We start from the raw sequence: 115,343 nt of genomic DNA on the forward strand, positions 1-115,343 counted from the left end.
GAATTAGCAAATGCTTAATATTAAACCAAAAGTAACTTTAGTTGGCGCTGGTCCAGGCGATCCGGATTTGCTTACGCTAAAAGGTGTAAAAGCACTGGCTGAAGCAAATGTGGTTTTGTATGATGCATTGGCGAATGACGAAATATTAGCACACGCACCTAAAAATACCATCAAAATTTTTGTTGGAAAAAAGATAGGAAATCACGCTTACACACAAGATCAAATCAATCAGTTAATTGTAGATAATGCATTAACGTACGGAAATGTAGTGCGTTTAAAAGGTGGAGATCCTTTTATTTTTGGACGCGGAAGCGAAGAAATCGAGTTTGTAGAAAGCTTCGGAATTGAGACAATTGTAGTTCCGGGAATCTCTTCGGTAGTTGCAGTTCCTGCAAGTCAGGGAATTTCGATTACTAAAAGAGGTGTTTCAGAAAGTTTTTGGGCGATTACGGGAACAACTTCTGATAGAAAATTATCTTCAGATGTAGCTTTGGCAGCACAATCATCTGCAACTGTTGTTATTTTGATGGGAATGCACAAATTGCCTCAGATTATCGATTTGTTTCAAAAAGAAGATAAAGGAAATCTACCCGTTGCGATCATTCAAAACGGAACAACTTCTGATGAAAAAGTAGGAGTTGGAACGGTAGATTCGATTTTAGAAATTGTAAAAGAGCAACAATTAAGTTCACCGGCAATTATTGTTCTGGGAAACGTTGTTCGCGAAAGCAATAAACTAAAAGGATTTTATGAAGAATTTCTATCAAAAGAAATCACAAGATAACAAACAAAAATGTTCCGTCAGGAACAATTCATTGGTAGACAAAAAATGGTGTTCCCAATAAATAATGTTCCATTTGGAACATCTGAATGGTAAATCATCTAATTTTGTTTGGATGAAATTAAAATAAAATGGAACAGAATGAATTATATCCAATATTCTTAAAACTTCATAATCTGAATGTTTTGATTGTTGGTGGAGGAAATGTAGGATTAGAAAAATTGTCTTTTTTATTAAAGTCAAGTCCTAATGCAAATGTTGAGGTTGTAGCGCCAAATTTCCATTTAGAAATAAAGGTTTTGGCAGAAAAGCATCCTTCGATTACGTTAACAAAATCGAAGTTTAAAAAGAAAATGCTCAAAAAACGTCATATGGTAATCGCTTGTACCGATGATTTAAAAGTCAATAAAAAGGTATATGATTTATCCAGAAAGCGTTATTTGATTTGCAATATTGCAGATACGCCAGATTTGTGTGATTATTATTTAGGTGGAATCGTAACGAAAGGAAATGTAAAAATTGCGATTTCAACTAACGGAAAATCACCAACAACAGCCAAAAGATTGCGAGAGTTTTTTGAAGAAGTAATTCCTGAAGATATCAATCAAATGGTTGAAAACCTCAATGAATATCGAAAGACATTGAAAGGTAATTTTGAAGACAAGGTCAAAAAGATGAATGAGATTACGGCTTCATTGAAAAATAAAGAGTAAAAAATTTCGCAAAGAAATCAATGATAAAAATCATTGGCAATAGAAGAATTTATTCGTTTCTTTGTATTATTAAGAATGATTATAAACAACAACATAATGATTAAAACAGATATACTTATAATTGGAGCAGGACCAACGGGTTTATTTGCCGTTTTTGAGGCAGGATTATTAAAATTAAAATGTCATATATTAGATGCTTTACCACAAGCAGGAGGACAACTTTCGGAATTGTATCCAAAAAAACCTATTTATGATATTCCTGGTTTCCCAGAAGTTTTAGCAGGAGATTTAATTGATAACCTACAAGAGCAAATTAAACAATTTGAGCCAGGTTACACATTAGGAGAACGTGCTGAAACAATCGAAAAACAAGAAGACGGAAGTTTTATTGTAACCTCAAATAAAGGAACTAAATTTCACGCGCCAGTTATTGCTATCGCAGGAGGTTTAGGAAGTTTTGAGCCTCGTAAGCCACTTATTGAAGATATCGAGTTTTATGAAGATAAAGGAGTAAAATACTTCATCAAAAATCCGGAGAAATTCAGAGATAAAAGAGTTGTAATTGCCGGAGGAGGAGATTCAGCATTAGACTGGAGTATCTTCTTGGCAAATGTAGCTTCAGAAGTAACTTTAATTCACCGTAGAAATGAATTTAGAGGAGCTCTTGATTCAGTAGAAAAAGTACAGGAATTAAAAACTTCTGGAAAAATTAAATTAATTACACCTGCAGAAGTAATCGGAATCAATGGTGCTGAGCACGTTGAATCATTAGATATCGAAGAAAATGGTGCACACCGCAAAATCGAAACAGATTATTTTATTCCACTTTTCGGATTGACTCCAAAATTAGGTCCAATTGCAGACTGGGGATTAGAAATCGAGAAAAACGCTATTAAAGTAAACAACGCATTAGATTACCAAACTAACATTCCGGGAATCTTTGCTATTGGTGACGTTAATACATATCCTGGAAAATTAAAATTGATCCTTTGCGGTTTCCACGAAGCAACTTTAATGTGTCAGGCAGCTTACCAAATCATTAATCCGGGTAAAAAATACGTATTGAAATACACAACAGTTTCTGGTGTAGACGGTTTCGACGGAACTCGTAAAGAAGCTCCAAAAGCGGTTGTGAAAGCGATTATCTAAGACTCTAAGTTGCTAAGCGACTAAGATTCTAAGATTTTTATATATAAAGCTCAAACTATATTAATATAGTTTGAGCTTTTTTATTTCTATCTTTATTACGTAAACTAAAAAAAAGATATGCAAGATTGGTTTGAAGATTTATCTAAAGAAGAAAAAGAAGAAATTGAAACTGGACTCAAACAAGCAAAGAATCACGAATTTATAGATCATGAAGAAGTGATGGAAATATTCTCAAAATATAAACCAACTACTAAATAGGTTTTAAACTTAGTACCTTAGTCACTCAGAACCTCAGAACCTTTAAAAAAATGGCTTTCGACGAAAATAACGCACAAAGAATCCGAACATATCTCCAACACAAAGAGTCCGATTTTTTCGAAAAGAAAATGTTTGGCGGTATCGTATTTATGGTAGATAATAAATTGTGTTGCGGAACTCGTATTGACAAACAAATTGGAGAGAATCTTTTGTTATGCCGAATTGATGATAAAGCGTATGCAAAAGCAATAGAAAGAGACGATGTTTTACCAATGCCAAATGCAGAAAGACCAATGAAAAACTACATTTTTGTTACAGAAAATGGCTGGCAAAAAAGTCAGGATTTAGCATTTTGGTTAGAGCTTTGCTTAGAATTTAATCCGTTTGCAAAAGCAAGTAAGAAAAAATAATTGTTTAAGATCAAAAGCAAATTAAATGAAAAATTGCAGTTTTCTTTTATTGGGTTTATTTGTTTTTCTCCTTGGTTGTGATAAACCTAAAAGTGAAACAATTATCAAAAAGGATATAGAAGTTACCACCAATAAATGTCTGCCTCATTTAAATGATAATCCAAAACTTGAAAATAAAAAGATAGTTATTTATAGCGAGGAAGGGAATGATTCATTAATAATTTCTAAAAATGAATTAAATAAAATTGAAATACTATTTCCGGTATTCAAAGCAGAATTTCCTTCAAGTCCCAATGAATCATATGCAGGTAAACTATGGGAAAATTATATTAATCAAGACGGAAAAGAAAAATCCATAACCTTTAGTAGTGAAGCCGGCAGAGATAATTTTTGTTTAATATATGCGTATTATCTCAAGCAAAAAAATGGAGAAGGAAAATTCAAATCAGAAAGAGAAAAACTAATTCAATTGTATCGTGCAGTAAACGGACTTTACGAAGGTCTAAATTATAGCGGAACTTATTACGGACATCAACATAAAAGGCTAAATGCTTCTGCAGAATATTCTATTTATCAATTAACAAAAGGAAAAGAATATTTTGAAAAGAAGTATAATTTTCAAAAACAGAAAGATTTATATATCAAAACGTTGATTCAATATGTTTCGGATGAAGAAAGTCAAAATGTAGATTATCAAGAAGATCGCAGATATAATAAAAAAAGAGCAACTGAAAGAGCCGAAAAGCTTCAGGAGAAAATTAATATTTTAGAAAAATTAATTACAAATTATTTCTACTTAAATCAGGTTCAAAATTTTGAAATAGCCTATTATAAATAAAAGAAAATGTAATATTTGTTTGAAAATCTATCAAAACAAAAAATCAAAATTGAACTTTAAATAAGCTGAGAATAACGAATTTATAGATCGTGAAGAAGAAATGAAATTCTTCAAAAAGCATTAGCAAAACACAAATAAAATTTTAAACTTAGAAACTCAGAATCTTAGCAACTCAGAAACTTAAAAAAAACTTGCAATTGTTCAGGTTATGTCTTTACTTTGCAGTGTTCTTAAAATTACTGAAAGTTATCACGAAAGGCGGAGGGAAAGACCCAATGAAACCTTAGCAACCCTTTATCATAAAGAAGGTGCTACATTCTACTTTGTACTAATCATAGTATCTAAGATAGATAACACAAATACATAAAAGTATTTCTCAAAACACTTCCTGACAACTTACAATATAATTTTACCGAATTCACTTTGGTATTATGAGCGAATCATTGGCGCATTTTTGCCGTCAATCGTTCCCGCTTTTTGTTGCAATCTTTTGCTTTTTAAAGAAAAAAGCAAAAGGATTTCCACTTCAATCGGGGCTAATGAGCCAACAAAAGTGAATTCTTGGAATTAATGTGAATCAAAATCGTATTAAAACCGACAGGTTTTTAAAGCGAAAATTATAATTAAATAAAAACTTAGCAACTTAGAACCTTAGTGTCTTAGTTGCTAAAAGCCAAAAGATATGTCAATAACAATTCAGGAAGCAATAAAAAAAAATATCCTAATCCTTGATGGAGCAATGGGAACAATGTTGCAGCGCTATAATTTCTCCGAAGAAGATTTTCGTGGAGAGCGTTTCAAAGATTTCCCGCATCCATTAAAAGGAAACAACGATTTACTATCCATAACACAACCACAAGCAATTCGCGATGTCCACGCCGCTTATTATGAAGCGGGTGCAGACATCGTAGAAACCAACACATTTTCAGGAACCACAATTGGTATGGCCGATTATTTCCTGGAAGAATTGGTTTATGAACTAAACTACGAATCGGCTAAAATCGCAAGAGAAGTGGCCGATGAATTTACAGCCAAAAATCCAGACAAACCACGTTTTGTAGCCGGTTCAATTGGTCCAACAAACCGTACAGCAAGTATGTCACCAGATGTAAACGATCCGGGTTACAGAGCCGTAACATTTGACGATTTACGAATTGCGTACAAACAACAAGTAGAAGCCTTAATGGATGGAGGTTGCGATTTACTTTTGGTAGAAACAATCTTTGATACTTTAAACGCAAAAGCAGCACTTTTTGCAATTGAAGAAGTAAAAGACGAACGTAATCTTGATATTCCAATTATGGTTTCAGGAACGATTACAGATGCTTCAGGAAGAACACTTTCTGGGCAAACGGTTGAAGCGTTTTTGATTTCAGTATCACATATTCCATTATTGAGTGTAGGATTCAATTGTGCTCTTGGAGCCGATTTGTTGAAACCGTATTTAAAAACATTAGCACAACATACAAGTTTTAATGTTTCGGCACATCCAAATGCAGGATTACCAAATGCATTCGGGCAATACGATGAAACACCAGAACAAACTCAGGCACTCATCAAAGAATATTTAGATGATAATTTAATCAATATAATTGGCGGTTGTTGCGGAACAACTCCGGATCACATCAGATTAATTGCTGAAGTTGCGAAGGATTATAAGCCACGAGTTGCACCGGTTTTTGCTTAATTTCTTTAGTAGTTTTTCAATAAGTATGAAGAAGATTTTGCTTTTGATTAGTTTAATATTTGTAAGCTGTAATTATACGACTAATACAGTTTTTCAGAAAAAAATTAAATGTGAAGATTGTTTAGTTACCAAAGAAGAAACAGCTGTTGGAATTGCGGAACCTATTTTATTTGAATCATATGGTAAAGATCAAATAGAAGACCAAAGACCTTATACAGTAACAATAGAAAATGATTCTATTTGGCATATTGAAGGCGCTTTTAATAAAATTGGTTTTGGAGGTGTGTTTGATATTAAAATTTCAGCAAAAAACGGTAAAGTTCTTTATATGATGCATGGGAAATAATTTAAAACGCAAGCTCTTCAAAAAGTTCCGGAGGAACGAAATATAAATAGGTTCAAAGTTTTAAGAATTTATTTTTAAAACGATTAAAAAATGAAGCAATTGAAAATAATAATAGTTGTGTTTGTGCTTTTTGGGTTATTTGGTTTCAGTAGAAAACCTTCAATAGTATTCAGACAAGAAATACCCACCGATTTTTATTTTGTGATTGAAGATGGAGGAAATGATTATTATAATTCTCAGAATAATAATTTTCATAGAAAATATATAAGAGGGGAAAAAATAGTAAAAGTAAAGTTAACAAAGGAAGAAAAGGAGAAAATATATTCGCTCATTTTGAAATGCAATTTTTTAAAAATGCCAACAAAATTTGAACCAAATGACAAGAACAATATTGTAATCACAGATCCTGGTTTTTTGCAAAGTATATTAATTAAGGCAAATGGAAAAAATAAACTTGTGAGTTATAATACAGGTTTTACTAGCGATAAGAATGATAAAAACGCAAAACCTTTTTTAGATCTATATAATATGATTTGGGGAATTTTACATAAAAAAGAGGGAATAAAAAAAATGCCGAAGTCGGACTATTTTTATGAATGATTTTAAAAAATTCCATTGAAAAATAAAAATGACAGAAAATAAAGGAGATATAGATAAAATCAAGGGGCTTATAGGAATAACTTTTATTGGACTAATATTTTTGTCTGTCTTTTTTTCAAATAAAAAAGGCGATGAATATAATGAATACAAGAAGACTTTTAAAGGAGAAACAATTGCACTGGCAACTAGAATTAAACATGCAGGTAAAACTAGTTCTTTGAGATATTATTTTTATACAGATAAAAAAGTTTTATCTGAAGTTTCCAGTAGAGATTATGATCTTGTAGACAAGTTTTATAAAGTAAAATATGATTTGAATAATCCAGATGAAAACTATATTGTTTTAGAAGAAGAATTAAAACCCGATTCAATTACATTGGTTAAAGCAGGGTTTACCAAAACTAAATATTATTTCTATGATGCAGGTGTAACTTGTAAATATATAGAGTACTCAAAGTGGAAATAGTGAATTAATGGTTTTTAAAATCTTTTAGATAATTGTAATCATTGAAAGTAAAATGATAAAAGAAGACGTTAGAATAATTCATAAAACGAATTGGATAAAAGTAATCGTCTTTTTTGTACTGGTTGGTTCATTTGTATATGCAATGTATTATAATGATAAAGAACAGGGTGATTATATAAAATCTTTTAAAGGAGAAACTATAGGATTGCTAACTCGGGAAAGAGATCATGATGAGCACGGATATACATTACAATATTATTTTTATCTGGATAAAAAAATTAGATCGGTAATTTATGTTAAGGAATATGACAAGGGAATTTTAAGTAAGTTTTTTAAAGTAAAATACGATTTAAATAAGCCTGAAGAAAACTATATTATTTTAGAAGAAGAATTAGAGCCTGATTCAATTTCATTAGTTAGAGCAGGGTTTACCAAAACTAAATATTATATATATGATGCAGGTGTAACTTGTAAATATATAGAAAAGACAAAATGGAAATAAATGTTCCGTAGGAACAAGAGATAGGTAGCAAAAGGGAAATTGTTTCAAAAACGATAATTGAAATCGTGAAGAATATAAAGTGGTTTTGAAACCAAAATTTGCGTGAGGGATAGAAGCGGCTAGCCCACAGCCTGACGAAGGAAGTGCGAGGACTATGAACGGATAGCCCGATTCGCCGCGGCGAAACACGCCCAAAGTAAGATTAAAAATAGTAAAGTGAGATTGCTTCGTCCCTCGCAAAGACAAGCAAAACGTTGAAATAAAAGTTCCAGAGGAACGAAATATATTGTAGCAATGGAATTTATTCCGTTGAAAATTGAAAAAAAGAAATGGCAGAAAATAGAAGAGACCTTGTATTAGCAGGATTAGAACCGTTGATTATTACGCCAACTAGTGTTTTTGTAAACATTGGAGAACGTACGAATGTAACGGGTTCAAGAAAATTCCTTCGCTTAATCAAGGAAGAGAAGTATGACGAGGCACTTGATATTGCAAGACAACAGGTAGAAGGAGGAGCGCAAATCATCGATATTAATATGGATGAGGGAATGCTTGATGGAGTTCAGGCAATGACTAAATTTTTGAATTTAATTGCATCAGAACCAGACATTTCGAGAGTACCGATTATGATCGACAGTTCGAAATGGGAAATCATTGAAGCAGGTTTAAAAGTAGTACAAGGAAAAAGTGTTGTAAACTCGATTTCGTTGAAAGAAGGTGAAGAAGCCTTTATTCATCATGCTAAATTAATCAAACGATACGGAGCTGCGGCTATTATTATGGCTTTTGACGAAGTTGGTCAGGCGGATAATTACGATCGTAGGGTTGAAATCTGTCAGCGTTCGTATGATATTTTGGTTAATAAAGTTGGTTTTCCTCCACAGGATATTATTTTCGATTTGAATATTTTCCCAGTTGCAACCGGAATGGAAGAACATCGCTTGAATGCTTTGGACTTTTTTAGAGGTACAAAATGGGTTCGCGATAACTTGCCTCATGCACATATTAGTGGTGGTGTGAGTAACGTTTCGTTCTCTTTTAGAGGAAATGATACGGTTCGTGAAGCGATGCACTCGGTGTTTTTATACCACGCGATCAAAAACGGAATGACAATGGGAATCGTAAATCCGGAAATGCTTTCTATTTATGATGATATTCCAAAAGATTTATTAGAACACGTTGAAGACGTAATTCTTGACAGACGTGATGATGCAACAGAAAGACTTTTGGATTTTGCCGAAAATGTAAAAGGCGAAGTAAAAAGTGATGAAAAAGCGATTCAGGAATGGCGTTTAGGAACGGTTCAGGAGCGTATTACGCATTCATTGGTAAAAGGAGTTGATGCTTTTATTGAAGAAGATGTTGAAGAAGCTCGTCTTGCAGCTGTAAAACCGATTGAAGTTATCGAAATCAATTTGATGACGGGAATGAATGTCGTTGGAGATTTATTCGGAAGTGGAAAAATGTTCTTGCCTCAGGTAGTAAAATCGGCACGTGTAATGAAAAAAGCCGTTGCATATTTGTTACCTTATATAGAAGCAAGTAAACAAGCGGGAGACAAACAAGGAAACGGAAAAATATTGATGGCAACCGTAAAAGGTGACGTGCATGATATTGGTAAAAACATTGTTTCGGTGGTTTTGGCGTGTAACAATTACGAGATTGTAGATCTTGGTGTTATGGTGCCTCCGGAAAAAATTATTGCTGCGGCGATTGAACACAATGTAGACATTATTGGTTTAAGCGGATTAATCACGCCTTCGCTTGACGAAATGGTTTATTTGGCCAAAGAATTAGACAAACAAGGAATTAAAATCCCGATTATGATTGGTGGAGCAACGACTTCGCGTGCGCATACGGCCGTGAAAATCGCTCCCCAATATAGAGAAACTGTAATTCACGTAAACGATGCTTCGAGAGCTGTAACCGTTGCAGGAAATCTGTTAGATCATAACCGAAAAATATATGCGGCGGATATTCGTGCAGAATACGATTCTTTTAGAGAAACATTTTTAAATCGTTCAAGAGATAAAAACTTCTTGTCGATTGAAGATGCCCGAAGAAATAAATTTCCGTTAGATTGGTCTGAATATACTCCAACAAAACCAAAAGTAATTGGGAAACAAATTGTTGAAGTTGAATTGGATGTTTTGGTTCCATATATTGACTGGACGCCATTTTTTCAGACTTGGGAATTGTACGGAAAATATCCTGCAATTTTAACGGATGAGGTTGTGGGTAAAGAAGCGACTTCGGTTTTTGCAGATGCTCAGGCAATGTTGAAAGTGATTTTGGCAGAGAAAAAGCTAAAAGCAAAAGGTATTTACGGAATTTTCCCTGCGAATCAGGTTGATGATGACGATATTGAATTGCGTGATGAAAACGGAAAAGTTTTAGAGAAATTCTTAACGCTTCGTCAGCAATCACAAAAAACAAAAGGTGCACCAAACATCGCTTTGGCAGATTTTATTTTGCCAAAAGAAAGCGGAATAGAGGATTATATGGGAGCTTTTTGTGTAACTACAGGTTTTGGTGTAGATGAATGGGCGGCTGAATTTGAAAAAGATCTTGACGATTATAATTCGATCATGGTTAAAGCGCTTGCAGATCGTTTTGCGGAGGCTTTCGCCGAATATCTTCACGAAAAAGTTCGTAAAGATTTCTGGGGTTATGATATAGAAGAATCTTTAACAAACGAAGAATTGATTAAAGAAAATTATAAAGGAATTCGTCCTGCGCCAGGATATCCAGCTTGTCCGGATCACCTAGAAAAACCAACAATTTGGAAGCTCTTAAATGTATCCGAAGAAATTGGAGTAACCTTGACGGAAAGTATGGCGATGTGGCCAGCTTCATCGGTTTCAGGATATTACTTTGGAAATCCAAAAAGTAGGTATTTCGGACTTGGAAAAATAAAAGAAGATCAGGTTGTAGATTACGCCAAACGACGCAATGTACCAACAGATTACGCAATGAAATGGTTAAACCCTAATATCGCAGATTAATTTGGTTGATGGTTGATGGTTTTTGGTTGATAGATTTGAACTCAAGCACCATCAACCAACAATTATTAAGGAACAACTAAAATGGAATACAGTGAATTGGGAGTTTGGATGGAAGCTAGAAAATTAGTGAATTTACTATATGAGTCATCTAAATTATTTCCCAAAGAAGAATTATTTGGCTTGACGAATCAAATGAGAAGAGCAGCAATATCAATTCCTTCAAATATAGCGGAAGGTTGCGGACGTCAAACATCTAAAGATACGATACATTTTCTTCATATTTCAAGAGGATCATTATATGAATTAGAAACACAATATTATTTAGCACTTGATCAAAATTACATAGATAAAAATAATTTCAATATTGCTTTTGAACAGATTCAAACATGTAAAAAACTATTGAATGGGTTTATTAACTATTATAAAAAATTAATATAGTGGACGGTTGTTATTTTCATCTGCAAAATAAACCATCAACCATCAACAAAAAACTATCAACTATAAAGAATGAAAGTAACAGAACATATAGAAAACGCCAAAGGAAATACATTATTCTCATTTGAACTTATTCCGCCTCAAAAAGGGAAAAGTATTCAGGAATTATACGATAATATTGATCCTTTAATGGAGTTTAAACCACCTTTTATTGATGTAACTACTTCGCGTGAAGAGTATATTTATATTGATAAAGGCAACGGACTTTTAGACAAAAAATTGACTCGTATGCGTCCGGGAACGCTTGGAATTTGCGCTTCTATAAAACATAAATACAATGTTGATACTGTACCACATTTGCTTTGTGGCGGTTTCACACAGGAAGAAACAGAATACATGCTTGTAGATTGTCAGTATTTGGGAATCAATAATGTAATGGCGCTTCGTGGCGATGCAATGAAAGACGAACAATCTTTTGTGCCAAAAGTTGGCGGTAACAAGTTTGCTATTGATTTGGTTCGACAAATCAACGATTTAAATTGTGGTAAATATCTACATGAAGTGATGGATGCCGATAACAAAGCTGATTTTTGTATTGGCGTTGCCGGTTATCCGGAGAAACATTTAGAATCTCCATCTTTACAATCAGACTTAAAAAGACTGAAAGAAAAAGTAGATGCCGGAGCAGATTATGTTGTTACACAAATGTTTTTTGACAATGCTAAATATTTTAAATTTGTAGAAAAAGCAAGAGAAATGGGAATCACAATTCCTATTATTCCGGGAATTAAACCAATTGCAGTTCAAAGACATTTGCAAATTTTACCACAAATCTTCCGAATTGATTTACCAGAAGATTTAATCGATGCAGTAGATAAATGCAAGAATAATGCAGAAATCAAACAAGTAGGAATCGAATGGGCAATTCAGCAATCATTGGAATTAAAAGCTGCAGGAGTTCCGGTTTTACATTATTATTCAATGGGGAAATCTGAGAATATTCGCCAAATCGCAAGTCAGATTTTTTAATGTCTTTGCGAGGAACGAAGCAATCTCATGCCGCATATCTTTAGTGATTATAAAAGTGTGGTTGCTTCGTTCCTCACAATGACAAAGCAGCTTGAAATTTAATTATAACGATTATGAAACAAGAAGAATTACAAGCAATAGCTTCTCAATTAAAGCATCCAACTGGAGAAAAAGGAATAGAAATGGCAAATATGATGCATGAAACAAACATCAATATGACGCGCCACTCGATTCAGAATCTACATATAACTGAAGGAAATACAATTCTGGAATTAGGTCACGGAAATGCAGGTCATGTCGATTTTATATTCGAACAAGCTGATAATCTGAAATATTACGGACTTGAAATGTCTGAATTGATGTTTCAGGAAGCACGCCAGATCAACAGGAATTTTGTCTCTCAGAAACAAGCTTTTTTTTCACTTTACGATGGAAATCTAATTCCGTTTTCAGACCATTCTTTCGATAAAATATTTACTGTAAATACAATCTATTTTTGGCAGGAACCTGATAAATTGCTTTCAGAAATTTATAGAGTTTTACAGCCAAAAGGAATTTTCTGTATCACTTTTGCCGAAGAAAGTTTTATGAAGCAACTTCCTTTTACTCAATTTGAATTTGAACTTTACAGCACTGAAAAAGCTAAAAAACTGATTGAGAACACTGCTTTCAAAATCATAAATACGGAAACTTTAACCGAAAAAGTAAAAAGCAAAACAGGAGAATTGGTCGACAGAGCTTTTACTACTTTGGTTTTGGAAAAATAATGACATAAACTTTTTATTTTGTACCGTTAGGTACTAAATATTGGTAGACAGTGAAGTCGGAAATGTGTTGGCGTGCCGTAGGTACGCAATAGATATCGGTTTGTTGCGTACCTACGGCACGCTAAATCTATTCTAATTTATAATTTCTACCGACATTTAATGCCTAACGGCACAGTTAATTCGCATAAATTAAAAAATAATTTTAATACTCAATTTTTGAGTAATTTAATTGATTTTTATTTTCACATTTCTATTCCCAAATTGTAATACGATTAAATTATGGAGGTTAAAAAAATCAATTTTCTAAAAAGCTACAGCAGTGTATTGTTGCTTTTGGGCGGTATTACACTCGGCAGTATTTTTGGGTTAGTTTTTAAAGAAAAAGTTGCTGTCATAAAACCTATTGGAGATATATTCTTAAACTTGCTTTTCACGGCAATTATTCCGCTTGTTTTCTTTACAATAACGTCCTCTATCGCCAATCTGGAAAAAACAGAAAAGCTGGGAAGATTATTTGTTATAATGATTGCCGTTTTTTTAGGAACACTTCTTATTTCGGCTATTGTTATGATTATCGCCGTTTCTCTTTTTCCTATTCATGAGAACATTATAATTACTAAAATTCCGCTTGAGAATATTAAATCCGGAAGTGTTGGTGATCAAATAGCGCAATTGCTTACGACAAATGATTTTTATGAATTGTTGTCTCGAAAAAGTATGTTGGCACTTATTATCTTTTCTTTTTTAATAGGATTTGCAACTTTGCAGTCAGGAGAAAAAGGAAATGCTTTCAAAAGTTTTCTGGACTCCGGAAACGAAGTTATGAAACAGCTTTTGACTATGATTATGAAATTAGCGCCAATAGGTTTAGGAGCTTATTTCGCTTATCAGGTTAGTTATTACGGTCCGCAATTATTTGGAGTTTACGCAAAACCATTAGGAGTTTATTATGCAGCTTGTGTGTTTTATTTCTTTGTGTTTTTTAGTTTATATGCTTTATTGGCTGGAGGAAAAAGAGCTTTTGTAGTTTTTTGGAGCAATAATATCACGCCTTCATTAACGGCAATTGGAACTTGCAGCAGTATTGCAACGATTCCGGCAAATTTGGTCGCAGCCGAAAAAATGGGAATCCCAAAACATGTTCGGAATTTAGTTATTCCGCTTGGAGCACCTTTGCATAAAGACGGATCTAGTATGTCGTCGATCTTAAAAATAACTTTTCTTTTTGCCATGTTTGGAAAAGATTTTACTTCACCGTCAACCATACTTTTGGCATTAGGAATTACGATAATCGTATCAATTGTCGAAGGCGGAATCCCAAACGGAGGTTATATAGGAGAAGTTTTAGCCATTACCGTTTATGGTTTACCAATGGAACAAGCTTTGCCGGTTGCCATGATTCTAGGAACTCTTGTTGATCCAATCGCAACTTTATTAAATGCGAATGGCGATGTGATTTGTTCTATGATGGTCTCGCGATTCTCTGAAAAAACAAAGTGGTAAACTAGCTTTAGATAATAAAATCCAATCAAATTTATATAATATTAGTGTTAATCCGCTTAATCTGCATGATCTGTGGGCTTTTCTCGCAGTCACTTTGATTAAGCATATAAAATTTATTTAAAATGAATGCAGTACTTCAGCATGATCTAGATGATATCGAAAATATTCTTAATCAGGCAAAACAACAAGGAATTGACTTTTTGAATAATCTTGAAAACATTCCAACTTCTAAAAAAGAGTCAATTGATCCAACAAGAGATTTAAATGAATCAGGTTTAGGATCATTAGCAACTTTAGAAGAATTTAAAGAACGATTAGCGCCTTTGATGGTTGCTTCTCCAGGACCAAGATATTTAGGTTTTGTAACCGGAGGATCAACACCGGCTTCTCTTGCAGGAGATTGGTTATCTTCGGTTTATGATCAAAATACACAATCTATAAAAGCACAAGGAGGAAATTCGGCATTAATAGAATTTGAAACAATCCATTTATTATTACAATTATTAAGATTGCCAGATTCTTTTTTGGGCGGATTTGTAACTGGCGCAACAATGTCTAATTTTACCTGTTTGGGAGTTGCAAGACAATGGTTCGGGAATCAATTAGGGAAAGATTTTGCCAAAAACGGAATTTCTGAAACCATAAATATTCTGACTGCAACACCACATTCTTCTTCTGTAAAAACGTTGGCAATGTTAGGCATCGGAAGTAATAACTATACCACAATCAAAACTGTTGAAGGCAATCGAGAATCTATAGATATAATTGATTTAGAAGAAAACATTAAAAAGTTAAACGGAAAACCTTTTGTATTGATTTCGAGTGCAGGAACGGTAAATACGGCTGATTTTGATGATTTTAAAGCTATTTCAAAACTAAAAGAAAAATACAAATTCTGGTGGCATATCGACGCTGCTTTTGGTGGATTTGCTGCTGTTTCAGAAAAATACAAACATCTTGTTGAAGGTTGGGAAGGAGCAGACAGTATTACCATTGATTGTCATAAATGGCTAAATGTTCCTTATGAAAGTGCTTTTTATTTGATTAAAAAAGAACATGCAAGTTTACAGATTGAGACTTTTCAGAATTCGAATGCACCTTATTTAGGCAATCCGTTAGAAAATTTTAATTACCTGAATGTATTACCAGAAAACTCACGTCGTTTGCGTGCATTGCCAGTTTGGTTTTCTTTATTAGCTTATGGAAAAGAAGGTTTTCAGGACATTATAGAAAATAGTGCGCACTTGGCTTTGCACTTTGGAAACGAACTTATCGAAAATGGAAATTTTGAACTTCTGGCGCCAATTCGATTGAATAATGTTTGCTTTACTTTAAAAGGAAATCATAATCAGGAAAAAGTAAGTGAGTTTTTGACTCGTTTAAATGATAGAGGAAAAGTATTTATGACGCCAACAGTATATCAAAATCGCAAAGGAATTCGAGCGTCTTTTGTGAATTGGCGCACAACAGAAAATGACGTTAAAATCATAATGGAAGAATTAAAAGAAACAATCTTGGATCTGGAAATATAATATAATCTACAATTTTTTTAAAGCCCGCTTATTTGATAAGCGGGCTTTTTTTATGGGTGAATTTTAGTTTTCATTAAAATTACTCTTAAATTTTTTAACTTTTAGGATGGTTTATTTTAAGCAAATCTTAATTTAAATTTAATTATTTGTTAAGGATGTATATATTTTTTATTGATTCTTCGATTTAAAAGTTAATTATAATTTTTATTTAGAATAATTAAAAATAACTTGGAAAAACTCTTTCGAGAGCCTAATTTTGTTGCTAATTTAATTTTCAAATCAAAACTTAAATCATGCACATAAGTAGATTATTGCTCTTGATTACCATTTTTTTTACTTCACTTCAAGGGTATTCGCAAAAAAACAAAGTAAACTTAACCGGGGTTATTGTAACTAATCTAGGAAAACCCGCTGAAGGAGTTTCGGTAGCACTAAAAGGAACGCAATACGCAACTTTGACAAACTCAAAAGGAGAATATAAAATCAGTGCCGATGCAGGTAATTATATTTTGTCTGTTACTCATGTTGGTTACAAGACGACAGAAATGGCAATTTATTTAAAACAAGACGGAAAATCTACTCAGAATATTACAATGGAAGAAGATATGGCCGCTTTAAGCGAAGTTGCTGTAACAGGAAAATCTAAAGTACAACGAGCACGTGAACAGGCGTATAATATTACGGCAATCGATCTGAGAAAGACATACAATACTTCTGCTGATTTAAATCAGGTTTTGAATAAAACTACAGGAGTTCGTATTCGTGAATATGGAGGTTTAGGATCTGCTTTTAACTTTTCTCTGAACGGGTTTTCAGGAAATCAAGTGAAATTTTTTCTGGACGGAGTTCCAATGGATAGTTATGGTTCTGCGCTTACGCTGAATAATATTCCCGTAAATATGGCCGAAAGAATTGATGTTTACAAAGGAGTTGTTCCTATAGAATTAGGTGCAGATGCTTTGGGCGGTGCGGTTAATATTGTTACTAATAAAAATGTAAGCCGTTATGTTGACGCTTCTTACAGTTATGGTTCGTTTAATACGAACAGAGCTGCTGTTAATACCAGATTTTCTGGCAGAGACGGTTTTATTGCGAATATAAACGCGTTTGCAAATTACTCAGACAACGATTATAAAGTAGATGTAAGTGTTGTCGATAAAAACACATCAAAGTTTTTGCCTGAACAAAAATACAAGCACTTTCACGATGGCTATAAATCAGGAACGATAATGGCTGAAGCAGGTTTTAAGAACAAAAGCTTTGCTGATTATTTGCTTGTTGGTTTTACTATGGCCGGAAATAAAAAAGAAATTCAACAAGGCAGAACAATGCAAAGAGTAGTTGGACAAGCTTTTACAGATAGCGAAAGTTTTATTACTTCATTAAAATTTAAAAAAAGCGACCTTTTTACTAAAGGATTAACATTGAACATTAATAGTACTTATGCTTTAGTAAATAATCGTTCAGTAGATACGTCTTCAAGAGTTTATGACTGGACAGGAAATTATGTGTACAGACAATTTGCAGGAGCGAATGATAAAGGCGAATTAGGGAACAAAACGATCTATGTTTATGATGAGGCGAATGCGCAGGTGACAACAAATTTAAAATATCAGCTTAATGAGCAACATTCGATCGCTGTAAATTATTCTTATCTGGGATATAAACGAAAAGCAACCGATGAATATTTGAAAGTAGTAGAACTTGGAGAACCAACTATTGATAAAAACATTTTAGGATTAGGCTATAATTTTAGTGGTTTAGACAATAGATTGGCGATTTCAGGATTTGGAAAAATGTTTGATCTCTCTACCAAAATGATTTCTAATACTATCAGTCAATCTACTTCGTCAACGAATTATGGTTATGGAGCTACGGCAGCGTATCATTTGACAGATAAATTTCAGATAAAAGGATCTTACGAACACACTTATCGTTTGCCATCGGCTACAGAAATGCTTGGAGACGGTTTAACAATAAACAGCAACATAGGATTAAAACCGGAAAGTAGCGATAATGCAAATTTAGGATTGGCATTTATTACTCAAAGAAATAAAAATCAGTTTGCTGCAGAGACAAGTTTGATTTACAGAGAAGCCAAAGATTTTATCCGCGAAAAGCAAGATGGAGATAAAACTGTTTTTGAAAATCTTCAAAACGTACAAATAACTGGTATTGATGGAGTTCTTAAATATGGATTTAAAGATTTACTGACTTTTGAAGTAAACGGAACTTATCAAAAAAGTCTCAATAAAAACAAATACAAAACAGGAACTACGAGTCCGGATGCATTGTATGATGCGCAATTGCCAAACGTTCCAATTTTCTACGGAAATGCTGATTTGACTTTTAATTTCAAAAATATCAAATATAAGGATGACAGACTTTCTCTAAATGTAAGTGCAAATTATATAGATGCTTTTTACCTGACCTGGCCGGTTTTAGGAAGTTTAGATACTAAAAAATCAATTCCGGAGCAATTCACTCAAAATGCAATGGTTGCGTATTCTTTTTTGAACGGAAAATACAATCTGGCTTTTGAATGCCGAAATATTACAGATGTAAAAGTGTACGATTATTTCAAAGTTCAAAAACCCGGACGTGCATTTTCAGTAAAGTTCAGATACTTTCTTCAGTAATTCAATTTTAATAATAACCCTTAATAATTATAATCATGTTTGTAAACAAATTCGCAAAATGCTTTGCATTGGCTTTTCTGTCCTTAACTATTTTTTCATGCAGCAGTGATGATGCACCAAAAGACGATACGCCAGCTGTAAATGGTACTAAATATGTTGCCTCTTATTGGTTGGCAGATTATACGCAGTATATATTAGATTTTACTTCTACAGATCAATTAATGACTGGAGAAATTAGTGCAAAAGGAGTAGGAATTGAACAAGACGGAAGTTGTTTTCCTGCAAATAATACATTTTTTGCATTAAGCACAAATGACGAAGGATCAGTTTCATTTCACCTTAATACTACCGGAAAATTAGTAGCCGGAGATAAACTTGCTTTCGAATCATCTTATGCTGTTGGTTATACAGATGATAAAAAAATGATCAATATTGGTGCAACCTGGGATGGTAGTTCATCAGATTATGAATTGATGATTTACAATCCAACAACGGTTTCTATTGATGGAAGAAAATTCAATGATTTTACAGTTTCTCCAGAGAATAAAAAAGTATTATACTGGCCAACCGGAGCTGCAGTTTCCGGAGATAAACTTTTTGTACCGGTTTATATTAAAGATGTTTCTGATGGAACAAACAAAGTATTGTCATCTGATGCTATTGTAAGAGTTTACAAATATCCATCTTTAGAATATGTAACGACAATAAAAGATACGAGAACAACCGCTATCGGAATGTATTATACTAATACAGGAATTGTACAAACGGAGTCAGGAGATATTTATACATTCTCTTCTAATGCTCGTGCTGGTGGATATCCTGTTAAAACTGTTACTTCGGGTGTTTTACGTATTAAAAAAGGAGATGCAAAATTTGATCCAGGTTACTTCTTTGACCTTGAAGCAAGTACTTTAAAAGGAAAAGTTTTGGCTGCATATCCGTTAGGAGGAGAAAAAGTTTTTATCTCTTATATTCCTAATGATGTAGATGCTGTAAATGCAGTATATAGTTTCCTGAATACAAAAACAATTTTTAAATCTGCAATTCTTGATTTATCAGCTAAAACAATTGTAGCTGTTACAGGATTACCTGATCACGGAGGAGATGAATTCTTTGGATTAAGCAGTATGTTTGTTGAAAACGGAAAAGCGTACAAAAGTTTCGTAACAGGCGATCAGGCTCGTGTATATCAAATAGATATTGCAACGGGAACTGCAAAAGCCGGAGCACTTATCAAAGAAGGTCTTTATTTGCCAGCGATTGGTAAATTGACTTACTAAATTAATTTTTTATAATTGGCTTGAGGTATTATTTCGGTAATCCTCAGGCCATTTTATGTATTACTTAAAAGCATTATTCTTTTCAAATTATACTTCGATGAATATTTTTAAAAGCCGTTCCAGTAAACCACCCAATAAAGGAAAATCACGTTTTAGTAAAATCAATGCCTGGCTGCATTTGTGGCTTGGATTGGGTTCCGGAATAATTGTGTTTATTATGGCAATTACAGGTTGCATTTTGGTTTTTGAACACGAAATAAAACAGTTGACATCACCTTGGTTAAATGTTGAAGCTCAAAGTCCGGAGAAATTATTACCGCCTTCTCAAATTTATGCTGCTGTTCATAAAGTTTTACCCAATAAAGAAATTCATGGCGTTTGGTATAATGGTTTAGATAAATCAGTTAAAGTCGATATAGAATCGGATTCGCTGATTTATGTAAATCCTTATAACGGTAAAATCACCGGAATGGTAGATCATGAAGACTTTTTTCATATTGTCGATGAAGGACATCGTAATCTTTGGCTGGATCGAGAAATTGGATCGCAAATAACAGCTTGGGCAACGTTTATTTTCTTCTTTTTGCTTATAAGCGGACTTATACTTTGGTTTCCGAAAAAATGGAATAAAACAACCCGAAATAGTAGTTTTAAAATTAAATGGGATGCCAAATTCAAACGCCTCAATTATGATTTACATAACGTTATGGGATTTTACGCGCTCATTTTGGCGGTGCTTATTTCCTTTACAGGATTATTAATGAGTTTTCACTGGCTTCGCGAAAGTACGTATTGGATCAGCGGAGGTTGGGCAGATGAAAAGGATAAAAAAGAACAAGTTGTTTCTGTTAAAAAAGACACTTTATCCAAACAACAAATAGATAAGTTGGCTGCCGCCGATTTTATTTGGAAGAAAGTGAGAACAGAAATTGCTAAAGAAAACAAAGAAGCTGTAATAATTCATTTTCCAGATGATCCAAAAGAAGATTTTTATGCCTGCACAGATATGCACAAAGGCATTTGGAGAGATTTATATTTTGATTCTAAAACGCTTGAATTACTTCCAAATTCTCAAAAATACATCAACAACGAACGTTTTTCAGATTGGTTAATGCGCTCTAATTATAGCCTTCATATTGGCGCAATAGGAGGAATTTCGACCAAGATTATATATTTCACCGCCAGTTTAATATGCGCGAGTTTACCCATTACAGGATTTTATATTTGGTGGGGAAGAAAGAAAAAACAGAAACCAAAAGCTTAATGCTTATTTGATTTTCAGTACTTTTTGTTAGTTAGTTTCTAAAGTCTTTTGTGAGAAGTAATATTCTTCAAAAGACTTTTTCTTGTTTAAGATTACAGGATAATAATTGTCAGACTGAGCGAAGTCGAAGTCCCGCAACGTGATTCAGCATACGGGACTTCGACTTCGCTCAGTCTGACAAAACTGTGCTTAAATGCCAATCGTATAAAATAAAAAATCAGCATTAATCCGTTTAAACCAGTATCATCCGCGTGCCATTCTCAGCAATCGTTTAATTTATATATAAAAATAAAAAGAGCCTGCTAACTACAAACAGGCTCTTTCATTCAAAAAAAAAACAAAAACAAGGAAACCAAAGATTCAAAATATTATATCCTATAGGTAAAGGCTATTGTTGCAATGCGGTTATCAAGATCATATCTTTTATTGATGCTTGTTTGAGCGATAACCGAATTAATGTGAAAATTATTTGTGTTGAAAATATCAGTAATATTCAATTTGATATTTCCTTTATTAGACAAAACCTGTTTCGAAATTCCGATACTAAAATCGAAGAAAGCATCTCTTTCATAAATGCCAAGATTAGATTTTGACTGATATTGTGCGTTTGCTTCGGCTTTCCAGCTTTCAGTTATCGTAAAAGAGTTTTGCACGCTTAAATTCAAAGTAACAATTGGGTCGATTTTGTCTGTATTTACGACATTCCCCATAAATTTATTTTCGAAAATATTGAAAAGCGTATTTACAGACCACCATTTATAAATTTCGGCAGTATTAGTAATATTAGCTCCATAATTATACGATTTGTCCACATTAATTTGTGAAGTTACCGTTGTGTTATTCGCTGGATTATATACATATACTTCTGTAAAAACATCTTTGGTTTTGCTGAAATATAAAGAAGCCATAAAAGCACTTTTCCACGAATATCCAATCTCAGTTGAATGTGTAATCTCCGGAACCAAATTTGGATTTCCCTGAGAATAGTTAAATGAATCATCATAAAATCGGAACGGATTCAAATCAAACTGACTTGGTCTGTTGATTCTTTTGCTGTAAGAAGCATGTAACGAATGATTTGAACTTAATTCATATTTTAAAGAAATACTCGGAAACCATTTTAAATAATCGTCTTTATGTTCTTCATTTAAGGTTTTCTGCAAAATATTTATAGCAGTATATTCCGTTCTTAAACCACCTTGAATATTGAAGTTTTCGAGTTGGTATTTATAATTGGCATAAGCCGCATAAATTTGTTCTTTATACTCAAAATGATTGGTCGAATTAAGATCAATAATCCATTGATTGTTGTCTTTGTATTCATAAACAGATGGATTGTCATTGTTTTTGACACTGGCTTTAAAACCCCATTCTATAGATTGTTTTTCTTTTAAAGGATTTGTAAAATCGACTTTTCCGGTAAAAACTTTCAATTGTGACGGAATAAAACCTCTTCGGTCATTGATCGCATTTGCATTTGACGGATCTATATTTACAGCGCTCTGAAACTGATTCGATCTGAATTTTGAAGTTTCATATTCAAAATCAAAAGACATATTTTTCCCTTCGGTATTAAATTTATGAACACCTGAAAAAGCATATGTATAATCGTTCCATTTTTCTTTACTATCATTATAAGTAGAAGCGTCAAATTGCACTTGATCCATAGCATTAACCAATGTATTTCTACCGTTTGCAATGTTTTCGTAGCGCCCAAGTTTTGCGTCAACATATACTTCCAGATTCGTTTTAGGAGAAACTTCATAAGTCGTTCCTATCTTAAAATTGTTCGAAGTCAAAGGTTCGTCAGTAGTTGATGTTTGATGATTTTTTGTCGAAATTGTTTGACGAGTATTATCCGTATATTGATTCTGATCGAATTCTTTACGTTCCTCTTCGCCTCTAAAAGTGTAGCTGTAGTTTCCGTAAACGCCAAATTTCTCTTTATTATAACTAAGATTTACACCTGAATTGGTTCTGTTTTTTCGACCTCTTCCATAATTGGTAAAAACCGTTCCTTTAAGACCGCCGGCATTTGGTTTTTTTAGAATAATGTTGATAATTCCGGCTTTTCCGGTGGCATCATATTTAGACGAAGGATTCGTAATAACTTCAATTTGTTTAATGTTTGATGAGGTTGTAGATTTTAAATAATTGGCAAGTTCTTTTTGCGAAAGTTGCGTTAATTTGCCATTAATCATTACGCCAACGCCTTGTTGTCCGCGAATCGATAATTCGCCATCTTGAGATACAACAACTCCCGGAGCGCGCGATAAAACGTCTAAAGCAGTTCCGCCTTCAGAAACAATACTGTTTTCGACGTTAAAAACTAATCTGTCTGATTTTTGAGTATATAAAACTTTCTTTTTTGTAATAACAATTTCATCTAAAACATTGATCGAGGTTTCGACAATGCTGTCGTTTTCTTTTTCGGTCTGAGAGAATCCATAGACTGAAAATGCGAGCATGATAGATGTTAGAATATTCTTCATTATATATTGATTGATTTTTTTGGATGTGGATTTTGATGTAATTTTTATTCGAAAAGAAGAAATTCGTTTTAGTAGAACTTTCTACATTAAAACTATTTGTTCGAGTTTATCTGAAATTGTATTTAGAAGAAGTGAAAAGTAATTTAATAGCTTAGAAAAATTATTTTTTATAAAGTCGAATGCTGATAACATGTCAGGAAATTTAGAGTTTCAGAGTTCAAATATAACACTATTTATATTAAGTCTAAATAAATATAGTTAAAATTTGCAACAAGAAATTCTAACAAGCTGATAGTTAGTTGTTCGTGATTTCGTAAAAAAGTAAAAAGTTTAGAATAAAAGGAGAATTTTGGCGGTAAAGCCAGTAAAAATAAGACTTAACGCTTCGGGAAAAAGCAACGAAGAGAAATGGTATTTAATAAAAAAGCAATTCATTCCAGAATAGAATAAATTGCTTTTTTGTCTGTAAAACCGAGACTGTAAATTAAAACTACTTCGTAATTTCTCTAAAAACAGCTTCCAGGTTTTTATTCTTTTGATTTAATTGAAGTGTTTTTAACCCATTTTCGTTAGCGAAATCAAATATTGCAGGACGCATATCTTTTTCGGCAACAAAAGTTAATTCCCAAGTCATATCGTGAATGTTTATATAAGAAGTAATATTTGGGAGTTTTGCCAAAAGTTGTTCTTGGATTTGATAGTCAAATTCTACTTCGATAACTTGTTCTTTATTTTCAGATACTAAATGGTCTAATTTTTTATCGGCAACAATTTCTCCTTTGTCAATAATAATGACACGATCACAAATAGCTTCGACTTCCTGCATAATGTGAGTGGATAAAAAAACGGTCTTATCCTTACCAACATTTTTAATTACATTTCGAATTTCCATTAACTGATTCGGGTCCAGTCCAGTAGTTGGTTCATCCAGAATTAAAACATCAGGATTGTGCAGTAAAGCGTTGGCAAGTCCCACACGTTGGCGATATCCTTTAGACAATTGTCCAATTTTTTTATGACTTTCCGGTGTCAGTCCTGTCAGTTGAACAACTTCTTCAATTCTTGATTTTGGCACGTTATAAACATCAGCATTAAAAGCCAAATACTCACGAACATACAAATCCAAATACAACGGATTATGCTCTGGTAAATATCCAATCGAGCGTTGAACTTCTTTAGCGTTTGTCATGACATCGTGACCATTTACAAGGGCTGAGCCGTCATCTGACAATAAATAAGTGGTCAAAATTTTCATTAAAGTAGATTTTCCTGCACCATTTGGACCAAGAAAACCAACAATTTCTCCTTTCTGAATCGAAAATGAAATTGAATTTAGAGCTTTTTGAGTTCCGTAACTTTTTGATATGTTGTTTACTTCTATCGACATGACTTTTTATTTGCTACAAAAGTAAACAGAAATACGCTCGATTGCTACATTTTTATCTTTTAAAGAAATCATAAAAAAAACTTAAGAGCCAATAACCACGGCACCGTTATTGTTAAAAGGAAAGTAAATTAAAAAATAATTACAATGAAAAAAATTCTAGTGATGGCTGCATTGGCTATCTGCAGTTTTGCAAACGCTCAAAAAGGAACAATCTTAGTAGGTGGAAACATCGGGTACACTTCTGAGAAATCAGAATTCCAATTTGGTGAAACAACAAAAAATTCATTTAGCTTTTCTCCTAAAGTTGGTTACCAATTTAACGACAACTGGACTGTTGGAGGTGAATTTACAGTAGCTTCTGCTAAAAACGAAACTGGAACTACAGAAATTAAAAATAATAATTTCAAAATAGGAGCATTCGTTCGTTATTCAGTGCCATTAAGCCAAACTTTCTCTATTTTTGCTGATATGGGTGCTGGTTTTCAAAATGCTAAGTATAAAGAATACGGTCCTGGAAATGCTTACGCAAAATCTAAAGCAGATGGTATGTATGTAGGTGTAACTCCAGCTCTTTTTATTAACATGAAAAAAGGTTTTGGTCTTAACTTCAGTATTGGTGGTTTAGGTTACGAAACATTGAGTTATGATAATAACGGACCAGATGTTAGTAAATTCTACTTCAATTTTGGACAAACATTTAACATTGGAGTTTCTAAAAACTTCTAATCTTAAGTTTTATATTCAATTTCAGAAAAGCATTCGCCGCGGCGGATGCTTTTTTTTTTATAGAAAAGAGATTTAAATAAACTTCTTTGTCTTTAAATTATAAACCCTCTATTTAGAGGGTTTTGTTTTTTATAAAAAATCACCAAAAGTGGGTATTGTGGTTCCTATTTAATCTCCCTAGTATTACATTCTTAAAAATAAGTTAAAACTTACAATTTTTTAATTTGTTTTTTATCATGTAATACCAAAATATGAAAAATCACTACTTACTATTCTTATTTCTTTTTCCTCTATTAATACAATCTCAGGATATTCTCTGGGAAAAAACTTATGGAGGTATTCACGCCGATTATCTTTTTGATGCTCAGCCTACAGCAGACTATGGTTTTATTTTGGCGGGAAGTTCCTTGTCTGATAAAACCGGTAATAAAGAAGGTAACAATAATGGCGATCTGGATTACTGGATCTGGAAAATGAGCGAAGGCGGAGAACTTGATTGGCAGAAAAGTTTTGGCGGAAGCGGATTTGATTTACTGCAAAGTATTAAGAATACCAGAGATGGCGGTTTTATCCTTGCCGGAACTTCTAATTCTACAAATGATTTTCAAAAAAAAGATCCCTGCAAAGGAGCTACTGATTTTTGGGTAATAAAACTAGACGCAACAGGAATAGAACAATGGCAAAGAACTATTGGAGGAAATGGTCAGGATGAACTTTTATGTGCTTTTCAGATCAAAGACGGAGGCTATATGTTGGGCGGTTCATCATCTTCAAGTCCAGAAATAGCAGAGGATTTAATACCGAGAACATCTTCGTTAGAAAAACCAGATCTCTATAATAAATCAGAAAAAAGTCGTGGTAATATGGATTACTGGATCGTAAAACTGGATAAAACAGGAACGATAGAATGGCAAAAAACATACGGAGGAGAATATGCAGATATATTAAGAAGTATGGAGCAAACTACAGACGGCGGATATATTTTGGGCGGATATTCTAATTCGCCGGAATCTGGAGACAAAACAGAAGCTCTTAAAGGAATAGGTGATTACTGGGTTTTAAAAATCAACAATATAGGTGTAATCGAATGGCAGAGAAGTTACGGAGGTAATGGAGATAATCAATTGTATGTAATTCATCAAACAGAAGATGGCGGTTATATAGCAGGAGGAAATTCGAATAGTACCAGTCCGCTTACTTCATTAGGTGGCATTGTTAGTAATGGTACAGATTATTGGGTTTTAAAATTAGATGAAAAAGGAGCAGTTGTATGGAGTAAAACTTATGATTTTGGCAAGACAGATATTTTGACCTCACTAATTGAAAATACAGATGGAACTTATTTAGTTGGAGGATATTCTCAGAAAGAAGATGTTTCAAGAGAAGGAATAATAGGCAAAGTGACAGGAGTTGTAAAAAAGAATAAAGAAGAAGGTTATATCGCTTTGAAAATTGACGAAAAAGGCGAAGAAATCTGGAAGAAAACCATAGGAAGTAACGGAGAAGATGTGTTGCAAAAATTGTTTGAAACCCGAGATGGCGGATATCTGATGGCTGGAACATCAAAATCAAGTGCTTCAAAGAATAAAAAATCCAGTATTGGCGGCAATGATTTTTGGGTCGTAAAAGTAAAAGACAAATTAAAACCAGAGAAGCTCAAAAGAAAAAGTATAGAAGCCATACCCAATCCTGTGGTCACATACACGAATATTATTATAGGATACGAGTATGAAACAGGTACTGCAACTGTAGTAGATATCTCTGGCAGAATGCTGCAACATTTTAATATATCAGGCCAAACTATTCCGGTTGATTTAAGCCGCTATGCAGAGGGTATTTATGTGATCAATATAAAGACAAATGTGCAGAGTGATGGGGTGAAAGTGATTAGGAAAGGGAAAATGTAACAACATAATTTTTATATCAAAATTCTAATGAGAATCGAAAAAATATTAAAACCACGAAATTATTATTTGATGTTACTTTTAATAAGTATGATTTCAAATGGGCAAGTAACAAAAGATTTGCCAAATTATTTTCCGGTTAGTCCCAATGCTGCTTCATTTGCTAAACAAGGCATTTTTCCTGTCGATTATTCTACTGGGAAAATAAACATCATTATTCCGCTTTATACGATTAAAACAAAAGAAGTAACAGTTCCAATTGATCTAAACTATAATAGTGCTGGAATACAATTAGATGAACTTGCTTCCTGGGCTGGTTTAGGATGGAATTTAAATGCCGGAGGTGCCGTAATTAGAAATGTAAAGGGCGTACCTGATAATGGAGTTGGTGTACCTGATATAACTAATACACCTTTTACTGCAAGTGGTTACAACGAATTATACAAGCAATATAATCCGTATTCATCAATTATATCTGATACCGCTTATGATGAATTTATTATAAATGCTCCCGGTTTATCAGGAACTTTTTATTTTGTAAACAATAAAGCAGTTTTTAAAGATTTACAAAATACGGTGGTTAAAACTTTAGTAAACAATAATCAGTTATTAAGCAAAACTCCAACATTAGAAATAACAAAAGATGATGGAACGGTTTATCGTTTCGGAAGAGCTCTTGATGGTTATGATGCTAATGAAATAGTTCATAATACTTCGGATACTTATAAATCTGATTATATTTCGGTGTGGTATCTGACTGAAATAATTCCGCCAAGCAGCACTGATATAATATCTTTCAAATATAAAGTACTTGACAATACAAGTGATTATGCGATTGTAATTGGGGAACAATTAGCAGATAATGATATTACGAGTAACATTACTCCTTCTTTAAAATCAGTTTTCCCCGATAGATCGAGTTCGAATAAGCAATTCTTGACTGCTATAAACTTTAACAATGGAGTCGTTGAGTTTGTTTCTTCTCAAAATAGGTTGGATTTAACAGAAGATTATAAACTTGACAAAATAAGTGTATTCAGCCTTAAAGGTGCAGTAAAAACTTTGATTCAGGAATATGGTTTTGTATTTGATTATTATTTAAGAAGTAGAGGATTTACGACATCTCAACCTCCTACATTGAGCGACAATGTTACCTATTCTTATACTTCTGCGAGAAATATTGCAAGTAGAAATAAATCATTAAAATTGACTCAAATTACAAACAATATCCTCAATGTTAAGCACATTTTTGAATATGATGAAACGGAATTACCTTTAAGAGGAACCACCAGAAAAGATTATTGGGGGTATATCAATACTAATAATGGGAACTTGTCGCCTCCAACTTTTATAAATCGATTTTCTCCTTATGGTGCGCCAGGTATCTCTTATATAGTGGGTAATGGTGATCGAACTGCTAACGAGAATGCGATGAAATCGGGTATTCTTAAAAAAATAACCTATCCGGAAGGAGGTCATTCTATTTTTGAATATGAAACAAACAGATATTTTGAGAATATTGCAACTCCAACTGTAGTTTATAAATCTGCAACTGCTGTGGCTTATGGCAGTGGTTGTAGTTACGATGCAGGTCCTTCAACACAAACGATTTCTTTTACTCCATCATCAACTTATGTTGGAGGAAGCGGAAAAATAACCTACGGTTTTACGAATGCAACAAAAGAAGTTGGATCGAATACAAAAGTAACTTTTGATTCAAATACCTATTTTAGACCTGCTCCTGTCGGCTCGAGTTATCCTTCTGGAGGAGGAACTATAGCTGCTGATTTTGGAGCTCATACTCACACACTGGGGGCATACGAATATCGAACAGGAAATATGGGAGCTGCAGGATGTCCTTCTAGTTATATTACAGCAAGCTGGAACGAAATTAGTAATCCGGGAATACCTGTATTAACACCAAAATTAGTTGGGGGATTACGAATAGTATCTATCAAAAGCTATGATGGTAAAAATGCCAGCCCTGTTTTTACAAAATTATATCAATATGCAAATGAAAACCCATTAGTTAAAGAAGGTAATGGAACTTATGTAAGAGGAATATTTTATGCAAACGTAAAATCAGATGTTATTCCTGTTTTTTCAACGTCTGCTATTTTCGATAACAATAACAGTGGCTCTGCTGCTATTACTTATGGTAAAGTTACAGAAACAGATTATAATACACAGAATAGAACACAGAACGGCAAAACCGAATATTTTTATGAAAACATAGCTTTAAACCGCATGTTTGATATAAATGCGGGAAACTTACCTACTCTATTTAAAAGTCCATCTTTTAATATAGCTCAGGCATACGACATAGGTTTGCCTATAAATTCTTTAACCAATTTTGCTTTTTTTAAAAATGATCAATGGAATCAGGGATCTTTGATTAGGACAAATATTTATAAAAATGGAGAAACGGCAAATACATTCAAAATCGTAAAAAGTATTGTTAATCAATATACTGTATTAAAAGAGTCAGCACTCCGTTACAATATTATTTTTAATAATTATCCAACTCCTACGCTTCCTGGAGATTATCCGGTTTCGTTTAATCTGCCTTATGTTCAAGGAAGTGATTTTTATTCAGGTATGTTTTATTATGCAGTTGGACAAACTTCTCAAGGCAAAAAACAGATTACAAAAACTATTGAAACGGACTATGATATAAATGAAGCTGCAACGATTGAAAAAATTACGACTTACAGTTATGAGAACCCAGTACATTATCAAATAACAAATGCGGAAACATTCATTAGTAAGAGCGAAATTATCAAAAACAAATACTATTATCCGCAAGATCCTGAAATGGCAAGCGAGCCTTTTGTAAAGGAATTAATTGCAGCAAACAGAATTGCAACACCTCTAAATACGCAAGTTTTTAAAGATAAAAACAAATTATCTGAGCAAAAAACAGTCTATGAGAAAAGTGTAACTACAAGCAACTTGTTATTGCCGAAATATATTCTTGAAAACAAAGGAGCGGCGACTTTAGCCGTTGCTACAGACAAAAAAATCACTTTTAATCAATACGATGATAAAGGCAATGCGCTGCAATATACACCTGAAAGCGGCATACCTGTGTCCATTATTTGGGGGTATAATAAAACTTTGGCTGTTGTCAAAATTGAAAACATTGCATACACCAGTATCCCGATAAGTCTGATAAATGATTTAACAACAGCATCTTCAAATACCGGAACAGAGGCACAAATGGCTGCGGTAATAAAAAAGTTGTATCAGGATCCGGGATTAGCTAACACAATGATTACGGGTTATACCTATAAACCTCTTATTGGAGTAACCTCAGTAACAGACTCCAAAGGATTAATTACATTTTATGAATACGACAGTTTCAACAGATTGCAATTTGTAAAAGACGCAGACGGTAATTTACTTTCTGAAAACCAATATCACTATAAAGAATAGCACCATGATAAAAGATATATCCAATTTTATAGTTGTTTTATTGGTTTTTATACCTGTAGTATTAAAAGCTCAGACACCGGCAACGATAAGTAAATCCAATTATACCGTTAATGCTGCAACAGGTCCCGTCACATTAATTGCCAGCGAGAGTATAACTCTTGGTCCCAATACATTCATACAAGCCGGAAGCACTTTTACAGCCAAAATAAATTCAGTCGCTGAGGATATTGCTATTCTTGTAGTTCCGTCTATTTCTAAAAGCGAAAATTATATATACAGCCGTATTTTTCAAACTCCAATGACTACCGTTAACGGAATTAAAAACAATAGAGATATAGAGGAAAGTATTGTTTATTTTGATGGATTAGGCAGACCAGTTCAAAAAAATGTAATTCGTCAAGGCGGAGACGTTTCAGATATTATAACACATATAGAGTACGATGGATTTGGCAGACAAGTAAAAGAATATCTGCCTTTCTCTCTTGCTAATACCGGTAGTGCTTATTCAAGAATGAGCTCGCAAGATGCTCTAAATAATGTTTTAAGTTTTTATAATACCGATAAATACAGCAAAACTTCAAATCCATTTTCTGAAAAGCGATTTGAGCCCTCGTCACTTAATCGAGTATTAGAACAAGCAGCACCAGGAAACGATTGGGCGATGACTAATACCCCAAAAAACACTATAAAATTTGAGTACCAGACCAATCGCTCCGGCGATGCAGTAAAATTATATAAGACAACTACAACTTGGCAAGAAGGTCAGGGTTTGTATGATATTGCTTTTTTAGATGCAGGACCTTATGCGGAATATGAATTGTACAAAAATGTAATTTATGATGAGAACTCCGGAGTCAATCCAAGTGAATCTGCTGGCTCAACAATAGAATTTAAAAATAAAGAAGGACAGATCGTTTTAAAAAGAACCTACAACGCAGGACTTAAACACGATACCTATTATGTTTATGATATATATGGAAATCTGACTTATGTATTACCGCCAAAAGCAGACGGAGCAATAAATCTGACAGTTTTAGACGGACTATGTTATCAGTATAAATATGACAATAGAAGTCGTTTAGTCGAAAAGAAATTACCGGGTAAACAATGGGAGTTTATTGTTTATGACAAATTAGACAGACCAGTAGCTACAGGCCCTGCATTTTCGCCCTTTGCAACAGATAAAACAGCAGGTTGGCTTATTACTAAATACGATATTCTTGGTCGACCTATTTATACAGGTTGGAGCGCTCAAAGTGTTAATAAAGACGTTAGGAATTCCTTACAAGGAGCTCAAAATTCTGCAACCATTTTGTTTGAAACTAAAAAAGCCTACACTATCGATGGTATTGCTACAAATTATAATAATATTATAGCTCCAACTAGTTTTAAACTCTTAACAGTTAATTATTACGACGATTATACTTTTCCCGGAGCTCAGGCAATGCCAGCTACAATTATAGGACAAAAAAGTTTAATAAATGCTAGAGGACTTGCTACAGGAAGCTGGACAAGAGTCCTTACAACGGCTTCATCTACAACAGGAGAAACAGTCACCATTTTTTATGATAGTAGAGGAAGAGCAATAAGCAATTATATAAAAAATCATTTAGGAGGAATCAGCCATATAGATAACGAAATTGATTTTATAGGAAAACCTCTAAGCAGCATAACAGAATATCAACAGTTAAGTGGAGGAACAAAAATTACAGTAGATGAAAAATTTGTTTACTCAGCTCAAAATCGTTTACTAACGCATACACATCAAATTAACAAAGGAACAATACAGCTTTTGGTTAGTAATGATTATGATGCATTAGGGCAGCTTGTTGGTAAAAAAGTAGGGAATATTGAAGGGAGTCCTTTGCAGAAAATAGACTACAACTACAATATAAGAGGTTGGCTGACTGAGATTAATAAAACTACTAATTTGCAACAAGGTTCAGATCCGAGAGATTTATTTGCATTCAAAATAAACTATAATACGATTGAAGCAAATTCATCTGTTACCAAGACACTTTATAATGGAAATATAGCCGAAACTTTTTGGACATCAAATTCAGACGGCGGTATTTTGCGTGGTTATGGTTATCAATACGACCAGTTAAACAGATTGAAAAATGCCACTTATCAAACACCAAAACTTACCGATAATAAAAACTATTTTGGAGAGAGCATAGACTATGATAAAAACGGAAATATTAATAAGTTGCAACGCAAGTTTATGGCTGGAACAATAAGTAATCCTTATGCAGATGATATGGATAATCTGGGGTATTTTTACCTTAATAATTCTAATCATCTGATGAAAGTAACAGATACTACAAACAACCCGCAAGGATTCAAAGATGATAGTAATGGCTATAATGATACCGAAGATGATTACGCCTATGATGACAACGGAAACCTTATCAAAGATCAAAACAAAAACATCACCGAAATAACCTATAATCATCTCAACTTACCTAAGAAAATTACATTTGGCACAACTGGCAATATTGAGTATATTTATAATGCATTGGGGCAGAAACTCGAGAAAATTGTAACAGAAAAAGGAGTTGTCACTAATACGAAATATTTAAACGGTTTTCAGTATGAGAATAATGTATTACAGTTTTTTCCAACGGCAGAAGGATATGTAAAAAACACCAGTACAAATCCAGCAACAAATGTTTTTCAATACGTATTTAATTATTTAGATCATTTAGGAAATGTTCGGGTAAGTTATACTAAAAATCCAACAACAAATAAAGTTGAGATTCTGGATGAAAGTAATTATTATCCTTTTGGCTTTAAGCATCAAGGATATAATGATTATTTGCCAAATATTAATAAGTATAAGTACAACGGCAAGGAACTACAAGAAGAGCTAGGTCTCAATATGTATGACTTTGGAGCGCGTAACTATGACCCGGCAATTGGTAGATGGATGAATATTGATCCTTTAGCGGAAAAATCTCGTAGATTTAATCCATATACGTATGCTCTAAATAATCCGGTATACTTTATTGATCCAGATGGGATGATGGCTAAACCAACTCCATTGGAGGCTGCATTAATGGCAAAACATGTTTATGCTGATAAAAATGATAAAGTAGAATTACAAGGTGGATGGAAAGTTTCAAATGCAGGGAAAGGATTAGATTTGAATAATGAAAGTGGTCTTAAATCAGGGGTATATGAAAGAACTGTTGATGGAAAAACAGAATATACATATGCAACAGCTGGAACAGAAAATGGTAAAGATTGGAAAAATAATGGGCAACAATTAGCTGGAGGTTCTGAACAATATAGAGAATCAGTACTAAATGCAAGGGACTTAAAGAAGGAAATAGGTAATGCAGAATTAACATTTACTGGACATTCATTAGGAGGTGGTCTTGCAGAAGCTAATTCAGTTGCGACTGGTGATAGTGCAATTACCTTCAACGCTGCAGGTGTAAGTCCTCTTACAGCGAGCAAATCTTCTTCTAATACAGATGCTTATATTATGACAACAGATCCACTGAATGGAATTCAGCAGATAATTAATTCTTCATTGATTCCGACAGCTGGAGGAGAAAAATATTTTTTAAGTCCTAGAAATGCAAGTGGAATCTATAACGGGCATAGTATTAATTCCATTATAGATTCGTTATCTCAACCAACAGCAATTCAAAGTATGTGGAATACTATAAAACAAGCTGTAACACCACCAAACTTTTAAAATTTTAACTATGAAAAATATAAAAATTATTTTACTATCTTTTTTGTTTATATGCTGCTATGATAGAGAAGCGAAAATTAATAATAAGGAACTTACAGGTCACGACTTTAGACTTTTTCAAGGCACAGCTGTTTGGATTTTAGCCAAAGCAGTTGAAGATGAGGATTCTGTAACTATGAAAAAAATAATTTTAAAGGAAAAGCCAAACCTCGACTTTAAAGAGTCAAAATTTGGAAATACTTTACTAATGTTGGCTGTAGTAAATAATAAATATGACAGTGCGAAGATATTATTGGATGCAGGAGCAAGTCCTAATACATCTGATACTTTTCGTGGAACAACAGCTATCATAGACGCTGCAGGCAATGATGACCCTAAATATTTAAAACTTTTATTAAGTCATGGAGGAAATCCTAATGCTTTAGAAAACGTACAAGTAAAAGAAAATGATTCAGCTCGGACTACTGCATTAAGCAAAGCAATTTCTAATTTAGATCCTGCTAGTCTTGAAAAAGTTAAGCTTTTAGTTGAGGCTGGAGCAGATATGAATTACTCTAATGAAGGTAATCCAGCATATACAACTTTACCCCTTGGAGCAGCGTTTAAACAAGACAAGTTAGATGTTGCATTATATCTTTTACAGAAAGGTGCCGATTATAAAAAGATCATGTACGTAATGGTTGACAATCACAAAGTATACATTTTAGAAGCATTACGAAAATGTACAATTGATTTAGAATCGAAACAGTATAAAAGCAAACTCGAAGTAATTCAATTCTTAAAAGAAAAAGGTTTAGACTACAGTAAAGAACCTATTCCTGAATATATTTTAAAGGATATTAAAAAGAAGTATCCGAAAGATTGGGAAGATTATATTAAAAAATATTAGGTAGTATATAATATCCAACATCGCCGCTTCTCACGAATCCTATCAAAGTAATGATAGGTGTAAGGAATGGTAAAAATTTAGTTAAAACAAGAATAGTTCCAATAAAGTAATATTATGTTATTAAGAAAATTAAAAGAATTACTTTGTAAAGCATTGTCAATGTCAGGAAATGAGAGAGTATTACACATAAATAGATTTCAAAATATAGTTTGGGATAATGGTTCTTTAGGAGAAGAGGAGCTTAATGATATTTTAACAGATATAGCTTATCTATTAGAATTTTATGAGTCGAATGAGATTTGGCGAAAAGAATCTCGAAAGTATTATGGAGATGAACAATTAGAATATATTTTGAAAAAAGGAATAGAAAAAATTGAACTTTACGTTAAAAAAAAATCTAAATAAAATTCAACGCTCCCGCACGAATTCTTTCGTGTGACAAAACGAGATAATCCAGAAAGAAGATTTTTGTTGAGGTTCCGTAAATATAATTAAAACAAAATGCCAACATTCGTGAAGTCGAAAACAATCATAACTACAAGAATTTCGACTCCACTTGTTGGCGCTAAAAAACAAAAATATATCTAATTAAAATAATTATTTTACAGTGGTTTCAACAGCTGCTCTCATTTCCTGAGCTGCTGCAACCATTTCGATTAAAGCCTTTTTGGTTTCATCCCAATGACGTGTTTTTAAACCACAATCAGGATTTACCCATAATTGATCTACCGGAATAACTGCTGAAGCTTTTTCTAGCAAACGAACCATTTCGGAGCTTGAAGGAACACGCGGCGAATGAATGTCGTAAATTCCTGGTCCAATCTCGTTTGGATATTTAAAATTAGCAAAAGCATCTAAAAGTTCCATTTGTGAACGTGAACATTCGATCGTAATAACATCAGCATCCATGTCAGCGATATTTTGGATAATGTCGTTGAACTCGCTGTAACACATATGCGTATGAATTTGTGTATCGTCATTTACACCGGATGCAGAAATACGGAATGCTTTTACAGCCCAATCCAGATAATTTGCCCATTCTTCTTTTCTCAAAGGCAAACCTTCGCGAATTGCAGGTTCATCAATTTGTATGATTTTAATTCCTGCTTTTTCTAAGTCAACTACTTCATCGCGAATTGCCAAAGCAATCTGTGTACAAGTCTCAGAACGCGGTTGATCATTACGAACAAACGACCATTGCAAAATAGTTACAGGTCCTGTAAGCATCCCTTTTACCCATTTTGGAGTTAGGGATTGTGCAAATTTTGACCATTTTACTGTCATTGGGTTTGGTCTTGAAACATCACCATAAATAACCGGAGGTTTCACGCAACGACTTCCGTAGCTTTGAACCCAACCATTTTTGGTAAAAGTAAAACCGGCTAATTGTTCACCAAAATACTCCACCATATCATTACGTTCGAATTCTCCGTGAACTAAAACATCGATTCCAATCTCTTCCTGAAAACGAATTGTAGCTTCAGTTTCTTTTTCGATCAAATCATTGTATTGCTCCGTTGATAATTCACCTTTTTTAAATTTCGCTCTCCAGCTTCTCACTTCAGCTGTTTGAGGGAAAGATCCAATAGTTGTTGTTGGAAATAAAGGAAGATTTAAAGCTTCAATTTGACTTTTTCTTCGGATAACAAAAGTACTTTTACGCTTATCGTCAGTCGAAGTAATATTGGCAACTCTTGTTTTTACTTCATTATTATGAATCAATTTTGAAGTTTTACGATTTTCGTTTGCAATTCTATTTCTTTCAAAATCGATAGAGTTTTTAACATCAATTTCGTTAGAGGCTAACTTTTTTAATATAATAATTTCGTTGATTTTTTGTTTAGAAAAAGCGAGCCATTGTTTGATTTCAGGAGTTAAAGTAACATCATTTGTTTCTAAATCTAAATCGCATGGACTGTGAATTAAAGAACAAGATGGCGCAACCAAAATTCGATTTTCTCCCAAAGCTTCAGTTGCTTTTTTTATTAGATTCAAAGAGTTTTTGAAATCATTTTTCCAGATATTTCTTCCGTCAACAACTCCCAGAGAAAGATTTACTGTTGGATTTAGTTTTCCTGATTCTAAAATATCATTTAATTGCAAAGGACAACGAACTAAATCTAAGTGGAAAGTGTCAACAGGTAAAGCTAAAGCGGTTGCTAAGTTTTCTCCAAAACAATCAAAATAATTAGCCAGAATGATTTTGATTTTCGGGAAGCGAATGTTAATTTCATTATATACTTCCGTAAACGTGTTTTTTTCTTTATCAGTTAAATTTAAAGCTAAGAAAGGTTCGTCAAGCTGAATATATTCAACGTTTTCTGCTTGTAATTTTTCGAAAATTTCGAAGTAAACAGGAAGTAATTTATCAATAAGATCAATTCGGTGAAAACCTTCTTCTTTTTCTTTTCCTAAAAGTAAATAAGAAATTGGTCCAATTAAAACTGGTTTTGTAGCAATTTTTAAAGCATTTGCTTCTTTGAATTCATCGATTATTTTTTCTGAAAACAATTCAAATTTTTGATTCTTAGTAAATTCAGGAACAATATAATGATAGTTGGTATCGAACCATTTTGTCATTTCCATTGCTACAACATCCTGACCGTCTTTTTGTGCACCTCTTGCCATTGCAAAGTACAAATCTATAGCCGAATTTGTTTTTGCCAATTCGCTGTAGCGCGCTGGAATTGCACCTAAAGTTAAAGTTAAATCAAGCACTTGATCATAAAAAGAAAAGTCATTAGACGGAATCAAATCTACTCCGGCTTCAGATTGTAAATGCCAGTTTCTACGACGGATATCTTTTCCGGTTTCGATAAGTTCATCAACAGAAATTTTTCCTGCCCAATACAATTCAGAGGCTTTTTTTAATTCTCTGTTGCTGCCAATTCTTGGGTAACCTAAATTATTTGTTTTCATTTTTATTTAAGTATTTTTTACTGAACAAATTTATTGTATTAGATTTTAAAACTTATATTTGGTTGTTATTTAAGTAAATAGTCTATTAAAAATGATTTTTTGAAGATTATATTACTGTTAAAATCTTTTAAAAGGCATTTTGGCCGTAAAAAATACTATGGAAAATCTAGACAACACTGATTTGCAGATCCTAAAACACCTTCAGGAGAACTCAAATATTAATACAAAAGATCTCGCAAGCAAATTATTTCTGACTGTTACACCAGTTTATGAACGTATAAAACGATTGGAACGTGATGGATTTATCACAAAATATGTTGCGTTGCTGGACAGGAAAAAAATGAATCGCGGGATGACCGTTTTCTGTAATGTTCGCCTAAAAGAACATGCAAAAAATGTGGGAAGTAATTTTGTAAAAGATATTGTTGCGCTTCCTGAAATTATAGAATGTTATAATATTGCCGGCGATTATGATTTTATGCTCAAAATTCTGGTTCAGGACATGTCTAGTTACCAGGATTTTGTAATGAATAAATTGTCAACTATTGAAAACATTGGAAACACGAATAGCATTTTTGTAATGGGAGAAATTAAACATAGCACAGCATTAGAGTTTTAGCTTTTTTAGCCACGAATTTCACGAATTAGCACAAATCATTGGGCTTGAATTAATTCGTGAATTCGTGGCAAATAAAACATTCAATCTTTTAATCTGTAGCCCATTTTTATTGAATATTATCCTAAAATAAAATGTATTTTTGAGGTTTTAAATCATCGATTAGATCCTCAATCTAAAATCAATAATCTACAATCTAAAATAGAACAATGAACTGGGAACAACTTTTATCACTAAAACGCCAAGGCGATACAAGCAAAAGATTACGTGTCGAACAAGATGATACAAGATTAGGATTTGAGGTTGATTATGACCGAATTATCTTCTCGGCAGCATTTCGATCTTTGCAGGATAAAACTCAGGTAATTCCGCTTTCGAAAACAGATTTTGTGCATACTAGATTAACGCATAGTTTAGAAGTTTCGGTTGTTGGACGTTCTTTAGGGCGTTTGGTTGGAAAAAAAATAATTGAGAAATATCCGCATTTAAAAGAAGTTCACGGTTATCATCTGAACGATTTTGGCGCTATTGTGGCGGCAGCTTCTTTGGCGCATGATATAGGAAATCCACCTTTTGGACATTCTGGTGAAAAAGCGATTGGAGAATACTTTTCGATAGGAAAAGGCTTGAAATATAAAGATCAATTAAAGGCCAAACAATGGCAGGATTTGATTGATTTTGAAGGAAATGCAAACGGATTTTCGGTACTTTCAGCAAGTCGCCCGGGAATCGAGGGAGGACTTAGAATTTCGTATGCAACTTTAGGTGCTTTTATGAAATATCCAAAAGAAAGTTTGCCTAAAAAACCAACGAATAATATTGCCGATAAAAAATATGGTTTCTTCCAGACTGATAAAGCATTTTTTGAGGAAGTTGCCAAAGATATGGGATTGATTGCTAACAAAGATGGTGATGATATTGGTTTCGAAAGACATCCTTTGGCTTATTTGGTTGAAGCGGCAGATGATATTTGCTACACTATTATTGATTTTGAAGATGGAATAAATCTAGGTTTGGTTTCGGAGGATTTTGCTTTAGAATACTTGATTAAACTTGTAAAAGATAATATTGGAGTTTCTAAATATAAATTGTTAGAGACTAAAGAAGATAGAATTAGTTATTTGCGTGCTTTGGCAATTGGCGCTTTAATTAATGATGCCGTTGATGTTTTTGTCGAAAATGAAGAAGCGATCCTGGCTGGGAAATTTCCTTATGCCTTAACGGATAAAAGTAAATACAAAGCGCAAATGGATGATATTATCAAATTAAGCGTTGATAAAATCTACCAAAGCCGCGAAGTTGTCGAGAAAGAAATTGTAGGTTATCAAATCATTCAGACTTTGCTGGATAAATTTATAACTGCTTTTAATAATAAATATGAAGGAACAGCATCAAATTATGATAAATTGATTTTGAAAATGTTACCTGAAAAGCATCATTTAGACAAAACGAATTTGTATGAGAGATTACTTCACATTTGTCATTTTGTTTCGCTTTTAACAGATGGAAATGCTCTGGAATTATTCGAAACTATAAACGGAAGAAAAAGCAATTAGAATTTGCAATAAAAAAAATAAACACATAGAAACATAGGTTTTTATGTGTTTAAAATAATATATTTTAGTAACGTCTGTAAACCCGACAGGTTTTGAAAACCTGTCGGGTTTGTCGTATAGGGAAACGAATAATTTTCTATTGAAAAGCATATATCAAACCTACGCCTAAAACCTGTCTTAGCTGAGTTCTTGGTCCGTCATTTACTTGCGAAGTTGTTCCGGTAGTTGGGTCAACAACATCTTTTTTGGTCTTAATATCGTCGTCATAAACTAGATGAACGCCAATGTTTGCTTTTACATAAGCATTGACAACAAGGTCAAGACGTGTATCATAATCAACATCGACATTCCCGAATTTATTTAGATAATCGGTGTATAAACTTAACCTGTTTTCGTAGAAGATGTTTTTATAAATTTCGCTTTTCATGTATCCTGTTAACAAAATACCAAACTCTGCTTTTATTTTTTGTCCTTCTTTAATTAAAATTTGAGAATTAGGATCGTTAGGATCAACTGCATAAATAGCTTTTCGAACCCCAAAAGATCCTTGGTTAGCCAAATCCTGGTCTAAAACCAATGTTGTTTTCAAAGTTATTGGTGAGAAGTAAAAAGTCCTGTTTTTCTTTTTGTTCGAATTCTCTGCTCCGGCTCCTAAAAATACATAGGCCGGTGCAAATGGTTTCGAGATTGCGATATCTCTATTTGGATAATTATATCCGTTTGTAAATTGTGTATTGAAATTATATTTAGCAGAATAATACCAATTTGAGATCGTATCTTTTCTAAAACCGTAAGTAGAGTTCAGCATTATCGCATCATCCGTTTTACGAAGTTCAATACCATCTTGTTTATTTAAACCATATTTTACGATAAGTTCGTTTACCCATTTATGATTTCCTTTTTGATACGTTCTATTAAATTCCCCTTTAAATAAACCAGAAATAGAACTTGTTCCCCCGGCGCTCCAATTCACAAAAGCAATTTCAGAAATATCAAAACCTAATTGGTTTTTTTTAGTCCAGTTTGAAGGAAGTTTGGGTAATTGATTCGGGTCTAAAGTCGTTTGTATAATCTGAGCAAAGTTATTTGAAGTACTCAATAGCAATAGAAGCAAAAGGGTAGAACGCAATAATTTCATTAGGTTGATTTTATTTTATTTTTTTTGGTAGTGCAAAATAATTATTTTGTGGCGTTTGAAAAAAGATTTACCAAACTTTTAACGTCAATTTTACACAATTGTTGTAATTGATTTACTGTTCCATGCTCAATAAACACGTCAGGAATGCCCAAAATTTCAATATTATTTTTGTAATTATTTGCTGCTGCAAACTCCAAAATTGCACTTCCAAAACCACCATTTATTACACCGTCTTCGATAGTAATTATCCTTTCGAAAGACGAGAAAATAGTGTTTAATGTATTGTTGTCTAGTGGTTTAGTGAATGGGAAATCATAATGCGCAATAGTTTCAGAATTGCTCAGTTCATTGATGGCCAATGTTACATTATTTCCGATAGTTCCGGTTGATAAAACAGCCGTTTTTGTTCCGGGTTTTAATACGCTAGCCTGTCCTATAATAATTTTTTCATATTGTCCGAAATTTTCTACTTCCCAGTTTGGCAAAACGCCTCGACCACGTGGATATCGAATTGCGATTGGATGATTTAGTCCTAATTGTGCCGTATATAAAATGTTTTGCAAGGCAATTTCGTTGATTGGTGCATAAATTATCATATTTGGAATAGTTCTCAAATAAGCAATATCAAAAACACCATGATGCGTTGCACCATCTTCACCAACTAAACCAGCTCTGTCTAGACAAAAAATTACAGGTAAGTTTTGCAACGCCACGTCATGAATAACCTGATCGTAAGCGCGCTGTAAAAAAGTCGAATATATATTGCAATACACAATCATGCCTTGAGTTGCCATTCCGGCGGCAAGCGTTACGGCGTGTTGTTCTGCAATTCCCACATCAAAGGCACGTTCCGGGATTTCATCCATCATAAATTTCAGAGAACTTCCGGATGGCATTGCAGGCGTAATTCCGATTATTTTTTCGTTCTTTCGGGCTAAATCCAAAATAGTTAAACCAAAAACATCCTGAAATTTCGGTGGTAAATTTTCTTCAGATTTTAAAATGATTTCTCCCGTTGAAGCGTCAAATTTTCCAGGCGCATGATATTTTACCTGATTTTCTTCAGCTTGTTGAAGACCTTTTCCTTTTGTGGTAACAATATGAAGGAATTTAGGACCTTTTATATTTTTTAATCGGTTTAATTCTTTGATTAAAGCAGGAAGATCATGACCGTCAATTGGTCCCGAATAATCAAAATTCAGAGACTTGATCATATTATTCTTCTTCGGATTTTTTCCTTCTTTTACAGCTGTAAGATATTTTTTAAGAGCGCCAACGCTAGGATCAATCCCGATTGCATTGTCATTGAGAATAACCAGTAAGTTAGCATCGGTTACACCAGCATGATTCAAACCTTCAAAAGCCATTCCGGATGCAATAGAAGCATCACCAATAACTGCAATATGTTGTTTGTCGAAATCGCCTTTTAAGTTAGAAGCAATCGCCATTCCCAAAGCAGCAGAAATTGAAGTTGAAGAATGTCCAACACCAAAAGTATCATAAACACTTTCGCTTCTTTTTGGGAAACCGGAAATACCTTCGATTTGTCTGTTAGTATGAAAAATTTCTCTTCTTTCAGTCAGAATTTTGTGTCCGTAAGCTTGATGTCCAACATCCCAAACCAATAAATCCTCGGGCGTATTAAAAACATAATGCAAAGCAATCGTCAATTCAATTACGCCTAAACTAGCGCCCAAATGACCTTCTTTTACAGAAACAATATCAATAATAAACTGACGTAATTCCTGAGCAACTTGCGGAAGTTGCGCTTCGGTTAATAAACGTAAATCGGCGGGATTGAATATGTCAGAAAGTAATTTGCTTTTCATTGTAAGGTAAAAAGCAAATTTACGGTTTTAAATTTAAACTTATTACTTTGAATTTTCAGAAGAGTCTTTTCAAATGCTATTGGCATACTATATTTTGTTCTTGTTTTTTTGCCATTTTGTGTGCCTGGTACCCAATTAGGTAATGTTTTTAAAGCACGTGTTATTTCAGTTTTTATTTTTGGATCTGTATCTTCTGAAAAATCAAAGTTCGAAAGTGAGCCATCTTTTTCTATTACAAACGAAACTATAATTCGATTCTTTAAATTTTCGGTTTCTTCCGGACTTTTAAATTCGTTTATAAATAATTGATAAAAGTTATCAATTCCATTAGGGAAGCTTGGCGTTGTTTCAATTGCTGCTCCCATATAGTAAGTTTCATCCTCTACGATAGAATCTTTAACTACTTTATTTATATCGCTTGTTTTTGATAAAGATTTATCATCGTCATAAGTAATCTCAGAACAATTTGTAGGTACTGGTTTTACAAATTTTATATTTTTAATTCGGGCTTTACCTTTCACAAAATTCCCCTGATTTACTTTTACTAATGGAGGAGGAGGAGCATCTCTCAATGTATCTTTTGAGTCATGTTTAGGAGGCAAACCCTTGCCTAGAATCATGATTTGTTCCTCTGCATTTTTATCAACAACTTCTATTTTATCAATTTTTTGCTTCTTTCCATCTTTATCGGCACAGCTAAATAAAGTTGTTCCCATAGCAATAAATAACGCCAATAAAAACATCTTATGATAATGCGTTTGGGTATATAAAACCTGACTCGGGATTTGAATTGTTATGGTTTCTATTTGAGACTTTTTAAACCTTCCGCAGATATTAGTGTTTTGATTTTGAATAAAAAAATGCTGCACTTCATCCGGTAACATGCTTGTGAAATCAATAACAGTTTTAGAACAGCTTAAACAAAAACGACCATTTTCGTTTGGAGTCATTTTGTTCCAGTCTTCATGGCAAGGTTCAGGAATCGCTATTTTGTATTTATTGTTCATTGTTTAATTGTAATCGGTAAAACATAAGTCGATCTAACGATTTTGTTTTTTAGTTTTCCAGGTATCCAATTCGGCGCTGTTTTCAAAACTCTAATTGCTTCTTCTCCTATTTCTTTCGGTGTATTTTTATCAAGGTTAAAATTACTCAAACTGCCATCTTCTTCTACAACAAATACAATAGATATTTCTCCATGAAATTTTTCTGTTTTGTTTGGAGCGACATAATTTTTGGTAAAAAAATCGTAGAAGTTTTTAATCCCGTTTTCCGGAACAGGCAAAACATCCAAATCAGTTGAATTGTATATAATGTGATAATGAAAACTCCCCGTTTGAATTAAATCAGGAGGAATCATCACGCCCATCGTAATTCCGGTACTAATTTTTTCCGGTTTTGGTTTTTTAGATTCGACTTGATGCCCATAACAGAAAGAAACAGGTTCGTTTTCATCTTGATTTTGAGTTGTATTGTCAACAATCTCGATTTTGTCAATTCTATTTTTGTTACCATCTTTATCCGAGCAGCTAAACAAAGTTGTTCCCATTGCAATAAACAAAGCCAGTAAAAATATTTTATGATAATGAGTTTGCGTATAAATAATACTACTCGGAATTTGAATTGTTATCGTTTCTAATTGTTCATCTTTAAATCTTCCGCAAATTCTATTATTTTGATTTTGAATGAAAAAATGCTGAATTTCATCCGGTAACATTTCGGTAAAATCAATAACAGTTTTAGAACAATTTAAACAAAAACGACCGTTATCTTTTGGGGTCATTTTGTCCCAGTTTTCTTGGCAAGGTTCAGGAATTGTTAGTTTGTGGTTTCTTACCATATTTTGAATATCAAGATTTAAATGTAATAAAAAAATAAATACTAAGACTTTCAACAAAAATGATTTATTAAAAAATGAGGTAATTATCTATGCTAATCGCCTCAAAAAATAGCTATATTTGAGGTGATTAATTTTAATAAATGCCTCATGAGATATAACTGGCAGCTACCTAATTGGGGGGAATTTGTATATGATGATTCGGTATTAGATTCATTATGTATTGAATTTGCATTGGAAACTGGGGAATTAAAAGGGCTTGTAAATTCTTTATCTAGCGAAATTCAAAAAGAAACTATTATGCAATTTATGATTTCAGAAGCTATTAAAACTTCTGAAATTGAAGGAGAATTTTTTAGTAGGCAAGATATAATGTCTTCCATTAAGAAAAATTTGGGTTTAGATGATGGGTTTGGTAAAATAAGAAACAAAAATGCTCAAGGTGTTGGAAAACTGATGGTAGTAGTTAGAAATTCTTATGCTGATAAATTATCTCAATTATCTTTAAAACAATGGCATTATATTTTGATGGAATATTCAAGACATATCAATCCTGGTGAATATAGAATAGGAGAAGAACCTATGCAAATCGTTTCGGGAAGTTATGATAAAGAAATAGTTCACTTTGAAGCTCCACCATCAAACCAGATTCTATTTGAAATGGAAAAATTCATTAAGTGGTATAATGGTTTTAAAGTAAAAACAACTGATATTAAAAAAGCACTGATTAAAACTTCGATTTCTCATTTATATTTTGAAAGTATTCATCCTTTTGAAGATGGGAATGGAAGGATAGGTAGAGCTATTGCCGAAAAATGTCTTTCAGAATCTTTAAACCGACCCGTTTTAATGAGTATTTCAAGTACTATTGAACAAAATAAAAAAAAGTATTACCAATCTTTAAAAGAAGCGCAACGAACACTTGAAATTACAGATTGGATTTTTTATTTTTCTAACTTGATTTTAGATTCTCAGAAAAATGCAAAGCAAATTATTCTTTTTACTTTAAACAAAAGTAGATTTATGGATCAGTTTAAGAATAAAATGAATGAAAGGCAGACAAAAGCGGTATTGAAAATGTTTGAATACGGTATTGCTGGTTTTGTAGGCGGAATGACAACTACAAAATATATTTCTATTACTAAAACTTCCAGAGCAACAGCTACAAGAGATCTGCAGAATTTGACTGATAATAGTATTTTAATACCAAAAGGAGAAGGCAGAAGTCGATCATATGATTTGAACTTGTCCGATAAAGAGATATCTAAAATTTAAAGTTTTGAATTCTTTTAAAAATAATTATTCAAAACCCTACTTTTGCAATTATGATAAATCCTTTCACCGACGAATATTTCATGAAAAAAGCTTTGCAGGAAGCTGAAATGGCTTTTGATAAAGGCGAAATTCCTGTTGGAGCAATTATAGTAGTTGCGGATAAAGTAATTGCCAGAAGTCATAATCTAACGGAGTTGTTAAATGATGTTACGGCTCATGCCGAAATGCAGGCAATAACGGCAGCTGCCAACTTTCTAGGCGGAAAATATTTGAAAGATTGCACACTTTATGTTACACTCGAACCTTGTCAAATGTGTGCAGGAGCTTTGTATTGGAGTCAGATTTCTAAAATTGTTTTTGGAGCCAGAGACGAACAACGTGGTTTTATGACAATGGGAACAAAATTACATCCGAAAACGACCGTTGTTTCTGGAATTATGGCCAATGAAGCTGCAGATTTAATGAAGCGTTTCTTTATAGAAAGACGTAAGTAATTCTTGTTTTTCTCCTTCAAAAAAATAATTTCACTTAGGGAATTTTCTTCTTAAAAATATTTCGGAAAATACTTTATATTTACTACAATATTATTGATATTTCATTAGTTATGCCTTTAACAATGAAATGTTAAATACGCTCTGTTTTTTTTAACCAAGTAACCATTAACTCTAAATAAAAGTGAAAGCAAAAGGATTAGTTCTCGTGTTTTGTGTGTTTTTTATTTTTCAATCTTGCGGTCGCAAATCAGCAGCCGATTTCAATTCCGATTTTTCATTATTTAAAGAGTATATAGTCAGTTTCACGGGAGGAATAGTCTCGTCGGAATCTGATATTCGGGTGGTTTTAGCTTTCGATAAAAAAGATTGGAAAGTGAATCAGGTTTTAGACAGCGATTTACTTGATATTTCGCCAAGCGTAGACGGAAAAATAGTAGCGCTTTCCACAAACACACTTGCTTTTATTCCCGAAAAAAAGCTGAAACCCGGAACAGAATATCAAGTTACTTTAAACTTAGATAAACTTACCGCAATTCCGAAAGAGAAAGAAAAAGAGCTTTCGAAATTTAACTTTACAGTAAAAACAATCAAGCAGGATTTTACAATAAATACTGCCGATATTCAGTCGTATAGTAAAGAATATCAATATCTTAATTGTGTTTTAAAAACAGCAGATAATATTGATCTTGAAACCGCTATTAAATTAGTTTCGGCCAATCAAAAAGGGAATAAACTTAAAATCAAATTCGAAAAAAAATCTGGTTCAGGCAAAGAATTTAATTTTATTATTGATAGTATTCAGCGTTATGATGAAGGAACAAATCTTGAGATTCTGTATGACGGAAGTGATTTTGATATTGATCAGAAAGGAGAATTAGATTATGCAGTTTCAGGTTTAAACGAATTTAAAATTGTAAAAGTCGAGGTTCCGGAAGGAACCAATCAATCGGTTTTGATTAATTTTTCTGAACCATTAGAAAAAGGACAGGATTTCAAAGGCTTGGTTTCGATTCAGAATGCTAATAATTTAAAATTTTCTACTCAGGGAAATTTACTGAAAGTGTATTTTAGTAATGAAGCGCCGGCCAAAAAAGAAGAACCCGTTCCTGTTGCTGTCGAAGAATCAACAGTTTCCCTTACCGATTCAGTTACAACTGTTATTGATAGTGCTGCGGCGGTAGTTGATGCTGCTGTAGAAGTGGTTAAGAATGATGAAGCCGAACCACAGCAAATTCTGGCAGGAGATTTATTGATTGAAGTTTTTCAGGGAATCGAAAGCCAATATGGTAAAAAAATGGATTCTAACTACAATCAGAAAATCACTTTTGACCAAATAAAACCGGGCGTTCGTTTCATAAAAAACGGAACGATTTTGCCAAGTTCAAATAACTTAAAATTAAATTTTGAAGCCGTAAATTTAAGTGCAGTTGATGTAAAAGTATATAAGATTTACAAGAACAACATTCTTCAATTTCTTCAATATAATGAATTAAACGGAAGTCAGAATCTCAAGAAAGTAGCACAGCCCGTCGCCAAAACCACGCTCAAATTAAACGAAAGTGCTTTGGTAAATCCGGCTAAATGGAACACGTTTGCTTTAGATTTATCTAAAATAATTACGCCGGAACCAGGTGCAATCTATAGAGTGGAATTTGTATATAAAAAGAAATATTCTTTATATAAATGCGAAACTTCAGAAAATGATGAAACTTCAGAAGAGGAAGAAGAAGTAGATGAAAATGATGTAAACTACAGCGGAAACTCTTACGACGATTATTACTATGATGATTATGAATGGAGAGAAAGTCAGGATCCTTGTACCAATTCGTATTATTATAATGCCAGAATAGCGACCAATATTTTGGCGACAGATTTAGGTGTTATTGCTAAAAGAGGCGAGAATAAATCCTATTTATTTGCCGTAAATAATATTGTGACAACAGAACCTGTTTCAAATGCACGAGTTGATTTATATACGTATCAGCAGCAAAAAATAACGACTGGGGCAACTAGCAGCGAAGGAATAGCTTCTTTTCAACTGGATAAATTCGCTTATTTTGCGATCGTTACCGTAGGAGATCAGTCTACTTATGTAAAACTCGATGACGGACTTTCTTTATCGGTTAGTAATTTTGATGTTGCCGGAGAGACTTTACAGAAAGGATTAAAAGGCTTTATTTATGGCGAACGTGGCGTTTGGCGTCCGGGAGATAATTTGTATTTGTCTTTTATTTTGAATGATGTTTCGAATAAGTTACCGAAATCACATCCAATTAAATTCAGATTGAATGATCCAAATGGTAAAACAACTTATCAGACGATTCAGAAGACAAACGATTTAAATCATTATTCATTCGTAGTTCCAACAAGTGCAGATGCGCCAACTGGAAATTGGGAAGCTATGATAAGTGTTGGTGGTGCGAAGTTTTACAAGAGCATTAAAATCGAAACGATTAAGCCGAATCGCTTAAAAATAAAGAATAATTTCTCAAGAAAGACTCTTTCATCTTCTTATCCAAATACAAGTAATCTCGAAGTTACATGGCTTCACGGCGCAATTGCGAAAAACCTGAATGTAGAAATGCAAGCTAAGTTTTCGCAGCAAACAACAACATTTAAAGGATATGAGAAATTTACTTTTGATGATTTAGTACGTCAATTTAGTACTGAAGAAATTAATGTTTTCTCTGGAAAATTAAACGAAAACGGAAAAGCTTCAGTAAATATTGAACCAAAATTACAAGGACAAGCGCCGGGAATGCTTCGCGCTTCTTTCATCACAAAAGTGTATGAAGAAGGAGGAGATTTTAGTACAGATGTTATTTCGACAACGTATTCACCTTATAAAACTTATGTAGGAATAAAATCTCCGGAACCAAATAAATACGGAATGTTGGAAACCAGAACCAACAACCGTTTTGATATTGTGACACTGGATGAAAACGGAAGACCAAAATCAGTTCGAAATCTGGAAGTAAAAGTTTATAAAGTTGAGTGGCGCTGGTGGTGGGATGCATCAAGCGATAATTTGTCGAATTATAATTCTTCGAATGCGACAACGGCATACAAAACTTATATTATCAATACAGATGCAAGCGGAAAAGGACACATTCAGTTTTCGTTAGCCGATGAGGAATGGGGACGTTATTTAATTCGTGTTTCAGATAACCCGAATGGTCATGCAACTGCTCTTACCGTAAATATAGATTGGCCAATTTGGTCTGGAAAAACACGTAATAGAGATGCTTCTACGGCAAATATGTTAGTGTTTTCTACCGATAAAAAGAATTATGCAGTAGGTGAAAAAGCACAAATATCTTTCCCTTCAAGTGAAGGTGGGCGTGCTTTAATTTCGATCGAAAATGGATCAAAAGTAGTGCAGACAATTTGGGCAAAAACACAAAAAGGAGAGACTAAAGTTGAAGTTCCAATTACTTCGGCAATGGCGCCAAACGTGTATTTTAATATCACGCTTTTACAACCGCACGCTTCAACTAAAAATGATTCGCCAATTCGTATGTATGGAATCGTTCCGATAGAAGTTGTCGATAAAAACACAATTCTTGCGCCAACACTTTCGATGCCGGACGTTTTAAAACCGGAACAAACTTTTACAGTAAAAGTAGGTGAGAAAACAGGTAAAGAAATGACGTATACAATTGCAGTTGTTGATGAAGGTTTACTGGACTTAACACGTTTTAAAACGCCAAATGCATGGGATAGTTTTTATGTTCGTGAAGCTTTAGGAGTAAAAACCTGGGATATTTATGATGATGTAATTGGTGCATATGGCGGAAAAATAAATCAGATTTTCAGTATTGGTGGAGATCAGGATTTAGGTGGTGGAAAAGCCAAAAAAGCCAACCGTTTTAAACCAGTTGTTTTATATTATGGTCCGTTTAAATTAGAAAAAGGACAAACGAAATCACATCAATTAAAATTGCCAAAATATATTGGTTCTGTTCGAACAATGGTTGTTGCCGGTGATGCAAATACGAGCGCTTATGGAAGTGTCGAAAAAGCAACTCCTGTAAAAAGTCCGTTGATGGTTTTGGCTTCATTGCCAAGAAAAATTTCTCCATCAGAAAAAGTGACTCTCCCGGTTACGGTTTTTGCAACTGAAAAGAATATCAAAAATGTTTCGATTCAGATTAAAACAAGCAACGGGTTACAAGTAATGGGAAGTGCTACACAATCATTGAATTTTACAGAACCGGATGAGAAAATGGCTTATTTTAATCTGGTAGTTGGCTCTGCAACGGGAATCGCAAAGGTTCAAGTTGTTGCAACTTCAGGAAAAGAGAAATCGGTTTATGATGTCGAAATTGATATGACGAACCCAAATCCGGTTACGAATACATTTACAGATATTATTTTACCTCCAAATAGTACCAAAACGATTTCATGGAAAACTTTTGGAGTTTCAGGAAGTAATAAAGCAAGATTAGAGGTGTCGTCAATGCCAACGATGAATTTGAACGGAAGATTACAATTCTTGATTCAATATCCACATGGTTGTGTAGAGCAAACTACATCATCCGTTTTTCCTCAATTATTCTTAAATGATGTTGTCGATTTAGACGCAACAAGAAAAGCGCTAATTCAAAAAAACATTACTGCTGGAATTACAAGATTAGGAAGCTTTCAATTATCAAACGGAGGATTGTCGTATTGGCAAGGAAACACAATTGCAGACGATTGGGGAAGTTCATATGTCGGACATTTCCTGATTGAAGCAGAGAAAAAAGGATATGTTTTGCCAATTAATTTCAAATCAAAATGGATTTCGTATCAACAAAAAGAAGCGAAACAATGGCGTTTTGAACCTAAATATGGTAATGATTTAGCGCAATCTTATAGATTATATACATTGGCTTTGGCCGGAAATGCAGATTTGTCTTCGATGAACAGATTACGTGAAACTAAAGGTATTTCTAACGAAAGTAAACTTCGCTTGGCGGCAGCTTATGTTTTGGCTGGGCAAAAATCGGCAGGACAAAATCTTTTACTAAATACTAGTATTGACAGCGAATCAGATGGTTACAATTATTACTATTATGGTTCAAGTGAAAGAAACAGAGCAATGGCTTTAGAAACGATGTTGCTTTTGGGGCAAAAACAAAAAGCATTTACTTTGGCTACAAAACTTGCAAAAGAAATGTCAAACAATCAATGGATGAGCACGCAAACAACGGCGTATTGTTTATATTCAATGTCGAAATTTGCTATTGCCAATGGTCCTAAAGGAATTAATCTTCAGTTTAGTAAAAACGGAAAAGGAGAAACGATAAGCACTCAAAAAACAGTTGCAGACAGAAGTTTGATTGTTCAAAGTGGTGCAAATAATATTGTGTTGAAAAATCTTAAAAACAACACTGTTTATGTTCGTGTTTTAAATACTGGAATTTTACCAATTGGACAGGAAAAAGAAATTCAAAGCGATGTTTCGGCTGCTATTGTTTTCAAAAACAGAAAAGGAAGCACAATCAATGTTTCGAAAATTAGTCAGGGAACTGAATTTATTGCAGAGGTTACGATTAAAAACCAAAGAAATGAAAGTGTTCAAAATGTAGCTTTATCACAGATTCTGCCTTCAGGTTTCGAAATTGTAAATACGCGTTTCACCGATTACGGAGACGCTACAAACAATACTGCTGATTATATTGATATTCGTGATGATAGAACTAATTTCTATTTTGGAATGAAAGCCAGAGAAACAAAAACATTTAGAATCCTACTCAACGCATCATATCTGGGGAATTATTATTTGCCGGGATTGCAATGTGAAGCGATGTATGACAATACATTTCTAGCGAGAACAAAAGGTTTTTGGGTTGAAGTAGTAAAATAAAATATATGGCCCACGGGTTTTACGGATTAAACGGATTTACACCGATTTTTTATTGAATCAGATCAGATTAAATTTAATCTGCGGAAACCAGTTCAATCCGTAAAAATCCGTGAGCTAAAACTAAAAGCTTTGAAAAATAAATTAATAGCGTTCTCACAACGCATTATAAATTGGATTAAAAAGAATAAAATAAAATCAGCAATTGCATTTCTGCTCTTGCTGATTTATTATTTCTCATTGCCACGAACTCTGTTTCAGGAACCTTATTCTACGGTTATTGAAAGTAAGGAAGGAGAATTACTTGGTGCAAAAATTGCTCGGGATGGTCAATGGCGTTTTCCTGCGCAAGATAGTGTTCCGGATAAATTCAAAAAATGCATCGTTTATTTTGAAGATGAATACTTCTATAAACATCCGGGTTTTAATCCTGTTGCGATGGTAAATGCGATTAAGCAAAACCAAAAAGCGGGTAAAGTTGTCCGAGGTGGAAGTACATTAACACAACAAGTTATCCGTTTATCCCGAAAAGGAAAAGGGAGAACTTACTTTGAAAAAATCATAGAAATTATTCTGGCAACACGATTAGAATTAGGATATTCTAAAGATGAAATACTCGAATTGTACGCTGCTCACGCTCCATTTGGAGGAAATGTGGTTGGGTTAGAAATGGCTTCCTGGCGTTATTTTGGTGTGCAATCAAATCAATTGTCTTGGGCGGAAAATGCAACTTTAGCAGTTTTGCCAAATGCACCAAGTTTGATTTATCCCGGAAAAAATCAAATCAAGTTGTTGAATAAACGAAACAGGCTTTTGCTAAAATTGCATCAGGAAGGAATAATTGACAAACAGACTTACGAACTTTCAATCGAAGAGCGATTGCCTCAAAAACCGTATGATTTGCCTCAAATTGCGCCTCATTTATTGCAACGCGTGGCGAAAAGTGAAGAAGGAACGCGCGTAAAAACAACAATTGATTATGCTTTGCAAAATAGAGTAAATCAAATTGCGAGATATTATTATTATCAATACAAACAGAATGAAGTTAACAATTTAGCGATTTTGGTGATTGATGTTTCAAATAGAAATGTGATGAGTTATGTGGGGAATTCTCCAACTGATAAAGATCATCAAAAAGATGTTGATATTATTGACGCACCAAGAAGTACAGGAAGTATCTTGAAACCTCTTCTTTATGCAGGAATGCTTGATGATGGCGAATTATTGCCAAATACTTTGGTCGCAGATATTCCAACGCAAATTGCAGGTTATACACCACAAAATTTTAATCTGACATTTGATGGTGCGGTTCCTGCTCATCGCGCTTTGTCGAGATCTTTGAATATTCCGGCTGTTTTAATGTTGCAGGATTTTGGTGTGAATAAATTTTATGAAGAATTACAAAAATTCAAATTGAGAGATATTAATAAAACACCCGATCATTACGGATTATCGCTTATTTTGGGTGGCGCCGAAAGTAATTTATGGGATTTATGCAGAACGTATGCTAATCTTTCGTCTACCGTGAATTATTATACTAAAAACAATTCAAAATATAGAACAAAAGAATTTACGGAATTAAATTATAAAAACAATTTTGAGCCTGATTTTGGTTCTGAAACCGACCAGAAAAACATTGTTGGTGCAGGATCAATTTGGCTAACTTATAATGCAATGGAAGAAGTAAACCGACCGGAAGGGGATGAAGCCTGGAAGTTTTATGATAGTTCGCTGAAAATTGCATGGAAAACCGGAACTAGTTTTGGTAATCGCGATGCTTGGGCAATTGGAACAAACTCGAAATATGTTGTTGGAATATGGGTAGGAAATGCGACAGGCGAGGGAAGGCCAACGCTAACGGGAGTAACAGGTGCAGCACCTATTTTGTTTGATGTTTTTAATTTATTACCGAGACAAAGATGGTTTCAAACGCCTTATAAAGATCTGGATGAAGTTGAAGTTTGTCGTTTAAGTGGTTATTTGGCTAAAGAAGAATGTCCAAAAATCAAACAGTGGGTTCCGAAAAAAGGAAAATCTACTGTGGTTTGTCCGTATCATAAAAAGGTGCATTTAGATAAATCGGAAAAGTTTCAGGTCAATAGCAGTTGCGAAAATATTGATAATATAGTCACTAGAAATTGGTTTGTTTTACCGCCGGTTATGGCTTGGTATTACAAAAGTCAGCATATTGAATATTTGCCATTGCCGCCTTTTAAGGAAGATTGTCAAGGGACACAATCGGTGAATATGGATTTTATTTATCCGAAAACGAATAGTAAAATCTACTTAACGAAGAATTTTAATAGCGAAGTTCAGCCTGTAATTCTCAAAGTAGCTTATTCTGAAAGGGACAAAGAATTGTTTTGGTACGTTGATGATGTTTATAAAGCAACAACAAAAACGTTTCATGAATTACCTATTACACCAACTTCAGGAATACATTATATAACGGTTGTAGATGCTTATGGGAATGAAATTAGAAGGAGAATTGAGATTATTAGAGAGTAATAATCGAGCCTTCGACTTCGCTCAGGATGACATTAGTACTCGAAAGGACTTTTAAATATATAATCTTCTTATGAAAATGAATGCCTAGCCCAGATAGAAATGGAAATCCTTTTAATTTTTTCTTTAGAAAAATAAAAGATTGAAACGGATAGCTGGAAATTGCTCCTAAAAAATAGCCACGAATTCACGAATTAAAACTTAAAAATAATTCGTTTTCATTCGTGAATTCGTGGCGAAAAAAAAATAAAGCGCATAAAAAAACCGCCAATCTTTCGAGAGGCGGTTTTTAATTTATTCTGAAATAACATTTCCTTTTTTATCATAGAAATGGTATTCTAAGTACGTGTAAGCGTCACGAGGTATGATTTTCACCCATTTCTTATGTTCAAAAAACCATTTTGAACGTAATGATGGAAAACCTTTACTGAGGTATGCAGCCACAAACGGATGTGTGTTAAGCACAACTTTATTGTGGGTTTTTAAAAGTCTTTCTAAGTCAGAGGTGATTTTATCAATGATTAAAATTGGCGCTTCAATTTCGCCATGTTCATTGTTTGGATCTTCTTCTCTGGTTTTAATATTAACTTCTGGTCTTACGCGTTGTCTGGTAATTTGAACTAAACCAAATTTACTAGGCGGTAAGATTTTATGCTTTGCTTTATCGTCGCTCATTTCTTCTCGCAAGAAGTCGAACAAAACCTTCCTGTTTTCAGGATTGGACATATCGATAAAATCAACTACGATTATTCCGCCCATATCACGCAAACGAAGTTGTCTGGCAATTTCAGCGGCAGCTATCATATTTACTTCCATGGCTGTGTCTTCCTGATTAGTCGCCTTATTCGAACGGTTTCCGCTGTTTACGTCTATAACGTGAAGAGCTTCAGTGTGTTCTATAATAAGATATGCGCCTTTACTCATGGAGACTGTGCGTCCAAATGAAGTTTTGATTTGTCTCTCTATATTGTATTTCTCGAAAATTGGAGTGTCATTTGATTGATAAAACTTAACAATCGATTGTTTTGAAGGTGCAATTTCTTGCAGATATTCCTTCGTTTGATGGTACAACTCTTCATCATCTATTTGTATACCGCTAAAGGTATCGTTGAATACATCTCTCAATATCGAAGACGCTCTGTTGAGTTCTCCTAATACTTTTGAGGGATGATGAGCAGTTGGTAATTTTTTACACATTGCAGTCCATCTGCCAAGCAGGTTCTGCAAATCTTTTTCTAATTCGGCTACGTTTTTGCCTTCGGCTACTGTGCGAACAATAACACCAAATCCTTTAGGTTTGATCGATAGAACAAGTTTTTTTAAACGATCCTTTTCCTTTTTGTCTTCTATTTTTTGAGAAATAGAAACACGGTCAGAAAACGGAACGAGAACAATAAATCTTCCTGCCAATGAAAGCTCAGCGCTTATTCTTGGACCTTTGGTAGATATAGGTTCTTTAACTACTTGAACTAAGACAGATTGATTGGCACTTAAAATATCAGTAATGATGCCATCTTTGTCAATCTCTTTTTCAAACTGAAAGGTTTTTAGGGAGAAATCTTTTAATTTACCTGCGCTTACAAGTTTTATGAATTTCAGTTGGGAAGCTAAATTTGGACCCAAATCGTGATAATGTAAAAAGGCATCTTTTTCGAAGCCTACATTTACAAAAGCAGCATTAAGTCCAGCAACGGGTTTTCTGATTTTGGCAATAAAAATATCACCAACCTGAAAGTTGCTTTTTTCTTCTTCTTTGTGTAATTCAATTAGTTTTCCATCTTTTAATAAGGCAAAATCTACTGCTTCAGAACTAGATCTAATGATTAATTCTTTATTCACACTGTAAATTTTTATCTGTTTTTTCAGAAAATAGAGGATAGAGAGAAGAAAATAGGTTAAAACCTAAGATCTAAAATCTAAGATCTAAAATCTTATTTACAGATGGATTAAACAATATTTTTAACAGGTATTGAACCCGGGGAAAAGAAGATTAGTAGAGAATAGAGCAGAGAAAATAGATTTTGTCTATATTCTTTTTTCTTTTCTCTCTTCAGTCTTTTTTTCAATTTCAATGAACGTTTAAAAAGAAAAAAGTAGTTTAAAACTACTTTTTCTTTTTGTGACGGTTAGCTCTCGCTCTTTTTTTACGTTTGTGAGTAGCTACCTTATGTCTCTTTCTTTTTTTACCACTTGGCATATCGTGTCGATTTTATGATTAATTAATAGTATTATTTTGCTTCGTTATTCGTTTTTACTCCCTCTACAAAAACTTTTGCAGGTTTAAAAGCAGGAATGTTGTGTGCTGGAATTTTGATAGTGGTGTTTTTAGAAATGTTTCTACCTGTTTTTTCAGCTCTGGTTTTTACAATAAAACTACCAAATCCTCTTAGGTAAACATTGTCTCCAGTTTCTAATGAAGTTTTAACTTCTTCCATAAAAGTTTCTACTGTTGCTTGAACATCTCCTTTTTCAAGACCTAGTTTCTCTGAAATTTTCGCTACGATATCTGCTTTCGTCATTTTCTTTCCTATTTTATTTTATAAATGGTGTACTATTTTTTTGAGTTTGCAAATATAGGAATTAAAAAAATAATTAATCAAGCTAATTCGTTAAATTTTAATTACATAAACATTTACTTTTGTATTCTAAGTATTTTGCGATGAATTTTTCTAACATATTGATAAAATGGTATTTACAAAACAAACGTGATTTGCCATGGCGAAAAACGACCAATCCTTACCATATTTGGCTCTCAGAAATAATGTTGCAACAGACTCGAGTTGCGCAAGGAACGCCATATTTTTTTGCTTTTACGGAGGAATTTCCTACCGTTTTTAATTTAGCAAATGCCTCAGAAGAGCAAGTTTTGAAACTTTGGCAGGGATTAGGGTATTATTCTCGCGCCAGAAATTTGCATAAAACGTCTCAATTTGTCGCAAATGAGCTCAATGGAGTTTTTCCTGATAACTATAAAGATTTATTAAAATTAAAAGGTGTTGGTGAATATACCGCTGCAGCAATTGCTTCTTTTTCTTATAATGAAGCGGTTCCTGTTGTTGATGGAAACGTTTTTCGGGTACTTTCTCGTTATTTTGATATAGAATCTGATATTGCTGTGCCTGCAACAAAAAAAGAATTTACGGAACTGGCTTACGAATTAATGCCAAAAGATAATCCTGCGATATTTAATCAGGCAATAATGGAGTTCGGCGCTTTGCAATGCGTGCCTAAAAGCCCGAATTGTTCTGTTTGTGTATTTAATGATAGTTGTGCGGCTTTGCAAAAAAAGAAAGTTTCGGTTTTGCCTGTGAAATCAAAAAAGGTAAAAGTTACAAATCGATTCTTTAATTATTTGATTCTGGAAGATGTTTTAGGGAATACTTTAATTCAGAAAAGAACGGCAAAAGGAATCTGGCATAATTTATATGAGTTTCCTCTTTTAGAAACTACCGAAATTGTTGGTTTTGATTTTGTTTCAAACGCTGTTCAAAACGAGATTTTTTCTTCCTATACTATATTAAGTATAGAAGAGTGTAGTGAAACGACTGTAATTCATAAACTTTCGCACCAACATCTTCATATTCAGTTCTGGAAAGTAAAAATTAACGAAATAATTGTTAATGGTTTGAGTACCACTGACTTGAAAAGTTTTCCTTTTCCAATTGTGATTTATAATTTTATCGAAAAGCAAGAAATAAATTGCTAAAAAAATGTATCTTTGAGGGAAATACTACTATAAAACTATGAACGGAACATTAAATAAAGTAATGCTAATAGGCCATTTAGGAGACGATGTAAAAATGCATTATTTTGATGGCGGAAATTGCATTGGGCGTTTTCAGCTTGCTACAAATGAAGTTTATATTAATAAAACGACTAACGAAAAAATAACTTCAACAGAATGGCACAATTTAGTTGTGCGTAATAAAGCTGCTGAAATTTGTGAAAAATATTTGTCTAAAGGAGATAAAATATATATTGAAGGGCGTATAAAATCTCGTCAATGGCAAGCTGAAGATGGTACAACCAAATATACCACAGAAATTCAGGTTACCGAGTTTACTTTCTTGACTACCAAAAAAGAAACTGGAAATCATAGACCAAATCACGATTCAGAATCGCCAAAAAGTACTAACTTTGACGCGGCTAACGAAGGCTTGCCTATTAATGACTTGCCTTTTTGATTGTTTAACTAATCTTTTTTAATTTGGACCCAGAGCCCAGTTTACTCTTATCTACCACTCTAGACATCAATTTAATAATTGGTTTTGTCGGAATTTTTATTTTGCTGTTTTTATCGGCAATTGTTTCAGGTGCCGAAGTAGCACTTTTTTCACTATCTCAAAAAGACATTGATGATGCCTTGAATGAGAACCTTCCGAAAGGAAAAATTATCTCAAATCTTTTAGATAAACCCAAAAAATTACTTGCAACATTATTGGTTGCTAATAATTTCCTGAATATTGGAGTTGTTATTTTGTTCTCCTTTATCGGACAAAATATCTTTGACCAAATTGATTCGCCGGTTTTAAAATTTATTTTAGAAGTAATTCTCGTTACTTTTCTGATTTTATTATTTGCAGAAGTTTTGCCTAAAGTTTACGCAAGCCGAAACAATATAAAGTTTGCAAAACGCGTTGCATATCCAATCGCTGTTTTAGACAAAGTATTATCGCCAATAAGTTTGCCAATGCGCAGTATTACGCTGTATTTGCAGAATAAATTAGGGAAACAAAAGAATAGTTTTTCTATAAATCAGCTTTCGCAGGCGCTGGAATTGACAGATTCTGAAGGAACATCAAGCGAGGAACAAAAAATACTAGAAGGAATTGTTTCTTTTGGAAATACAGACACAAAACAGGTTATGAGTCCAAGAATTGATATTTTTGCATTAGAAATATCAGAAACATTTAAATCGATTTATCCTAAGATAATTGAAAAAGGTTTTTCGAGAATTCCTGTTTACAGAGATAATATTGATCAAATAGAAGGCGTTTTATTCGTAAAAGATTTATTGCCTCATATTGATAAAGAAGAGTTTGACTGGACAGCTTTAATGAGAAAAGCTTTTTTTGTTCCTGAGAATAAAAAATTAGACAATCTATTGAAGGATTTTCAAAGTCTTAAAAGCCATTTGGCAATTGTCGTTGATGAATATGGAGGAACCTCAGGATTGGTTTCTTTAGAAGATGTAATAGAGGAAATTGTTGGAGATATAAGCGATGAATTTGACGATGAAAATTTGAATTTTTCCCAGATTGATGAAAGAAATTTTCTTTTTGAAGGAAAAATTAATATGAAAGATTTCTACAGAATAATCGATGTTAACGAAGATATTTTTGAATCTCACAAAGGAGAAGCAGAAACTTTGGCGGGTTTTATTTTAGAAATTTTGGGTAATTTCCCTAAAAAAGATCAAAAAGTAGCTTTTGAAAACTGTGTTTTTACAATAGAAACAGTTGACAAAAAACGTATAAAACAAATAAAAGTAACAATAGATTAAAATGCTTAAAAGATTATTTTCGGTAGCGACAATTTTACTAACATTAACCGTTTTGAGTTGTAAAGATGATGTGGTGCCAAAGCCTGCAAGTTTTTTACGTTTAGATTATCCCGAAGCGAAGTATGTTAATTTTGCTAATAATTGTCCGTTTAGTTTCGAAATGAACGAAAATGCGGTTATTAAAGGAGAAAAAGATTGTGGATTTGCAATTACGTATCCTAAAATGAAAGCGACGATTTATTTGACTTATAAGCCTGTAAATGGCGATATTCAGAAGTTATTAAAAGATGCTCAGAAATTAACGTACGAACATGTTATTAAAGCCGATGATATATTAGAACAACCGTATTTAAACCCACAAAAAAAGGTTTACGGAATGTTTTATCAAGTTGACGGAAATGCGGCTACAAACTCGCAATTTTACGTAACAGACAGTACGAAACATTTTATAACAGGATCGGTTTATTTTTATGCAAAACCTAATTTTGATTCTGTTATGCCAGCGGCTAGTTATATCAAAAATGATATGCAAAGATTGATGGAAACACTGAAGTGGAAATAAATGAAATAACAATATTAAAAAAAGGCGTTCAATTTGAGCGCCTTTTTTATGTTTAATAAATGTGTTTAGAGTTTAGGATGCTGAAAAAGCATCGGTTATAAATTCCTGAAGTCCTGCTTCTTCGAGTATTTCGATCGAAAATTCTCCAAAACGTTTTGGAAGCCAGATAATTCTAACGCCACTTGGCGAGTTAAGATCTTCTTTTGACAAAGTATTTCCGTTTTCGTCCTCTGGTTGAACGCCAGAAGCAACCAATTCGTCAAAAGCAGCTTCGATATCTGGAGTTGAATAACAATGGCGATAAATTGTTCCTTCGCCTTTTGCGTCCAGTAAATTTTTTAGATTTCCAGAGAAAGGCTGCACAAGCATAAAACGTTCCTGATCCATTTTTACAACGGCATAAGTAACGTGCAATTCATCTCTTTGCCAAGTGAATGTTTTTGAAATCTCGGCTTTAAAGATTTTTGCATAATAGTCACAAGCCACTTGTAGGTCGTTAACTAAAATATCTATGTGACTAAATTTAAGGTCCATTGTTTATGATTGTATATTGATGATTATAATGTTAGTGGGGGAATTATAAGCTAAAATATAATTTTGAAAATGATTCACAAAAAAAACAGTAGTAATCCGGAGTTTGCTACTGTTTAGAATTCTATTTTTCAATCCTTTTTTATGATTAGATTTTCTAATTTTAATTATTGAAAAGCTATTGGTTAGCTTCTTCCCAATTTATGAATCCAGAAGTCCATTCGTAATGATTTAATTTGCATTCGTTTATTTGGAAACACTTCTCGTCAAATTTATTAAATCCAGGTAAGTCTTTTAATTTTTGTATTACGGATTTTGCTTCTTCATATGTACTAAAAACACCAATAAATTTTACTTCTTCTATTTCTTCTATTTCGTAAATATGTTCTAAAATATATACATTCTCCATAATTTTAATTAAGTTGTTGTTTTAAACAACAATGTTTTATGGTTGTTTTTTAGATGAAGTTGTAAATAAAAACTCGTTCTCTTAACAAGAACGTTTGTTAATATTTGATATTGACTTAATTACGATTTGATATTCGAAACTTTATATGTTTTTCCGTCTCCAGTTGCTTGAACAGTTTTGGTTAGATTTTCTTGATTTAGAACCGTTTTGTCAAATACAACAGTAGCAGTTTTTTTGTCAAAATCAACAGTCGCTTTTTCTACTCCGTCAAGATTTGATAATTCTTTTTCGATTGTTTTTGCACATCCCATCGCGCAAGTCATTCCTTCGATTTCAAAACTTGCAGTTTGTACATTTTCGGCTGCAATCGCTTTGTGTTCTTTTGAAGCTGCTTCAATCGGTTTTATATTGGCTAAATTTTTATCTTCTTCTTTTTTGCAGCTTACAAATACTAAACCCGCAATTGCTAATGATGCTACGATTTTTGTGAATTTCATTATATCTAATTTTAGTTATCAAAAAATGTTATTGCAAAATTAGCAAAATCGAGAGGTTAATTCATGAAAATAGTACAAATTTGCATCAAAATAGTATTTATGGATGCAAAACAATTAAAATGGGCTTATTTATTGGTTCTTTCACTAATTTGGGGAAGTTCTTTTATTTTAATCAAACGCGGATTAGTAGGCTTAACTGCGGTTCAGGTTGGTTCGTTCCGAATTATTTTTGCAGCACTATTTTTGTTGATTATTGGTTTCAAAAGTTTGAAGAAAATTTCGCGTCGTCAATGGAAATTTGTTGCGATAACGTCAGTTTTTGGAACTTTTACGCCGGCATATCTTTTTGCAATTGCAGAAACCGAAGTTGACAGTTCGATCGTAGCTATTTTAAATTCGCTTACGCCTTTAAATACTTTAGTTTTAGGAATTATTGTTTTTGGAATCCAATTTCAAAAACGTCAGGTTCTGGGAGTTTTTGTTGGACTTATTGGATGTTTGTTACTGGTTTTAAGCGGAGCTTCATCACATCCTGGACAAAATTATTATTATGTAATTCTGGTTGTAATTGCAACGCTTTGTTATGCGATAAATGTCAATTTGATCAAGAAATATTTATCCGATTTAAATTCCCTAAGTATTACAACAGGAAACTTTGCTGTTTTGCTTTTACCAGCTTTAATTATTTTAAGTACAACAGATATTACGCAAAGAATAAGTTTTGAAGCAACACAACATTCTATTTTATTTGTAATGATTTTAGGGGTTTTAGGAACCGGAATCGCGAATGTTTTGTTCTTTAAATTGATCCAAATGTCATCGCCGGTTTTTGCAACATCAGTAACCTATTTAATTCCGATAGTAGCATTTTTCTGGGGATTATTAGATAACGAAATGCTAACGCCAATTCAGTTTTTTGGAGCGTTTATTATTTTGATTGGAGTTTATTTGTCGGCGAAGAAATAAGTTTTGGTTTGAAATGTTTTTTCGGATTCTAATATTTTTTAGGAGCTAATCCCGCACCCGAGCCTGAAAGTGCGAACTGGCGAAGCAATCCGTTTCAATCTTTTGTCCGCCGCGGCGGACACAAAAGGATTTTCTCCCGACACTTCGGGACTATCGGGGCTAGGGCAATCATTTTTCCAAGAATATTTTCGTTAAGTTTGTTGTTTCGCGTTGATTCAATAAACTATAAGCTTTGTTAAGAATTTGGACTAAATAGATTTATTTATCTATTTGTTTAATAAAATATTTTTGTAGTCATTTTCATTCTTTTTTAGGTATCTTCGTAATCCTAATAGTTAAGATTATGAACTCAGAAAAAAGATTTACCCGTGTGGTATGGTGGCGGTATTGGAAACAACCGTAACGCTTTCTTAACAGCGTAGGACACCTTAGCTATGCGGGTTTTATTTTCCCTAAAGTTAAGAATTATGAGTACAAACACCCTTTCAAAAGAAACAGAACTGAGATTGGCAGATTTTTTCAACAATTCTGTCGATGCTAAGTTTATGGCAAAAACAATTCGGCAAGTAAATTACATGCTTGTTTTAAGCTTAATGCGAGAATGTGAAACTTTGGAGATTGATAAAAGAAGTCTTGAAAACGGCTTTTATTGGTTAAATGAATTAGCCGAAATTCTAAATCCTTATTTAAACGTTGAATGATTAAATAATAAAGGCTGTCGTAATTGACAGCCTTTATTGTTTTTACGAATTTTTGTCATTCCGAGGAACGAGGAATCTCCGCAAGAAACTAACGCAAAGTATTTCAAAAATTGTCGAGTTACTTGCGAGGATTTCTCCTCCGTCGAAATGACAAACTAGACGGAAATCTTCTTTTAAAACGAATTGACCTAGCCCCGATAGAAGTGGAAATCCTTTTGTGGCGGGGTTCGCCACAAAAGATTGAAACGGATAGCGGGATTAGCTCCTAAAAAAAAATGCTTTTATCATAGAAATCGGGATGACAATGATTATTTTGTGTGAAATAATTTTGAAACTTTTGAGGCTTCGACTTCACTCAGCCTGACAAAAAAGAGCATAAAAAAAGCTTTGTCAAAGTTGAAAACTTTGACAAAGCTTCTAAAAATCTTAGTAGCTCAGAATCTCAGCGCCTCAGAACCTTTGTCCCTTTGAGCCTTTGCATCTTTGAACCTTCCTAAAGAAAATCTGCGTCAGAAACTCCTTCGTTGATCTTAATGTCAGACATTTTAATATCTAATTCAAAGCCTACATTTTGAACGATGTTAAAAGGAACTTTAATACCTTTTACTTCTTTGTAGTCATTGAAGTTTGTGATTTGTGTTGTTGATTTTCCAGCTTGTTCGCGAACTTTAGATTCGGCTACTTTCAAGCCAGATTTAACATCGTAGAAATAAGTTGTTTTACCTTCTTTTATAGCATAAGCATCGTTGCCATTTACAGGCTCGATTCTGTCAACTTTTAAATCTGTTCTTTTTACCAATTGTAATTCTTCAAATGGAGCAGCGCTTGCTTTCATTTCGGCAAGATCAGCGCCTTCAAGATTTTTGCGTTGTCCTTGTTGTTCGATATAAGCACCTTTATCGTTCACAACTTGTTTCATTAAATTCATTGTTCCCATTGCAAGAGAAACCATCATTTTTCCTTTCGAATCTAATTTAGACGTAAAAGTCAAAGGAGTCGGCGCTTGCGGAATCGAAGTTGATCCGTTCATTGCCAATGTTTTTACAGTCGAAACTGCTTTTTCTCCACCAATTGCTTTAAGGTAATTTTCAAAAACAGTTTTTGCTGTAATTCCTGCAGGAACTTCTTTTGTAGTAGCAGGTTTTTCAACAGAATTTCCGAATCTGTCAAAGTAGAAAATCGGAAGTTGAGTTTTTTCTAAACCAGAAATAACATCAGAACCTTTTCCAACAATTACAATTCTCATATTATCTAATAAGAAATATTTGTTGGCTACACGAAGAATATCATCAGCAGTAACATTGTTGATGGTTTGAATGTATTTTTCGTAGAAATCAGCAGGAAGTTTTTCTGTTTCAATGTTTAAGGCGTATCTGGCAACGGTTTGTGGTTTTTCAACCTGCATTACAAATCGGCCAATATATCCGGCTTTTACATTTTTTAGAACATCTTCAGAAACTTTTTCAGTTCTGATTCTTTTGATTTCTTTTACAAATTGAACTACAGCGCTATCAGTTACAGTGTTTCTAACGGCAGACGAAGCTTTGAATTTAGTAGTGTATTTTCCGGTTCCAATGCTTGAACTAGCGCCGTATGTCCATGCGTGTTGTTCACGTAAATTCATGTTTAGGTAACTGTTAAAATCTCCACCTAAAATTTGATTTGCAATTACTGCAGGGAAAAAATCAGGATCGCTCATTTTTAAATTCACCGTATTAACTAATGAAATTTCAGATTGAACCGCATTTGGAACGTCAACAAAATCAATTTGAAGTTTTGATACGTTTTCAGGACTTGGATAAGTATTTTTTGGAGCAGCTTGTTTTTTCCAACCACCAAAAAGTTTTTCTACTGCAGCTTTTGTTTCTTTGAATTTAATATCTCCAATAACAACTAAATAAGCATTTTCAGGAACAAAATAAGTTGCATAATTTGCCTGAACATCAGCAAGAGTAACGTTTTTTACTGTTTCTTCAGAAATATATTCTCCAGATGGATGACTTTTTCCAAAAGTTAAAACATCAACAACGCGATTTGCGATTGCAGGAACACTTTTTTCATCGGCTTTAAGCCCTTCAAGTAGTTTTGCTTTCTCTTTATCAAATTCAGTTTGAGTAAAATTAGGTTGTAAAGCTCCTTCGGCTAAAAGCTCTAAAACACGCCCTGAATATTTAGAAAGTGAACTTGCATAAGCGCCGGAAGAGGTGAAATTGATACTTGCGCCATAAAAGTCAATCTCTTCATTAAAAGCTTCTTTCGTGGTTTTTTTCGTTCCGTTACCAATTAAACTGCTGGTTAATTCATCAACACCTTTTTTATTTCCTTCTGTAAAAGGAGCATTGTCTAAGGTAAGATTAAAGCTAACTCTTGGTAATTTATGATTTTCAACTACCAAAACTTTCATGCCGTTTGCCAAAACAAAAGTTTGCGGTTTTTTGATGTTGACTACGGGTGAATTTCCAGGTTTTGGTTGTGGTCGATCTTGTGCTTGCATAATTCCAGTCAGGAATAAAAGGATTAAAAATGTATGTATTTTTTTCATGATTCGATAGACTTAGTTTTGAGCTTTGGTTGAAGGAATGTAATCTAAAATTAAACGTTGGTTAGGATTTAAATACTTTTTGGCTACTTCTCTAATTTCTTCTCTTGTAATAGAGTGGTAAAGGTCAATCTCTGTATTAATCAGATTTACATCTCCATAAAGTAAATAATAAGAAGCTAGGTTTTCAGCAATTCCTTCTACGCTTGCATTTGCATTCACAAAATTATTATCGAATTTGTTTTGTAATTTTTGATAGTCTTTTTCAGAAATCAAATCAGTTTGGATTTTTACGATTTCCTCGTCCATTTCTTTCAAAATGTCGGCTGTTGTGTTTGGAGCCATTGGCAAACCATACAAAATGTACATTCCGTAATCTTCCTGACTAAATCCAACAGCACCAATTTGAAGCGCCATTTTTTTGTCGTCAACTATTTTTTTGTACAATTTAGAACTTTTTCCATCACTTAAATAAGAAGAGATTAAATCAAGAACTCTTGCGTCTCTCGTTTTCATTGAAGGCGTTCTGTAAGAAGCAACAATCATTGGGATCTGGATATTTGGATCTTCGTAAGTTGCTTTTATAGTTTGGTTTATTGGTTCTTCTACAAAAGTTTGTTTCTTAACGTCTTCACCTCTTGGGATTGTTGCAAAATATTTCTGAATCCATTCTTTGGTTTTGGTTTTATCGAAATCTCCGGCAACAACTAAAACAGCATTATTTGGAGTATAAAACTTTTTATTGAAAGCTTTAAATTCTTCAAGAGTTGCTGCATCAAGATCTTTCATAGAACCGATAGTTGTCCAGCGATATGGGTGATTTTTGAACATGTTTTTTTTCACCTCAGGAAGGATATTTCCGTAAGGTTGATTGTCATAACGCATTCTTTTTTCTTCTTTAACAACTTCATTTTGTGTTTCAACACCTATTTTATTAATAACAGGATGCATTAATCGCTCAGATTCCATCCATAAACCAAGTTCTAAACTGTTTGATGGAAAAACTTCATAATAATAAGTTCTGTCGTCTGTTGTGTTGGCATTATTTACACCTCCGTTGGCAGTAACGATTTTCATCCATTCGCCACGTTTTATATTTTCTGTTCCTTCAAATAATAAATGCTCAAAGAAATGTGCAAAACCTGTACGATCAGGACGCTCATCTTTTGAACCTACGTGATACATTACTGAGGTTATCACAACCGGAGCCGATGGATCGTTATGCAAAATAACATGCATACCGTTATCTAAATTGTATTCTTCAAAAGCTACCTTTTGAGCATGAGCTACTCCGCCGAGCATAAGTGCTGCACTTAACATCATTATTGAATTTTTCATAAAGATTAATAATTTATATTACCTAATATGTAGGTAGCAAAGAGTTGGTTATCGTTACATCAAAAATAACTTTTTTTATTATCATTTGGAGATTCTGTACTATTTTGATGACACTTTAACAGTATTTTACATCAGATTGAGTTTTTTTAATGGGAGAAATGCCTTGAAAAACAGAGTTTAAGGAGAAAAAAATATTTTTGGAATAAGAGATTGCACAGTAAATTATTAATTGTATATTTGCAACCTTAAAAATCAATAAATCAATTTGGTATGTATGCAATCGTAGAGATAGCAGGGCAACAATTCAAAGTAAGCAAAGACTTAAAGGTTTATGTTAACCGTTTGGCTAATGAAGAAGGTTCAAAAATTTCTTTTGACAAAGTTCTTTTATTAGACGATAATGGAAATGTAACTTTAGGCGCCCCAGCTATAGAAGGTGCTTCAGTAGAAGCTAAAGTGTTACAACACTTAAAAGGAGATAAAGTTATCGTTTTCAAAAAGAAAAGAAGAAAAGGATACAAAAAGAGAAATGGTCACAGACAATATCTTACTCAAATTGTAATTGAAGGTATTACTGCAGCAGGAGGAACTAAAAAAGCAGCAGCTAAAAAAGCAGTTGTGGCAGAAGAAGTAGCTACTGAAGAAGTAGAAGCTCCTAAAGCTAAAAAAGCAGCTCCAAAAGCAAAAAAAGAAGCTACTAAAGAATAATAACAATATTTAAACTCATACGTCATGGCTCACAAGAAAGGTGTCGGTAGTTCGAAGAATGGTAGAGAATCAGAATCAAAACGTTTAGGCGTTAAGATTTTTGGAGGTCAAGCTGCTATTGCTGGGAACATCATCGTTAGACAAAGAGGTTCAAAACATAATCCAGGTGAGAACGTTTACATCAGTAAAGATCACACACTACACGCAAGAGTAGCTGGAGTTGTTAAGTTCCAAAAGAAAAAAGATAACAAATCTTATGTATCTATTCTTCCATTCGAAGCATAATCATTAGACTACTTATTACAAAACCCGTTCTGAAAAGAGCGGGTTTTTTGTTTTATACAGAATAGTAATTATTTGTATTTTTGGTTGGATTAATCTACCCAAATTTTGAAAAAAATAGTTTTCCTTTTATTTCTTTTTTGTACAAATCTGTTTGCAAAAGAAATTCATCCTGCAGAACAAACTGCATCCTTAAATGATTCTCAAAAAAAGATATTATACGAATTTGCGATCTTGCAAAAAAGAGGTTCTGATGCAAATGTATATTGGCAAAAGCATAAGAATCAGTTTTCTGAACTAAATGATACAGTAAGAAACCAATTAGCAAATGAAATTTATGCTAATTCTCATATAGTCTACGTTCCTATAAAAAATTCAGCTGTTCAATTATGGATGCAGACGCAATCTCTAACCAATTGGATGTTGTATTTCGCCGCATTTATTGCAATTTGTTCCATAATAGGCTTGTTGCGCAATTATTGGAATTCATTGATAGATATTCTCATAAAGCAGTTTGCGCCTTTATTCAGACTTTTGTTTTCTGCAATTTTATTAACGTATGAAATGTTGTTAGTAGGTATTGCGTGTGTTGTTTGGGGATGTTTTATAGAAGAAATGACATTGCGTACAATAGTAATTCATACAGGTTTATTTTTATTATGGAGCCAGTCGACAGCGATTTTTACCCGAAAGTATTTGGTGCAGAAGTATATTTTTGAAATTAAGAATAATTTCTGGGGAAATGATAAGTGGGAAACTGTAAAAACAATTTGTCTGCCGGCTATAATAGTTACTTTGGCTTTGTTTTATCTTTTGTGTAAAATTCCGGGAGATACTCTGTATAATTATGAAATTGTTGTGGTGGCTATGGCGGCAATTTGTGCTTTGCCTTTTTGGCGAATTTTGGAGAAATATATGTATCCAATTCTTATACCGTACAAAGAGAAAGATGCTTTTATCGAAAGAAGTGTTTATTCGCTTGCAACCTGCGTTGTTTTGGCGCTTATCATTGATGGTTTTCTTATTTGGCAGCAGAATATAATTTTCTCGTATGTAATAACAGCTTTGACGAGCTTGTTGATTATATCATTTTTGTTGTTGTCGCTTAAGGATAACTATAAACGCAATTATAAGAATTACTATTATTTGTCATTCGTGACAACTCTCTTTTTTGTGGCGGTTTTGTTTTATAGTTTTCAGATTCATTCTGCTGAAATGATCTGGGCTTCACTAATTGGAGTAAGTATTTTTATCGTAATTAAATACTGGGAAATCCCAACGTTTTTCTTTAGTTGGAAAAGAAGTAATACATGGACTTGGGGATTTTTAGGAATGGCAGCTTTATTGTGGTTACTGGCAAAAGGTATTTTGTATGTTTCGGGGATGCTGTATTTGTAGTTTTTAGGTTTGTTTTGCTCTTTTAAAGCTTCTGAGTTAAAAAAAACCTTTGTCAAAGTTTTAAACTTTGACAAAGGTCTACATCTTTAAAATTGGAATTTGGAGTTTTAAAATTTGGATTTTACTTCTTTTTATTCCTCGGTATCTTTTGTTTCTTCTAGATCATTAGATTTTCTGCCTAATTTTATCTTTGGATTGTCTTGCGTTCCGGTTACGGTTAATGGTATTCCGAATATTCCAAGAGGAGGTAAGCCTAAGCGCATTTTTAAGTTCAATTTTCCATCTAAACTTGTTGTGCCTTCAATTCTTGGTCTAAAGCCTGCAAACTTAAATTTAAAACGTTCTACGGTCATTATATTATTCTTGATTGTAGTTTTAATATCAACTTTCGAAAGATCCGGATTTTTCATTGACTCAGAGTTTGTTTCTTTGCTTACAGCATTAAACATTTTTAATCCTCTTACTTTTACATCTTTTATAGAAAGTGTTCCGCCACCAACAAGAGATGGGTAAACCGGATCCATGTTTCCGTTTAAACGACCTTTTAATTGATAATCTACAGAAACAATTCCTTGTGCTTTTTCGGCAGCGCTTGCCATTTTTCTAAAAACTTCAATCTCATTATAAGCTCTTTTAATGTCAAAATCAGAAGCTTTGATGCTGTATTCAAAATTTGCTTTTTTTGGCGTTACAGCCTGATAATTTGCATTCATAGAAACAGCGCAGCCAATTAAATTGAATCCTGTATTTTGCATGGTCAGTTTTCCTTTGTTCATGCTTAGATTTCCAACAGCATTTTGAAGATTCAATTTGTCAAAATTTACTTTTTGAGCATTTGCTGTAAAATTCAAGTTCAAATTAGTTGGAATAATTATAACTCCTTTTTGTACAGGTTGAGTCTGAGGCTGAGTTTCTGTTTTAGTTTCTGTAACAGAAGTATTTGCCGGAGTGCTCGACATAAATTCATCGACATTAATATAGCGCGAAGTAACTTTAAACGAACCTCTTAAAACTCCTGTATTTGTAGTTATATAGTTGAAAACGTTTTGTAAATAACCATTCATTTTAAAATCTGATTGACCATATGCGGCCAAAAAGTTATTGAATGACATTTTATCCTGATTGATTTTAAATATACCTTCTTTAATGACGAATTTCTTCGGAAGATATTCTGATGCTATGCCAATGTTTCTAAGTTCAAGAGTTCCTTTGTTGTAAAGTTTGCGGTAATTTCCTTTTTCGGCATCGCTTTGTTTACCTTTCAAAACTACATCGGCTTTTACAAAACCATCAAGGTCAAGTCCTTTTTGAGAGAAAACTTTATAGATTTTATTGACATCCAATTCTCCTTTTGCTTTAATATCATACGTTAAATCATTGAAGTTGCTTAGATCAGCTTCAACAAAAACAGGTTTTCCTTCAAAAGTAAATTGAGCTGGTTTTAGGTTTACTTTTAAATCGCTAAAAGTTCCTTTTTGATTCTCAATCTTAGATTTTATTGTAATATTTGTGATTGGATTTGGATAATATGGAGTTTTTAAATAACCATTTTCCAAGTCAATAACTCCATTTGTAACTGGGAGAATTTTATTTTTCGGATCAAATATTCCGTTTGCTTTTACATCTCCGGCTAAATTTCCTTTTAGTACAACATTCGGAATCCCAAGTGCCTGCATTAATTTTCCAAGATCAATTTTAGCTTTAAAATCAGCATTAATATCTGGTTTATTCACGCCTTTAACGTAGAACTTTGATTTTAAATAATCTTTGTTAATGTTTAAAGATAAATTTTTGGCATCAACAATAACAAGATCCGGATTCAAAGACGGAACTTTTGTTTTAATTTCTAAATTAAGATTCGAAACCGGAAAAGGGCTTTTGTTATAATTGACAAATCCGCTATCTATTTTGACATCCAGATTAAGATCCGGCGCTATATTTTGCGAGGCAATATAATCTCCTTTTAAAGTAAAAAGTAAATTAGTATTTCCTTTCAATTCGGTTTTAGAAAGCCAGGTAATATATTTTGGAGGAAAAGCAGTAAAAACATCATGTAAATCACTATTGTCTGATTTTATGACAAAATCCATGTTGTAACCGTCTTTCAAGAAATTGAATTTTCCTTTAAAATCGACCAAAAGCTGATTGATTTTCAAGTTATTTTGTTCAAAAAAGAAAGATAAAGAGTTTACGTTTACTTTGGTAATCAAATCAGCGTCAACTTTTTTGTTCATTAAATAAGGTTCGCCTTCGTAAACGATATTTAATTTTTCGATTTTGGCTTTTGAATACAAGTCAAAAACGGCTTTGTTTAAATCTCCTTTTCCTAGATAATCAAATCCAAAAGCGTCAAAATGAACTTTAGTCGATTTATCGTCGTAGATTATTTTACTGTTTAATATCTCGATTCTCTCGAGTTTTAAAGCCGTTTCAGAGCTGTCTTTAGAAGTTTCGGCTTTAGGAGATGATTTGTAAATGTTGTAGTTTGCTTCTCCTTTTTCATTTACTTTCACGTTAATGAAGGAATCCGATAAATAAATCTGGTCGATTTTTACCTCTTTACTAAAAACTAAACTTGCTACATTTATTCCAAAAGAAACCTCTTTTGCCGTGATGAATTTTTCGTCTTTATATGGAGCTGATCCGTTAAGATTTAAATCGCTTAAAGTTAAAGTCAGCGAAGGAAAATGCTGAAAAAACGAAACGGAAACATCAGAATAATTTAATTCTGCACTAAGTTTTTCGTTGGCCGTTTTTTTAATTTGCTCCTTAATTTTATCAGCAAAAACAATAGGAGTCAGGAATAATAATCCTATAATAACAACAAATGTGATTCCTAAATATTTAGCCGTTTTTAATAAAATGGACTTAGTTTTGTTTCCAGACATAACAAATTGTGTTTTTTATAGGTAAAAATGAAAATCGAATTTAAAAAGGGTATTATCCGTGTACGGTTTCGCTTTTTCCGTAATTAGTGATAATAGAGCCTTCATATTCAATCCATTCTTTCCAGCGTTTATCAATATCTATATTGTCAGTATATTTTCTTGCAAATCCTAAAAAAGTAGTATAATGTCCTGCTTCAGAAATCATTAAATCGCGATAGAATTTAGCCAATTCTTCGTCTTTTATATTTTCTGAAAGTACTTTAAAACGCTCACAACTTCTGGCTTCAATCATGGCCGAAAACAATAAACGATCGCAAAGTGCATCTTTACGGCTTCCGTCTTTCTTCATGAATTTAAAAAGCTCATTTACATAATGATCTTTTCTTTCGCGTCCCAATGTCAAACCTCTTTTTTTGATAATGTCATGCACCATTTGCAAATGCTCCAATTCTTCTCTTGCAATCACAAGCATTTCTGTTACTAATTCCTCTAATTCAGAATTGTAAGTAACTAAGCTTATTGCATTTGAAGCTGCTTTTTGCTCACACCAAGCGTGATCCGTTAAAATCTCTTCGATATTCGACTCCACAATATTTACCCAACGCGGGTCTGTAGCTAATTTTAATCCTAACATAATTTATCAAAAATTTGTAATATGCAAAATTAGTCATTTTTCTGACCAAAAATCAGGAAATATTGTGCAAATGAGCGTAAAAAAGCATTATTTTGTATAGCGAAAACAACTAAAATGAATCAAGCGAAAAAACTGTTAATTATTGGTTTTGTCTGGCCCGAACCAAATTCGTCTGCGGCTGGTGGAAGAATGATGCAATTAATTTCCATTTTCAAGCAAAACAAATTCGAAATTACGTTTGCAAGTCCAGCTTTGGATAGTGATTTTATGGTTGATTTGACTGAATTTGGAATAGAGAAAAAGTCAATTGAATTGAATAATTCCAGTTTTGATGATTTCATTTTAGAACTAAATCCTGACGTTGTTTTATTTGATCGTTTCATGATCGAAGAGCAATTTGGATGGCGTGTTGCCGAAAATTGTCCAGAAGCAATTCGATTGTTAGATACTGAGGATTTACATTGTTTAAGAACGGCAAGACAAAAAGCTTTTAAAGAAATTAGAACTTTCGAATTAACTGATTTGTTGTCTGAAGAAGTTGCAAAACGCGAAATCGCCAGTATTTTAAGATGTGATTTGTCTTTTATTATTTCAGAATTTGAAATGAAAATCTTAAAAGAGGTGTTCAAAATTGATTCAGATTTACTGTATTATCTGCCGTTTTTGGTTTATGAAATGTCTGAATTAGATTTGTTGAAATTACCTTTATTTGAAGAACGTAAGAACTTTGTTTTCATCGGAAATTTTCTTCATGAACCCAATTGGAATACGGTTCAATATCTAAAAGAAACGATTTGGCCAATAATTAAAAAGCAATTTCCAGAAGCCGTTTTGGAAGTTTATGGCGCTTATCCTTCACAAAAAGTATTGCAATTGCATCAGTCTAAAAATGGTTTTTTTATTATGGGAAGAGCCAAAGATGCAAATGAAGTCGTTAAAAATTCCAGAGTTGTTTTAGCGCCTATTCGTTTTGGCGCCGGTTTAAAAGGGAAATTACTGGAAGCGATGCAATGCGGAACGCCAAGTATGACAACGACAATTGGTTCTGAAGCAATGCACGCAGATTTACCTTGGAATGGTTTTATTACTGATGATGTTGAGACGTTTGCAAAAAAAGCAGTTGACTTGTATCACGATGAAAATTTGTGGAAACAATCGCAAAAAAATGGAGTTGCGATCGTTAATGAATGTTATCAATTAAGTAAATATTCTACAGCTTTGGTTGCAAAAATTAATTCATTATTGAATGATTCTGAAAGTCATCGTTTGCAGAATTTTATGGGAAGTTTGCTTCAGCATCATACTTTAAAAAGCACAAAATACATGTCAAAATGGATCGAAGCTAAAAATAAAAACTAAGCTTCCATTTTTCCAAAACCTACCGTTTCGCGATACAATTGTGGCGAAACATCGGCATTTGTTTTAAAAAATCTGCTAAAATAATGTTCATCATCATAACCTAATTCATAAGCGATTTCTTTGACCGTTTTATTCGTCATGTATAATTCTCTTTTGGCTTCAATTATGATTCTCTCGGCAATTAAATCCGTCAAAGTTTTATTGAAATAATTCTTGGATATTTTGGCTAAGGCTTTCGCCGAAATATTCAGCATTTCCGCATAGTTTCCGGCAGAATGTTTGGTTTTGAAATTGTCTTCAATTGCGTCTTTTAGATTTTGAAGTATAAAAGGTTCTTTACTATTTGGAATCGATTTCATTTCTTCCAATTGCTGATTTTTTAATCGCGAAGCTGTGATCAAAAATATCTTCAAATAAGAAACCAGTGATTCATATTGTGCCAAATCAGAATTTTGAATTTCTGCTTTCATCTGATCCAAAACCATTTTAAAAGTAGCAGAAGCTTCATCGGTAATTTTAACAAATGGCGGTTGATAGACATTATTAAATAAAACGCCGCTGCACGAAACCTCTTTTTGATGCATATGGATGCAATAGAAATCTGGATGAAAGTGAATTGCAATTCCCTCAATTGGTTCATTTACACAAAGCATAAAAGGCTGATACGGTGAAAAGGCGAGGAGTGAGTTTTCTTCAAAATGATGTTCGGCAAAATCAGCTTTTACCTTTCCTCTTCCTTTGGTAACCCAAATTAAAGAGAAAAAATTATTGCGTTGCAAATGATCAAAATGGCTGTTATCACCAAACGGAAGTAGTTTAAAAGCTAGATTTCCAGTTTGTGGATTTATCAACGTAAAAACATTCTGATTGCTCATAATTACTGTTTTTTGAAAACATAAAGATAGTCATGAATAAATTCACGACTATCTTTAAGCCTTGTTTTTTGTTTGAATTATTTTTGAAGTTCTAAGCTTGGAACTGCTGGAAAATCAATTTCTGTATTAGCAGTATTGTTGAAATAGTTCGTTAAAACATTCAGCGCTACATGTGCTACAGTTTCTGCAATTTCAGCTTCAGAAGCTCCTGCATTTTTAATTGTCTGAACATCTTCATTGCTTACTAAACCATTTTTGCTTACTAATATTTTTGCAAATTGAAGAATAGCTTCAGTTTTTGCATCGTTAGAATTTCCTGTTCTTGCGTCTTGCAAAACTTGTGGATCTGTTTTTAATAATTTTTCTCCAATAAATGTGTGAGCAGCTACACAATAATCACATGAATTAGTTTCTGAAACTGTTAAGGCTAATAATTCGCCAGTTTTTGTGCTTAATTTTCCGTGGCTCAAAGCGCCGCTTAAATTCAAATATCCTTCTAATACTGCAGGAGAATTTCCCATTGTTCTCATCATGTTTGGAACAACGCCTAATTTTGCTTGTACTGCGTTGAATAAATCTTTAGTTTTTCCTGTTACTTCTTCTGGGTTTAAAGCTGTTAATCGTGTCATTTTATTTAATTTTTATGTTGTTTATAGTTCTTGTCTTTTGACACTACAAAGATGCGACGATGACAGATTTTAGAACATGGAGAATTTACGCTATGTAATGGATAATTTTCCCTGCGTGTTTTTTTAGGAGAAAAAGAGGGTTTTTATTTGTACTTTAAGGTGTCTTTTTTAGGAGCTAATCCCGCTATCCGTTACAATCTTTTGCTTTTTAAAGAAAAAAGCAAAAGGATTTTCACTTCTATCGGGGCTAGGGCAGTCGTTTTTGTAAGAAGGTTTTCGTTTGTTTAGTGAGGAATGTAAACTTTGACAAAGTTCCCCGAATAGCTTTTCGATAATCTTGTCATTTCGACGAAGGAGAAATCTTCGTAAGTAATTCCGCAAAGAAAATCATCAATCTTTGTCGAGTTACACGTGTGGTTGCTTCGTTCCTCGCAATGACAAATATTGGGTATAAAAAAAAAGAGACTTTCCATAAAGGAAAGCCTCTTTTAAAAGTTATGTTTTGAAAAAGAAACTATTTCAATAAATCTCCAACAGCTTGAATTGTTGTTGCGTGATAACCTGATTTCGCTTTATCGAAAATTTGTTTTGTCCAAACTTTTCCTTCAGGAGTTTTAACAAGTTCTTTATAAAGTGTCATTAGTGATCCGGTTCTGCTTGTTGCGATCATGAATTGCTCAATTGCAGGATAAGCTGTTTTGTATTGATGACGTATTGCTTGAACAAACCATTGGCGTTTGATTACGAAATTTCCGTTTTTAGTAAAATTAAATTCGGCATCAATTGCGGCTAATTCTTCAACAGTGATATCAGCAGGTAAATAATCTATAAAATGCTGTTTTTCTGTAGTCGATTTTATTTTTTGGCTTAATCCTTTAACACCTGTTTTTCTCCAGTTTTTTTGAATACTGTCAATTGCAGTAAAATCATCAGAATGAACAGAAGTTATATTAGATGGAATTCCTGGTTTGTAAATCCAATCGTCCAATTTGATTTTATCAGCTAGAGCTTTGTCTCCTTTAATAAGATTGTCATTGATATATTTTACGAAATCTTCTGTTGTAATAGATTGAAAAGCGTGTGCATCAAAATAGTTTTTGATAAACGGATCGAATTTTTCACGTCCAACAGCTTGTTCGATTACTTTTAGGAAGTTATATCCTTTTACATACGGAATTTGGCTTATTCCATCATCAGGATTTCTTCCCGTAAGGCTAACTTTTAATCTTGTATCCGGATTTGTTGCGCCATACTCAGCAATATTATCGTCTAAATCTTTACGAGTAAGAACGTCTTGCATTTCAGCTTCTTCTTTACCAAAAATTTCTTCACCAATTCTGTGTTCTACATAAGTAGTGAAACCTTCATTTAACCAAATATCGTCCCAAGTTGCATTGGTAACTAAGTTTCCGCTCCAGCTATGACCTAATTCATGGGCTAATAAACTTGTTAAAGAACGATCGCCTGCAATTACACCAGGAGTAAGGAAAGTTAAATTTGGATTTTCCATTCCGCCATAAGGAAAGCTCGGAGGAAGAACCAATACGTCATAACGTCCCCAACGGTAAGGTCCGTAAAGTTTTTCGGCAGCAACAACCATTTTTCCAAGTTCAGCAAATTCCCAAGCTGATTTTTTTAGCATTGATGGTTCTGCGTAAACTCCGGTTCTGTTATCAATAGATTGAAATTCAAGATCTCCAACGGCAATTGCCATTAAATAAGACGGAATTGCTTTGTCTTGTTTGAAAGTATAAACTCCAGTATCATTCTTTTTCTGCGGATTTACAGCGCTCATTACGGCTAATAAATCTTTAGGAACTGTAACTTTTGCATTATAAGTAAAACGAATTCCCGGTGAATCCTGACATGGAATCCAGGTACGTGACCAAATACTTTCGCCTTGAGAGAAAACAAACGGTTTCTTTTTGTCGGCAGTTTGTGCAGGTGTTAACCATTGTAATGCAACGGCATCTTTTGTTGTGCTGTAATAGATGTTGACTTTCGTAGTATTTGGTTCAATAGTAACGTGAAGCGGTTTTCCGTGAAACTCAGTGTCTTTTCCAAGTTCAAACTTAGTTTCTTTTTCGTTGTCACCTAAAGTTACTTTTGTAATGTTTAGCGTGTTTTCGTCGAAGATAATTTCGTTTCCTTTACTAATGTTATCAATTAACCAAGACGCTTTTCCAGAAATGGTTTGTGTGTCAAAATCAACTTTAATGTCAAGATCTAAATGTTTAACAACGGCTAATTCCGGTTTAGAATAAGAGTGCTCGTCTGTGACAGTTGTGGTTTTTTCTGTCTGGTCTTTCTTCTGACACGCCAGTGCTGTCAAGAATAAAGTTACAAGGATTATTTTTTTCATTTTAAGAGATGTTGAATTTAAGGATGAAAATTAAACAAAAAATCCCGTTTTGAATAAACAAAACGGGATTTTATTATGAATTACCTTCGAATTTCTTGAGTTGCCTTCGACTTCGTTAAGGCTGACACTTCGGTTTTATTCAGGCTGACAAGAAAATTATGCCAACATTGTAACCGGGCTTTCGATGTATTGTTTTAATGTTTGTAAAAATTGAGCGCCAGTTGCACCGTCAATTGTTCTGTGGTCGCACGCTAATGATAACATCATTGTGTTTCCAACTACAATCTGACCGTTTTTAACTACTGGTTTCTCAACAATTGCACCTACAGAAAGGATAGCAGAGTTTGGTTGGTTGATAATTGAATTAAATTCAGTGATACCAAACATTCCAAGGTTAGATACTGTAAAAGTACTTCCTTCCATTTCTTGTGGCCCAAGTTTTTTGTTTTTAGCTCTTCCTGCAAGATCTCTTACTGAAGCGCCAATTTGAGATAAACTCATAGCGTCTGTAAATTTTAATACAGGAACTACTAATCCGTCTTCAACAGCTACAGCAACACCAATGTTAACGTGGTGGTTGATGATAATTGCATCTTCTTTCCACTGAGAGTTAATTTTTGGATGTTTTTTCAAGGCTAAAGCACAAGCTTTAATTACCATATCGTTGAAAGATACTTTTGTATCAGGAACAGTATTGATTGTCGCTCTTGCACCCATTGCTTCGTCCATGCTTACTTCGATCACTAAGTTGTAGTGAGGTGCAGTAAATAAAGATTCTGCTAAACGTTTAGCGATAATTTTACGCATTTGAGAGTTTTTGATCTCTTCGGTAAAAACTTCTCCGGCAGGAACAAATACTTTTGGTGCAGCAGGAGCAGCAGTTTCAGCTTTTGGCGCAGCAGAAGTTGCTGTTGCAGCTGGTTGTGCTTGTGTAGAAGGAGTAAAGTTTTCGATATCGCTTTTTACGATACGTCCGTTTTCTCCAGAACCTTTAACCTGAGTTAATTGGATTCCTTTGTCAGAAGCAATTTTCTTAGCTAATGGTGAAGCTAAAATTCTTCCGTCTGAAGTGTTATTTACTGTCTCAGTTGCTTTTTCAGCAGCAGGAGCAGCTTTTTCTTCAGTTGCAGGAGCACTTGCAGTTGCAGTTCCTCCGGCAGTATAATTGTCTGCAATTCCAGAAATGTCAGTTCCTGCAGGTCCAATGATTGCTAATAAGCTATCAACAGGAGCAGTGTTTCCTTCTTGAATTCCAATGTATAATAATGTTCCAGCATTGAAAGACTCAAACTCCATAGTAGCTTTGTCTGTTTCAATTTCTGCTAAGATATCTCCTTCAGCAACAGCGTCGCCAACTTTTTTCAACCAGCTAGCTACTGTTCCTTCTGTCATTGTATCGCTCAAACGAGGCATAGTTACAACTACAACACCTTTTGGTAATTCAGTTGCGGCTTTTGCAGGAGCAGCAGTTTCTGTTTTTGTTTCTGCCGCAGCAGCAGGAGCAGCTTCAGCTTTTGGAGCTTCAGCAGCAGGGGCAGCGCCACCAGCTAAAAGAGCAGAAATATCTTCTCCTTCATTACCAATGATTGCTAATAATGAATCAACAGGAGCAGTTTCTCCAGCTTGAATTCCGATATGTAAAAGAGTTCCTTCGTTGAAAGACTCGAATTCCATTGTTGCTTTATCTGTTTCAATTTCAGCTAAGATATCTCCTTCGCTAATTTTGTCGCCTACTTTTTTAAGCCAAGTCGCTACCGTTCCTTCCGTCATAGTATCGCTCAAACGAGGCATTGTTACTTTAATCGCCATGATGTTATAGTTTATGGGGTGTAAAAGGATAGTCTTCTTGTGCGTATACTACATCGTATAATTGTTGTAATTCAGGATATGGAGATTCTTCAGCGAATTTCACACATTCTTCAACTAAGTCTTTAACTCTTTGGTCAATTGCTTCAATTTCTTCTTCTGTAGCATACTTTTGATCCATAATTACATCTAAAACCTGAGTAATAGGGTCAATTTTTTTGTATTCTTCAACCTCTTCTTTAGAACGGTATAATTGTGCATCAGACATTGAGTGTCCTCTGTAACGGTACGTTTTCATTTCAAGGAAAGTTGGACCATCACCACGACGAGCTCTTTCGATAGCTTCTGTCATTGCTTCAGCAACTTTTACAGGATTCATTCCGTCAACTGGTCCGCAAGGCATCTCGTATCCTAAACCAAGTTTCCAGATATCAGTGTGGTTTGCAGTTCTTTCAACTGAAGTTCCCATTGCATAACCGTTATTTTCAACGATAAATACAACTGGTAATTTCCATAACATTGCCATGTTGAAAGCTTCGTGTAATGAACCTTGTCTTGCAGCTCCATCACCAAAGTAAGTCATAGTAACTCCGCCAGTGTTGAAATATTTGTCAGCAAAAGCTAAACCAGCTCCTACCGGAATTTGTCCACCTACGATTCCGTGACCTCCGTAAAAACGGTGTTCTTTAGAGAAAATGTGCATAGAACCTCCCATACCTTTAGAAGTTCCTGTAGCTTTTCCTAAAAGTTCTGCCATTACACGTCTAGGATCAACTCCCATACCAATTGGTTGTACGTGATTTCTGTAAGCAGTAATCATTTTGTCTTTAGTCAGGTCCATAGCGTGCAAAGCACCCGCTAATACAGCTTCCTGACCATTATATAGGTGTAAAAAACCTCTAACTTTTTGTTGAATGTATAATGCTGCAAGTTTGTCTTCAAACTTTCTCCAAAGTAGCATGTCTTCGTACCACTTTAAATATACTTCTTTTGTAACTTCTTTCATCTGAATTCTTTCTTTTGCTAAAGTTTGTTTGTGTTATCAATTGTTGCCTATAACGCAAAATAGTTTCCTCCCACAAATTTGCGCCCGAAAGGTCGGGATGCAAAAATAAGACATTCCTATTAAGAAGTAAAATTTAAACGCCACTTTTTGGCTTTTTTTTACAAGAACTTTTTATCAAACATAAATGGAAGCAAATTTTTCAGGGATGCTGATTTGTAAACTTCGCCAATTTCGCCCATAAAATAAATTTCGATAGGGGTATCTTGTTTGATTTCGTATTCTGCAATTGATTGACGACAAGAGCCACAAGGAGGAATTGGCGCTTTTGTTTGGTTTGTATCTGATGCTGCTGTAATAGCAAGTTTTAAAATCTTAGCTTCCGGATAAATACTTCCTGCGTGAAAAATTGCCACACGCTCTGCACATAATCCTGATGGATAAGCAGCATTTTCCTGATTAGAACCTAAAACTATTTTTCCGTTATCGAGTAATAAAGCGGCTCCAACTCTAAATTGAGAATAAGGTGCATATGCTTTTTTGCGGATTTCAACGGCTTGATTCATTAAATCCTGAATGTCTTGTGATAAATCGTTTAAGCTGTCAAAAACTAGGAATGATGATGTAATGCTTATTTCTTTCATTTCTTTTTATGGGAAAAAAAATCCAAATTTCTAACTAAATAGAAATTTGGATTGTTATTATTTTTTTATTTTTTGGGTCTAGTAAACTTCATATTTGTCGCCAAAGTTAAACGTTAAAGAAAAACGAAGTGTGTTTTCTAACGGATTTTTAACTTTTGATGCCGAGAATAGGTAAGAAACATCAACTTTTACGACATTATATTTGAAACCTGCTCCAAGAGAAAAGAACTTTTTAGCTCCTTTTTCAGGGCTTTCATGATAATATCCTAAACGCATTGCAAATGCATCCTGATACATGTATTCTCCGGCAACACTATAAGTGATTTCTTTTAATTCTTCGCTAAAACCACCTGGAGCATCTCCAAATGATTTAAAAATTCCAGAAACCCAACCAATATTGTTGTAGTTTTTATAATTGATATCGTTTGCTTCTTGTTGAGAAATATCTCCCGGATCTGTAAAATCTCCGTCTCCATTTGCGTCTACAGGAGTTCCAGGTCCCGGAGGAGTTGGTACAAGAAGTTTAGTGAATTCTACACTAAGGGCAAATTTATTATAATCATCAAAGATAAAATCAAAACCACCACCTAATCTTAAATTAGCAGGTAAGAAGTTTGTACTTATATTATCGTGATCGTAACTTATTTTTGGACCTAAATTTTGCATGTTAAAACCAGCTCTCCATCTTCCGTTGAAGTCTGAGTAAGCGATTTCTTCAGATTGATAAAATCCGGCAACATCCACAGCAAAAGAACTTGCTGATGATGCGTCTACTTCTTCAGATACAATTTTTAGATTAGAATTGATAAATCGAGCTGCAACTGCCATCGAGAATTTTTCGCTCAATTTTAGTGAATACGATCCGTCAAGAGCAAATTCATTTGGATTTACTTCTCTGGTTGGTTCACTAGGATCTCCGGTTTGTCTTAACTCGATTCCTCCAAAACCAAAATAACGAAAACTTCCTGCAAAGGCGCTTCGCTCACTGATTTTGTTGTAATAAGTTACCTGACCAAGAGAAATGTCATTGGCTAAATCTGTTAAATAAGGAGTGTAACTGATCGAAAATCCTTGTTTGTCTACTGCAAAAGCATACTTTGCGGGATTCCATTGTTGTGAGAAAACGTCAGATGAAGTGGCTACTCCCTGATCTGCTAAACCGGCTGCTCTAGCATCTGCTGCTACTAATAAAAATGGAACTCCTGTTGTAATTGGGTGAACAAGTTCCTGAGCTTTCGCGTATGTAATAACTAAAAAACAAATTAATAAAAGTGATATTTTTTTCATTGGGGACTAAATGTAGTTTTATTGCAAATATATATATTATTATAGAATGACAAGCTTTTCGTATTTTTCTGCTTTTTTATTTGTTAAATTCGATTTAACTGTAAGTTTATAAATATAAACACCTTTTCCTATTCGGTCGCCAAAATCATCTTTTCCGTCCCATGTTATTTCTCTAGATAAGAAGCCTTCTGTTGTAATGATTTGGTTTTTCGTCCAAACTACTTTTCCGGTAATAGTCATCACTTGAACCTGAACTTCTAAGGGTTCATAAGGTCTATTGTGCGAGAACCAGAATTGAGTGTAAGTCGAAAAAGGATTTGGATAATTAAGAACGTGTGTTAGTGTTAGTGAGTCGTCACCGACTACTGTAAATTGTATTTCGCTCGTTACCGGATTATTATAAACATCCCATGCGGTAAAGCTTATAGTGTGTAATCCCGGAGTTAAATTTCTTAACGGAAAACGTAAATTACCATTCGTATAATCGTCTAATTTTGTCTGATAATAATCGTTCAAAATGTAGGGATTACTGACGTCTCCATCTAAAATTGCTACAATATCATGCCCGATTCCGCTTGCTGTATTTATTCCGTTTTCATCTTCTAGAAAAGCCAATAAAAAAGGCGATTCGTTTGTTATTCCACCCGATACAAAAGTTTCATCGTTCATATATAACTTAACTTTTGGACTTATATTGTCCTGAGGTGCATTTTCATTTATTCCTCCTATTTTAATGATATTATTGTAGCCTGATTGGTTTTCTAATGCTCCGGTTTTCTTCGAATAAAAACTAATTCTTCCATTATCAACCGGAATTCGAATATCTCTTGGTACAACAAAACTAAATTCGAACTGACCATTTGTTACCGAAGCATTTCCTCTAAAGATAGTTTCTCCAAGGGTTTTGAATGACATTGCAGGGCTATATCCATCATTGTTTAAGGTGGAAGTTGTAATTAATTTGTCGAAAATTGCAGTTGATAATTCTCCGTTATAATTGCTTAAAATGGCATTATTTTCGTCTGTAATTTCTCCAGTAATTTTAATTTTTGCCAAAGATTTAAAGTCTGGAATGGGTTGAGAAATCACAACATCATTTACTTTTGTTAAATTTATTTTTGGTTTTGCAATCGCCAACATTAAAGCCGGATCTCCAATATAAAAAACAACATTACTGGAAGAACTTGGGTTTTCGTTTTTCGAAATTCTTAGCGATTCGGCAATAGTCGCGTATTGGTTTGATCCGTACGAAAGTAAATTTTTGCTTAAGCTGTCATTGAATCTTTCGCCATTAAATTGTCCAATAGCGCGAATTGTTGTTAACATTGAAATTGCGCCTCCTTTTGGATTCCAAAAAGTATATTCGCCCGCTGTTGGTCTTGTTGGATCGTCAAATCGTGAAAATTCACAGGTAATGGTTATGAATAATGGATATTTGTATTGATTGTTTAAGTTTTGACCATCTGTTTTTTCCCAGATTCGTTCGCTTGCCAAACCATCTTCGCCACCATGTCCCAGATAATTAAAAACTAAAGCGCCTTTTTCGAAAGCATTAAAGAAATCTGTTCTCGCTTTTGGATATCTTGATCCTCCGGCAGAAGCTTCTTGTGTATAAGAATCGAGAAGTATTTTTTCGATATTAAAGAATGGTTTTTCGGTAGCAATAAGATCGGCAAGATTATTTTGATGAGATTGTATTGACGCGTCTGAGCTTTGATCAGAATCATCGGCGATTAAAACAAAATTGTTTCTCCAATTTCCATAAGATTTAGTGTCGTGATATTCTAAAACTTTATTGACCATTTCCTGAGCCTGAGCATTATCTGAAACTAACATTCTACCAACCGCAATATCAATTCCACCAAAAGGTTCCTGGATAAGTCCTTCATCAGAATCCATAAGGCCAAAAAAGTCATCTGAAGCAAAAGAAGCTTCTCCGGTCGTATTACTTACTGGCGATTGATATATAGGTACAATATTATTATTGTTCGGAATTCTGTTTTTATAATCAAATGAAGCGTCTCCAAATAAATTTAGATATTTTATTTTTTTGTCTGGAGAAGAAGCATTGTCATAAATGTATCGAATGCAATTTCTAATCGCAGCAATATCTTGTTTGCCCGAAGAAAATTCCTGATAGATGTTTTCTAATGCAATTACTTTTACATTTAAGTTGGAATATGTTCGATGGAAACTGGCTAATTTCTCTGCTTGAGTAGTTAGGGATTTTGGAGTAATAATTACATAATCGATATCCTGAAAGCTGTTCTGAAGATTTCTGAATATTGTTCCTTTTAAATTTTGATTGGTAATTTTTGACTGGCTTTCTTTTAAAGGAGTAAAATAATCAGAAGCATCGATTGCAATATAATTTCTAATTTCTCCCAAATTTGCTTTAAAGCTAAAAGTAGCTTGATTTGGGTTTTCGATTTTTGATACATTATATAGGTCTGTAATATCCCAAATTTGAGAAATGCCCTGAGCGTTTGTAATAGTATAGTTTACAACTCCGGCAACAGAACCTGCTAAATCATATTGGAATTTAAATTGCTTTCCAATTCCGGTTAATTTTCTTTTTGCTATTAAATTAATGTAGTCAAGATATCCTTTAGATCCCGGAACGCCATTATTATTGTAGCTAAGTTTGATCTTTATATTGTCAGTTCCGGTAAATGTATTTTTAAAAGGAGATATTAAGGTATCGTATTTGGTTTCAGAGCTTGCTGATAATGCTTTGAAATTTAGGGTGCCAATATTTTGTCCGTTTGCAGAAACAGCAAATGAAGTAGGAGTGTAGGCCGCTGAAACTGCATTGAGTTGGATTTTTACAGGGACAGAAGTTTCAAGATTAGGAAAATTGAATTCAAATTCTTGTTCTTGATTAATATCGAATGATTCTCCAAGCCATTGTCGGCCCAAATGAACAATGTTTGTTTGATCGATTTCGTGGTATTGATAGTCATCAAACGTGTTAAGCTCAAGTGTGCTGCCTGCTGTTGGTTGGTTTAAAGACGGAATTCGTTTTCCGTCGCCTCCGGTAATTGTGATATAATAATAAGATTTTGAGTCGTATAGATTAAGATTGGTTCGGCTTTCAGAATTCCAGTTGTTAACTCCTTCGGCATAAAAAAGAATATAATCTTCGTTATTGAAAACGCCGTCACTTTCTCCAGCGATCTGAATAGCATTTTCGATTAAATCTTCCGGATAATAAATGTTATTGGCTAAAGGAAGCATTCTTCCGCCGTTTCCATAAATTTTGATTCTTCTTGGATCTACTTTGCCTGCGTCAAATCCTAAACTTTGCAAAAAAGACTTTGATATTCTGTAAACTCCTGATTTCTCAATGTAAAAACGATACCAATCTCCGCTCGCTAAAACGGAATTATAGATTGCTGCAGATTTTTGAAAAGAAGATGTGTTGCTTCTTTTTGATGTTGTATTATTGAAGGAATAAGAGAATGATTTTATTCGTTTGTAGTTATTTCCTTCCTTTATAATTGGGTAGAGAAATAGAAAAGTTTGCTTTCGATCTCTTGATGTAGTTGTTTTTAGCGTTTCATTTGGTTTCTCAGGTATGTTTTCCTTTACAAGATCTCCTAAGTCTGCAATTGACATTGATTCGTAAATGACATTGGTTATTTGAACAGAATTAGTGCCTGACGCTCCCGTTTCATTCAGATTTAGCAGCAATGTTATGTTTTTTTTTGTAGTGTCATAGCGAAAACTGCTTCCGGTAAAGAAAGGGATAGTTGTTTTTGAATCCCCAAAACTCATCTCTTTTTTATTTTGCCAATCTAGTGTGAAGCTGCCATTTATCTGGGAAAATGAGATAAATGGAATCAAAAAGAAGTATAAGATTAAGGCTTGTTTCATAAGCTGAAAAATCGGGTTTAATTTAAAATTATTTTAGTAAGTAAAAATATAGTATTTCATGTTATAGTAAATAATAAAAAGTATATTTTTGCGTTCGTAACTATAGGTTATTTTCTGGTAAAAAACAGCTAAATAAAATTATTAGAACAGATGTTGCTAATTAAATGTTAATTATTATATTGCAGCACCTAAATTTATCACCTAAGAATGAGTATGAAAGTAAACAAAATTGTAGCCCTGCAATTAATGATGTCAATGGTATTGATGTTAGGCACGGCTAGTTGTAGCAAAAAATCGAGTTCCAGTCACGCTTCCAGAGCAACAGGTTGGGATGTAGATAGTCAGAATGGAACGGCTGCTAGAAATGCAGGAAAAAAACAACAGGCTGGTCCTGGTTTAGTTTTTGTTGAAGGAGGTACATTTACAATGGGTAAAGTACAGGATGATGTTATGCACGATTGGAATAACACACCTACTCAACAACACGTTCAGTCATTCTATATGGATGAAACTGAAGTTACGAATGGTATGTACTTAGAATACCTGGAGTGGTTAAAGAAAGTTTTCCCTCCAACAGAAGAAAATTACAAAAACATTTACGAAGGAGCATCGCCAGATACATTGGTGTGGAGAAATCGTTTAGGATATAACGAAACGATGACTAACAACTACTTAAGACATCCTTCTTATGCTAACTATCCTGTAGTTGGTGTAAACTGGATTCAAGCTGTTGAATTTGCTAAATGGAGAACAGACCGTGTTAATGAGGCTGTTCTTGAGAAAAACGGATATCTTCAAAAAGGTGCTAAAACAAATGATGTTACCGGAGATAATGCATTTAATACTGAGGCTTATTTAATGTCTCCAAGTACTGCACGTGGTGGTAGTGAAGAAATCGTATTAAAGAAAAATCCAGGTGGAAGAAAACCAAGAGCTGGAAAAGATGGTGTAGTTCCTGAAGCTAAAAATGTGTACGCACAACGTTCTTCTGGAGTTATTTTGCCAGAGTACAGACTTCCTACTGAAGCAGAATGGGAATATGCAGCTGCAGCAGATGTTGGACAAAGAGAATACAATATATATAAAGGACAAAAGAAATATCCTTGGTCTGGAGATTATACACGTTCATCTAAACGTAAAAACAAAGGAGATCAATTGGCTAACTTTAAACAAGGAAACGGTGATTACGGTGGAATTGCTGGTTGGTCAGATGATGGTGCAGATATTACAAATGCTGTAAAAAGCTATGCTGCCAATGATTTTGGATTATACGATATGGCTGGAAACGTAGCCGAATGGGTTGCCGATGTTTACAGACCTATTATAGATAATGAAGCAAATGATTTTAACTACTTTAGAGGAAATCAATACGCTAAAAACAAAATTGGTAAAGATGGTAAAATTGAAATTATCACTAAAGATAACATTCAATACAAAACATTAAGTAACGGTAAAAAAGTTGCTACTAATTTACCAGGAGAAATTGCTCAGGTTCCAGTTGATGAAAATGAAACTTACTTAAGAACTAACTTTAGTACAAGTGACAACATCAATTACAGAGATGGTGATAAACAATCTTCAAGATATTTTGACTTTGGAGATTCTGAGTCAGGACCAAAAGCTGATCAGACAATGTACAACTCTCCTAAACATAATATCACTACTGATAGTTTAGGTCAAATGGTTAGAAAATATGACAACTCAAGTAAACGTACTACATTAATCGATGATAATGTAAGAGTTTACAAAGGTGGTTCTTGGAGAGATAGAGCTTATTGGTTAGATCCAGCTCAAAGAAGATATTTCCCTCAGGATATGGCAACTGATTACATCGGATTTAGATGTGCAATGTCAAGAGTAGGTGCAAAATCTGAAAAAAGAAAATCGCCTAGAAACTAGGTTTTAGAAATTTCAATAAAAAATTCCAAATTCCAAAAGCTGATTATTTCAGTATGGAATTTGGAATTTTTTTATTGTTTTTTTTCTACTTTTACGATCAATAAAATAAAATATAAATGAATATTCAGGACATTCATAACTTGTTTTTACAATGTAAATCTGTTTCAATTGATACTAGGAAAATTGAAAAAGATTCTATGTTTTTTGCTATAAAAGGAGAGAATTTTGATGCCAATACTTTTGCGTCAAAAGCACTTGAATTGGGAGCTTTGTTTGTTATTATTGACAATGCAGCTTATGCTATAGACGAAAGAACTATTCTGGTTGAAAACAGTTTAGAAACATTGCAGGAATTAGCAAAATTTCATCGTTCTTATTTAAAATTACCAATTATTGCACTGACAGGAAGTAATGGTAAAACGACAACTAAAGAACTTATTAATGTAGTTCTTTCCAAAAAGTTTAAAACAAAAGCTACCGTTGGAAATTTAAACAATCATATTGGAGTTCCACTGACTTTATTGTCTTTTTCGAAAGAAACAGAAATTGGAATTGTTGAAATGGGCGCCAATCATAAAAAAGAGATTGAGTTTTTGTGTGAACTAGCTCAGCCTGATTATGGATATATTACCAATTTTGGAAAAGCACATTTAGAAGGTTTTGGTGGTGTTGAAGGTGTAATACAAGGTAAAAGCGAAATGTATCAATATCTTTTAAAGAATGAGAAACTGGCTTTTGTTAATCTGGAAGATCCAATTCAAATTGAGAAATCTAAAGGAATCGAGACATTTACTTTCGGAATAAATAAAGAGGAATCAAATCTTAATATTAAAAGTGTAGAAGCAAATCCTTTCGTTGTTATTAATTACGAGAATTTTAATGTTCAATCTCATTTAATAGGGCTTTATAATGCTAATAATATCAATGCAGCAGTTGCGATAGGAAAGTATTTTAAAGTTGATGAGAATGACGTAAAACAAGCAATAGAAAACTATATTCCGGAGAATAACAGATCTCAATTGCTGAAAAAAGGATCAAATCAAATTATATTGGATGCATATAATGCTAATCCGAGTAGTATGGCTGTTGCGATTACTAATTTTCTGCAATTAGAAAATCATGACAAAGTCATGATTTTGGGAGATATGTTTGAACTTGGAAATGAAAGTCATGAAGAACACAAAATCATTGTCGATTCATTATCAAATCAAAATAACTCCGTTTGTTATTTGATTGGGAAATACTTTTATGAAAATAAAGTTTCTAACGAAAATATTCACTTCTTCGAAACTTTTGATGCTTTCGCCGAATATTTAAAAACGATTCATTTTGACGAAAATACAATTTTAATAAAAGGTTCGCGTGGCATGGCGCTTGAGCGAACATTAGAATATATTTAAGTAAAAAATCCATCAGCCGCGGCTGATGGATTTTTTCTTTATTAGATGCTCATTAAAAACCCTATGAGATTTTCTTTTTTATTTAAGCCCAGTTTTTTTCTTAATCTATATCTGGCTAATTCAACACCTCCGGTCGAAATATTCATGATTTCGGCAATTTCTTTCGTCGACATATTCATTAATAAATAAGTTGATAAATCGAGTTCTCGAGGTGAAATCGTTGGGTATTTTTCTTTTAATCTTTTTAAGAATTCAAAATGCACGTTTTTGATGTGTTTCTCCAGATCTTTCCAGCTTTTGTCTGTATTAACCTCTTTGACGATGCTTTTATTCAGTTTACTAACTTGAAATTTAGTTGAGTCATCTAATGCTTCAACGTCAATTTCTTTTAGTTTATGGATGATTCCGTTCAGGATTTTGTTTTTCTTTACAACCTGCAAAGAATTATTCACCAGTTCTTTATCTTTTGCTAAGATTTTTATTTGTAGCTTGTCATTTTTCAGCTTTTCAATTTCTTTTTCAAGATCATATTGTTCCTGTCTGATTTTTGACTCTTTCTCCAGATAAAGTCTTCGTTGTTCTATAGTTTCATAATATTTGTTCTTTCTGATCTTCATTTTTATTCGCGTAGAAATCAAATAGATTCCCACAACTATTAATATGAAGTAAAACATGAAAGCTAAGAAATGTCTGTACCAAGGCGGAGAAATAGTAAAAGAAAGTTTTGCCGGTGAAGATTGTACACCATAACTATTTCTAACTTTTACATTCATTGTGTATTCGCCTTCACGAAGATTGGTGTATTCTTTCAGTGATATAGTAGACCAATTACTCCATTTGTCATCAAAAGGCTCTAATTGATACGAGAATTCGACATTTTCAAGATTCTCATATGTTGGAGATGAAAATGTAAATCGCACGTGATTTGACGAATAAGGAATGCGAATGTTTTCGGTTTTATTTTGATTGTTTCCCAAAATAATAGTGTCTCCGGGAAATGAAAAACTACGAATAAAAGCTTTTGGTTTTGTTACGAAGTTATTCAGAAATTGAGAATCGTAATGTGCTAATCCATCCGTTAATCCAATAAAAATATTCTTGGAATCAATTGTGTTTACTGACAAATAATTGCTAACTAAGTTTCCGGTTAGGTTTGAAAATGGCGCAACAATATTTTTATACTTGTTATTTTGTTTCATTAAAACGCCCAAAGATTCATTGAATGCATACCACAAATTAGACTGAGAATCTTCGCTTAATGCGTTTATAATAGGTATATTTTTGAATAATTTCGTTAGGTTTTTATCTTCAAAGAATAAATCCTGTTCTTTTGAATATTTATAAAAATGATTGTTGGTTTGAAAATAGATGCGATTGTCTATTTTCTGAAGGCTTCCAATGTTTTTAAATTGAGGAGTTAAGTGATCAATTTTTTTGATAGTAGCAAATTTCACTAAATCATTGCTAAGAGACATTCTATATATAGATTCATCTTTTTTGAGCCATAAATACGATTCATCAAGTTCAAAACTGTTTGATGATTTGTCGAATCCTGATATTTGATTTTTGTAAACTAATCCGCTTGGTGTTTTTTGGAATATAGCAAATCCGTCATAATTGGAACCGATATAAAAGCCGGGATGATTTGGTATTTTCTTGAATCCAAAATAACCTTTTGAATCGATTATATTTGTTACTCTTCCGCCTTTTATGGTTAAAGCTCCTCTGTTGTTTGAGCAAATAAGTTCATTTTCTACGACCTGAACATTCCACGATTGGGCTGTAGTTCCTTCGACAAGTTTAAAAACATCTTCTTTAAAACTATTGTTCCAGGCATGGTAAAAAACACCTTGATTTGTGGCAACATATAAGTTTCCGTCATGAATTACGGATGCATATACGGTACTAATATCATAACTAAAGCCGAAGTAAGTAAATGGAGAACTCTCGTTAACAAATGCAATACCATTGTCAAGACCTAACCAAAGATTGTTTTTATTGTCTATAAAAGAAGTTAGAACGGTATTATTCTGCAATCCTTTTTTTCTATTGATGTGTTGGATTATTTTCCCATTATAATCACATATTATTATACCATCCAAAACCGAGTTTAATACAATAGCACTGTTGTTTATTGTTACGCCGCCAAGAGAGTTGTTCTTCTTAACAAAATTATTGGCTTCAGTATCCCAAGGAGTTATTTTATTGTTTTCATAAACAAATAGACCTTTTTCAAGTGTTATAATTAAGGTTTTGTTTTTTGCGATCGAATACATTCCCCATATCTCCGTATTATTTAAGCTGGTTGTGTTGGGTAATGTGTATAGTTTCCCGTCTTTATATTCCAATATTCCTTTTTCAACATCTTGTAAATAAAGCTTGTTATTGACTACAAATGAAAACTGAAAACGTTTAGGGGCTTCTAATATGGATAATTTTCCATTTTTGAATATATAGATTCTGGCAAAAGATTGAAAGATAGTCTGATTATTAAAGGAATGGATTTTCCAGATAAAGTCAATTATTTTGATTTTCCTCTTATCAACATGTTTGGCTAATGATGTGTATTTAAGTCTACCTTTAGTATCGGGCTGGAAATAACCAAATTCATTATATCCGCCCACATATATTTTCCCGGAATCATCAATCTTTAAACATCTCACAGAAGTTAGATTTGGCAATGGATATTTTCGCCATGATGATCCATCAAACTGTAAAAGCCCATTATTATTAGCAAAATATAAGTTTCCGTTTTTATCCTGACCAATATTCCAGTTTTGAGTACCACCTTTATATTCGTTTCGCTTGTAATTTCTTACATCAGGCAATCCAATGTTTTTTACTTGCCCAAAAAAGGTGATTGTGAATAATGTAAAAAAAGTAATATAAAAATATGATTTTATCAATTTCATAAATTTTTCTATTTATTTGGGATTTTAAAAGATAAGTATTTGTTTTTTAGTTATTTAACTTCTTTATATGTCTACTATTTCGTTGTAGGAAGCTCTTTTTTTAATAAAAATAAGCAATCTTATACTAGTGTAGTGTTTATTTTTGCAATTAACATTTTGATAACATTTAATATTTATATTTTAAAATATTGTAAATTAGATGTTTATGAAAAAAATGATGTGTTTTTGTAAAGTACAAAAATTTAGTTTGATGTGTTTTTGTAATGAAATTTAATTGTTGATAGTAAAAAATTAAGATTATTATTGCATCAAATTACTAATTAATTAACCAAAATTTTTAGAAAAATGAAATTAACAAAATTACTTATTTTTTGTATTTCGTCTTTGTTATTCTCGGTTATAGCTGTGGCTCAGGATGTCACGGTTAACGGAGTAATAACTGATGAAAGTGGAATGCCAGTTCCGGGTGCTACTATTGTATTAAAAGGAACAACTAAGTCAACGGCATCGGATTTTGATGGAAAATTCCAAATTCAGTCACCTTCAAATGGTGTTTTAACAGTTACTTTTATTGGATATGCGCCAGTTAGTGAAGCTGTAAATGGGAGAACAAAAATTACAATTCAATTAAAACCAGAATCACAATCATTAAATGAGGTTGTAGTTGTTGGATATGGTACTCAAAAGAAATCTGTAGTAACTGGAGCTATTTCCAGCGTAAAAGCAGCTGATCTTGAAAAAGTACCAAACGGAAGAGTTGAACAAACATTACAAGGTAGAGTAGCGGGTGTATCTGTTGCTGCTGTTTCTGGACAACCTGGTGAAAAATCAAAGGTTCGTATTAGAGGTATAACTACTTTTAGAGAAGGTGGAAATGATCCTTTATGGGTTGTTGATGGTATTGCTGTAGACGCAAATGCTATTGGTTTCATCAATCAAAGTGATATCGAATCTATCGAGGTTCTTAAAGATGCTGCTTCTGCTGCAATCTATGGTACTCGTGCTGCAACTGGGGTTATCTTGGTTACAACTAAAAAAGGAAAATCAGGAAAAATCTCTGTAAACTATAATGGTTTTGCAGGTGTTTCTGGTCCGGCTAAAAAATTAGATATGCTTAATGCTACACAGTATGGAGCAATCATGAATGAGAAATCTTTAGCAGATGGCGGAGGTATTAAATATGCTAATCCATCAGCATTAGGACAAGGTACAAATTGGCAAGATGCAATTTTTAATAATTCTGCTTTTAGATATACTCACGAATTAAGTATTAGTGGTGGTGGTGAAAAATCTACTTTTTATGCTTCTTTCGGAATACAAGATCAAGAAGGTATTGTTGCAACAGAAATTTCAAACTATACAAAGAAAAATTTCCGTTTAAACTCTACACACAAAATTTCTGATTATTTTACTTTCGGACAAACTTTTGGATATACGCATCAAGTAACTAAAGGTATTGGAAATACAAACAGTGAATTTGGAGGACCTTTAAGTTCTGCAATTAACTTAGATCCAATTACTCCATTAGTTGTTACAGATCCTGCAGTTGCTAATACAGGTTTCTATACAAATCCAAATATTATAAGAGATCCAAACGGAAATCCTTACGGAATTTCTTCTTTAGTTCAACAAGAGATGACAAATCCTTTAGCTTATACGCAAACTAGATTGGGTGGATATAGCTGGTCGGATGATTTTGTTGGGAACGCTTATTTAGAGGCTAACATTACTCCTCATTTAAAATTCAGAACTACACTTGGTGGTAAATTAGCTTATTGGGGAGACCAAGGCTTTACTCCGGTTTTCTTCTTAAATCCAAACATGAAAGCTGATAAAAATAACTATGGACAGAATAATAATAAATCATTTTCATGGACTCTAGAAAATATTTTGACTTACTCTAATAAATTTGGTGATCACAGTATTAATGTTTTAGCAGGTCAAGGTGCTTATGTTGAAAACATTGGTGGTAAAATTGGAGTAACTATGTTTGGTCTGCCAATCACAAGTTATAGAGATGCTTCTTTTAATTTTGATATTCCTCAAGCTGACAGAGTAAACGTTTCAGAGGATTTTGTACAACACAAATTAGCTTCGTTGTTCTTACGTGCTAACTATGATTTTAGAGAAAAATATCTTTTCACAGGAATCGTTCGTCGTGATGGATCAACTCGTTTTGGTGAAAACAAAAAATTTGGAGTTTTCCCTTCATTCTCTTTAGGATGGGTAATTTCGAAAGAAGGATTCTGGAAAGAAAACAATGTAGTTAATACATTAAAATTACGTGGAGGTTACGGAGTTGTTGGTAACGATAACATCGATGATTTCAAATACAGAGCTTTAGTTGTTGGTGGATATAACTATTCTGTTGGAAACACAGGTGGAATTACAACTGGTTATGGAAACTCAACTTTACCTAATGCTGATTTAGGATGGGAAGAAACATCACAAACTACAATTGGTCTTGATGCAAAACTTTTCAATGATTTCACTCTTGCATTAGATTACTACAAAAAAACAACAAAAGGAATCTTAAGAAACGTTGTAATTCCTGGATATGTAGGAGTTGTTGATGCACCGTCTGCGAATATTGCAGATATGGATAACAGTGGTTTTGAGGTTGAATTGGGTTACAAGAAAAGACTTGGAGATTTTAACTTAGGTGTTAATGCGAATGTTGCTTACTTGAAAAATGAGATTACTTATGTTGGTTCATCTACAAACTACATTGTTGGAGATGCTACTTTCCAATCTATGGGACCTGTAACAAGAACACAAGTTGGTCACTCATTCAATGAATTCTATGGTTATAAAACAGCTGGTATTTTTCAAAATGAAGCAGAAGTTGCTGCTTACAAAAATGCTGCTGGAGGTTTAATTCAGCCAAATGCTAAACCTGGAGATTTCCGTTGGACAGATTCAAATGGTGATGGTAAAATTACAGATGATGATAAACAATTCTTAGGAACAAATATTCCTAAATACACTTTTGGTCTTACTATTAACTTAGACTACAAAAACTTTGATTTCATGGCATTTACTCAAGGATCTGCAGGAAGTAAAATTTTCCAAGGTCTAAGAAGACTTGATATCTTGAATGCAAACTATCAAACAAAAGCTTTAGAGCGTTGGGTTGGAGAAGGAACATCAAACGATTATCCTAGATTGACTAATAACGATCCAAACAAAAACTTCAGTAATATGTCTGATTTTTATCTTGAAAATGGAAATTACTTACGTTTAAAAATTGTTCAGGTTGGATACACACTTCCAACGGGCTTATCATCTAAGATTGGTTCAGATAAAATTCGTTTCTACTTAACTGGAGAGAATTTAATCACTTTTACAAAATACACAGGATATGATCCGGAAATTGGAGGTCAGGTTTATGGTGTAGATAAAGGAGTTTATCCACAAGCAAGATCTATTTTGTTAGGAGCTAACGTTCAATTTTAAAAATTAAAAAATTATGAAAACTATAAAATTTAAATACATATACTGTGCAGTTGCATTAGCAGCTCTAGGCGGATCTTGTTCTGAAGATTTTGTTACCATTGACCCAAAAGGAAAATTTGATACAAGTACTTACTTTTCTAATGAGCAACAATGTTATTCAGCTTTAATTGGAGTTTATGATCCGTTGAGAAAGAATACAGGTGGTTTCGAAAACTTAGTAGCAATGCTAAATGCAGGATCTGATGATTTTTATGCAGGAGGAGGAAGCGCAACAGATGGAAACGGAATTCAGAATTTCTCTACACACTCACTTAGTTCAATCAGTATTCCTGGTAGTTACTGGAATGACCACTATCAAGGTGTTTCAAGAGCAAATATCTTGTTAGAAAAACTTCCTGCAGCTTCTATGGATAATGCTGTAAGAGCTAGATTTGCTAGTGAAGCTAAAGCATTACGTGCACTTTACTATTTTAATTTAGTGAGATTGTTTAAAAACATTCCATTGGTTTTGGTACCATTAAATACACAGACTATTTATGATCCGGAACAAGTTAAACCAGAGGTAGTTTATGCACAAATAGAAAAAGATTTAATAGAAGCTATTCCTAATTTACCAAATACTGTTGATGCAAAAACAGAAGCAGGAAGACTTAATAAAGGAGCAGCACAAGCAATATTAGGAAAAGTATACTTGTTTGAAGGTAAAAATTCTGATGCAGCTACAGTTTTGGCTCAAGTAAATGGAACACCAGGTCAAACAAATCAATACGGAAATAAATTACTTCCTGCATTTAGCGATTTATGGGTGACTTCAAATAAATTTAATGCAGAATCACTTTTAGAAGTATCTCACAGTAGTGCAGGTAATACTGACTGGAGTTTCTGGGGACAAGGTAAAGACGAAGGAAACTCTTTGAACCAAATGATCGGGCCAAGAGGATATTCAAGACCAAAAGGTTCTGATGCACCAGATCTTCCTTCAGGATGGGCTTTTAACGTGGCAACTCAAAAATTGTATGATGCAATGCAAGGAGATCCAAGATTAGATGCTACTATTCTTAATATTAAAGCTTTAAAAGCAGCTGGTAAAGCAGATTATATTCCTGCTTATCAAGATACAGGTCTTTTCTTGAATAAATATCTTCCAAGACAATCAGACGTTCGTACTGGTGGAGGTAATCAGGAATTGAACTACAAACAAAATTCTTATATCATCAGACTTGCAGATACTTACCTAATGGAAGCAGAAGCTTTAGGTTCAGGAGCAAGAGCACAAGCTTTACTTGATGCAGTTAGAGCTAGAGTTGGATTAGCTTCTGTACCAGTTACGTTAGCAGCTATCAAAAAAGAAAGAAGATTAGAGTTAGCTGGTGAAGGTCATAGATTTTTTGACTTAGTAAGATGGGGAGATGCTGCAGCAGCATTATCTGATAGAGGTTTTGATGCAGGTACAGACGAGATTTTCCCTATACCTTACACAGAACTTAATGGTACTAAATTGAAACAAAATCCTAATTATCAGTAAACCTAACTAACCAAAAATAAAGAACATGAATTTAAATATAAATTTAAGAACAAGTGTATACCTAATGTTATGTTTAGCATTAGGAGGAACGCTAAATAGTTGTAGTGAAGATGTTAATCCTAACGTTTTAATTGCTTCAAGCGTTGATTCAGCATTCACTATTACTCCTGTTACCGGAGAAGTAAATACGTATATTTTGACATCTAAAATACCAGGTATTATCGAATCTTACTGGGATATTGGATACGGACCTTACTTAGGTAAAATGACTGAAAAAATTGTATTGCCGGATGCTGGTACTTACACAGTTAAACATATTGCAGTTGCAGCCGGAGGAAAAACAGAAACTACTGCTCATGATATTGTTGTTGCAACTTCAGATCCTGCTAAACCTAATTTAGTAAGAGGAGGATTCTTTAGTACTCCAGCAGACGCTGCTCAATGGACATCGGCAAAGTTAAGCTCTACAGGAGCTGCTTTCTGGTCATTTGCAACAGGAAGCGCTACAATTCACGCAGGTGGTGGTGCACAAGAAGGTATTTACCAAGCAATTGATGTTGTAAAAGATAAAGAATATACAATCGATATGTTAGTTACATCTGCAAGCGGATCTGATGAAACATGGTTTGAAGTATATGCTGGTACAACAGTTCCTGTAGACGGTGTTGAGTACAAAGACAACAAAGTAATGGGATTAAGTACTTGGGATGGTTGTGCTAAAAGCGCATTCTTAGGTAGATTATCTATTGTTGGATGTGTTAAAAATGAAAAAGTTGGTGAAGTTTCTAACGTAGTTAAATTCAATACAACCGGTAAAATCTATTTACTTATCAGAAGTGGTGGTAATGGTAACAAATTTACAAAAGACGGAATTACAATCGGAAGGGTTGAAATGAGAGCAAAATAAGAAGATAAAGTTAAGTTTAAGTTTGGTTGTAAATAGCCCATAATCACTATGAGTATGGGCTATTTTTAAATCCTTAAACTACTAGAATGTGTTTTTATAGATAAAGAGTTTCTTTAAAAAACTTCAATTAGAATTTAAAATAATAAGGAAAGAATGAAAAAAAATAGTTCTAAAATTCTATGCTTTCTGTTTTCGCTGGCAACTTTTGCACAACAGCCAAAGACAAAAAAAGAATTTACAACCAATGGAAAAAAAATAACAGTTTATACTACAGCCGAGAACTCAAATTTAAGATTAACATCTACAGATAATTTAACTTTCTCAGCATCAAAACAACCTCTTGAAACAGAGTCGTCAGTTTTTGTACAACCATCAAAAAAGTTCCAAACCTTTATGGGAATTGGAGGCGCTATTACCGATGCAAGTGCTGAAATTTTTGCTAAACTTTCAAAAGAAAAACAAACAGAATTTTTAAATGCCTACTATGATAAACAAAAAGGTATAGGCTATTCATTGCTAAGAACCACGATACAAAGTTCTGATTTTAGCAGTGGAAGCTATTCTTATATCGAAGAAGGAGACAAAGATTTAAAAACGTTTTCGATTGATCACGATAGACAATTTCGCATTCCATTAATAAAGCAAGCCATAAAAACAGCAGGAGGAAAATTAACTACTTATGTTGCTCCTTGGTCGCCAAATGCTTTTATGAAAAGTAATAAAAACGTCCTGAAAGGCGGAACATTATTACCGGAATATTATCAAACATGGGCAAATTTTTATGCCAAGTTTATAAAAGCATATGAGAAAGAAGGAATTCCAATTTGGGGAACTTCAACTCAAAATGAACCAATGGCAATTCAAACCTGGGAATCTTGTGTTTATACTGCAGAAGCAGAAAGAGATTTTATTAAAAATTTCCTTGGGCCAACGCTGAAAAAAGAAAAACTGGGCAATGTAAAAATCATTGTATGGGATCATAATCGTGATTTAATGAACTACAGAGCCAATGTAATTTATTCTGATCCGGAAGCTTCAAAGTATGTTTGGGGAATGGGTTTTCACTGGTACGAAACATGGTCTGGCGGTGCATCAATGTTTGATAACGTAGGCAAAGTACATGAAGCATATCCTGACAAAGGATTAATGTTTACAGAAGGATGTATCGAAAAATTTGATGCAGCAAAATATCAATTTTGGGGTAACGGAGAAAGATATGGTATCTCTATGATTAATGATTTTAATAATGGAACAGCTGCATGGACAGATTGGAACATTCTTTTAGATCAAAACGGAGGACCAAATCATGTTGGAAACTTCTGTTTTTCACCAATTCATGCAGACACAACAACAGGCGAATTAATTTACACGCCATCGTATTATTATATCGGACATTTTTCAAAATTCATTCATTTGAATGCAGTAAGAGTTAGTACAGCAGTAAGCAGAAGCGCTTTATTAAGTACTTCATTTTTGAATACAGACGGAACAATGGCAACAATTGTCATGAATCAATCTGATAAAGAACTTACATACAATTTAATTATAGCTGCTGAAAAAGCAGTAGTAAAAATTCCTGCACATGCTATTCAGACATTAGTGTATTAATATTTTGTAATTAGGTAGGAGGGTCGAATTGAATCATCCAATTTGACCCTCAATTTAATTTTAATTTTAAAAGTTTTTTGAAAGTACAATGAAAATCACAAATAGAATTTTAATAGCACCAATACTAGTTCTACAATTAAGTTGTTCTTCATCAAAAGTGGTGAATAATTCATCAGTTTCGGCATCCAAATCAAACAAAAAAGTTGAAGTTTATACCACCGCCGAAAACACAAAATTAAGATTATCACTATCGAATGATTTAATTTCGAAAGAAACAAATTCAACAGTTTCTATAATTCTGGATCCTGAAAAAACAGATCAGACTTTCTTAGGAATTGGTGGTGCCATAACAGATGCAAGCGCAGAAGTTTTTGCCAAATTATCTCCTAAAAAACAACAAGAATTTCTGACAGCCTATTACGACAAAAACAAAGGAATTGGTTATACATTAGCCAGAACCAATATACATAGTTGCGATTTCAGCAGCGACAGTTACACTTATGTTGCAGAAGGAGACAAAGACCTGAAAACCTTCAATATTGATCACGATAGAAAATATCGAATCCCATTAATAAAAAAAGCAATTGAAACAGCCGGCGGGAAATTAACCTTATTTGCCAGTCCTTGGAGCCCCCCAGCTTTCATGAAAGACAATAACGATATTTTGCACGGCGGCGTTCTCTTGCCGGAATTTGCACAATCTTGGGCAAATTATTATGCTAAGTTTATAAAAGCATATGAAAAAGAAGGCATTCCAATTTGGGGATTAACCATTCAAAATGAGCCAATGGCAAAACAAAGATGGGAATCCTGCATTTATACTCCGGAAGCCGAAAGAGATTTTCTAAAAAACTTTCTTGGACCAACTTTAGAAAAAGAAGGACTTAGTTCTAAAAACATTATCATTTGGGACCACAATCGCGGAGATATGTTAGAAACAAGAGCCAAACTGGTTTTCTCAGATCCTGAAGTTTCAAAATACGCCTGGGGAATTGGATTTCACTGGTATGAAACATGGAATGGCGGAACTCCGAAATTTGAATCAGTAGGGAAAGTTCACGCAGAATTTCCAAACAAAAATTTACTTTTCACAGAAGGTTGTATCGAAAAATTTGACGCCACAAGATTTCAGTTTTGGGGAAATGCAGAACGATACGGAATCAATATGATCAACGATTTCAATAACGGAACTGTAGGCTGGACAGATTGGAATATTCTTCTGGACCAAAACGGAGGACCAAACCACGTTGGTAATTTTTGCTTTGCGCCAATTCATGCAGACACCACAAAAGACGAATTAATATACACTCCAATGTACTATTATATTGGTCATTTCTCAAAATTTATCCGACCAAATGCTAAGAGAATAATTGAAACTATTAGCGATAAAACATTAATAAGCACCTCATTTAAAAATTCTGATAACAAGATAATTACCATTGTTATGAACCAGTCAGAAAAAGAAGTTGTTTACACGCTAATAAACCACGATACAAAAACCACAATCACTATTCCGGCTCATGCTATGCAAACTATTATAAACTAGCAGCCGCACTAACTAAAAAACTATAAAAATGAAACCTATTTTAAAAAATACTATAAAAGCCTTATTTCTTGGAGTTGCGATTTTTGCTCAGGTTAAATGTTCCTCTTCAAATGATGCCGTAGAACAAGGACCGCCACCGGTAATTCCGCCAGTAGTAGTAACTAACGATGTCGATTTCTGGTTGACAAAATCAGATCAAAGCGTTTTATTGGCAAAACAAACGGGAAGTTTAGGATTTAATACAACTTCTAATTCGTATGCAAATATTGAAGTAAACGCAAGTCAAAAATACCAAACCGTAGATGGTTTTGGATACACTTTAACAGGCGGAAGTGCTGAAGTAATCAATCAATTAACAGCGGCAAAGAAAAGTGCCCTTTTGAAAGAATTATTTGGAACAGGAGACGGTTCTATAGGAATAAGTTATTTAAGAATAAGTATTGGAGCTTCAGATTTGAATGCAACGCCTTTTACTTATAATGACCTTGCGGCAGGAGAAACAGATTTAGCCCTTGCAAAATTTAGTTTAGACAAAGACAAAACCGGAGTAATTGCACTTTTGAAAGAAATTATAGCAATTAATCCTAAGATTTTAATTTTGGCAACACCTTGGTCAGCGCCACTTTGGATGAAAGACAAAGACAGTTTTATTGGCGGAAAATTACAAACACAATATTATGATGTTTATGCTAAATATTTTGTGAAGTACATTCAGCAAATGAAAGCCGAAGGAATTACAATTGACGCGATAACTCCTCAAAATGAACCTTTACACGACGGTAATGAGCCAAGTATGTATATGTCGGCTTTAGACCAGACTAACTTTATCAAAGCGAATTTAGGACCAGCTTTTAAAGCAGCGAATATTTCGACAAAAATTATTGCTTACGATCATAATTGTGATAATCCAAATTATCCAAAAGCAATTTTGGCTGACGCCGATGCATTTCCTTATGTAGACGGATCAGCTTTCCATTTATATTCTGGAGATATTAGCGCGCTTACGAATGTTTACAACTCTTATCCAACAAAAAATGTGTATTTCACAGAACAATGGACCTCTTCAGAAGGTAGTTTTGAAGGAGATTTAAAATGGCATGTTCGAAATATAATCATTGGTTCTATGAGAAATTATAGTAAAAATGCATTAGAATGGAATTTGGCAAACAACGGTAGTTATGGCCCACATACTCCTAGTGGCTGTAGCATGTGTAAAGGAGCTTTGACCGTGACGTCAAACGAAAATTTTCAGCGTAATGTTGGTTATTATATTATTGCACACGCATCAAAATTTGTTCCGGCAGGTTCTATTAGAATCGCAAGTAATTCAGGCGGAGATTTACAAAATGTTGCTTTTATTACACCATCAGGTTCAAAAGTTCTTATTGTTGAAAATGACGGTTCAACAAGCATAACATTCAACATCAAATTCGACGGTAAATGGGTTACAAGTACATTAGCCGCAGGATCAGTAGGAACTTATACGTGGAAATAATTGCACAATTTAGAATCAAAAATTAATAGAGTTTTTAGATGAAAAAATTAATTATTACATTACAATTATTAGTTTCGATTACCACTTTTGGACAAGGTTTTTTGCACAGAGACGGACAAAAGATTGTTGATGGAAACGGAAAAAATATACTGTTAAGAGGTTTAGGATTAGGCGGATGGATGGTGCAGGAAGGTTATATGATGCAAACCCAGCCTTTTGCAAGTCCGCAATATGTAATCAAACAAAAAATTCAGGACGTTGTTGGAGAACAAGGAACAAAAGAATTTTATGCAGCTTATAAAGCAAACGGAATCACAAAACGTGATGTCGATTCATTGGCAGCTTGGGGATTCAATTCGATTCGTCTTCCAATGCATTATAATCTATATACGCCAGCAATTGAAGAAGAGAAAAATGGTGAAATCACTTGGACAGAAGAAGGTTTTACCATGACTGATAATTTAGTAAAATGGTGTGCCGAAAATAAAATCTATCTTATTCTTGACTTGCATGCAGCGCCTGGAGGACAAGGAAATGACGCAGCAATTTCGGATTATGATACAACCAAACCATCATTATGGCAAAGTGAAGCCAATCAGAAAAAAATGATTGCTTTATGGAAAAAACTAGCTTCGCGTTACAGAGATAATCCATGGATTGGAGCTTATGATATTATCAATGAGCCAAACTGGAATTTTACCGGAACCAATAAAAACGGTTGTGACGAAAACTCAAACGGACCTTTAAGAGATTTAATGGTTCAGGTTACAAAAGCCATTCGCGAAGTCGATACAAACCATTTAATTTTTATTGAAGGAAACTGTTGGGGAAATAACTACAACGGAATTTTCCCTTTATGGGATGAAAATATGGCGTTAAGTTTCCATAAATATTGGAATTACAATACTACAGCATCAATTCAGAAAATGCTGGATTACAGAACACAATATAACGTTCCAATTTGGCTAGGTGAAAGCGGAGAAAACTCTAATGTTTGGTTTAAAGATGTACTGACTTTAGTAGAAAGCAACAATATTGGATGGGCTTTTTGGCCAATGAAAAAAATCGAAAATATTGCAGGAGTAACTTCAGTAACCAAAATTCCTGAATACGATGTTTTATTGAAATACTGGAAAGACGGAGGTCAAAAACCAAGTGCTGATTTTGCCAAAAAGACATTAATGAAAATGGCGGATAATTACAAAATGGAAAACGTAACCGTTAAACCAGATGTAATTGACGCAATGTTCAGACAAGTACAAACCAACGATACAAAACCGTATAAAAAACATTTGATTCCGGGAAAAATTGCCGCAACGCAATATGATTTGGGAACAAATGGATATGCTTATTCAGATAAAGATTTTATAAACTACAGAGTAGAAACCGGAATATTCGACGAATGGAATAAAGGAAATACCATGAGAAATGATGGTGTTGATATTTTGCCATGCAAAGATGCAGGATCAAATGGTTATCAGGTTTCTTTTATTGAAGATGGCGAATGGCTTCAGTTTACAACGCAAGTTGCAAAACAAAAAACATATAAAGTTGCAATTCGTTATTCAAGCGAAAACTCAGAAGGAAAACTTCATTTAGAGACAGAAAACGGTAAAAAATCAGAAACGATTACACTTCCTGCAACTGGAGGAAATGACAAATTCAAAACAGTCATTTTATCTGGAGTAGATTTAAATGCAGGAACAAATAAAATCAAAGTAGTTTTTGAAAAAGGAGGTTTCAATTTGAACTATTTAGATTTTTCAGACAAACTCCGTTAGGGGTTAAAGGGTGGTAGAAAAAATCACAATGTATCACCATTACAATTTTTAGACAAACTTCGTTAGGAGTTAAAGGTTGGTAGAAAAAGGTCGGTAGAAAATAAAATTAAACGCAATACATAAAATTGTCCCGTAGGGATAAAACAATATTTAAAATTGATTGCATACGAACATTTAATTAACATAAGTTTTAAATTAATTTTTTTCAGTAAAGCCCTTGAAATACTAGCTTTACAAGATTAAAATTTTTTAACATGAAAAAGATAAATACAATTGTTTTAGTAGTAATGCTGCTTTTGGTAAGCGGTTCATTTTATGGTCAAAATTTAAAAATTATGACCTACAATATTCGTTTAGATGTTGCATCAGACGGAGAAAATGCATGGCCAAACCGGAAAGATTATTTTACTTCTCAAATACAATTTTATAGTCCGGATATATTTGGAGTTCAGGAAGCAACACCAAATCAAGTTACAGCGATAGCTTCGGCTTTGCCAAATTACGACAGATTTGGAATTGGTCGAGAAGAAGGCGGAACAGGAGAAGCGTGTACGATTTATTATAAAAAAGGACGTTTTCAGTTGTTGCAATCAAACACGTTTTGGTTGTCAGAAACGCCAGAAAAAGTATCAAGAGGTTGGGATGCAGCTTGCAACAGAGTTTGTACTTATGGACTTTTTAAAGATTTAAAAACTAAGAGAACATTTTGGGTTTTTAATCTTCATTTGGATCATATGGGCGAAGTAGCGAGAGTAAAAGGAGTAGAATTGGTTCTTTCGAAAATAAAAGAATTAAACACAAAGAAATATCCGGCATTTTTAATGGGAGATTTTAACTCAGAACCAGATACAAAACAAATTGCCGAGATAAAAAAAGTAATGGATGATACCAAAGATGTTTCGGTAGAAAAGCCTTTTGGACCATCAGGAACTTTCAATGATTTTGAACATGATAAACCTGTAACGTTGTTAATTGATTACATTTTTATCTCAAAAAATAGCGGATTAAAAATTCAAAAACACGCAGTACTAAGTGATTCTAAAGATTTAAAATATCCCTCAGATCATTTACCTGTCTTAATAGAAATAGATTAGAAATGAAAAACATCAACAAAAAACTTCAAATTTTACTTTTACTGCCCTTAATTGCAGTTCAAATAAAATGTGGAACTTCAAAAAATTCAGTTGCTACTTCTGGTAAAGCAGAATCGTGGATTACAACAACCGATGAGACATCAAAATTGCAAAAGCAAAATGATTTAGTTTTTAATTCAGAAACGAATTCAAATCAAATTATTTCAGTAGACGCTTCTCAAAAATTTCAAACTATCGAAGGTTTTGGATTTGCGTTGACTGGAGGAAGTGCTCAGGCGATATTAAAACTGGATAAAGCAAAGAAAGAAGCATTGCTTCAGGAATTGTTTTCCAGAAATAATGATGCAATTGGTTTGAGTTATTTGCGTATCAGTATTGGAGCTTCTGATTTGAATGAAACAGTTTTTTCGTATGATGATATGCCACAAGGGCAAACAGATTTAAAATTGGAACACTTTAATCTTGGTCCGGATTTAAAAGATATTGTACCACTTTTAAAAGAAATTTTGGCAATAAATCCAAAGATAAAAATTATGGGTTCTCCATGGTCGCCTCCAGTTTGGATGAAAGACAACGGAAGCACAATAGGCGGAAGTTTACAGCCTAAATATTATCAGGTTTATGCAGAATATTTTGTAAAATATATTCAGGCAATGAAAGAACAGGGAATTGTAATTGATGCTATAACACCGCAAAACGAACCTTTGAATCCGAAAAATAATCCAAGCTTATTGATGCTTGCAGAACAACAGAGAGAATTTGTTAAAAACAATTTGGGGCCCGCTTTCGCGAAAGCAAAAATCAAAACCAAAATTGTAGTTTACGATCACAATTGTAACAAACCAGAATATCCTTTGACAATATTAAATGATCCAAAAGCATTGCCATTTGTTGCAGGTTCAGCGTTTCATTTATACGAAGGAGATATCAGCGCTATGTCTACGGTTCACGATGCATATCCAAAAAAAGATTTGTATTTTACCGAACAGTATACTGGATCAGGAAGTAATTTTGAATCGGATTTGAAATGGAGTGTGAAAAATGTAGTAATTGGTTCGATGCGTAACTGGAGTGTAAACGCACTTTCATGGGGATTGGCAAATGATGAATATTACAAACCATTTACGCCAGGCGGATGTTCTACTTGTAAAGGTGCATTAATGATTGATCAGGCGCAAAATATAAAGAGAGAAGTTGGTTATTATATTATTGGTCACGCTTCAAAATTTGTTCCTGAAGGATCTGTTAGAATTGGAAGTAATATTGCTGGTAATATATATAATGTTGCCTTTAAAACTCCAACAGGAAAAATCGTTTTAATTGTAGAAAACGACGGAACTTCTACAGAATCATTCAATATCAAATACAACCAAAAACAAATTTCAACTACTTTAAACGCTGGTGCAGTCGCAACTTACGTTTGGTAATCAAAATTAAATGAGAATGAAAAAATTAACCACATTTACCTTGTTGATGTTATCGCTTTTTGCAACGGCACAACAAGAAACAATCGATCAGAAAGTAAATGCTTTATTGAAAAAGATGACTATTGAAGAAAAAATAGGTCAGCTTAATCAATATACCGGAGACAATCAGGCAACGGGACCAATTACAATAAATCCCAACAAACAATCTGAAATTAAACAAGGTTTAATAGGTTCGATGTTAAACATCATCGGAACAAAATACACCAGACAATATCAGGAATTAGCGATGCAATCACGTTTGAAAATTCCGTTGTTATTTGGTCAGGATGTTATTCACGGATATAAAACGACATTTCCAATTCCGTTGGCAGAAGCCGCAAGTTGGGATTTAACTGCGATTGAATTAGCTGCAAGAGTTGCGGCTACAGAAGCTGCGGCAAGCGGAATTCACTGGACTTTTGCTCCAATGGTAGATATTAGCCGTGATCCGCGTTGGGGACGAGTTATGGAAGGTGCCGGAGAAGATACTTACTTAGGTTCTAAAATTGCTTATGCGAGAGTAAAAGGTTTTCAAGGGAATAAACTGGGTGATTTAAACTCGGTTATGGCTTGCGTAAAACACTTTGCAGCTTATGGCGCAGGAGTTGGCGGAAGAGATTACAACTCAGTAGATATGAGCGAACGTATGTTGTTCGAAACGTATTTACCTCCATTTAAAGCAGCTCTTGATGCTGGTGCAGCGACTTTCATGAACTCATTCAATGATTTAAACGGAATTCCTGCTTCAGGAAATGCGCATTTGCAACGTGATATCCTAAAAGGAAAATGGAACTTTCAGGGATTCGTAGTTTCTGATTGGGGTTCTATTGGAGAAATGGTTGCTCACGGATATTCAAAAGATCTTAAAGCTGCAGCACTTTCTGCAATTACTGCCGGAAGTGATATGGATATGGAAAGTAATGCTTACAGATATAATTTGGCGGAATTGGTTAAAGAAGGCAAAGTTTCTATCGACTTAATTGACGATGCTGTAAAACGTATTCTTCGCAAGAAATATGAATTAGGATTATTTGACGATCCGTACAGATATTCAGATGGAAAAAGAGAAGAAAAAGCCTTAAATAATCCTGAAAATAGAAAAGCAGCACTTGAAGTAGCACAAAAAAGTATTGTTTTATTAAAGAATGATAATCAGACATTGCCAATCTCTAAAAGTGTAAAAACAATTGCATTTATTGGACCAATGGTAAAAGAATACAAAGCCAATATGGGATTTTGGTCAGTAGAATTACCGGAAGTTAATTATGATAAATGGGTAGTTTCGCAATGGGATGGTTTGCAAAATAAAGTTGGAAAAAATACCAAATTGCTTTACGCGAAAGGTTGTGAAGTAGATGGAGATAACAAAGACGGATTTGCAGAAGCGGTTGCAACAGCACAACAAGCAGATGTTGTTATTTTGAGTATTGGCGAAAGACGCGATCAAAGTGGTGAAGCAAAAAGCCGCAGCAATCTTGGTTTACCGGGCGTTCAGGAAGATTTAGTAAAAGCAATTCAGGCAACAGGAAAACCGGTTGTAGTTTTGATAAATGCCGGAAGACCTCTTGTTTTTAACTGGACAGCAGACAATGTTCCTGCAATCGTATATACTTGGTGGTTAGGAACTGAGGCTGGAAATGCTATTGCAAATGTTTTATTTGGAGATTATAATCCTTCTGGAAAATTGCCAATGACATTTCCAAGAGAAGTTGGACAAGTGCCAATTTATTACAATCATTTCAGTACCGGAAGACCAGCAAAAGATGAAAATGCAACGAACTATGTTTCGGCATATATTGATTTAAAAAACTCACCTAAATTTCCTTTTGGATACGGATTGAGTTATACACAATTCGGTTATTCTGATTTGAAATTATCTTCGACTAAAATAAAAAGCAACGAAACAATTAAAGTTTCTTTCCAATTATCAAACGTTGGAAAAGTTGCCGGAGAAGAAGTAGTACAATTATACTTGAAAGATAAATTTGGATCTGTAGTAAGACCAGTTTTAGAATTAAGAGATTTTCAAAAAGTAAAATTAAATGCTGGAGAAACTAAAACTATCGAATTTACAATTGACAAAGAGAAACTTTCTTTCTATAATGATAAATTAGAATGGGGAGCTGAACCAGGAGATTTTGAATTAATGATTGGAACTTCGTCAGCTGATATTAAGTTAAGATCTAATTTTGAATTACTATAAAATTACAATCTCCAAAAACTGTAATTAAATAAAAAAGCGGAGTTCCAGGACTCCGCTTTTTTTATGTAAATGCCAATCAGTAGTTGAAAATGTGCCGTTAGGCACTAAATATTGGTAGAAAACATGAATTGGAATAAATTTAGCGTGCCGTAGGTACGCAATACATATCATTTTGTTGCGTACCTACGGCACGCCAACGAATTTCAAACTGATATAACTACCGATATTTAGTGCCTAACGGCACTCTTGATTGGCATATATAAAGAATTTTAGTTAAAGTGTTTTTTGAAATTGAATTTTATTTTATTCAAAATACCATCTTCTATAATATCAATTCCAATTCCAGAATTGCTATCAGCCACTTCGTGATGCGCATTTCTGAAATCTTCAAAATCCTTCTCCGGAATTTCTAAGTTAATCAAAGGTTTAAAATCTATCCAAATCGTTCCTCCGTTTTTGGTGATTTTTTTACGACTTTACTTATTTTACCAATTAAAGATTAACTTTAAAAGTACTATAACTAAGAGATGAACTTCATTAAAAAGGATTAGATATAGGATATGGTTTCGAAGTCTCCCGACTTCCTACCCATTCCAATATTATATTTTTATAGCTTTTTCCCGATTTATTTACTTAAGATCTTTTGATTGTTTAATTCATCAATGATATTATTCATGAACTGGATTTGATTATGAGGATTTAAGCGAAGTGGGAGGGCTTATAAATAATCTTTTTCCAGGACTAGCCAGAGGAAAATCTAACCATACCAGGTTGTATCTGCAATTTACGCTATTGGTTTATTGTGCAGTCTAAATTATTAAAACATATTATCGATTGATTTAAACTCTTTCTTGATATTGTTTTTAATATCATAATTAGTTTCTATTGAATCAATTTTAGTAGCATTTAATTCATCATTCTTTAATTCATATTTTATCAAAACATATTTATATTTTTCTGCTAAAGTTCCATCATCAGTTACTTTTGGAGTATATGAAACGATAAATTCAATTTTGTCAGTTCGTTCCTTAACCCATACAAAAGTTAATGAAGTTCGTAAGTCATTTGTTATAACTTCTTTATTTTTTAAGTTTATTATATTTAGTGATAAACTATTGTTGTTCGCTAAAACAGGTAAAAATAAGATACTATCTTTTAGTATTTTATATCCGTATAATTTATATTTTTTTGATTCAATTATTGAAACTCCGTTTATTGGGAAAATATTGTCATTATAATCAAAGTATCTGAATCTTAACGTATCTTTCTTTAAATTGACTTTTTTTAATTTGTATTCTAAAGTTATAAATCCGTTAGTATCTTTTGTAATGGCCAAATAATCTTTTTCATTTTTATTCAGATTATTTTTACCGCAGGATATTAATAGTAAGCATGCTATTATTATAATTAAATTTCTCATCATTCTTTATTAATTTCGTTTTTAATGCTTAGATAGTTTTCGTTTTGAGCTTGTATCTCTTCTATGCTATTACTTAAATCTTCTTTTTCTTTTTTGCTTACATTGTTGCTTTGCAGTTTTTTTATTTCCTGATTTATTGATGAGTTATTTTTTGATATTTCATAATCAATGCTCTGAATTAGTCTTTTTTTAGTCGATTTTATTTGTAACAATAATGATTTTCCATATTTATTATCATTTGAAATTATAGTTCCTTTACCATTAGGTTTTGAAGTTATTACATCATCAAAATTATATGCGCCATGTCCGGTTTTATTTCTAGTTTTTTCATCTTCTATATATATACCTGTGTAAAAAGCTTTATCTATATCGTCGGATGTAAAATTTTCATTTTTAATTAGTTTTTCAATACCAGGCCATTTTTTAAATTTACTAGTAAAATAGTCTTTAATAGAGGCGTCATAGCCACCTACATTTGAATAGTCCTTAATTCTAATTTGAGCGTTTTTCACCTTATAATCATTACCATTCGTTGAAGTTCCAAACAGATTGTAATCTCCTCTACGTTCGGCTGCAGTACCCCAACCAGATTCAAGTGTAGCCTGAGATGCAATTAACATTGCTCCTTTGGCGCTTGCACCTTTTGCTTTGGCTTGATTGTATATCTTAATAACGATAGTAATTAGAAATTCATGATGTATCGGATCTTTGCTAAATATATCTATCAATGATGAAGAATTATTGTAAATAAATTTATGTACAAACTGATTATTGTCTTTGTTACTGTCGCCAAAGGTATAGTTTTTGCTATCTAATAAAGTTCCTGAAGCTCTAAAATACATATTATCCGCTCCAATTTCAGGATACATTTTTTGAACGCCTAAATCAGGATATATTATTCTTTGGGTTTGTATTGTTATTTTTTCCGGTAAATTTGGGAAAATTGATTTTAGTAATAAGAATAATTCGTCATGTTCAGAAAATAACTGCTGAATATTTATATTTGGCTTTATGATCTTCTTTATTAAAATATCGTAATATTCTTTCAAATATAGGTTTTTTTCTTCTTTCGATAACTCTGATAATTTAAAAATCAGTGACTCACTTAATTTTTCCCAGTTTACATTATTAATAGAGGTTTCAGAAATTTTATATTGATTCTTACCTTCTTTTTTCGTTTCAATATTGATTTGTTCAGCAAAATGTTCCTGACCTTTTTTGGTGTTAAAATCTTTAGAAATTTGAGTTTTGTAAATAGTTGAATCAAGATCGTTTTCAATCAGAATAACATCGAATTTCTTTTTGATTTCGGTTTTGATTATATCTGAATATGCCTTATTACCAGTATATGCCTTATTTCCAGTGACTGGAATTTCTGATGGAATTATAAGGCTTTGTTGTGTTGATATACTATTATATATTTGAGTGGTTGGTCTGTCATTTAAGTTTGTCGAACTAATATTAGTAGCTACTAAAGAATCAATTGTTTTACTGTTATCTGTAGTAGCAAAAAAAAGAGATTTAGGAACTGCTTTTGAAATGTTAGAATCTTGTTTTGTTTTCTCTAAAGTTGGAATAGTTGTGTCAGAAACTATTGGACTTTTAATTTTTTCTAAAGTAGTGCTTTCATTTTTTTCAATTGAGATATTTGAAAGGATTGAAGAATTAGCATTTTGATATTCCTGCCATAGTTGTACTATATCTTTTTCCTGTCTCATTTCTATTGAAATTTTTGCTAGTTCTTTTAGAAAGATTTCTTTTAAATCCTCTGAGCGTTTTACAGTAGGGATGTTTTTTATTGCAATATTGAAATTGTGAATTACATTTTTACTCATGATTTTTTTGTGTAAAAATAACCTTACTGTGTGGCATTGTGAAATTTTGTACTTATCATGTTCAGTAGTTTCAATAAGTTTTGTTTTCGCTCAAGTAAAAGCAATAGATATTATTATCGTAATTTTAATTTGTATTTCAGGAAAGAAATAAAACAAAAAACGTTTTACAAAGTATTTATAAATATTATTATAAGTTTTATGTTTTCAAAGTCTCCCGAGTTTGTACCAGCTCTAATGTC

General features: G+C 33.5%; 83 protein-coding genes and 1 riboswitch (1 of these 84 only partly in view). Of the genes, 55 read left to right on the forward strand and 28 right to left on the reverse strand.

The window, feature by feature from the left end; genetic code table 11:
• The 21 genes from WN975_RS22145 to WN975_RS22245 form a co-directional block, all read left to right on the forward strand.
• Positions 1-18, forward strand: partial view of a HEPN domain-containing protein gene (locus tag WN975_RS22145; protein WP_337968376.1) — the 3' portion only. Its footprint begins 2,073 nt before the window's first position; the window shows 18 of its 2,091 coding nt (coding positions 2,074-2,091); its start codon lies off the left edge, out of view; its stop codon occupies positions 16-18.
• Positions 11-784 carry a uroporphyrinogen-III C-methyltransferase gene (gene cobA, locus WN975_RS22150; protein WP_337968377.1) on the forward strand — a complete coding sequence of 258 codons (774 nt, stop codon included), beginning with the start codon at positions 11-13 and terminating at the stop codon, positions 782-784. Before WN975_RS22145 ends, cobA begins: the two co-directional genes overlap by 8 nt.
• Positions 785-912: 128 nt before the next feature.
• A complete protein-coding gene (locus WN975_RS22155; RefSeq protein WP_083693350.1) occupies positions 913-1,494 on the forward strand; it encodes a bifunctional precorrin-2 dehydrogenase/sirohydrochlorin ferrochelatase in 582 nt (193 codons plus the stop codon).
• A gap of 96 nt (positions 1,495-1,590) precedes the next feature.
• Positions 1,591-2,643, forward strand: a complete 1,053-nt coding sequence (locus WN975_RS22160; RefSeq protein WP_337968378.1) for an NAD(P)/FAD-dependent oxidoreductase — start codon at positions 1,591-1,593, stop codon at positions 2,641-2,643.
• Positions 2,644-2,760: 117 nt separating this feature from the next.
• Entirely contained in the window at positions 2,761-2,901 is a 141-nt protein-coding gene (locus WN975_RS22165) for a hypothetical protein (RefSeq protein WP_337968379.1), read from the forward strand.
• A 50-nt stretch (positions 2,902-2,951) separates the two neighbouring features.
• Positions 2,952-3,311, forward strand: a complete 360-nt coding sequence (locus tag WN975_RS22170; RefSeq protein ID WP_337968380.1) for a TfoX/Sxy family protein — start codon at positions 2,952-2,954, stop codon at positions 3,309-3,311.
• Between the two features lie 25 nt (positions 3,312-3,336).
• Positions 3,337-4,149, forward strand: coding sequence for a hypothetical protein (locus tag WN975_RS22175; RefSeq protein ID WP_337968381.1), 813 nt, complete (start codon positions 3,337-3,339; stop codon positions 4,147-4,149).
• 243 nt (positions 4,150-4,392) lie between these two features.
• A riboswitch (SAM riboswitch) is annotated at positions 4,393-4,506 on the forward strand.
• A gap of 325 nt (positions 4,507-4,831) precedes the next feature.
• Positions 4,832-5,836, forward strand: a complete 1,005-nt coding sequence (locus WN975_RS22180; protein WP_337968382.1) for a homocysteine S-methyltransferase family protein — start codon at positions 4,832-4,834, stop codon at positions 5,834-5,836.
• A 25-nt stretch (positions 5,837-5,861) separates the two neighbouring features.
• Positions 5,862-6,182 carry an NTF2 fold immunity protein gene (locus WN975_RS22185; RefSeq protein ID WP_337968383.1) on the forward strand — a complete coding sequence of 107 codons (321 nt, stop codon included), beginning with the start codon at positions 5,862-5,864 and terminating at the stop codon, positions 6,180-6,182.
• A 90-nt stretch (positions 6,183-6,272) separates the two neighbouring features.
• Positions 6,273-6,782 carry a hypothetical protein gene (locus WN975_RS22190; protein ID WP_337968384.1) on the forward strand — a complete coding sequence of 170 codons (510 nt, stop codon included), beginning with the start codon at positions 6,273-6,275 and terminating at the stop codon, positions 6,780-6,782.
• Positions 6,783-6,810: 28 nt separating this feature from the next.
• Entirely contained in the window at positions 6,811-7,248 is a 438-nt protein-coding gene (locus WN975_RS22195; RefSeq protein WP_337968385.1) for a hypothetical protein, read from the forward strand.
• Positions 7,249-7,300: 52 nt separating this feature from the next.
• Positions 7,301-7,750 (forward strand): hypothetical protein, encoded by a 450-nt coding sequence (locus WN975_RS22200; protein ID WP_337968386.1) that lies wholly within the window; start codon positions 7,301-7,303, stop codon positions 7,748-7,750.
• Between the two features lie 329 nt (positions 7,751-8,079).
• On the forward strand, positions 8,080-10,755 hold the full coding sequence (metH, locus tag WN975_RS22205; protein WP_337968387.1) for a methionine synthase: 2,676 nt from the start codon (positions 8,080-8,082) through the stop codon (positions 10,753-10,755).
• Positions 10,756-10,836: 81 nt separating this feature from the next.
• Positions 10,837-11,193, forward strand: coding sequence for a four helix bundle protein (locus tag WN975_RS22210; protein WP_337968388.1), 357 nt, complete (start codon positions 10,837-10,839; stop codon positions 11,191-11,193).
• A 69-nt stretch (positions 11,194-11,262) separates the two neighbouring features.
• The gene (gene metF / locus WN975_RS22215; RefSeq protein ID WP_337968389.1) at positions 11,263-12,219 is read left to right on the forward strand and encodes a methylenetetrahydrofolate reductase [NAD(P)H]; all 957 of its coding nucleotides are present in this window, start codon (positions 11,263-11,265) and stop codon (positions 12,217-12,219) included.
• Positions 12,220-12,332: 113 nt separating this feature from the next.
• A complete protein-coding gene (locus WN975_RS22220) occupies positions 12,333-12,986 on the forward strand; it encodes a class I SAM-dependent methyltransferase (RefSeq protein WP_337968390.1) in 654 nt (217 codons plus the stop codon).
• Positions 12,987-13,265: 279 nt separating this feature from the next.
• On the forward strand, positions 13,266-14,489 hold the full coding sequence (locus WN975_RS22225) for a dicarboxylate/amino acid:cation symporter (RefSeq protein WP_337968391.1): 1,224 nt from the start codon (positions 13,266-13,268) through the stop codon (positions 14,487-14,489).
• Positions 14,490-14,611: 122 nt separating this feature from the next.
• Entirely contained in the window at positions 14,612-16,021 is a 1,410-nt protein-coding gene (locus tag WN975_RS22230; RefSeq protein WP_337968392.1) for a pyridoxal-dependent decarboxylase, read from the forward strand.
• Between the two features lie 293 nt (positions 16,022-16,314).
• Positions 16,315-18,660, forward strand: a complete 2,346-nt coding sequence (locus WN975_RS22235; protein WP_337968393.1) for a TonB-dependent receptor — start codon at positions 16,315-16,317, stop codon at positions 18,658-18,660.
• A 35-nt stretch (positions 18,661-18,695) separates the two neighbouring features.
• On the forward strand, positions 18,696-19,940 hold the full coding sequence (locus WN975_RS22240; protein ID WP_337968394.1) for a DUF4374 domain-containing protein: 1,245 nt from the start codon (positions 18,696-18,698) through the stop codon (positions 19,938-19,940).
• A gap of 97 nt (positions 19,941-20,037) precedes the next feature.
• Entirely contained in the window at positions 20,038-21,204 is a 1,167-nt protein-coding gene (locus WN975_RS22245; protein ID WP_337968395.1) for a PepSY-associated TM helix domain-containing protein, read from the forward strand.
• A gap of 368 nt (positions 21,205-21,572) precedes the next feature.
• Here the strand turns inward: WN975_RS22245 and WN975_RS22250 are convergent, their stop codons facing one another.
• Positions 21,573-23,696: a TonB-dependent receptor gene (locus tag WN975_RS22250; RefSeq protein WP_337968396.1), complete on the reverse strand. Its 2,124-nt coding sequence runs from the start codon at positions 23,694-23,696 to the stop codon at positions 21,573-21,575.
• Between the two features lie 490 nt (positions 23,697-24,186).
• Complete coding sequence (gene gldA / locus WN975_RS22255; RefSeq protein WP_337968397.1) at positions 24,187-25,083, reverse strand: gliding motility-associated ABC transporter ATP-binding subunit GldA; 897 nt, start codon at positions 25,081-25,083, stop codon at positions 24,187-24,189.
• A gap of 144 nt (positions 25,084-25,227) precedes the next feature.
• Here gldA and WN975_RS22260 point away from each other — a divergent pair, with 144 nt between their 5' ends.
• The 6 genes from WN975_RS22260 (at position 25,228) to WN975_RS22285 (ending at position 36,148) form a co-directional block, all read left to right on the forward strand.
• A complete protein-coding gene (locus WN975_RS22260) occupies positions 25,228-25,809 on the forward strand; it encodes an outer membrane beta-barrel protein (RefSeq protein ID WP_337968398.1) in 582 nt (193 codons plus the stop codon).
• Positions 25,810-26,060: 251 nt separating this feature from the next.
• The gene (locus WN975_RS22265) at positions 26,061-27,716 is read left to right on the forward strand and encodes a T9SS type A sorting domain-containing protein (RefSeq protein WP_337968399.1); all 1,656 of its coding nucleotides are present in this window, start codon (positions 26,061-26,063) and stop codon (positions 27,714-27,716) included.
• A 27-nt stretch (positions 27,717-27,743) separates the two neighbouring features.
• Positions 27,744-31,148 carry an RHS repeat domain-containing protein gene (locus WN975_RS22270; RefSeq protein WP_337968400.1) on the forward strand — a complete coding sequence of 1,135 codons (3,405 nt, stop codon included), beginning with the start codon at positions 27,744-27,746 and terminating at the stop codon, positions 31,146-31,148.
• A 4-nt stretch (positions 31,149-31,152) separates the two neighbouring features.
• Positions 31,153-34,854: a DUF6443 domain-containing protein gene (locus WN975_RS22275; protein ID WP_337968401.1), complete on the forward strand. Its 3,702-nt coding sequence runs from the start codon at positions 31,153-31,155 to the stop codon at positions 34,852-34,854.
• Positions 34,855-34,864: 10 nt separating this feature from the next.
• The gene (locus tag WN975_RS22280; protein WP_337968402.1) at positions 34,865-35,743 is read left to right on the forward strand and encodes an ankyrin repeat domain-containing protein; all 879 of its coding nucleotides are present in this window, start codon (positions 34,865-34,867) and stop codon (positions 35,741-35,743) included.
• 114 nt (positions 35,744-35,857) lie between these two features.
• Positions 35,858-36,148, forward strand: a complete 291-nt coding sequence (locus tag WN975_RS22285) for a hypothetical protein (protein WP_337968403.1) — start codon at positions 35,858-35,860, stop codon at positions 36,146-36,148.
• Positions 36,149-36,340: 192 nt separating this feature from the next.
• On the opposite strand, the gene metE is transcribed toward WN975_RS22285, so the two are convergent.
• Positions 36,341-38,662: a 5-methyltetrahydropteroyltriglutamate--homocysteine S-methyltransferase gene (gene metE / locus WN975_RS22290; protein ID WP_337968404.1), complete on the reverse strand. Its 2,322-nt coding sequence runs from the start codon at positions 38,660-38,662 to the stop codon at positions 36,341-36,343.
• Between the two features lie 157 nt (positions 38,663-38,819).
• Between metE and WN975_RS22295 the strand changes: the two genes are divergently transcribed.
• Both WN975_RS22295 and WN975_RS22300 read left to right on the forward strand, forming a co-directional pair.
• Positions 38,820-39,281 (forward strand): Lrp/AsnC family transcriptional regulator, encoded by a 462-nt coding sequence (locus tag WN975_RS22295; protein ID WP_337968405.1) that lies wholly within the window; start codon positions 38,820-38,822, stop codon positions 39,279-39,281.
• 206 nt (positions 39,282-39,487) lie between these two features.
• Positions 39,488-40,834: a deoxyguanosinetriphosphate triphosphohydrolase gene (locus WN975_RS22300; RefSeq protein WP_337968406.1), complete on the forward strand. Its 1,347-nt coding sequence runs from the start codon at positions 39,488-39,490 to the stop codon at positions 40,832-40,834.
• Positions 40,835-40,970: 136 nt separating this feature from the next.
• Here the strand turns inward: WN975_RS22300 and WN975_RS22305 are convergent, their stop codons facing one another.
• From WN975_RS22305 to WN975_RS22320, 4 genes are read right to left on the reverse strand one after another with little or no spacing between them, the layout of a single operon-like run.
• A complete protein-coding gene (locus WN975_RS22305) occupies positions 40,971-41,972 on the reverse strand; it encodes a DUF3078 domain-containing protein (protein ID WP_337968407.1) in 1,002 nt (333 codons plus the stop codon).
• 41 nt (positions 41,973-42,013) lie between these two features.
• On the reverse strand, positions 42,014-43,801 hold the full coding sequence (locus tag WN975_RS22310) for a 1-deoxy-D-xylulose-5-phosphate synthase (protein ID WP_337968408.1): 1,788 nt from the start codon (positions 43,799-43,801) through the stop codon (positions 42,014-42,016).
• Positions 43,798-44,808, reverse strand: a complete 1,011-nt coding sequence (locus WN975_RS22315; protein ID WP_337968409.1) for a hypothetical protein — start codon at positions 44,806-44,808, stop codon at positions 43,798-43,800. The genes WN975_RS22310 and WN975_RS22315 overlap by 4 nt, the downstream gene beginning before the upstream one ends.
• A complete protein-coding gene (locus WN975_RS22320) occupies positions 44,805-45,641 on the reverse strand; it encodes a hypothetical protein (RefSeq protein WP_337968410.1) in 837 nt (278 codons plus the stop codon). The genes WN975_RS22315 and WN975_RS22320 overlap by 4 nt, the downstream gene beginning before the upstream one ends.
• A gap of 147 nt (positions 45,642-45,788) precedes the next feature.
• On the opposite strand from WN975_RS22320, the gene WN975_RS22325 reads away from it, so the two are divergent.
• The 4 genes from WN975_RS22325 (at position 45,789) to pbpC (ending at position 55,763) form a co-directional block, all read left to right on the forward strand.
• Entirely contained in the window at positions 45,789-46,913 is a 1,125-nt protein-coding gene (locus tag WN975_RS22325) for a DUF4172 domain-containing protein (protein ID WP_337968411.1), read from the forward strand.
• A gap of 50 nt (positions 46,914-46,963) precedes the next feature.
• Positions 46,964-47,407 (forward strand): nucleoside deaminase, encoded by a 444-nt coding sequence (locus tag WN975_RS22330; RefSeq protein ID WP_041516481.1) that lies wholly within the window; start codon positions 46,964-46,966, stop codon positions 47,405-47,407.
• Between the two features lie 181 nt (positions 47,408-47,588).
• Positions 47,589-53,258 (forward strand): MG2 domain-containing protein, encoded by a 5,670-nt coding sequence (locus tag WN975_RS22335; protein ID WP_337968412.1) that lies wholly within the window; start codon positions 47,589-47,591, stop codon positions 53,256-53,258.
• Between the two features lie 129 nt (positions 53,259-53,387).
• Positions 53,388-55,763, forward strand: a complete 2,376-nt coding sequence (gene pbpC, locus WN975_RS22340) for a penicillin-binding protein 1C (RefSeq protein ID WP_337968413.1) — start codon at positions 53,388-53,390, stop codon at positions 55,761-55,763.
• A gap of 291 nt (positions 55,764-56,054) precedes the next feature.
• Here the strand turns inward: pbpC and WN975_RS22345 are convergent, their stop codons facing one another.
• Together WN975_RS22345 and WN975_RS22350 are read right to left on the reverse strand one after the other, a co-directional pair.
• Positions 56,055-57,599 carry a ribonuclease E/G gene (locus tag WN975_RS22345; RefSeq protein WP_099710640.1) on the reverse strand — a complete coding sequence of 515 codons (1,545 nt, stop codon included), beginning with the start codon at positions 57,597-57,599 and terminating at the stop codon, positions 56,055-56,057.
• Positions 57,600-57,988: 389 nt separating this feature from the next.
• Positions 57,989-58,279 (reverse strand): HU family DNA-binding protein, encoded by a 291-nt coding sequence (locus tag WN975_RS22350; RefSeq protein WP_007805026.1) that lies wholly within the window; start codon positions 58,277-58,279, stop codon positions 57,989-57,991.
• A 140-nt stretch (positions 58,280-58,419) separates the two neighbouring features.
• Between WN975_RS22350 and mutY the strand changes: the two genes are divergently transcribed.
• From mutY to gldD, 4 genes are read left to right on the forward strand one after another with little or no spacing between them, the layout of a single operon-like run.
• The gene (mutY, locus tag WN975_RS22355) at positions 58,420-59,466 is read left to right on the forward strand and encodes an A/G-specific adenine glycosylase (RefSeq protein WP_337968414.1); all 1,047 of its coding nucleotides are present in this window, start codon (positions 58,420-58,422) and stop codon (positions 59,464-59,466) included.
• A 37-nt stretch (positions 59,467-59,503) separates the two neighbouring features.
• Complete coding sequence (gene ssb / locus WN975_RS22360; RefSeq protein ID WP_099710642.1) at positions 59,504-59,944, forward strand: single-stranded DNA-binding protein; 441 nt, start codon at positions 59,504-59,506, stop codon at positions 59,942-59,944.
• Positions 59,945-59,967: 23 nt separating this feature from the next.
• Complete coding sequence (locus WN975_RS22365; RefSeq protein WP_099710643.1) at positions 59,968-61,263, forward strand: gliding motility-associated protein GldE; 1,296 nt, start codon at positions 59,968-59,970, stop codon at positions 61,261-61,263.
• Between the two features lies 1 nt (position 61,264).
• Complete coding sequence (gldD, locus tag WN975_RS22370) at positions 61,265-61,825, forward strand: gliding motility lipoprotein GldD (protein ID WP_099710644.1); 561 nt, start codon at positions 61,265-61,267, stop codon at positions 61,823-61,825.
• A 72-nt stretch (positions 61,826-61,897) separates the two neighbouring features.
• Here the strand turns inward: gldD and WN975_RS22375 are convergent, their stop codons facing one another.
• The 3 genes from WN975_RS22375 to WN975_RS22385 all read right to left on the reverse strand — a co-directional run bounded on the left by WN975_RS22375 (position 61,898) and on the right by WN975_RS22385 (position 63,262).
• Positions 61,898-62,359 (reverse strand): VOC family protein, encoded by a 462-nt coding sequence (locus WN975_RS22375; protein ID WP_337968415.1) that lies wholly within the window; start codon positions 62,357-62,359, stop codon positions 61,898-61,900.
• A gap of 175 nt (positions 62,360-62,534) precedes the next feature.
• Positions 62,535-62,765 carry a hypothetical protein gene (locus WN975_RS22380; protein ID WP_337968416.1) on the reverse strand — a complete coding sequence of 77 codons (231 nt, stop codon included), beginning with the start codon at positions 62,763-62,765 and terminating at the stop codon, positions 62,535-62,537.
• A gap of 119 nt (positions 62,766-62,884) precedes the next feature.
• Positions 62,885-63,262: a heavy metal-associated domain-containing protein gene (locus WN975_RS22385; protein ID WP_337968417.1), complete on the reverse strand. Its 378-nt coding sequence runs from the start codon at positions 63,260-63,262 to the stop codon at positions 62,885-62,887.
• Between the two features lie 99 nt (positions 63,263-63,361).
• Here WN975_RS22385 and WN975_RS22390 point away from each other — a divergent pair, with 99 nt between their 5' ends.
• Both WN975_RS22390 and WN975_RS22395 read left to right on the forward strand, forming a co-directional pair.
• Positions 63,362-64,228 (forward strand): EamA family transporter, encoded by an 867-nt coding sequence (locus WN975_RS22390; RefSeq protein WP_337969014.1) that lies wholly within the window; start codon positions 63,362-63,364, stop codon positions 64,226-64,228.
• Between the two features lie 467 nt (positions 64,229-64,695).
• Positions 64,696-64,929, forward strand: a complete 234-nt coding sequence (locus WN975_RS22395) for a hypothetical protein (RefSeq protein WP_337968418.1) — start codon at positions 64,696-64,698, stop codon at positions 64,927-64,929.
• Positions 64,930-65,422: 493 nt separating this feature from the next.
• Here WN975_RS22395 and WN975_RS22400 read toward each other — a convergent pair whose 3' ends face one another.
• Together WN975_RS22400 and WN975_RS22405 are read right to left on the reverse strand one after the other, a co-directional pair.
• Positions 65,423-67,471 carry a pitrilysin family protein gene (locus WN975_RS22400; RefSeq protein ID WP_337968419.1) on the reverse strand — a complete coding sequence of 683 codons (2,049 nt, stop codon included), beginning with the start codon at positions 67,469-67,471 and terminating at the stop codon, positions 65,423-65,425.
• A gap of 12 nt (positions 67,472-67,483) precedes the next feature.
• Positions 67,484-68,806, reverse strand: coding sequence for a pitrilysin family protein (locus WN975_RS22405; RefSeq protein WP_099710651.1), 1,323 nt, complete (start codon positions 68,804-68,806; stop codon positions 67,484-67,486).
• A 270-nt stretch (positions 68,807-69,076) separates the two neighbouring features.
• On the opposite strand from WN975_RS22405, the gene rplU reads away from it, so the two are divergent.
• From rplU to WN975_RS22420, 3 genes are all read left to right on the forward strand, one after another.
• On the forward strand, positions 69,077-69,514 hold the full coding sequence (rplU, locus tag WN975_RS22410) for a 50S ribosomal protein L21 (protein ID WP_089353040.1): 438 nt from the start codon (positions 69,077-69,079) through the stop codon (positions 69,512-69,514).
• A gap of 24 nt (positions 69,515-69,538) precedes the next feature.
• Positions 69,539-69,799, forward strand: coding sequence for a 50S ribosomal protein L27 (gene rpmA, locus WN975_RS22415; protein WP_017497241.1), 261 nt, complete (start codon positions 69,539-69,541; stop codon positions 69,797-69,799).
• Positions 69,800-69,904: 105 nt separating this feature from the next.
• Positions 69,905-71,194, forward strand: coding sequence for a hypothetical protein (locus WN975_RS22420; RefSeq protein WP_337968420.1), 1,290 nt, complete (start codon positions 69,905-69,907; stop codon positions 71,192-71,194).
• 131 nt (positions 71,195-71,325) lie between these two features.
• On the opposite strand, the gene WN975_RS22425 is transcribed toward WN975_RS22420, so the two are convergent.
• Positions 71,326-74,082, reverse strand: a complete 2,757-nt coding sequence (locus tag WN975_RS22425; protein WP_337968421.1) for an AsmA-like C-terminal region-containing protein — start codon at positions 74,080-74,082, stop codon at positions 71,326-71,328.
• A gap of 52 nt (positions 74,083-74,134) precedes the next feature.
• Positions 74,135-74,716: a tRNA-(ms[2]io[6]A)-hydroxylase gene (locus WN975_RS22430; RefSeq protein ID WP_035685975.1), complete on the reverse strand. Its 582-nt coding sequence runs from the start codon at positions 74,714-74,716 to the stop codon at positions 74,135-74,137.
• 114 nt (positions 74,717-74,830) lie between these two features.
• Between WN975_RS22430 and WN975_RS22435 the strand changes: the two genes are divergently transcribed.
• Positions 74,831-76,075 carry a glycosyltransferase gene (locus WN975_RS22435; RefSeq protein ID WP_337968422.1) on the forward strand — a complete coding sequence of 415 codons (1,245 nt, stop codon included), beginning with the start codon at positions 74,831-74,833 and terminating at the stop codon, positions 76,073-76,075.
• On the opposite strand, the gene WN975_RS22440 is transcribed toward WN975_RS22435, so the two are convergent.
• From WN975_RS22440 to porU, 8 genes are all read right to left on the reverse strand, one after another.
• Positions 76,072-76,950 carry a helix-turn-helix domain-containing protein gene (locus WN975_RS22440; RefSeq protein WP_337968423.1) on the reverse strand — a complete coding sequence of 293 codons (879 nt, stop codon included), beginning with the start codon at positions 76,948-76,950 and terminating at the stop codon, positions 76,072-76,074. The genes WN975_RS22435 and WN975_RS22440 overlap by 4 nt on opposite strands.
• Positions 76,951-77,027: 77 nt before the next feature.
• Positions 77,028-77,579: a carboxymuconolactone decarboxylase family protein gene (locus tag WN975_RS22445; RefSeq protein ID WP_337968424.1), complete on the reverse strand. Its 552-nt coding sequence runs from the start codon at positions 77,577-77,579 to the stop codon at positions 77,028-77,030.
• Positions 77,580-78,093: 514 nt separating this feature from the next.
• The gene (locus tag WN975_RS22450) at positions 78,094-79,941 is read right to left on the reverse strand and encodes a leukotriene A4 hydrolase C-terminal domain-containing protein (RefSeq protein ID WP_337968425.1); all 1,848 of its coding nucleotides are present in this window, start codon (positions 79,939-79,941) and stop codon (positions 78,094-78,096) included.
• A 156-nt stretch (positions 79,942-80,097) separates the two neighbouring features.
• Entirely contained in the window at positions 80,098-81,750 is a 1,653-nt protein-coding gene (locus tag WN975_RS22455; protein ID WP_337968426.1) for a 2-oxo acid dehydrogenase subunit E2, read from the reverse strand.
• Between the two features lie 4 nt (positions 81,751-81,754).
• On the reverse strand, positions 81,755-82,753 hold the full coding sequence (pdhA, locus tag WN975_RS22460; protein WP_099710657.1) for a pyruvate dehydrogenase (acetyl-transferring) E1 component subunit alpha: 999 nt from the start codon (positions 82,751-82,753) through the stop codon (positions 81,755-81,757).
• A gap of 158 nt (positions 82,754-82,911) precedes the next feature.
• Positions 82,912-83,394 (reverse strand): cytidine deaminase, encoded by a 483-nt coding sequence (gene cdd, locus WN975_RS22465; RefSeq protein WP_099710658.1) that lies wholly within the window; start codon positions 83,392-83,394, stop codon positions 82,912-82,914.
• Positions 83,395-83,472: 78 nt separating this feature from the next.
• Positions 83,473-84,681 (reverse strand): type IX secretion system outer membrane channel protein PorV, encoded by a 1,209-nt coding sequence (porV, locus tag WN975_RS22470; protein WP_337968427.1) that lies wholly within the window; start codon positions 84,679-84,681, stop codon positions 83,473-83,475.
• A gap of 39 nt (positions 84,682-84,720) precedes the next feature.
• Positions 84,721-88,557 (reverse strand): type IX secretion system sortase PorU, encoded by a 3,837-nt coding sequence (porU, locus tag WN975_RS22475; RefSeq protein ID WP_337968428.1) that lies wholly within the window; start codon positions 88,555-88,557, stop codon positions 84,721-84,723.
• 213 nt (positions 88,558-88,770) lie between these two features.
• On the opposite strand from porU, the gene gldJ reads away from it, so the two are divergent.
• Both gldJ and murF read left to right on the forward strand, forming a co-directional pair.
• Positions 88,771-90,456, forward strand: coding sequence for a gliding motility lipoprotein GldJ (gene gldJ, locus WN975_RS22480; RefSeq protein ID WP_337968429.1), 1,686 nt, complete (start codon positions 88,771-88,773; stop codon positions 90,454-90,456).
• Positions 90,457-90,572: 116 nt separating this feature from the next.
• Positions 90,573-91,856, forward strand: a complete 1,284-nt coding sequence (gene murF, locus WN975_RS22485) for a UDP-N-acetylmuramoyl-tripeptide--D-alanyl-D-alanine ligase (RefSeq protein ID WP_337968430.1) — start codon at positions 90,573-90,575, stop codon at positions 91,854-91,856.
• 41 nt (positions 91,857-91,897) lie between these two features.
• Here murF and WN975_RS22490 read toward each other — a convergent pair whose 3' ends face one another.
• The gene (locus tag WN975_RS22490; protein ID WP_337968431.1) at positions 91,898-94,768 is read right to left on the reverse strand and encodes a triple tyrosine motif-containing protein; all 2,871 of its coding nucleotides are present in this window, start codon (positions 94,766-94,768) and stop codon (positions 91,898-91,900) included.
• A 345-nt stretch (positions 94,769-95,113) separates the two neighbouring features.
• On the opposite strand from WN975_RS22490, the gene WN975_RS22495 reads away from it, so the two are divergent.
• From WN975_RS22495 to WN975_RS22540, 10 genes are all read left to right on the forward strand, one after another.
• Positions 95,114-98,224 carry a TonB-dependent receptor gene (locus tag WN975_RS22495; RefSeq protein ID WP_337968432.1) on the forward strand — a complete coding sequence of 1,037 codons (3,111 nt, stop codon included), beginning with the start codon at positions 95,114-95,116 and terminating at the stop codon, positions 98,222-98,224.
• Between the two features lie 13 nt (positions 98,225-98,237).
• Positions 98,238-99,749, forward strand: coding sequence for a RagB/SusD family nutrient uptake outer membrane protein (locus tag WN975_RS22500; protein ID WP_337968433.1), 1,512 nt, complete (start codon positions 98,238-98,240; stop codon positions 99,747-99,749).
• A 25-nt stretch (positions 99,750-99,774) separates the two neighbouring features.
• Complete coding sequence (locus WN975_RS22505) at positions 99,775-100,656, forward strand: hypothetical protein (RefSeq protein WP_337968434.1); 882 nt, start codon at positions 99,775-99,777, stop codon at positions 100,654-100,656.
• 153 nt (positions 100,657-100,809) lie between these two features.
• Positions 100,810-102,264, forward strand: a complete 1,455-nt coding sequence (locus tag WN975_RS22510) for a glycoside hydrolase family 30 protein (RefSeq protein ID WP_337968435.1) — start codon at positions 100,810-100,812, stop codon at positions 102,262-102,264.
• 88 nt (positions 102,265-102,352) lie between these two features.
• Positions 102,353-103,810, forward strand: a complete 1,458-nt coding sequence (locus WN975_RS22515; protein WP_337968436.1) for a glycoside hydrolase family 30 protein — start codon at positions 102,353-102,355, stop codon at positions 103,808-103,810.
• A 28-nt stretch (positions 103,811-103,838) separates the two neighbouring features.
• On the forward strand, positions 103,839-105,305 hold the full coding sequence (locus WN975_RS22520; protein WP_337968437.1) for a glycoside hydrolase family 30 beta sandwich domain-containing protein: 1,467 nt from the start codon (positions 103,839-103,841) through the stop codon (positions 105,303-105,305).
• Positions 105,306-105,343: 38 nt separating this feature from the next.
• Positions 105,344-107,086 carry a cellulase family glycosylhydrolase gene (locus WN975_RS22525; RefSeq protein WP_337968438.1) on the forward strand — a complete coding sequence of 581 codons (1,743 nt, stop codon included), beginning with the start codon at positions 105,344-105,346 and terminating at the stop codon, positions 107,084-107,086.
• A gap of 254 nt (positions 107,087-107,340) precedes the next feature.
• A complete protein-coding gene (locus WN975_RS22530) occupies positions 107,341-108,180 on the forward strand; it encodes an endonuclease/exonuclease/phosphatase family protein (protein WP_337968439.1) in 840 nt (279 codons plus the stop codon).
• A 2-nt stretch (positions 108,181-108,182) separates the two neighbouring features.
• Positions 108,183-109,607, forward strand: coding sequence for a glycoside hydrolase family 30 beta sandwich domain-containing protein (locus WN975_RS22535; RefSeq protein WP_337968440.1), 1,425 nt, complete (start codon positions 108,183-108,185; stop codon positions 109,605-109,607).
• 16 nt (positions 109,608-109,623) lie between these two features.
• Positions 109,624-111,849, forward strand: a complete 2,226-nt coding sequence (locus WN975_RS22540) for a glycoside hydrolase family 3 N-terminal domain-containing protein (protein WP_337968441.1) — start codon at positions 109,624-109,626, stop codon at positions 111,847-111,849.
• A gap of 269 nt (positions 111,850-112,118) precedes the next feature.
• On the opposite strand, the gene WN975_RS22545 is transcribed toward WN975_RS22540, so the two are convergent.
• The 3 genes from WN975_RS22545 to WN975_RS22555 form a co-directional block, all read right to left on the reverse strand.
• Complete coding sequence (locus tag WN975_RS22545) at positions 112,119-112,271, reverse strand: hypothetical protein (protein ID WP_337968442.1); 153 nt, start codon at positions 112,269-112,271, stop codon at positions 112,119-112,121.
• A 395-nt stretch (positions 112,272-112,666) separates the two neighbouring features.
• The gene (locus tag WN975_RS22550) at positions 112,667-113,272 is read right to left on the reverse strand and encodes a hypothetical protein (protein WP_337968443.1); all 606 of its coding nucleotides are present in this window, start codon (positions 113,270-113,272) and stop codon (positions 112,667-112,669) included.
• Positions 113,269-115,104, reverse strand: a complete 1,836-nt coding sequence (locus tag WN975_RS22555) for a glucosaminidase domain-containing protein (protein ID WP_337968444.1) — start codon at positions 115,102-115,104, stop codon at positions 113,269-113,271. Before WN975_RS22555 ends, WN975_RS22550 begins: the two co-directional genes overlap by 4 nt.
• Positions 115,105-115,343: the final 239 nt, after the last annotated feature.

It is taken from the genome of uncultured Flavobacterium sp., from assembly GCF_951805225.1.
Lineage (GTDB): Bacteria > Bacteroidota > Bacteroidia > Flavobacteriales > Flavobacteriaceae > Flavobacterium.

Bases quoted from the DNA above. Each gene is read 5' to 3' on its own strand.
- WN975_RS22490 (WP_337968431.1), bottom strand. From the start codon at position 94,768: ATGAAATTGATAAAATCATATTTTTATATTACTTTTTTTACATTATTC.
- WN975_RS22505 (WP_337968434.1), top strand. From the start codon at position 99,775: ATGAATTTAAATATAAATTTAAGAACAAGTGTATACCTAATGTTATGT.
- WN975_RS22195 (WP_337968385.1), top strand. From the start codon at position 6,811: ATGACAGAAAATAAAGGAGATATAGATAAAATCAAGGGGCTTATAGGA.
- rplU (WP_089353040.1), top strand. From the start codon at position 69,077: ATGTATGCAATCGTAGAGATAGCAGGGCAACAATTCAAAGTAAGCAAA.
- WN975_RS22185 (WP_337968383.1), top strand. From the start codon at position 5,862: ATGAAGAAGATTTTGCTTTTGATTAGTTTAATATTTGTAAGCTGTAAT.
- WN975_RS22210 (WP_337968388.1), top strand. From the start codon at position 10,837: ATGGAATACAGTGAATTGGGAGTTTGGATGGAAGCTAGAAAATTAGTG.
- gldD (WP_099710644.1), top strand. From the start codon at position 61,265: ATGCTTAAAAGATTATTTTCGGTAGCGACAATTTTACTAACATTAACC.
- murF (WP_337968430.1), top strand. From the start codon at position 90,573: ATGAATATTCAGGACATTCATAACTTGTTTTTACAATGTAAATCTGTT.
- WN975_RS22445 (WP_337968424.1), bottom strand. From the start codon at position 77,579: ATGACACGATTAACAGCTTTAAACCCAGAAGAAGTAACAGGAAAAACT.
- cdd (WP_099710658.1), bottom strand. From the start codon at position 83,394: ATGAAAGAAATAAGCATTACATCATCATTCCTAGTTTTTGACAGCTTA.
- WN975_RS22400 (WP_337968419.1), bottom strand. From the start codon at position 67,471: ATGAAAAAAATACATACATTTTTAATCCTTTTATTCCTGACTGGAATT.
- WN975_RS22230 (WP_337968392.1), top strand. From the start codon at position 14,612: ATGAATGCAGTACTTCAGCATGATCTAGATGATATCGAAAATATTCTT.
- WN975_RS22310 (WP_337968408.1), bottom strand. From the start codon at position 43,801: ATGAAAAGCAAATTACTTTCTGACATATTCAATCCCGCCGATTTACGT.
- WN975_RS22510 (WP_337968435.1), top strand. From the start codon at position 100,810: ATGAAAAAAAATAGTTCTAAAATTCTATGCTTTCTGTTTTCGCTGGCA.
- WN975_RS22425 (WP_337968421.1), bottom strand. From the start codon at position 74,082: ATGTCTGGAAACAAAACTAAGTCCATTTTATTAAAAACGGCTAAATAT.
- metE (WP_337968404.1), bottom strand. From the start codon at position 38,662: ATGAAAACAAATAATTTAGGTTACCCAAGAATTGGCAGCAACAGAGAA.
- WN975_RS22450 (WP_337968425.1), bottom strand. From the start codon at position 79,941: ATGAAAAAAATAATCCTTGTAACTTTATTCTTGACAGCACTGGCGTGT.
- gldA (WP_337968397.1), bottom strand. From the start codon at position 25,083: ATGTCGATAGAAGTAAACAACATATCAAAAAGTTACGGAACTCAAAAA.
- WN975_RS22535 (WP_337968440.1), top strand. From the start codon at position 108,183: ATGAAAAACATCAACAAAAAACTTCAAATTTTACTTTTACTGCCCTTA.
- WN975_RS22525 (WP_337968438.1), top strand. From the start codon at position 105,344: ATGAAAAAATTAATTATTACATTACAATTATTAGTTTCGATTACCACT.
- WN975_RS22250 (WP_337968396.1), bottom strand. From the start codon at position 23,696: ATGAAGAATATTCTAACATCTATCATGCTCGCATTTTCAGTCTATGGA.
- metH (WP_337968387.1), top strand. From the start codon at position 8,080: ATGGCAGAAAATAGAAGAGACCTTGTATTAGCAGGATTAGAACCGTTG.
- WN975_RS22330 (WP_041516481.1), top strand. From the start codon at position 46,964: ATGATAAATCCTTTCACCGACGAATATTTCATGAAAAAAGCTTTGCAG.
- WN975_RS22315 (WP_337968409.1), bottom strand. From the start codon at position 44,808: ATGAACAATAAATACAAAATAGCGATTCCTGAACCTTGCCATGAAGAC.
- WN975_RS22500 (WP_337968433.1), top strand. From the start codon at position 98,238: ATGAAAACTATAAAATTTAAATACATATACTGTGCAGTTGCATTAGCA.
- WN975_RS22160 (WP_337968378.1), top strand. From the start codon at position 1,591: ATGATTAAAACAGATATACTTATAATTGGAGCAGGACCAACGGGTTTA.
- gldJ (WP_337968429.1), top strand. From the start codon at position 88,771: ATGAAAGTAAACAAAATTGTAGCCCTGCAATTAATGATGTCAATGGTA.
- WN975_RS22375 (WP_337968415.1), bottom strand. From the start codon at position 62,359: ATGGACCTTAAATTTAGTCACATAGATATTTTAGTTAACGACCTACAA.
- WN975_RS22155 (WP_083693350.1), top strand. From the start codon at position 913: ATGGAACAGAATGAATTATATCCAATATTCTTAAAACTTCATAATCTG.
- ssb (WP_099710642.1), top strand. From the start codon at position 59,504: ATGAACGGAACATTAAATAAAGTAATGCTAATAGGCCATTTAGGAGAC.
- WN975_RS22245 (WP_337968395.1), top strand. From the start codon at position 20,038: ATGAATATTTTTAAAAGCCGTTCCAGTAAACCACCCAATAAAGGAAAA.
- WN975_RS22295 (WP_337968405.1), top strand. From the start codon at position 38,820: ATGGAAAATCTAGACAACACTGATTTGCAGATCCTAAAACACCTTCAG.
- porV (WP_337968427.1), bottom strand. From the start codon at position 84,681: ATGAAAAAAATATCACTTTTATTAATTTGTTTTTTAGTTATTACATAC.
- rpmA (WP_017497241.1), top strand. From the start codon at position 69,539: ATGGCTCACAAGAAAGGTGTCGGTAGTTCGAAGAATGGTAGAGAATCA.
- metF (WP_337968389.1), top strand. From the start codon at position 11,263: ATGAAAGTAACAGAACATATAGAAAACGCCAAAGGAAATACATTATTC.
- WN975_RS22515 (WP_337968436.1), top strand. From the start codon at position 102,353: ATGAAAATCACAAATAGAATTTTAATAGCACCAATACTAGTTCTACAA.
- cobA (WP_337968377.1), top strand. From the start codon at position 11: ATGCTTAATATTAAACCAAAAGTAACTTTAGTTGGCGCTGGTCCAGGC.
- WN975_RS22530 (WP_337968439.1), top strand. From the start codon at position 107,341: ATGAAAAAGATAAATACAATTGTTTTAGTAGTAATGCTGCTTTTGGTA.
- WN975_RS22270 (WP_337968400.1), top strand. From the start codon at position 27,744: ATGAGAATCGAAAAAATATTAAAACCACGAAATTATTATTTGATGTTA.
- mutY (WP_337968414.1), top strand. From the start codon at position 58,420: ATGAATTTTTCTAACATATTGATAAAATGGTATTTACAAAACAAACGT.
- pdhA (WP_099710657.1), bottom strand. From the start codon at position 82,753: ATGAAAGAAGTTACAAAAGAAGTATATTTAAAGTGGTACGAAGACATG.
- WN975_RS22225 (WP_337968391.1), top strand. From the start codon at position 13,266: ATGGAGGTTAAAAAAATCAATTTTCTAAAAAGCTACAGCAGTGTATTG.
- WN975_RS22550 (WP_337968443.1), bottom strand. From the start codon at position 113,272: ATGATGAGAAATTTAATTATAATAATAGCATGCTTACTATTAATATCC.
- WN975_RS22200 (WP_337968386.1), top strand. From the start codon at position 7,301: ATGATAAAAGAAGACGTTAGAATAATTCATAAAACGAATTGGATAAAA.
- WN975_RS22285 (WP_337968403.1), top strand. From the start codon at position 35,858: ATGTTATTAAGAAAATTAAAAGAATTACTTTGTAAAGCATTGTCAATG.
- WN975_RS22430 (WP_035685975.1), bottom strand. From the start codon at position 74,716: ATGTTAGGATTAAAATTAGCTACAGACCCGCGTTGGGTAAATATTGTG.
- WN975_RS22390 (WP_337969014.1), top strand. From the start codon at position 63,362: ATGGATGCAAAACAATTAAAATGGGCTTATTTATTGGTTCTTTCACTA.
- WN975_RS22380 (WP_337968416.1), bottom strand. From the start codon at position 62,765: ATGGAGAATGTATATATTTTAGAACATATTTACGAAATAGAAGAAATA.
- WN975_RS22165 (WP_337968379.1), top strand. From the start codon at position 2,761: ATGCAAGATTGGTTTGAAGATTTATCTAAAGAAGAAAAAGAAGAAATT.
- WN975_RS22305 (WP_337968407.1), bottom strand. From the start codon at position 41,972: ATGAAATTATTGCGTTCTACCCTTTTGCTTCTATTGCTATTGAGTACT.
- WN975_RS22265 (WP_337968399.1), top strand. From the start codon at position 26,061: ATGAAAAATCACTACTTACTATTCTTATTTCTTTTTCCTCTATTAATA.
- WN975_RS22350 (WP_007805026.1), bottom strand. From the start codon at position 58,279: ATGACGAAAGCAGATATCGTAGCGAAAATTTCAGAGAAACTAGGTCTT.
- WN975_RS22520 (WP_337968437.1), top strand. From the start codon at position 103,839: ATGAAACCTATTTTAAAAAATACTATAAAAGCCTTATTTCTTGGAGTT.
- WN975_RS22320 (WP_337968410.1), bottom strand. From the start codon at position 45,641: ATGGTAAGAAACCACAAACTAACAATTCCTGAACCTTGCCAAGAAAAC.
- porU (WP_337968428.1), bottom strand. From the start codon at position 88,557: ATGAAACAAGCCTTAATCTTATACTTCTTTTTGATTCCATTTATCTCA.
- WN975_RS22235 (WP_337968393.1), top strand. From the start codon at position 16,315: ATGCACATAAGTAGATTATTGCTCTTGATTACCATTTTTTTTACTTCA.
- WN975_RS22385 (WP_337968417.1), bottom strand. From the start codon at position 63,262: ATGAAATTCACAAAAATCGTAGCATCATTAGCAATTGCGGGTTTAGTA.
- WN975_RS22275 (WP_337968401.1), top strand. From the start codon at position 31,153: ATGATAAAAGATATATCCAATTTTATAGTTGTTTTATTGGTTTTTATA.
- WN975_RS22405 (WP_099710651.1), bottom strand. From the start codon at position 68,806: ATGAAAAATTCAATAATGATGTTAAGTGCAGCACTTATGCTCGGCGGA.
- WN975_RS22240 (WP_337968394.1), top strand. From the start codon at position 18,696: ATGTTTGTAAACAAATTCGCAAAATGCTTTGCATTGGCTTTTCTGTCC.
- WN975_RS22435 (WP_337968422.1), top strand. From the start codon at position 74,831: ATGAATCAAGCGAAAAAACTGTTAATTATTGGTTTTGTCTGGCCCGAA.
- WN975_RS22325 (WP_337968411.1), top strand. From the start codon at position 45,789: ATGAGATATAACTGGCAGCTACCTAATTGGGGGGAATTTGTATATGAT.
- WN975_RS22280 (WP_337968402.1), top strand. From the start codon at position 34,865: ATGAAAAATATAAAAATTATTTTACTATCTTTTTTGTTTATATGCTGC.
- WN975_RS22300 (WP_337968406.1), top strand. From the start codon at position 39,488: ATGAACTGGGAACAACTTTTATCACTAAAACGCCAAGGCGATACAAGC.
- WN975_RS22395 (WP_337968418.1), top strand. From the start codon at position 64,696: ATGAGTACAAACACCCTTTCAAAAGAAACAGAACTGAGATTGGCAGAT.
- WN975_RS22455 (WP_337968426.1), bottom strand. From the start codon at position 81,750: ATGGCGATTAAAGTAACAATGCCTCGTTTGAGCGATACTATGACGGAA.
- WN975_RS22175 (WP_337968381.1), top strand. From the start codon at position 3,337: ATGAAAAATTGCAGTTTTCTTTTATTGGGTTTATTTGTTTTTCTCCTT.
- WN975_RS22540 (WP_337968441.1), top strand. From the start codon at position 109,624: ATGAAAAAATTAACCACATTTACCTTGTTGATGTTATCGCTTTTTGCA.
- WN975_RS22440 (WP_337968423.1), bottom strand. From the start codon at position 76,950: ATGAGCAATCAGAATGTTTTTACGTTGATAAATCCACAAACTGGAAAT.
- WN975_RS22220 (WP_337968390.1), top strand. From the start codon at position 12,333: ATGAAACAAGAAGAATTACAAGCAATAGCTTCTCAATTAAAGCATCCA.
- WN975_RS22260 (WP_337968398.1), top strand. From the start codon at position 25,228: ATGAAAAAAATTCTAGTGATGGCTGCATTGGCTATCTGCAGTTTTGCA.
- WN975_RS22170 (WP_337968380.1), top strand. From the start codon at position 2,952: ATGGCTTTCGACGAAAATAACGCACAAAGAATCCGAACATATCTCCAA.
- WN975_RS22555 (WP_337968444.1), bottom strand. From the start codon at position 115,104: ATGAGTAAAAATGTAATTCACAATTTCAATATTGCAATAAAAAACATC.
- WN975_RS22495 (WP_337968432.1), top strand. From the start codon at position 95,114: ATGAAATTAACAAAATTACTTATTTTTTGTATTTCGTCTTTGTTATTC.
- WN975_RS22180 (WP_337968382.1), top strand. From the start codon at position 4,832: ATGTCAATAACAATTCAGGAAGCAATAAAAAAAAATATCCTAATCCTT.
- WN975_RS22190 (WP_337968384.1), top strand. From the start codon at position 6,273: ATGAAGCAATTGAAAATAATAATAGTTGTGTTTGTGCTTTTTGGGTTA.